The sequence below is a fragment of the Streptomyces sp. NPDC005017 genome (assembly GCF_042873115.1).
Classification (GTDB): domain Bacteria; phylum Actinomycetota; class Actinomycetes; order Streptomycetales; family Streptomycetaceae; genus Streptomyces.
On sequence record NZ_JBIALD010000010.1, the window covers coordinates 54,932 to 166,190 of the forward strand.

Sequence of the window (111,259 nt, forward strand, 5' to 3'; positions counted from 1 at the left end):
AGAGCGTGAACTGGCTGATGACCAGCAGCGGCGCGTCGATGTCGCTGCACGACCGCTCGTCGTGCAGCATCCGCAGCGACCAGAGTTTGCGGGCCAGTTGGGCCGCCTTCTCCTTGGTGTCCTCGTGCGTGACCCCCACGAGGACGCACAGGCCCTCGCCGCTGATCTCGCCCACGGTCTCGCCGTCCACGACGACACTCGCGCCGTCCACCCGCTGTACCACTGCACGCATGCCGACCATCATGCCGTGCGGGTCGAAGGGCGTCGTACCTGGGCTTCTTTTCGTTCCTTAAGCGCCCATCTGGGGCTGTTCGGGGGCACTCGGTCACATAGCGGCCAGTTGGGGTGGCACGATGCTCCCACACGCCGGTCGAGGGGACGGTTGAGGCGTATGAGCACACCGAGCACGAGCACCGGGCGGCCGCCGGGCACGACCACCCGGCGAACGCCCGCGCAACGCACGGAGAGTCCGGTGCCGGGCGCGCTGCCCGGCGAACCGGGCCCGCCTGATCTCGCCCTGCTGAGCCTGCCCGAACTGCGGGCGCTGCGGCGGGACGCGCAGCGGGACGAGGCCGATCTCAGCTATGTCCGGCGGCTGCTCCAGGGGCGGATCGACATCCTGCGCGCCGAACTGGCCCGGCCGGGGGAGGCGTCCGTGGTGGCGCGGCTGTCGGAGATCCTCACCGACGGGCCCGCCCGGCAGCGGTCGTCCGCCCGGCACGTCACGCTGGGCACCCCGCACGGCGAGGAGTACCGGCGGCTGGCCGAGGAGATGCTCGCCGAGGTCGAGCTGTCGGATCTCGCGGCCCGCACGGACCTCGAGCTGAACGCGGCGATGGGCCGGCTCGTGCGGTACGAGCGGGAGGTCTCGCGGCGGCGGGCGGGGCTCCAGAGCACGACCGACGCGTGCAGCGCGGAGATCGCCCGGCGGTACCGGGACGGTGAGGCGCAGGTGGACGACCTGCTGGTGTGACGGCTGCGGTGAAGCCTGCGGTTGGTGGGGTGGGGTGCGGGGCCGGGCCGGGGGGTGTCCGTCCTCGGTCCGCCGAACCAGTTACTCACGGGGGTTCTGGCGTCTGACGGCGGCCGCTGCGGGCGGACACCCCCCACCCCGTCCCCTCCCCGCCGTACGCGGCTGACGCCCTCGCCCGTGGGTCGCTTCGCGTCGCACGCGTCTCCCGTCCTGTCCGTGGCCGCCGCGTGCCGTACGCGTCTTCCGTCCTTGTCCGTGGCCGCCGCGGGCGGACACCCCCCGCCCCGCCCGTGCCCCTCCGCGCCGTCCGCGACCGCCTGCTGCCGTGGGCTGCGCGCCGCCGCCTCTGCGGGCATGTGCGCCGCCAGGGGCGGCACGGGTGGGCGTGGCGGCACCTCGCCGACGCCGAGCTGCGCACCGCCCCCGCTTCGGCGTCCAAATGCGCGCGACACAGTTGAAGGGCGGACCTACCGTGGCTCCATGACTGGCCACGCCGACATCGCCGTACGTCCCATTACCACCGATGAGATCGCCGACTGGTCCCGCGCTCTGAACACGGGATTCCTGCGCACCCCCGAGTCCTCCCCGGAGGAGGTCGCCGACCGGAGCTCGTACATCGAACCGCACCGCACGCTCGGGGCGTTCGACGACGGGCGGTGCGTGGCCACGTTCCGGTCGTTCGCCCAGGAGATCACGGCGGTCGGCGGCGCGGCGGTGCCCGCGGACGCCATCTCCAACGTGACGGTGACGGCCACGCACCGGCGGCGGGGCCTGCTCAGCCGGATGATGGCGATGGACCTGGCCGCGGCCAAGGAGCGCGGCGACGTCGTCGCGACGCTGATCGCCGCCGAGTACCCGATCTACGGGCGTTTCGGGTTCGGGCCGGGCACCTGGGCCGCGCAGTGGACCGTCGACGTGAAGCGGACCGGGCTGGACCGGCGGTGGGCGGGGCCCGGGGACGGCGGACGGATCGACATCGTGGAGCCCGGGTTCGTGCGCAAGGCCGGACCGGAGCTGTTCGAGCGGGTGCGGCGGGCGCAGCCGGGTGCGGTCGACCGCGGCGAGCGGTGGTGGCAGGTGCACACGGGCGCGCTGCGGCTGGTGCGCAGTCCCTGGAGCGAGCCGTTCTTCGCGGTGTACCGCTCGGCGCGCGGCGAGGTCGAGGGCATCGTGTCGTACCGGTCGGACGACGACTGGCAGGCGAAGCAGCCGCACAACACGGCGAGCGTGGACTGGCTGGTGGCCGCGAGCCCGGCGGCCGAGCGGGGTCTGTGGCACTACCTGTGCTCGATCGACTGGATCAGCCAGGTGAACTCGGGGTGGCGGGCCCCGGACGATCTGCTGCCGCTGCTGCTGCCGGACCCCCGGGCCGCGCGGATCACGACGCAGTCGGACTGGCTGTGGGTGCGGATCCTGGACGTCGTACGGGCGCTCGAGGCGCGTACGTACGCCGGTGAGGGCGAGTTGGTGCTGGAGGTGGCCGACGCCGCGGGGCTGGCCGGCGGGCGCTATCTGCTCCGGGCCTCGCCGGAGGGTGCGTCCTGCGCGGTGACGGCACGGGAGGCCGACCTGGTGCTGGACGTGGCCGAGCTGGGGGCGCTGTGGCTCGGGGACGAGTCGGCGGTGCGGCTGGCCGCGCTGGGCCGTGTCGGGGAACAGCGAGCGGGCGCCGCGCTGGTGGCCGACGCCCTGCTGCGCACGTCCAGGCGGGCGTGGTGCCCGGACGTGTTCTGACGGGTTTCCGCTCCCTCCGGCCGGTTACTGGGTGACCTGTGCATCCGTAGCGAGCTGTTCGGTTGTGGCTGTGCGTCTTCTGTTGTGACGGTGCTGTTCAGTTGTGGCTGTGCGGGTTCGGTTGTGGCTGTGCGTCCGCCGGGCTCCCGGCTCCCCTCCGGAAGGGAGCCCGGCTGTGGCCAACCCCCTCGGAGTGGAGCCAGGTGGTGAGAGTTGGTGACCAACTCCACTCTGGTTATCTCCACTTGGGGGCCGTCTCTAACCACCCGTGGGGGAGTCGTCGGGAGATGGCGGGAAGTCGCGGCCCTCGGCCTCACAGGGCGGGACCGGTCAGCAGCAGGGCGAGGACGACCGCGCCCACTGAGCTGACGGCGGGGTTCTTCGCCTTGATGCCGATGGTGAGCAGGAGCAGGCCGACGATGCCGGTGGGGCCGTACGTCGACTGGATGAGCTGTTCCATGGCGATGACGAGGACGGCGGACAGGAGGGCGAGGACGGGCACGGTGGTTCCCCCTTTCGGAAGGGAGGTAAAGCTTCCGCCAACTTGGTCGAGTTGGTGACCAACTCTGATTAAGTTGTCCCCACTTGGTCGATACTCATAAACAACTTCCAAGCAACTGCCCATAGATGGGTGCTAGTTGTAGCGTTTGGTCGTGGATCAGGAGAACGTGGCAGTGAACGGCAGCAGAAGGCTCACGCCCCAGGAGATAGCCGACACTCTGCGCGAGCGGATCCGGACCGGGGAGCTCAAGGCCGGGGACCGGCTGGCGACCCAGGCCGAGCTGTCCGAGGAGTTCGGCGTGGAGCGCGGCACGGTCCGCCAGGCCCTGCGCGCCCTCCAGGAGGACGGGCTGCTCAGCAACGTGAGCAAGGGCAGCCCCCCGCGCATCGCCGAGCCCGCCCCCGCACAGCACGAGCCGCAGCCCACCATGGTCGCCCTGGCCCCGCGCCTGTCCGAGGCGTTCTCCGCCCGCCATGTGCGGATCGACGCCGCCTGTCTGACCGCCGAGACGCTGATGCTGGCCCTCGGTGAACCGCTGCGCCACATCCACGAGGGCCGGGTCCACCCCGAGTCGATCGACGTACGGCTGCTGCTGCCCTCCCGGAAGATCAACCTCGCCTTCCCGGTCCCGGTCGAGGGCCGCGGCGACGACGACGCCGTCCACCAGCGCTGGCTCGCCCAGCGCAACGCGCAGGGGCATGTCCTGCGGCACAACCTCCAGGCCCTGCGCTCCACCCACGGCATCGACGTCCGGGTCGCCTTCCGGGCCCTGCCCTTCACCCCGCCGACCAAGCTGTACCTGCTGAACGGCACCGAGGCCCTGTTCGCGTACTACATGGTCGCCCGCCGCGAGGAACAGGCCGACGGCGAGACCCTCGACATGTACGACGTGCTCGGCACCGAGTCGCTGCTGTTCTCCTTCGAGAAGCGCGGCGGGCAGCTGGAGGAGGCGTTCGTGGAGCAGTCCCAGTTGTGGTTCAACGCCCTCTGGGAAACCATCACCACGGACCTGACACTCTCCTAGTGACTTCTGAGACTGAGCAGACTGGACGGACGCTCCCGGAGCAGGACCCCGGGCGGCTGCGGGATCTCGTCGGCCGTGCGCGGGTGGTGCTCTGGGACTTCGACGGCCCGATCTGCCGCCTGTTCGCCGGGCATTCGGCGCGGGAGGTGGCGGGCGATCTGGTGCGGTGGCTGGAGGGCAGAGGACTCAAGGGTCTTCTGACGGAGGCCGAGAGGGACTCCCTGGACCCGGTCGTGGTGATGCGGGCGGTGGACCGCCGCCATCCCGGCAGCGACCTCGTCACGGAACTGGAGGAGCGCCTCACCCGGCACGAGGGGCGGGCCGCGCCGTCCGCGATGCCGACCGCCTACGCCGACCCGCTGATCCGCACCTGGACCGCCGTCGGCGTCCGGCTCGCCGTCGCCACCAACAACTCCCCGCGTGTGGTGCGCGACTACCTCGCCGGCCGCGGGCTCGCCGCCTGCTTCGCCCCGCACATCTACGGCCGCACCCAGGACCTCCACCTCCTCAAGCCCGACCCCCACTGCCTCAACCGCGCACTCAACGCCACCGGCGCGGCCCCCGCGGACGCCCTGATGATCGGCGACGCGACGACCGACTTCGAGGCCGCCCGGGAGGCGGGCGTACCGTTCCTCGGCTACGCGCGCAACGAACGCAAGGAGAACGCCCTGCGAGCCGTCGGCGCGCAGTCGGTGGTCAGATCCCTGGAACCCGTCCTGACGGCGGTCCGGACTCAGGCCTGAAGCATCAGCAGGGTGGCCAGGACGGCGGCGGCCACCGCGAGGTCGTCGCGCCGGGCCCGGACCCCCACCCCGACGGCGAGAAGCAGCGCCAGGCCCACGACGCCGAGCCGGGCCTGCAAGAGCAGTCCCACGTTCAGCTCCACCAGCGCCAGTACCGTGTGCCACGTGAGCATGTCCCCCCACCCCTTCCACTTTCCGCTAACCGATCAACTTTCCGTCCAATTGGACTGATTGCCTGAAGTTGGTGTCCCCGGCCGGCCTGATCCCTAATCAAGTCCGCTCAGTGGACCGCTAGTTGTAGGAAACCGGCGTGACGCTGGACGGGGAGCGGTACGGTCGGGGGATGGGCGAGCAGCACGCGGCTCCGGACGGTGGCGGCAGGGAGTTCCAGCGGGTGTCCGACGAACTGCGGTCGCGGATGACCGACGGGACGTACCCGCTGCGGTCGTTCCTGCCGTCCCAGCGGGACCTCGCCGAGGAGTTCGAGGTCTCCCGGGACACCGTCCAGCGCGCGCTGCGCGACCTGGTCGACGAGGGCTGGATCGAGTCGCGGCAGGGCAGCGGCTCGCGAGTGATCAAGACCCAGCGCATACAGTCCTCGACGGCCAGGGCCACCCGCTCCCGCCGCGGCGCCACCCTCGGCCCGCTCATCAGCGAGGCGTTCGAGAAGCCCGAGGTGACGCTGGACGTCTTCACCCTGACCTCGGAGAGCCTGGATCCGCATCTCAGACTCCAGGTGGAACGCATCCGGGGCGGGTTCATCGCCCCGGAGCGCATCGGCCTGCGCCTGCTGCTGCCGTCCCCGGCGATCCCTCTGCCGTACCCCCGGGTGAAGGGCGACCCGGACGACCTCAGACTCCTCGAGCGACTGCACACGATCACCGCACGCCACACGGAGTCACTCCGCGGGGCGCTCCTGGAACTGGGCACCGAGGGCCTCGTGGAGTCCGTGGGCGTGAGGGTCCGGCGGGTGCCGCTGGCGCCGGCCTTCAAGCTCTACCTGTTCAACGGCGACGAGGCGCTGCACGGCCCGTACGAGGTCATCGAACGGCCGCTCGCCCTGGACGACGGCGTGGTCACCGCCCTGGACGTGCTCGGGCTCGGAGCCACCCTCACCCACCATGTGAAGGACGAGGACCGCGACTCACCGGGGTCGGTGTTCGTGGAGAGCATGCGGTCGTGGTTCGAATCGGTGTGGACATTCCTCGCCGAAGAGGACTGAGCCGGCCCGTGGACGAGGGCCGGCCGGCCCGGCTGACATGGGCCGGCCGGGCACGCTGACGAGGACTGACCTGGCACCACGGCCAGAAGCGCCGTTTGGGGCCCTGCCCTGCGCTAGCATGCCCGCACCGTGCGCGGACCCGCTCCGTCCCGGTGTCCGCGCAGACGGCCGATCGGCTGTCTCGAACGGCTTCAGGCGGAAGAGTGGCACACCACCCTCCGGGCTTACCCGACCGTGACCCCGGTCGTTCGGTGTATCGGTCGTCCGGACGTCGAGCGGTCCGCCGTCGACCCGTCGGTCCGTCCGTCGTGCAGGACCGTTCTTCCCGTCCACCGTCGTGCGAGTCCCCCGGAGTGACCAAGTGGGCGCACCCCCCGTTCCCGTGCATCCGACGCGGGGGCGCACCGCCGCCGACGATCCTGAGGCGTTCCGCGCGTTCGTGGCGAGCGCCGCGGCCCGGGGACATGCCAGCAGCGGGCATCACAACCACAACTACACGGTGGTGCTGACGGAACAGACGGCCCGTCTGCTGGACCGGCAGCCCGGCACGACCGTCACGGTGCGTGTTCCGCGGGCCCACGTCCTGCCCGTGGTCATCCGCACCTGGCGGAACGAGGCACAGATCCTGAACGCGGTGCGGACGGTGCTGTCGAACGTGCCGCAGTGCCTGTTCCAGGGCGACGGTTACGCCGTCCACAGCTATGTGGACGGCGTCCCGCTGTCCAGTGTGTGCGCCGACGGCAAGGCCGTGGACCCTCGGCTGATGAAGGCGCTGGCCGGGCTGCTCGCCCGGATGAGCCAGGTGCGCCGCGGGATTCTGCCGACGCTTCCGGCCGGCTGGCCGAGCGACTACACCGACAGCCGGGGGTTCCTCCAGGCGCTCGTCCGGACGGCCGACGTACAGATCAGGCAGCCCAATTGGGCCGACTTCGGTGGCCTGTTCGCCGCGCTGGGCATCCCCGAGGACGCGTTGCTGCGGCTGGGCGAGCGGATCCCGTCCCTGGCGCGCCGGCCGTACAGCCTTCTCCACGGTGACCTGCACCGCGACAACCTGATCATGTCGTACGAGGGTGATCCGCCGGTCATCTGCATCGACTGGGAACTGGCCACCTACGGCGATCCGCTGCACGACCTCGCCACCCATCTGGTGCGCATGCGGTACCCGGCCGCGCAGTGGCCCCGGGTCGTCGACCTCTGGGCGGACGCCATGCGGGAGCTGCGTCCGGCGGCGGTGAACGGGCTCGGCAAGGACCTGGACCACTACGTCGCCTTCGAGCGGGCGCAGTCGGTGTACCCGGACGTGATGCGGGCCGCGCGGTCACTGGAAGAATCCTTTGACCAGGCGAGCCTCGACCGGGCGACGGAAGCGGTGCGCAGTGCCCTGGAGGCGGCCGCGGAACCTCTCGGGCTGAAGAACGTGCCGGACGGCGACGAGATCGGCCGCATCCTCTTCCGCTGGCGGTCCTCCAGGGGCAAAGGCGGTGACGGCGGCCGGCCGGGCTGGCCGCTGAACGCCCATCACATCCAGTGGTCCAGGGACAAGCGTGTCCCGGTGCGGCCCGACTTCCCGCTCGCGGCGGTGGACCGTGCGCTCGTGGCGGAGGGAGCGGCACCGGCCAACCGTGTCTTCAAGGGGACCGTGCATCTGAACTCCGTGGTGTGGGTCCCGGACATCGACTTCCCTGTCGTGGTCCGCCGCAAGGTGGCCAACGTGGCCCGCCGCGAGCGGAGCTTTCTCAGCGAGCACGCCGTACTGCGGGCGATCGAGTCCTCCGGGGCGCGGGTGGCCGCGCCGCGGGTGCTGGCGATGGGCAGAAGCAATCGCACGGACCAGTTCACGATCCACACCTACGAAGGCCGCCCCGACATCGACCAGCCGCCCAGTCATCCCGTGCACGGTCTGCTGCCGCACGAGGCCGACCTGCTCGTCGACCAGCTGGCCGCGCTGACCGGGGTCGACTACCGGCAGGTGGACCCGGCCGCCGGCGAGGGCCGGTTCTACGAGTGGCTGAGCGGACAACTGGTCGAGTTGGTAAGCGATCTGCCCAAGGAGTCCCAGCAGCTGGCCCGCTTCCTGGGCCTGCCCGAGGCCGGCCGGCTCGCGGAGATCCTCGGCCGGCACCGCCTCAGCGGTCGCGCCCCCGCCCTGCTGCACGGCGACCTCAATCCGTGGAACCTGGTCCGCCGCGACGACCGGATGGCCCTCACCCTCATCGACTGGGAGATGGCCGTGGTCGGCGACCCGCTGTACGACCTGGTGCGCCATATGCACCTGACACCGACGCGCCCGGAGATCCGCGACCGGATGTTCCGCCGCTGGGAGTCCCGGCTGCCCCCCGACTCCACGGTCGACTGGCGCCGGGACTGGCGTGTCTACCGCTGGATCGAGATCGTCCGCTCGGCCTACATCGACCTCGACCGCCTGGTCACGGGAACCGATCTCGACGCCCCCAACGTGCGCCGGGCCGTCGACTCGTACGCCATGACCCTGGCGGCGGCCAGCGCGTCGCTGGGCCTGCCCATGCGCCGCGCGGCCAATCCGTATCTGGCGCGTGCCCTGGTCTGAACTCAGACCTCCAGCACCACCTTCCCCACCACCTCCCGCCCCTCGATCGCCGCGTGGGCGCGGTCGGCGTGGGCCAGGGGGAAGACCTCGCCGATCACCGGGCGCAGGCGGCGGGCGACCGCCTCCGTGAAGGCGAGGGTGGTGAGGCGGCGCAGGTCGGTGGGGGAGAACTGGACGTCCTGGATGCCGAAGAGGGTGATACCGCGACGCTCGGCCTCTTCGGGGTCGACGGGGGCGAAGGCGCCCGAGGGCGCGCCGTGGGCCGAGAAGCGGCCGCCGTCGGCGGTGAGGGCGAAGGCGGTGAGGCCGAGGCCGCCGCCGACGCCGTCGAGGACGACGTCCGCCGCACCGCCGAGGGCTTCGCGGGCCCGGCCGGGCCAGTCGGGCGCGCCCGGGTCCACCACCGTGTGCGCGCCCAGCTCCCGTACCAGCGCCGCCTTGGCCTCCCCGCGGGCGAGCGCCACGACATGGGCGCCCCGGGCACGGGCCAGCTGGACGAGCAGCGTGCCCATGCCGCCGGACGCGCCGAGGATCAGCACCCGGTCCCCGGGCCCCAGCCCGACCCGCTCGGCGAGGCCGCCCGCGGTGACGCCGTCGTGGACGAGCGCGGCGGCCGGAAGCAGGTCGAGATCCTCCGGTACGACGGTCAGCGCGTCGGCCGCCGCCACCGCCAGTTCCGCGTAGCTGCCCGTGACGAACGCGGTGACCCGCCGCCCCAGCCACACCTCCTCGACGCCGGCGCCCAGCGCCCGCACCACCCCGGCGACCCCGCCCCCGGGGACGTACGGCGGCCGGACGGGGAAGTAGTCCAGGCCCCAGCCGGACCGCAGCTGGGTCTCCAGGAAGATCGTGTCGGCGTAGGCGACCTCGATCAGCACCTCGCCGGGCCCGGGCACCGGGTCCTGCGCCCGCACCGGGAGCAGGACCTCCGGACCGCCGAACTCCGTCACGTGCACCGCTCGCATGGCTTCCCCCAGGGGTGATCGACTGCCGTGCCCGCAGTCTTCGACCTCGAGCGGGGTTGAGGTCAAGGCCGGGTCCGGGATGCGGCGGCCGGGCAGGGCGTTCTCGGAGCGTGCGGCCGTTGCCAGCGGTGTCAGGGACCGCTTCCGGTCCCTGCGTTCCCGGAGCGCGCGGCCAGTACCGCTTCCGGTCCCTGCAGGGCGGTCCCCGGCGCGCACGGCCGCAGCCGTTCCCCGGCCCGCCGGACGGCCGGCGGGCCGGGGAACGGGTATCGGCGACGCGCCGGTCGACGGCCCACCGGTCGACGGCCCGCCGGACGGCCGACAGCACTGCCCGACGGGTCGGTCTGCGCCTGCCGGGTGCGCGGAGGAGGAGGGTTCGCCGATCGGGCCTCAGGGGCCCAGCAGCGGGATCAACTGCTCCTCCTCGTACGTGAGATGAGCCTCCAGCTCGGCCGTCAGCCGGTCCACCTCCGCGCGGGCGGAGTCCGTGTCGCCGGTGTCGACGGCGGCCCGCAGCTCCTCGATCAGCCGGGCGATCGACTCGTGCTCCTCCTTGAGCCGGACCAGCGCCCCCTCCGCCTCGGGGCTGCGGGCCGCGACCATCGGGAAGAGGCCCAGGTCCTCGCCCGTGTGGTGGTTGTGCAGCCCGTGGCAGAAGGTCAGGCAGTTGACCCGGAGCTGGGCGCCGAGCAGGGGCCCCTGCCGGGCCATCTCCTGCCTCAGCAGACCGAGTTCACGGCGGAAGGCGTCATGGACGACCTTGATCGCCTCGGCGAGCGACCCGGCGTTGATGTTCGGCGGCCCGTCGCCCCCGATCTCGTACAGGGCGACCACGGGGATCACCCGACGGGTCTTCCTCTGGTACTCCGCCCAGCCCGGATCGGACTCCACGGCCCGGGCGAACGCGAGGTCGCGCTCCTCGCCGACGAGGGGCACGGCCCGCGCCCGGTAGGTGAAAGCGCCGCTCTCCACGGTCACTTCGGGATGCGCGAGCAGATTGTGGTACCAGGCGGGATGCCTCGGCGAACCACCCGCCGACGCGATCACCAGCACCCGCTCGGCCCCGTCGGGGAGATAGCCGACGGGCGTGGTGTGCGGCCGCCCGCTGCGGGCGCCCTCCGTGGTCAGCAGCAGCAGCCGTCCGCCCTCGAAGGGCCCTCCGACCCGGCCCCGGTTGGCCCGGAACTCCTCGATGACACGCTGATTGAACGCGTTGAACTCGTTGGGCATGCGGTTTCGTCTTCTCCGTCTCTCATGTCTCGTCCTGGAACGTCCTGATGAGAAACGGAGCGGGCGGGCTCCTGGCCCGCCCGGGTGGCCTCACTCAGAGGCCGGGCACCCAACTCGCTCACGGCACAAGGCCGACCCGGCAGTCATACCGGCGACGCTAGCCGCGCCCGACGGGACCGGCAAGGCCTTTTCCGGCGGTCGCGAGGAGCAGCTCGGTCACCCGGAGGAAGCCGTCCTCGCCGTGCCCGCGGCCGATGACCCGGCGTGCCAGACCCTCCGTCGCGCGCATCACGCTGGCGTCGATGCCGTTCGCCTCCGAGGCGTGCACGATGTGGGACATCGTGGACACCCCCGAGGTGATCGGGTTGATCCGGCCGGAGTACGTGCCGTCCTCCACGTCCCCGGCCATCTCCTCGAACAGCGGCGGCAGGATGGCCGCGATGCCCTGCGCGAAGGGGGCCAGCTCCCGCGGGGAGATCCCCTCCACACCGGCCATCGCCAGGGCATGGGCGTACCCGGACATCGCCGTCCAGAAGACGTCCAGCAGCGCGAGGTCGTACGCCGCGGCCCGGCCGATCTCCTCCCCGACGTGGGTGTGGGTGCCGCCGAGCGCGCCCAGCAGGCCCCGTACGGACTCGTACAGCGCGACCGGGCCGGCGTGCAGGAACACCGCGTCGGCTGTCCCGATGCTCGGCGCCGGGGTCATGATCGCCCCGTCGATGTAACCGGCCCCGCGGTCCGCCGCCCAGGCGCCCAGGTCCCGGGCCCGCGCGGCGGTGTCGGCGCTGAGGTTGACGACCGTGCGGCCCTTGAGCGCGGGGGCGACCTCCTCGGACCGCAGCACCGCGTCCACCGCGTCGTAGTTCACCAGGCACACCACGACGACCTCGCTCGCCTCCACGGCCGCCCGCGCGGAAGCCGCCGAGCGCGCCCCGCGGGCGACCAGCTCGGCGTCCCTGCCGGGCGTACGGTTCCAGACGGTCGTACGCAGCCCGGCGTCCAGGAAGGCTCCGGCCAGCTCCCGGCCCATCGGGCCCAGACCGATGACGGTGACGGCAGACCGGTCCTCGTACTCGGACATGATGCAACTCCTCAAGGAAAACGGCAGAATTGACGAAAGGAATGAACAACTCATCGGAAACGGGGCGAGGATGACGCGTGGCCGTGCGCACGACAGGAACGTCTGCGGAGTGACCGCCGCGATCTCGGTGATCGACGGCAAGTGGAAGACCGCGCTGCTGTGGCTGCTGGAATCCGGCCCGCAGCGCCCCGGCGAACTGCGCCGGCGGCTTCCGGGCCTCAGCGAGAAGGTGCTGACTCAGGCCCTGCGCGAGATGGAGGAGGACGGTCTGGTGCACCGTGAGGTGTACGACGTCCTGCCGCTGAAGACGGTGTACTCGCTGACCGCCTTCGGCCGTGAACTCTCCGAGGCCCTCGCCCCCCTCTCCGACTGGGGCCACCGCCGCCTGGAGCGACTCGCGGCCACGGCCTCCTGATCACCTGCGTCCAGCCTCGCGCGGCGGGCGGATGCTGCCAAGTACCCACAAAAAAGTGGGTACGGCGGCGCCCCTGTGGACACACTGGCCCCATGAATCCCGCTGATCCCGACCCCAAGGTCGCTCTCCGCTCCTATCTCCAGTCCGCCCGCGACGCGCTGCTGTGGAAGCTGGAGGGCCTGTCCGAGTACGACGCCCGCCGCCCCATGACGCCGACCGGCACGAACATCCTGGGCCTGGTCAAGCACGTGGCCGGGGTGGAACTCGGCTACCTCGGCGACACGTTCGGCCGCCCGTCCGGCGAGGCCCTGCCCTGGCTGGCGGAGGATGCCGGGACCAACGCGGACATGTGGGTCACGCCGGAGGAGTCGAGGGAGGACGTCGTCGGCCTGTACCGCCGGGCCTGGGCGCACGCGGACGCGACGATCGACGCGCTGCCGCTGGAGACCGTGGGCCGCGTGCCGTGGTGGCCGGACGGCCGGGACGAGGTGACGCTGCACCACGCCGTGGCCCGGGTCGTCGCCGACACGCAGAGGCACGCCGGGCACGCCGACATCCTGCGCGAGCTGATCGACGGCGCGGTCGGCATGAACGAGACGAACACCAGCGTTCCCTCGGACGACCCGCGCTGGTGGGAGGAGTACCGGGAGCGGCTGGAGAAGGCGGCGCGAGAGGCGGAGGACCGGTACCGGCCGTAGCGCGCGGGCCGGAAGCCGTGCCCTGGTGGGCGAGGCACCCGTCGGCCCCCACCCGCCGCCCCGCCGGATAACTCTTGCAAGCAGCGTGCTTGCAATTGTTAGCAGGTTGGGTGCACAGTGGAGCCATGGCATCGCTCAATGTCGGCAACCTCGGTGACTACCTGCGGGAGCAGCGGCGCAGCGCGCAGCTGTCGCTCAGGCAGCTCGCGGAGGCCGCCGGGGTGTCGAACCCGTATCTGAGCCAGATCGAGCGCGGGCTGCGCAAGCCGAGCGCGGAGGTGCTCCAGCAGGTCGCCAAGGCACTGCGGATCTCCGCGGAGACGCTGTACGTCCGCGCCGGGATCCTGGACGCCGAGCGCGACCGGGACGAGGTGGAGACGCGCGCCGTCATCCTCGCCGACCCCACGCTCGACGAGCGGCAGAAGCAGGTGCTGCTCCAGATCTACGAGTCGTTCCGCAAGGAGAACGGCACCTCGACGACCGAGCGGCACACCGGCGAGCACACCGATGTGCCCGCCGACGCCGTGGACGATGCCGGCGGGGAGCCGCAGCAGACGGCCGGTTGACCGGACCAGGGGACCGGCCGCCGACTGCGGACCCACCAGACCCTCAGCCGAAAGCAGCAAGCGAATCCGGGAGGACCCTCACCATGGCCATCACCGACGACCTGCGCAAGACCTTCAGCGACCCGACCCCTCTCTACTTCGCCGCCGGCACCGTCGATCTGGCCCTCCAGCAGGCGAAGAAGGTGCCGGGCCTGGTCGAGCAGCTGCGGTCCGAGACCCCCGCGCGGATCGAGGCGGTGCGCAACACCGACACCCGGGCCGTGCAGGAGCGCGCCGCCACGCGCGCCAAGGAGGCCCAGGCCAAGGCCCGTGAGGCGCAGGAGACCATCCAGGCGCGGGTCAACGAGTTCATCGGCGCCCTCGACGGCGACCTGAAGAAGCTCGGCAGCACGATCGACGCCGATCTGAAGCGGCTGGGCGAGTCCGCCCAGGACCTGGCGCTGCGCGGGGTGGGCGTGGCCGCCGAGTACGCGGTCAGGGCCCGCGAGACCTACGAGAAGGTCGCCGAGCACGGCGAGCAGACCGTCAGGGTCTGGCGCGGCGAGGCCGCCGAGGAGCTGGAGGACCTCGCGGTGGCGGTCGAGCCCGAGCCCGCCCCCAAGCCCCAGCCGGTCACGGTCAAGGACGAGCCCGCCGCGCAGAAGCCCGCCGAGGCCGAGGCCGCCGCCCCGGCGAAGAAGGCTCCGGCGAAGAAGGCGCCCGCGCGCAAGACCGCCGCGAAGAAGGCGACCCCGTCGGCCGAATGAGCGCCGGCCGCGGACGGCGGACCGGGCACTTCCAGGGCGCCCGGTCCGTTGTTCGGGTAGCAGGGCCCCGCTTGCGGGTACGGTGATCGCGTGAGGACGAGCCGAATCGGAGGGTGGACATCATGCTGATGCAGGGTTTCGCGGGGTTCATGTCCCTGCTGAGTCTGGCTTTCACCCTGTTCAGCGGCTTCGCGCTGGTGGACGCGGCGGTGCGCCGCGAGGACGCCTACCGCGCCGCCGACAAGCAGACCAAGACGTTCTGGCTGGTGATCCTCGGGCTGGCGTTCGTCGTGAGCCTGATCTTCGGCATCCTGTCGTTCCTGCCGATCATCGGTCTCATCGGCACGATCGTGTACATGGTCGACGTCCGCCCGGCAGTCCGCCAGATCTCCGGCCCCCGCCGAGGCGGCAGCAGCAGCGACGGCCCCTACGGCCCGTGGAACGGCGGCCGCTGACCACAGCCCCTCGCTGATCCCCGACTGGTCCATCGACCGCCCTCGCCGGCACCGCCCCAGGGGCGGGAAACGGCACGCCCAGCACCCCCGTGACGCCCCCGGACGACGATCCCCTTTGAAGGGGGCGCGGGGACTGCGCGCCCAGCCGACCACGGGCCACACCTCGGCGAGCCCAGCTGTCCCGTGACGCCCCCGGCGACGATCACCCAGAGGGGCGCGGGGAACTGCGCGACCACCCCGAGACGGCCCGCACCCTGCATCACGCCTGGGCGAGCCCAGCTACTCCGTGACGCCCCCGGGCCACGATCCCCCAAAGGGGCGCGGGGAACTGCGCGACCACCCCGAGACGGCCCGCACCCCGCATCACACCCCGGCGAGCCCAGCTGTCCCGTGACGCCCCCGGCGACGATCCCCCAGAGGGGCGCGGGGAACTGCGCGACCGCCCCGGCCCGGGACGGCCCGCACCCTGCATCACACCCCGGCGAGCCCAGCTACTCCGTGACGCCCCCGGCGACGATCCCCCAGAGGGGCGCGGGGAACTGCGCGACCACCCCGGCCCCGGACGTCCCGCACCCGAACAACGCACAGGAACCACCCCACCCCCCACCCGCCAAACCGCCGGAGGCTACGGCACGCGATCCAGCAGCAGAACAGCCACATCATCAGTGAGCTCCCCGCCATTCAGCTCACGCACCTCGTGCACGGCCGCCCGCAGCAGTTCCTCCCCGCGCAGCCCCTCCGCCAGCTGCCGCCGGACCATCTCGACCATCCCGTCCTGCCCCAGCCGCTCCAGCCCCGGCCCGACACGGCCCTCGATCAGCCCGTCGGTGTAGAGCATCAGGCTCCACTCGGCCCCGAGCTCCACCTGCATACGCGGCCACCGCGCACCGGGCAGCAGCCCGAGGGCGGGGCCGTTGTTCTCGTACGGCAGCAGCCGGGCGGTACGGCCCGGCCGGGAGATCAGCGGGGCCGGGTGCCCGGCCAGGCACAGCCCGGCCCGGCGCCCGTCCGGCGCGATGTCCACCGTGCACAGCGTCGCGAAGATCTCCTCGTCGGACCGCTCGTGCTCCAGCACCTGCTGGAGCGTGCTCAGCAGCTGGTCCCCGCACAGCCCGGCCAGCGTCAGCGCGCGCCAGGCGATGCGCAGCTCCACGCCGAGGGCCGCCTCGTCGGGCCCGTGCCCGCAGACATCGCCGATCATGGCGTGGACCGTGCCGTCCGGGGTGCGGACGACGTCGTAGAAGTCGCCGCCCAGCAGGGCGCGCGAACGGCCGGGCCGGTAGCGCGCGGCGAAGCGCAGCGAGGAGCCCTCCAGCAGCGGCGTGGGCAGCAGCCCGCGCTCCAGCCGCCGGTTCTCCTGGGCCCGCATCCGGCCCTCGGCGAGCCTGCGCTCGGCGGTGTCGGAGCGCTTGCGTTCCACGGCGTAGCGGATCGCCCGGCTCAGCAGCCGGCTGTCCAGCTCGTCGCGGAAGAGGTAGTCCTGGGCGCCGACCCGCACCGCCTGCGCGCCGCGCTCGGCGTCGCCGGACGCGGTGAGCGCGAGCACGGCGTGCCGGGGCGCGAGCCGGAGAACGTGCCGGAGCACGGCCAGCTCGTCGTCCGGCTCCTCGCCCGCGCGGCCGGGCGCCGTCAGCGCCAGGTCCAGCAGGATGCAGTGGACGTCGTCGGTGAGCAGCCGCTCGGCCTCGGTGAGATTGCGGGCCGTGCGGACGCGGATGGGCTGGCCGGAGGAGTCGATCAGGTCGGGCACGATCACCGAGCCGCCCGGATCGTCCTCTATCAGCAACAGCGTGAGGGGGGCGGCGGTGTCCTCCTTGGTGAGGCCGGCGGTGGACGCGGCCTGCGCCTGACCACTCTCCACGGCCGGGATCGCTCTCTGCCGCGGTACGGGTACGGGCATTTCCAGTGTTCCTTCCCTCCCCCCGAGGGCATGGCGGGGCGAAGGACCTCGACCCACCGTCGGGACCTTAGCGGGTGTCGCCGTCGCAGCGGAATGGTGTACGGCACGCGGTCCGCCCTCAGGTCGCTGTCATATGCCGCGTTCCGTAACGCAGTTGGGCGAGGTACCCGCCCCGGAGGGATGACGAACGTCACGTCCTCGCCCGGTTTGAGGCGGACTTGGCGTGCGCCAGGTCACGTGGTCCTCGTCACGAGGCGTGCGTCACGCGCCCGTACGGCCGCCGCGACGCGCTGTCGGCCCGGTCGAGTCCCGCCCGGCGCAGCCGTACAACCCGCTACGCATCCGGGCGAACCACTCCGAGTATCGGCATCGAGCCCGCGCCGGTGACCGTCACGTCGCGGCCGGGGCGCGGGGCGTGGACGATCTGTCCGTCGCCGATGTACATGCCGACATGGCTGGCATCGTCGTAGTAGATGATGAGATCGCCGGGTCGCATGTCCTCGACGGCGACCCGGGTCAGCTGGTCCCACTGGGCCTGCGAGGTGCGGGGGATGACGAGCCCGGCCTGCGCCCAGGCCTCCGAGGTGAGGCCGGAGCAGTCGTAGGAGTCGGGGCCCTCGGCGCCCCAGACGTACGGCTTGCCCTGTTGTGCGACGGCGAACTCGACCGCTCGCACGCCCTGTTCGGAGGCGCCCGCGGTGTTGCCGTCCAGGACGCCGGTGCCGAGCCAGTCGGTCTGGGCCTTGTGGGCGGCGGCCCGCTCCAGAGCGGCCAGGCGCTCCTTCTCCTCCTTCTCGAGCCGTGACTCGAGCTCCTCCGCCTCGGCGATCCGCTTCCTGATCTTCTTCTTGGCGGTGGCCTTCGCCCGGCGGTTGGCCTCCAGCTTGGACCACTGGGCGGAGGCGTCCCTGGCGTACTGCTCCAAGTCCTGCTGGGTCCGCGTCATTTCGCCCAGGAGGTGCTTGGTGGCGCGCTCGCCCTGGCGGATGCGGCCGTGGCCGTCGAGGAAGTCGCCAGGGTCGTCGCTGAGGGCCAGCTGCGCCTCGGGCGGCAGCCCGCCGGTGCGGTACTGGGCGGCGGCGCCGCGGCCCGCGCGGTCCTTGAGGTCCGCCAGCTTCTCCCGGCCCGCGACGATCTTCTTGGCCAGCGAGACCAGTTCCGCGGACTGCTTGCGGGCCTTCTCCTCGGCGGCGTTGTACCGGTCGGTGGCGACGGCCGCGTCGTGGTAGAGCGTCTCCAGTCGCTGCCGTACGGCCTCAAGGTCCTTGTTGGTGGCCGGAGTCACGCGGGTGACGGAGGCCGGCGGTCCGGGTGCCGGGGTGGGGCCGGGTGCGGCGAACGCCGTGCCGGGCGCCGCCAGCACGGTGACCGCGCACACGACGGTCACGGCCGCTGTGATCAGCCCGCGCTTGCCCGTTCCCATACCTCTGCCCCCAACTGATTAACCGTCAGTAACTTACGGCGCCTGGGGGATCGTGCCACGCCGACGCCCAGAACGACAGAGGCGGTACGACGGCGTACGTCCCCGGACGCACTGGACGAGGGCTTCCATCCCCCGGAGTCGCCCGGTCATGGCGATCTCCCCGCCGATGTGACGAACGACTCCGTGCCATCGTTCCCGCGCGTCACCCGGGAGGGGGACCCCCGTCCGAACAGTTCACCTGTCTGCCGTCGCGCCCTTACCCGCGCGGTGCCAAGGACTCCCAGCTCAGCGTCACTTCGCCCTGCCGCCAGCGCGCGGGCCCGTCCGTCACCGGCCAGTCGGCCGTGAGGTCCCGCACCGTGCGCAGCCAGCGCTGGCGCGCGCCGTAGGAGGCGTAGGGCGCGGCGGCGGCCCACGCGCGGTCGAAGTCGCGCAGGAAGGCGTGCACCGGCTCGCCGGGCACATTGCGGTGGATCAGGGCCTTCGGCAGCCGCTCGGCGAGGTCCGAGGGCTGCTCCAGGGAGCCGAGCCGGGTGGCGAAGGTGACCGTGCGCGGTCCCTCGGGGCCGAGGGCGACCCATACGTGCCGGCGCCCGATCTCGTCGCAGGTCCCCTCCACGAGCAGCCCGCCGCGCGAGGCCCCGGCCGCCGGGGCGAGGCGGGCGCACAGCCGCTCCCAGGCCGCCTCCACGGCCTCCTCGTCGTACTGGCGCAGCACGTTGGCGGCGCGGATCAGCAGTGGCCGCTGGGGGACGGGGATCTCGAACCCGCCGTGCCGGAAGGTCAGTCCCTCGCGTTCGTAGGGCTGGGCGGCCGTCACGCGCGCGGGTTCGATCTCGACGCCGACGACGCGCGCGCGTGGCGCGACCGTGCGCAGCCGGCCGAGCAGTTCGACGGCCGTCCAGGGGGCGGCGCCGTAGCCGAGGTCGACCGCCACGGGGTCGGCGGCCCGGCGCAGTTCGGCGCCGTGCGTGGCGGCGATCCAGCGGTCCATGCGGCGTAGCCGGTTGGGGTTGGTCGTCCCACGCGTGACCGTGCCCACGACGGGGTTCCCCCCGCTCGAGCGGGGCCGAGCGTGGGGGAGGAGAGCACGGGGAGTCATGGATACGAGGGTATGCGGGCGCGGACGTGCCCCGGGGCGAGGCGAGAGCGCACCCGGCGCCGAAGGGGTGCCCCGGGGTGAGGCGGGGCGTGCTCGGCGTCCGGAGGGGGCCCGGGGCGAGGCGGGGCGTGCTCGGCGTCCGGAGGGCTGCCTGGGGCGTGGCGGGAGCGCACCCGGCGCCCGGAGGTGTGCCCCGGGGCGAGGCGAGAGCGCACCCGGCGCCGAAGGGGTGCCCCGGGGTGAGGCGGGGCGTGCTCGGCGTCCGGAGGTGTGCCCGGGGGTGAGGTGGGCGTGTGCTCGGCGTCAGCAGGGGGCCGGCGGCCGGGCTGGCCCCAGGGTGAGGTGGGGGAAGGATCCGGCGTCCGAAGGGGTACCCGGCGGCCAGGGTGCGGCAGCGCGGTACGCGGCCCCGGCGCGCGACGCGACATGATATCGAACGGTTGAGCGATTGTGCGTAATGATTCGGCAAAGACGGTCGGCGCGGAAATGGATCCGGGCCCTCCGTCGTTGACGCCCCTCGGAGGGCGCGAGCCCACCGTCCGGCATGCCCGCAGCAAGGAGGACCGCCCCGTGAGCCACTACGTCGGCAGGCTCGGGCGTCGTTCGGCGGCGGCCCCCTCACGGCTCAGGCTCGGACACCGCCGCCCCCGGCGCGTGGCGATGCTCTCCGTGCACACCTCCCCGCTGCACCAGCCGGGCACCGGCGACGCGGGCGGCATGAACGTCTACATCGTCGAGCTCGCCCAGCGGCTCGCCGCCATCAACATCGAGGTCGAGATCTTCACCCGGGCCACCACCGCGGCCCTCGCGCCCACGGTGGAGATCGTCCCCGGCGTCACCGTCCGGCACGTCGACGCCGGACCCTACGAGGGCCTCGCCAAGGAGGACCTCCCGGCCCAGCTGTGCGCCTTCACGCACGGCGTGATGCAGGCCTGGGCGGGCCACCGGCCCGGCTACTACGACCTCGTCCACTCGCACTACTGGCTCTCCGGCCACGTCGGCTGGCTCGCCGCCCAGCGCTGGGGCGTGCCCCTGGTGCACGCCATGCACACCATGGCCAAGGTCAAGAACGCCAACCTCGCCGACGGCGACACCCCCGAGCCCGCCGCCCGCGTCATCGGCGAGACCCAGATCGTCGCCGCGGCGGACCGGCTCATCGCCAACACCGCCGAGGAGGCCGACGAACTCGTCCGGCACTACGCCGCCGACCCCGCGAAGGTCGCCGTCGTCCACCCCGGCGTCAACCTCGAACGCTTCCGCCCCGCCGACGGCCGGGCCGCCGCGCGGACCCGTCTGGACCTGCCCCAGGACGCCCTGATCCCCCTCTTCGCGGGCCGCATCCAGCCCCTGAAGGCCCCCGACGTGCTGCTGCGCGCCGTCGCCGTCCTGCTGGACCAGCGCCCCGAGCTGCGCTCCCGGCTGCTCGTCCCGGTCGTCGGCGGCCCGAGCGGCAGCGGACTGGCCAAGCCCGAGGGCCTGCAGAAGCTCGCCGCCCGGCTCGGCATCGCGGACGTCGTACGGTTCTGCCCGCCGGTCGGCCAGGCCCAGCTGGCGGACTGGTTCCGCGCGGCCTCGGTGCTGGTCATGCCGTCGTACAGCGAATCCTTCGGGCTGGTCGCCATAGAGGCGCAGGCGGCCGGGACGCCGGTGCTCGCGGCCGCGGTCGGCGGACTGCCGGTGGCGGTGCGCGACGGCGAGACCGGCTTCCTGGTGCGCGGCCACGACCCGGCCGCCTACGCGCGCGTGCTGCGCGACTTCGCCGACACACCGCATCTGTCGGCGTCCATGGGCCAGGCCGCCGCCCGGCACGCCCGCTCCTTCGGCTGGGACACCTCGGCGGGTGCCACCGCCGAGGTCTACACGGCCGCCCTGCACGCCCACCGCCGTCGCGTACGCTCCCACCATGGGTGACGCAGAGAAGGCAGCGCGGACCGTCGAGGACGCCCTCAAGGACGCGGAAGTGGAGTGGGAGAGCCCCCGCCCCGGCCACTACGTCGTCAAGCTCCCCGGCACCCGCAAGCTCTCCACGACCGTCTCCCTGATCGTCGGCCGGCACTCGCTGTCCCTGAACGCCTTCGTCATCCGCCACCCCGACGAGAACGAGGCGGGCGTCCACCGCTGGCTCCTGGAGCGCAACCTCAAGCTCTACGGCGTCGCCTACGCCGTCGACCCGCTCGGAGACGTCTACGTCACCGGCAAGACCGCCCTCGCCTCCGTCACCCCCGAGGAGATCGACCGTCTCCTCGGCCAGGTCCTGGAGGCCGCCGACGGCGGCTTCAACACCCTGCTCGAACTCGGCTTCGCGACCTCCATCCGGCGTGAGTACGCGTGGCGCGTCTCCCGCGGCGAGTCCACCCGCAACCTGGACGCGTTCGCCCACCTCACCCAGCGCCCGGAACGCCGGGCCCAGCGCCCGGAACCCCAGGATCCGCCCGCGTAAACCCGTTGATCGTTCCGAGGGGCGGTCACGGTGTCTCATCTCCCTCCCGCGGCGCGTCGAGCGTCTCTCCGCGCCGCCTCAGGGAGGGAACACATCCGCGTATCCCCGCTTCGGCGTCCGGCCGCGCTGGCCACCACGCCGGGGCTCGCCTCGCTCGGCCTGCTCGACGCGCGCACCCTCGTCGGTTCCACCGGCCGGAAGGTCGTCTCCGAGTCCGTCGGCGTCGGGGACCTCACCGACGACGCCCGCGCCGACCTGGTCACCACCGGCACCTCCGGCTGCATCGGCGAGACCTGCCGAGGCGTCGGCTGCCAGATCACCCGCCCGGGCCGCGGCGACGGCACCCTCGACCCCGGCGAGGTCTCCGACCCTTACCGGTTCGGCCTGAACGGCACGTTCTGACCCGTACCCGCCCACGGAGAAGGGCCCCACGCGGGGGCCCTTCTCCGCACACCGTCACACCCGGAGCGGCCCCGGCCCCGACCGGCCCCGACAGGACCGGTCAACAGGACGCCCCGGCGCGGACTACTTCTTCTTGCCCTGGTTCCTGACCGCCTCGATCGCCGCCGCGGCCGCCTCGGGGTCGAGGTACGTGCCGCCGGGGACGACCGGCTTGAAGTCGGCGTCGAGCTCGTAGGCGAGCGGGATGCCCGTGGGGATGTTCAGGCCCGCGATGTCGGCGTCGGAGATGCCGTCCAGGTGCTTGACCAGGGCGCGCAGCGAGTTGCCGTGGGCGGCGACCAGGACCGTGCGGCCGGCCAGCAGGTCCGGGACGATGCCGTCGTACCAGTACGGGAGCATCCGCTGGACGACGTCCTTCAGGCACTCCGTGCGCGGGCGCAGCTCCGGCGGGATCGTCGCGTAGCGCGCGTCGCCGGACTGGGAGAACTCGGTGCCGTCCTCGAGCGGCGGCGGCGGGGTGTCGTACGAGCGGCGCCACAGCATGAACTGCTCCTCGCCGAACTCGGCGAGGGTCTGGGCCTTGTCCTTGCCCTGGAGGGCACCGTAGTGGCGCTCGTTCAGGCGCCAGGAGCGGTGGACCGGGATCCAGTGGCGGTCGGCGGACTCCAGGGCGAGCTGCGCGGTGCGGATCGCGCGCTTCTGGAGGGACGTGTGGACCACGTCGGGGAGGAGGTCGGCGTCCTTCAGGAGCTCGCCACCGCGGACTGCCTCCTTCTCGCCCTTCTCGTTGAGGTTCACGTCCACCCAGCCGGTGAACAGGTTCTTCGCGTTCCACTCGCTCTCGCCGTGGCGGAGGAGGATCAGCTTGTACGGTGCGTCGGCCATGGCCTTGAGCCTACCTAACGAAACCGGGCCCGGTCCGAGTGTGGCCTTGGCCCCATCGGGCCGTCCGGTGGGCGGTCGGAGGGGCGGCCGGGCGCTTGTCTAAATTAAGGTGAACTCTTCCACAACCTATTGCCACATCCACCTGTCCCATCAGCGCAGGTGTAGCGGTTCAGATGAGGAGCACAGAAACGTGACCGTGCGTTCCTTTGCGCGGCGGATGCGTCCGCGAGTCGAGCGGAAGGCCGCCGAGCGAGTCTGGCAGCTGCGGACGATGCGGCGACGCCGCAGGGCAGCGGTCACGGACCCCGTGCTGCGTCCCATCGACGTGCGCGGCCAGCAGCTCTACGGGCGGGTGGTGACGGAGTTCACGGCCGCCGGTGCCGCCGCCTCCAACCTCGACCTGGTGGTCGCCGCGCTGGAGAAGGCGAACATCTCCTTCTTCCTGGTGCCGACCGCCCGGACCCGCCACATCGTCGGCGTCAACTCCGTGGACCGCGCGCGCTTCATCGCGGCGCTCGAGAACCTGTACGAGGGCAAGGCCGTGTTCATCGGCCGGCCGGTGCCCGGCGGGCAGCTCAAGCACCCCGCGATGTTCCTGGACGGCGTCCTGCCCTCCGGACTGCGCACGGCACCCGTGCTGCGCGTCGGCGAGAACCTCCTCGGCCCCAAGGGTCAGCTGCTGGCCGGCCCCGAGCTGGCCTGCGACGTGGAGTTCTGGGAGGACGGCGGCCGCCTCCTCGCCACCGAGGCGGGCGAGGCCCGGCTCGCCAAGGTGCAGCCGCAGGCCTCCGAGGACATATTCGGTGAGTCCCTGATCGCGCCGCGCAACAACGGCATCACCGACGTTCTGCCCGCCTCCGAGCAGAAGCCGGTCATGGTGAAGGTCGGCGAGCGGGAGCTGCCGAGCTTCGCCCCGCTGACCCTGGACCCTGTGAATCGCGTCACGTTCCCCGTCGACGTCGTCTACACCTGGGTCGACGGCGAGGAGCCCGCGATGCGGGCCAAGCGCGCCAGGTACCAGGACCGCGGCACCGCCGAGATCCTGGACAAGGAGACCAACGCCTCCCGCTACACCAGCCACGACGAGCTGAAGTACTCACTGCGCTCGCTCGCGATGTACGCCGACTTCGTGCGGCACATCTACATCGTCACCGACGGCCAGAAGCCGCACTGGCTGGACGACACCGCCGAGGGCATCACGGTCGTCGACCACCGCGACATCTTCCCCGCGGACGTCCTGCCGGTGTTCAACTCGCACGCGATCGAGACCCGGCTGCACCACATCCCGGGCCTGTCCGAGCACTACCTGTACTTCAACGACGACGTGTTCGCCGGCCGCCGGATCACCCCGGAGCACTTCTTCCACGGCAGCGGCCTGCTGCGCGTCCCGGTGTCCCCGCTCAAGATCGGTGTCGGCAAGCCGCACGCCGAGGAGACGGCCACCAACTCCGCCAGCAAGAACGTGCGCGCGCTGCTGTTGGAGAAGTTCGGGAAGATGACCACGAACAACTTCATGCACACCCCGCTCCCGCAGCACCGCGGCACGCTCCTGGAGCTGGAGGAGCTGTTCCCCGAGGACATGCGGCGCACCACGGCGTCCCGCTTCCGCTCCCCGTCGGACATCGCGGTGACGGCTCCGATGCTCTACAACTACTCGCTGATCAAGGGCAGCGGTGTGCCGGGCAAGTTCGGCTTCCGCTACGTCAACATCAGCCGCCCGGACGCCGAGAAGCGGCTGGAGGACCTGAAGACGACCCGCCGGTTCGACTTCTTCTGCCTCAACGACGTCGACGTGGCACCGGAGGAGCGCGAGCAGGTGCACGTGCGGATGTCCGAGTTCCTGGAGAACTACTTCCCGTTCCCCAGCCCCTTCGAGAAGCGGAACTGACGGACCGAGACCATGGAGATACGTCACCGCCTGCCGGCACCCGCGGGCATGCGGGCCGCCCGGGACCTGCTGCTCCGCCTCCGGCTGTGGCTGGCCGCCCGGCTGTGGGTGCTGCGCGGGTCCCGCTCGCGCCGCCGCCTGCGGCGCACGGTCCCCGGGCTGCGCAAGGTCGCCTTCGGACCGTCGCGGCTGTACGGGTCCATGGTCACGGGCTACACCGCCGCCGACGCCGCCGAGGCGGACCTGGAACAGGTCTGCACGCTGCTGGAGGCGGCCGGTGTGCCGTACTTCCTGGTCCCCTCAGGCCACGGCGGCGGCGCCCCGCGCCGGGTGGTCGGGGTCGCGCAGGAGCACCGCGGCGCCGTCCTGGCCCGCGCCCGGCAGAACTTCGCGGGCACGGCGGCCTACGTCGGTGCCGTGGCGGCCGACGGCAGCGTGTCGAGCGCGGTGCTGTGGGCCGACGGCAGGCTGCCCCGGGCGCTGCGCGGCGCCTCGGTCCTGCGGACCGGCCTGGTGCGGCTCGGCCCGGCCGGGCAGGTGCTCAGCGGGCTGGAGTCGGGCTGCGACATCGAGTTCTGGCGGCACGGCCGGGACCTGGGCGGCGAGCCCGCCCATCTGACCGTGCCCGGCGACCGGCTGGAGGACGTCTACGGCGCCGCCCTGGTCGCCCCGCGCCGCAACCCGGTCTCCGAGGTCCTCCCGGAGTCCGCGCAGAAGCCGGCCGAGGCGGAGGGGCACCGCCGTGCCGTGCCGACGTTCGCCGCGTTCGCGGAGCCGGGCATCGACGACGTGCTGTTCCCCGTCGACGCCGTCTACACCTGGGTCGACGGCAACGACCCGGCGATGGCCGCCAAGCGCCGCGCCCACCAGGAGCGGTCCGACAACGTCATCGCCGCGCGCGAGACCGGCGACTCCCGCTACACCAGCCACGACGAGCTGAAGTACGCCCTGCGCTCGCTGGAGATGTACGCAGGCTTCGTCCGGCACGTGTACCTGGTGACCGACTCCCAGGTGCCGGCCTGGCTGGACCCGGGCGCCGAGGGCATCACCGTCGTCGACCACCGGGACATCCTCCCGGCGGACGCGCTGCCGGTGTTCAACTCGCACGCGATCGAGAGCCGCCTGCACCACATAGCGGGCCTGTCCGACCAGTTCCTGTACTTCAACGACGACGTGTTCATCAACCGCCCCGTGGGGGCCGAGCACTTCTTCCACGGCAGCGGCATCGCGCGGATCCCGTTCTCGCCGCTGAAGCTCGGGGTGGGCGCTCCGCATCCGCTGGAGCCCGCGCCGAACTCGGCGGGCAAGAACACCCGCGAGGTCATCAAGCGGTTCCACGGGCGGCAGATCACCCAGAAGTCCCTGCACACCCCGCATCCCCAACTGCTGTCGGTGATGCGGGAGATGGAGGGCCTCGGCATCGAGGAGCTGGAGCGCACCTCGTACTCCCGGTTCCGCTCCACCTCGGACGTGGCGCCCGCGTCGACCCTCCACCACCACTGGGCGATCGCGACCGGGCGGGCCGTGCCGGCGGAGTACCTCTTCCGCTATGTGCAGCTGGGCTCGCCCGACATGAGGCAGCGGCTGGCGCGGCTCGCGGCCGGCGAGGACGTCGACTTCTTCTGCCTGAACGACGTGGACACGCCTCCGGCGGCCCGTTCGGCGGCCCAGAAGGCGATCCGGTCCTTCCTGGAGCGCAAGTATCCGTTCCCCAGCCGGTTCGAGAAGGCACCGGTGGTGGGGGCGCAGGCGCTGCCGCGCGACAGGGCGGCGCGGGTCAGGCGCTGAGGGGGCGTCCCCCGGCCGCCCCTGAGGAGCGGTCGGTCCGCGGGCCGCTCCGCCCCCGTTCGCGCAGTTCCCCGCGCCCCTTTTGGGGGTGGCCGACCTGCGTGTTCGTCTGCGGGCAGTGCGTGGCTGGTCGCGCAGTTCCCCGCGCCCCTTGTGCGCGGCGGAGCCGTACATCGGTACAGCCTCGCGCCCCTTGGGCGGCACGGGTGGGCGCTGAGGGTCCCCCCTCCGGGGAAGGCACCCTGTGAGCGCCGGGTGCGGCTGACGCCCCGGCCTCAGCCGTGACGCCCGGCCCACGATTGACGCCCCCCGTCAATTCGGTGGCATTCGCGGCAGCCGCCTTCGTAAGTTGTGGCTGCCGCTTGAGCCGCTTACAGCCGTGGGGGATGCGCAATGTCACCAGCCTCGTTGAGACGTGCCGTGCGGGAGTCGGTCTCCGGCCTCCCACCCGCGTTCTGGTGGCTGTGGACCAGCACGCTGGTCAACCGGCTGGGCGCCTTCGTCGCCACGTACATGGCGCTCTACCTCACGCTCGACCGCGGCTACTCCGCCTCGTACGCCGGTCTGGTCGCCGCCCTGCACGGGCTCGGCGGCGTGATCTCCTCGCTGGGCGCGGGCGTGATGACGGACCGGCTGGGCCGCAGGCCCACGCTGCTCATCGCCCAGACCTCCACGGCGTTCTCGGTCGCGCTGCTCGGCTTCATGCACCACCCGGCCGCCATCGCCGCCGTGGCCTTCCTGGTCGGCATGGCCTCCAACGCCTCCCGGCCCGCCGTGCAGGCGATGATGGCGGACATCGTGCGTCCCGAGGACCGGGTCCGGGCGTTCTCCCTCAACTACTGGGCGATCAACCTCGGCTTCGCCGTCTCCTCGGCGGGCGCGGGCTTCATCGCCGAGGTCAGTTATCTCGCCGGCTTCCTCATCGAGGGGGCCATGACCCTGGCCTGCGCGATCGTGGTCTTCCTGAAGCTGCCGGAGTCGCGGCCGGCGAGGACGGCCGGGGACCGGGCCGAGGACGACGAGGTCGGCCTCGGCACGGTGCTGCGCGACGGCCGTTTCATGGGCGTCGTCGGGCTCTCCTTCCTGGTCGCGCTGATCTTCCAGCAGGGCGCGGTCGGCCTGCCCGTCGCCATGGGCGAGGCCGGCTTCACGCCCGCCGACTACGGCCTGGCCATCGCCGTGAACGGCGTGCTGATCGTCGCCCTCCAGATCCCGGTCACCCGCTTCATCGAACACCGCGACCCGCAGTGGCTGCTGGTGGTGTCGTCCCTGCTCGCGGGCTACGGCTTCGCGCTGACGGCCTTCGCGGGCTCGGTGGCCGCCTTCGCCCTGACGGTGTGCGTGTGGACCCTCGCCGAGATCGTCAACGCGCCCACCCAGACGGGCGTCGTCGTCCGTCTCTCCCCGGTGCACGGCCGCGGCCGCTACCAGGGCATGTACACGATGTCCTGGTCCGTCGCCGCGCTGGTCGCCCCGCTGATGTCCGGTGTCTTCCTCGACCACCTCGGCGCGGAGTGGCTCTGGGGCGCCTGCGCGCTGATCGGCACCATCGCGGCGGCGGGCTACTGGCTCCTCATGCGCTCCCTGCCCCGGGAGCCCGCCCCGGCGGAGCCGAAGCCCGTTGCCGTACGCCCGCTGCCGGACACCCTCCCGGACGGCGAGCCGAGCATCACGCCAGGCTGAGCCCCCACACCCTGCCGAGCCCCTCACCCGGCGCCGGGAAGGCGAACATGACGAGGCCCCCGGTGCCGCACACCGGGGGCCTCGCGTTCGTCGACGCTGGTCAGCCGCACTGGCAGGGATTGCCCGACTGGCAGCCGCAGCCGCAGCCCGAGCCGCAGCCGCAGGCGCCGATCACCATGAGGTTCCGGATCTCGGCGGGCTGCTCGGTCGCGCGTTCCTGCGTGGGGTCGGGCGTGCCACTGGACGTACCGGGGGCTTCGGCCATGGTCCCTCCTATGGGCTGGTGGCTTTACCCATTCCATGCCCGCCCCACCGGGCGCATCAACGGCGCACGGAGGCGAAACCGCTGGACCGCGTCCCCGCCCGTCGGCTAGGCCGCGCCCCCGCCCGTCGGCTGGATCTCCGGCTGGCTGTCCTGCTGGAACTCGTCCGCGTGCTCACCCGTCACCAGGAACACCACGCGCTTGGCCACGGACACCGCGTGGTCCGCGAACCGCTCGTAGTAGCGGCCGAGCAGGGTGACGTCGACGGCCGTCTCGATGCCGTGCTTCCAGCGGTCGTCCATGAGGTGCTGGAAGAGCGTGCGGTGCAGCAGGTCCATCGCGTCGTCGTCCTGCTCCAGCTGCAGCGCCAGGTCGATGTCCTTGGTGACGATGACCTCGGCCGCCTTCGCCATCAGGCGCTGCGCGAGCTGGCCCATCTCCAGGATCGTGGCGTGCAGGTCCTGCGGCACGGCCCGCTCGGGGAAGCGCAGCCGGGCCAGCTTCGCCACGTGCTGGGCGAGGTCGCCGGAGCGCTCCAGGTCGGCGGACATGCGCAGCGAGGTCACCACGATCCGCAGGTCCGTCGCCACCGGCTGCTGGCGGGCCAGCAGCGCTATGGCGCGGGCCTCCAGGTCGTGCTGGAGCTCGTCGACCTTCTTGTCGGCCTCGATCACATGCTCGGCCAGCTTCAGGTCGGCGTCGAGCATGGCCGTGGTGGCGCGTCCGATCGCCGACCCGACCAGCCGGGCCATCTCGACCAGTCCGTCGCCGATCGAGTCCAGTTCCTCGTGGTACGCGTCCCGCATCAGGGTTCCCTCTCGTGCGTCTTCCAGGGGGTGGCGCCCCCGCGGCCACCCGGGGCCCGGCCCCGGGTGACCGGGGCGCCGGCCCCGCGATCTCATGGGGGCTCGCCCCCGCGGTCGCTCAACAGTTCCCAGGGGGTTCCGCCCCTACGTTCCCACGTTCGGCCCTGTACGCGTCCGTTTCGGCCACCCCAAATGAATCAGCACTGGCTCCAAGGTGAACTCTGGGCGACGAGTGTTCGAGGTCGCATATCCATGGCTGTGGCCATACCGTTCGCCATGCCTAACCTGGACGCATGGACGTGAACGCGGCGGTCGCCGCAGCGGCAGCGATCGCCGGTGTGCTCACCGGCGTCATCGCCATGCTGGCGTTCCGCTGGAGCGAACGCGACCTGAGCCGGCCCACCAGGACCTCTCTGCACACCGACCCCGTGCTCCCGCCGGGCGTCGACACCGTGCTGTCGGTGCTGCGCTCCTCGGCCGTCGTCCTCGACGAGGCGGACGCCGTGGTCAAGGCGAGCTCCGCGGCCTACGCCCTCGGTCTGGTGCGCGGCGGCAAGCTCGCGGTGGAGCCGATGCTCCAGATGGCCCGCGACACCCGCAGGGACGGCGAGATACGGCAGGTGGAGCTGGACCTCCCCAAGCGCGGCAGCGGCCGCGGCGAGGCCCTCGCGGTCTCCGCCCGGGTCGCCCCGCTCGGCTCCCGTCTGGTGCTGCTGCTCGTCGAGGACCTGACCGAGGCCCGGCGCATAGAAGCGGTCCGGCGGGACTTCGTCGCGAACGTCAGCCATGAGCTCAAGACCCCGGTCGGCGCGCTCTCCCTGCTCTCCGAGGCCGTCATGGACGCCTCCGACGACCCCGAGGCCGTCCAGCGCTTCGCGGGCCGTATGCAGATCGAGGCGACCCGGCTGACCAACCTGGTCCAGGAACTGATCGACCTCTCCCGGGTGCAGAACGACGACCCGCTGGAGGACGCCGAGCCGGTCCGGGTGGACGAACTGGTCGCCGAGGCCATCGACCGCTGCCGCCACCAGGCGGGCACCAAGCAGATCACCATGGCCGCCGGCGGCCACGCGGACCTGCACGTGTGGGGTCATCGCGGCCAGCTCGCGGCCGCCCTCGGCAACCTCGTGGAGAACGCCGTCAACTACTCGCCCGCCCGTACCCGCGTCGGCATAGCCGCCCGCCGGGTGGACGGGGTCGGCGGCGAATCGATCGAGATCGCCGTCACCGACCAGGGCATCGGCATCTCCGACAAGGACAAGGAGCGCATCTTCGAGCGCTTCTACCGCGTGGACCCCGCCCGCTCCCGCGCCACCGGCGGTACGGGTCTGGGCCTCGCGATCGTCAAACACGTGGCCGCCTCACACGGCGGGGAGGTCACGGTGTGGAGCTCGGAGGGACAGGGCTCCACGTTCACCCTGCGACTGCCGGAGGCGGGCGCCGCCCGCGACCGCGCGCACCAGCACCCCGCCCTCGGCGACGACGAGAGCGACCCGGGCGCGCCGGGACACACGGCCCACACGTCCCGCACCACGTCTTCCCCTCCCCCCGAGTCAACCGCGTACCAGACGCTTTCCGCCCCGGAGGTCCTTCCGTGACCCGAGTGCTCGTCGTCGAGGACGAGGAGTCCTTCTCCGACGCCCTGTCGTACATGCTCCGCAAGGAGGGCTTCGAGGTCGCAGTCGCGACCACGGGCCCCGACGGACTCGACGAGTTCGAGCGCAACGGCGCCGACCTCGTCCTCCTCGACCTGATGCTGCCCGGCCTGCCGGGCACGGAGGTGTGCCGTCAGCTGCGCGGCCGCTCCAACGTCCCCGTCATCATGGTGACCGCCAAGGACAGCGAGATCGACAAGGTCGTCGGCCTGGAGATAGGAGCCGACGACTACGTCACCAAGCCCTTCTCCTCCCGCGAGCTGGTCGCCCGCATCCGCGCGGTGCTGCGCCGCCGCGGCGAGCCGGAGGAGGTGGCCCCGGCGGCCCTGGAGGCCGGCCCGGTCCGCATGGACGTCGACCGCCACGTGGTGACGGTGTCGGGCTCCAAGGTCGACCTCCCGCTGAAGGAGTTCGACCTGCTGGAGATGCTGCTGCGCAACGCCGGCCGGGTGCTGACCCGTATGCAGCTGATCGACCGCGTCTGGGGCGCCGACTACGTCGGTGACACCAAGACCCTCGACGTCCACGTCAAGCGCCTCCGCGCCAAGATCGAGCCCGACCCGGGTGCCCCGCGCTACCTGGTGACGGTGCGTGGCCTGGGGTACAAGTTCGAGCCGTAGGCCGTGGTCGTCACGGTCGGCGGACGGAGTCCGGCGCAGCACCCCGATGCCCGCGAAGCGGTGTGAGGGGTGCGTGGGGAAGGGTGCTCGAGCCCGACCCGGGTGCCCCGCGCTACCTGGTGACGGTGCGTGGCCTGGGGTACAAGTTCGAGCCGTAGGCCGTACCCGCGCCGGACCGCGCGGACCACGTCACCCATGACGAAGGGCGGGACCTCCTCGGAGGTCCCGCCCTTCGTCGTACGGCTGCGGCGGGTCAGTGACCGGCCTCCCCCTCCGCGCTCTCGGAGGGGGAGGCGGAGGCGGACGCCTGGTCGGTCGGCGTGCCCGAGGGGGACTCCGAGGTGCCCTCGGCGGGCTCGGCGGACTCCGCCGGGGCGGACGGGACCTGGGTCGGGCCCCAGCCGGAGAAGTAGCTCTGGGACGGCACCACGAAGGCGGTCAGGCTCACGTCGCCGGTCTCGCTGAAGGCGAAGGTGACGTTCTGGTTGGCACCGTCGACGAGGGCGCTGCCGTCGGCCAGCACGGCGGAGGCGTTGCCCTCGCCGCCGATGACGACGGAGCCGCCGGCCGGGACGGTCAGGGAGCCGCCCGAGGCGGGCTTGATCTCGGCGGGGCCGACACCGTCCACGGTGATGGAGTCCACCGTCTGGGCGGAGTCGCCGGAGTTGAAAAGGGTCGCGGAGACCGCGGCCGGGCCCTCGGCCTCGCGCTCGGGCTGGATGATCACCACGGCGTTCTGGATCTTGATGTCGCCGATGCTGGTCGCCGCGTTGTCCGGCTTGATGCCGAGGGTCTGAGCGTCGTTGCCGGCGCCGCAGGCGGCGAGCGAGGCGATCGAGAACGCGATGACGGAGGCGGCGAGGGCGCCGCGTCGAAGGCTGCTGCTCACGGCGGCGGAATCTCCTTGAACGCAGGGGCGGCTCTCCTGAACAAAGCCGCTCTAAGTGTCTGTCAGCGGCCCCAGGTTACCGAGTCGTTCCCGCGCGGCCGCACCCGACCCTCCCCCCGGCCGGTCGCGTCGCCCGGCGGGGGGTACATGGCACCTTCACGCACCCGTGAAGGTGACTCCGGAGTCACTTCGGGCGGGGCCCGTCCGGCATTCACACAAACCACTGCCGCAATGCCCGGCGATCCGCTCGCAAATTTTCCGTGAAGGAATGCGCCAAGGCCCCGGAAATTGATCACCGGAGGCCGGGCCGGACGACTGAGCGGATCAATTCCGGATTCGTCTGGTACCCGACTCGTCGCACCGAACGGAGTAGCGGAAGTCGATCACTTGGAAGTGGACATATCGGGATGTTCGGCCGTGCGGAGGAGGCTCCGGGCTTGTGTGACGTGCTCGTTTCAGCCCGTACGGAGAGCCGCTCCGACCTGCGAATACCTGGTTCCGCCACCCCGCCGCAGCACGTCCCTGTTGCTGTTGTCAAGCCCCGAGATATGCCCTGACCTGCGAAAACGCCATTCAGGAACCGTCGTTTCCGTGTTACTCTGGATAGCCACGGAAGGGGTACCTGTCACATGACGTTCAAGGTTGGCGACACCGTGGTCTATCCCCATCACGGGGCCGCGCTGATCGAGGCCATCGAAACTCGCCAGATCAAAGGCGTGGACAAGACCTACTTGGTGCTGAAGGTCGCCCAGGGTGACCTGACGGTACGTGTGCCAGCGGACAATGCGGAGTTCGTCGGCGTGCGTGACGTGGTCGGGCAGGACGGGCTCGACCGGGTCTTCGAGGTGCTGCGCGCGCCGTACGCCGAGGAGCCCACGAACTGGTCCCGTCGCTACAAGGCAAACCTGGAGAAGCTCGCCTCCGGCGATGTCATCAAGGTCGCTGAGGTCGTGCGTGACCTGTGGCGTCGCGAGCGCGAGCGCGGACTGTCCGCAGGTGAGAAGCGCATGCTCGCCAAGGCCCGCCAGATCCTGGTGAGTGAGCTCGCCCTCGCGGAGAACACCAACGAGGACAAGGCCGAGGCCCTGCTCGACGAGGTTCTCGCCTCCTAAAGGCGGCGCGAGCCCCGTTGACCCGGGCGCGAGTCCGGTCGGCTCAGCACACCGATATGCCGCGGTGCCCGATGACACTTTCCCTGTCGCCGGGCGCTGCGGCATGTTCGTATCCGGACCCGGAAGGCCGGACCGACGGAACGCCGGAGGTGCGCTGACTCCGTACGCCGGAGGGTGTCCCCCGGTACTGTGCGGGCCCGGGGCACCGGCTCGGCCGGAAGTCACGGAAGGGGCCGGCCGACCCGTGCCCAGCAGGCACCGCTGAGGCCATACCCACCCAGGCCGAGCACACAAACCTGACAGGAACCGATGTCTGACGTTTCGCGTCCCTCGCCCTCGGACACCGCCTCCGAGGCCCGTGCGGCACGTACCGCCGCCGTCATCCCGGCCGCCGGCCGGGGCGTACGTCTGGGCCCGGGTGCCCCGAAGGCGCTCCGCACGCTGAACGGCACGCCGATGCTCATCCACGCGGTGCGCGCGATGGCCGCCTCCCGCGCGGTCTCCCTGGTGCTCGTCGTGGCCCCGCCCGACGGCACCGCCGAGGTGAAGTCGATGCTCGACGCGCACGCGCTGCCCGACCGCACCGACTTCCTCGTCGTGCCCGGCGGCGAGTCCCGCCAGGAATCCGTCCGGCTCGGCCTCGACGCCCTGCCGCCCGGCTACGACATCGTCCTCGTGCACGACGCGGCCCGCCCCCTGGTGCCGGTCGACACCGTGGACGCCGTGATCGAGGCCGTCCGCGAGGGTGCCCCCGCCGTGGTGCCCGCGCTGCCGCTCGCCGACACCGTGAAGGAGGTCGAGCCGGCCGCCGCCCCGGGCGCGCCCGAGTCCGTCCTCGCCACCCCGGAACGCGCCCGGCTGCGCGCGGTGCAGACCCCCCAGGGCTTCGACCGCGCCACGCTGGAGCGCGCCCACGGGTCGGTCACCGAGAACGTCACCGACGACGCGAGCATGATCGAGCAGCTCGGCCTCCCCGTCGTGGTCGTCCCCGGCCACGAGGAAGCCTTCAAGGTCACCCGCCCCCTCGACCTGGTCCTCGCCGAGGCGGTCCTGGCCCGCAGGAGGCTCAACGATGGCTTCTGAGGCACCGCTGCTCCCGCAGGTCGGCATCGGCACCGACATCCACGCCTTCGAGGACGGCCGCGAGCTCTGGTGCGCCGGGCTGAAGTGGGAGGGCGAGGGCCCCGGCCTGGCCGGCCACTCCGACGCCGACGTCGTCGCCCACGCCGCCTGCAACGCCCTCTTCTCCGCCGCCGGCCTCGGCGACCTGGGACAGCACTTCGGCACCGGCCGCCCCGAGTGGTCGGGCGCGTCGGGCGTCACCCTGCTGACGGAGGCGGCCCGTATCGTCCGCGAGGCGGGCTTCGTCATCGGCAACATCGCCGTACAGGTCGTAGGACCACGCCCGAAGATCGGCAAGCGGCGGGACGAGGCGCAGAAGATCCTTTCGGAGGCGGCGGGAGCACCCGTGTCCGTGTCCGGCGCGACGACGGACGGCCTCGGGTTCCCCGGCCGCGACGAGGGCCTGATGGCGATCGCCACCGCCCTGGTGGCGCGGGTGGCCTGACGGCACCGGCGGCACGACGGGGTGCCCGCGGCGAAGCCGGTCCGGCGGCACGACGGGGTGCCCGCGGCGAAGCCGGTCCGGCGGGTCCCGGGGCGGCGCCACCCCGGGCCGACCGTAGGGAACGTATGTCCTGACCGGGTGTTCGGGGCGGCACGGGTGCCGTTCGGGGCGGCACCCGTGCCGCGTTCCACCGCAGGGGCCCCAGCGGCCCCGCGCCGACCCGCGGACGAAATCGGCGATACACCACTACGGCGCCCCGCACTACTCGGCGCCCACTACCCTGGACCCGTGACTATTCGCCTGTACGACACCAGCGCCCGGCAGATCCGTGACTTCACCCCGCTCACGCCGGGCTGTGTCTCGATCTACCTCTGTGGCGCCACCGTGCAGGCGGCCCCGCACATCGGGCACATCCGCTCGGGCCTGAACTTCGACATCATGCGCCGCTGGTTCGCCTACCGCGGCTACGACGTCACGTTCATCCGCAACGTGACCGACATCGACGACAAGATCATCGCCAAGTCGGCCGACCAGGGCCGCCCCTGGTGGGCGATCGGCTACGAGAACGAGCGCGCCTTCAACGACGGCTACACCGCCCTCGGCTGCCTGCCGCCCACCTACGAGCCCCGCGCCACCGGCCATGTCACCGAGATGGTCGAGATGATGCGCGGCCTCATCGAGCGCGGTCACGCCTACGAGGCCGACGGCAACGTCTACTTCGACGTACGGTCGTTCCCCGAGTACCTGAGGCTGTCCAACCAGGAGCTGGACAACCTGCTCCAGCCCTCCGGCGAGGGCGAGACCGGCAAGCGCGACCCGCGCGACTTCGCGATGTGGAAGGCCGTCAAGCCGGGCGAGCCCAGCTGGGAGACGCCGTGGGGCCGCGGCCGTCCCGGCTGGCACCTGGAGTGCTCGGCGATGGCCCACAAGTACCTGGGCTCCGCCTTCGACATCCACGGCGGCGGCCTGGACCTGATCTTCCCGCACCACGAGAACGAGATCGCCCAGGCCAGGGCCTTCGGCGACGAGTTCGCCCGGTACTGGGTGCACAACGCCTGGGTCACCATGAGCGGCGAGAAGATGTCCAAGTCGCTCGGCAACAGCGTGCTGGTGTCGGAGATGGTCAAGCACTGGCGCCCCGTCGTCCTGCGCTACTACCTCGGCACCCCGCACTACCGCTCGATGATCGAGTACAGCGAGGAGGCCCTGCGCGAGGCCGAGGCGGCGTACGGCCGGATCGAGGGCTTCGTGCAGCGCGTGGTGGAGCTGGCCGGGGGACCGGTCGAGCCCGCCGCCGAGGTGCCGCTGGCCTTCGCCGAGGCCATGGACGACGACCTCGGTGTGCCGGGGGCCCTCGCGGTCGTGCACACCACGGTCCGGCAGGGCAACAGCGCCCTGGCCGCCGACGACAAGGAAGCCGCCGTCGCCCGCCTCGCCGAGGTCCGGGCCATGCTCGGCGTCCTCGGCCTGGACCCGCTCGACCCGCACTGGGCGGGCGAGGCCGACGGCGGCGAGGACCTGCACGGCGTGGTCGACACCCTGGTGCGCATGGTGCTGGACCAGCGGGAGGCGGCCCGCGCCCGCAAGGACTGGGCCACCGCCGACGCCCTCCGCGACCAGCTGAACCAGTCCGGTCTCGTCATCGAGGACAGCCCCCAGGGCCCGCGCTGGAGCATCGGCCAGCGCTGAGGCCCTGACCACCGCGAATGTGCCGCCCGGACACTCGGGCGGCACACTTGCACTGACGTACGTATCGAGCAACACGAAAAGACAGGTAGGTCATGGCCGGGAACAACCGCCGCATGTCCGGCAAGAAGGGCGCCCAGATCGGCAGCGGCGGCCAGCGGCGCCGGGGCCTGGAGGGCAAGGGCCCCACGCCCCCCGCCGAGATGCGCAAGGGGCACAAGAAGAACCGCATCGCCAACGCGAAGACCAAGCAGGTCCAGCGCCGCCCTGTGGCGCGCGGCCGAGGCGGCAAGGGCACGTCCGAGCTGGTCGTCGGGCGCAACCCGGTCGTCGAGGCGCTGCGCGAGGGCGTGCCCGCCAACACGCTGTACGTCCAGCAGTTCATCGACAACGACGAGCGGGTGCGCGAGGCGCTCCAGCTCGCGGGCGAGCGCGGCGGCATCAACCTCATGGAGGCCCCGCGCCCCGAGCTGGACCGGATGACCAACGGCCTCAACCACCAGGGCCTGGTCCTCCAGGTCCCGCCGTACGAGTACGCCCACCCCGAGGACCTGCTCGACGCCGCCGCCGACGGTGGCGAGGACCCGCTGGTCGTCGCGCTGGACGGGGTCACCGACCCGCGCAACCTCGGTGCCGTGGTCCGGTCCGTCTCCGCCTTCGGCGGACACGGCGTGGTCGTGCCCGAGCGCCGCGCGGCCGGAATGACCGCCGGTGCCTGGAAGACCTCCGCCGGTACGGCCGCCCGTACGCCGGTGGCCCGTGCGACGAACCTGACCCGGGCGCTGGAGCAGTACAAGAAGGCCGGTGTCACCGTGGTCGGTCTGGCCGCCGACGGCGAGGCCGAGCTGGGCGAGCTGGACGCGCTCGGGGGCCCGGTCGTGATCGTGGTCGGCAGCGAGGGCAAGGGCCTGTCCCGACTGGTCGGCGAGACCTGCGACTTCCGGGTGCGCATTCCGATGCCGGGTGGCGCGGAGTCGCTGAACGCCGGTGTGGCGGCGGGCATCGTGCTGTACGAGGCGGCACGCCGACGGGGCTGAACACGCGTCCGCTGGATCACTCGTACGGGGTAATCCTGGCGTTCAGGACATGCTTGACGGGGTCCGGACAGATCCGGCAGGTCAAAGCAGTGTCCTAACCTCGCGTCACTCGGTTAGATGAGTGTGGACACCAGAACACCCCGCACACCGACGGGGGACCGCTCGTCGGGATTCGCTTCCGGGCTCGATGACGCTCCCGCGCTGAGCATGGTGAAGGTGCCGAGCGATCCGGCGCAGATCATCGTCAACCATGCGAGTTTCCGCGTGCAGTTGGGCGCCTCCTCGCGACGCGCCCAATCCGTGCGGGTCGCACGGCACTCGGGCGCCGTCCCGGTGGCCGGTGGCGCCGCGGCGGCCCGCCCCGCCGCGGCCCGCCGCCGCCCCGTCGTCTGGAGCGGCCGCTCGGCCCCCGACGACACCGGCGCCCACCGCCTGCTCCAGGCCGTGCGCACGGCGGGCGTCCGCGCCCCCGAGGAGACCGCCGACGCCGGGGCCACCCAGGTCATCCCGCGCGTCGGCGTGGGCGGCCCCGGCTACGACGACGTCTACGACGGGCTCGACCAGACCGTCGAGACCCCCGTTCTCGGCGCCCAGCGCACCCCCGAGGGCGCCGGCACCCGCCTGCTGCCCCATATGCGCACCGTCGGCAGCGCCTACGACGAACCCGCCTACGACGGCCCCGAGTACGGCGAACCGGCCTACGGCGACGAGCGGTTCGACTTCGACGACCCCGAACCGGCCGACGCCGAACGGCGTTCCGGACGGCACGCCGACGAGGCCGCGCGGCACGCCTACTACCCCGGCCGCCGGATGAACCTCGGCGTCGTCCTGCTCCCGCTGCGCGTCTTCCTCGGCTTCATCTCCATCTACGCCGGCATGGGCAAGCTGTGCGACCCCGTCTACTTCGACGGCGGCACCCGCGGCTCGATGGTGAAGTGGCTCAACACCCTGCACCCGTGGGAAGTCGCCGAGCCGCTGCGCCAGTTCGCCCTGGCCCACCCGGTCGGCTCGGGCCTCGTGATCGCCTTCCTCCAGGTGGTCGTCGGCGTCCTCACGGTGCTGGGCTGCTGGCAGCGGGTCGCCGCGGTGGGCGGCGCGCTGCTGTCGGCCGCGCTGCTGGTCACCGTCAGCTGGAAGAGCGTCCCCGTCTACGACGCCCCCGACATCATCTACCTCGCCGCCTGGTCGCCCCTGATCATCGCGGGCGCCCCCGTCTACTCCATCGACGGCCGGCTGGCGGGCATGGCCTGGCGCAGGCTCGGCCCCCGCTCCGACATCTGGGAGCTGCGCCGCTACGTGCTGCGCCGCGGCGCCCTGGTCAGCGCCGTCGTCATCGGGCTCACCCTGCTCCTCGGCTCCCTGCTCGGCGGCGCGGTCCGTGACGCCGACCGGATCGTGGTGCCCGGCCCCGGTGACGCCCCGCGCAACGAGCTGCCCGGTTCGCCGCTGCCCCAGAAGCCGGGCGAGCGCGAGAAGAAGAGCAGCAGCCCCTCGGCGGCCGCCACGCCGGCCGAGGACGCGCCGTCGGCCGCGCCGACCGAAGGCGCCGCGACCACGCCCGACGCGACCCAGGACACCCCCACGGGCAGCGCGCCCAGCCAGACCCAGGGCACCGTCGGCGAGGCCCCGCCGCAGCAGTCCTCCCCGGTGGAGCAGCCCCCGAGCACCGGCTCCGGACCCAGCTCCGGCGGCGCCACATCCTCCGGCGGCACGGGCACCGGCGGCGGCGAGCCCACCGAGGAGCAGCAGCCCGGACTGGTGGGCGGCCTCCTGGGCTGACGGCCCCGCCCCGGCACACAGGACGACGGGGTCCCGCACGGTGCGACCGTGCGGGACCCCGTCGTCGTACGCCGCGCGGCGGCTTTAAGCGGCTTTAAGCGGCTTTAAGCGGCTGTACGCGGCTGTCAGCGGCCCGGGCCGGCCAGTTCCTTCGCCGCCTCCGTGAGGTCCTTGGCGGTGTCGATGGCGCGCCAGTAGGAGCCCTGGGGGAGCGGGAAGCCGGCCAGGCGGCGTTCCCGGGCCAGGTGCGGGAACGTGGTGCGCTCGTGGTCGCCGCGCTCGGGGAGCAGACCGGCGAACGCGGGGGAGAAGACGTAGACGCCCGCGTTGATCTCGAAGGTCGACGGCGGGGCCTCGATGAAGTCCGTGATGTGGCCGAAGCCGTCGGTCTTGACGGCGCCCCACGGGATGCGGGGGCGGGCCAGCGCGAGGGTCGCTATCGCGTCGCGCTCGGCGTGGAAGTCGGCCATGTCCCGCAGGGAGAAGCGGGTCCAGATGTCGCCGTTGGTGGCGTACCAGGCGCGGTCCGGGTGCGGCAGGTGCGCCGCGGCGAACTTCAGGCCGCCGCCGCGGCCGAGCGGCTCCGTCTCGACGACCGTGGTGACCGTCAGCGGGAGGTTCGCGGTTCCCAGCCACTGCTGGAGCACCTCGGCGAGGTGGCCGCAGCTGACGACCACGTCGGTGACGCCCTCCTCGGCGAGCCAGTTCAGCTGGTGGCCGATGATCGGCGTGCCCGTGCCGGGGATCTCGACCATCGGCTTCGGGCGGTCGTCGGTGTACGGGCGCAGGCGTGAGCCCTGGCCTCCGGCGAGGATGACGGCCTGGGTGGGGCGTACGGCGGCGTGCGGGTCGGTCATGCCCGCACTGTACGCGGTGCGTGTTGCGGGGTTACCGGGCGGTTGGCGGGACGGGTCCCGGTGTGTCGGCCCATGGCGGGCGGTGCGCCCGCCGGGGCGCGGGGCTGTGCTCCGACGGCCGCGGACCGTCCGTGCGGCTCGCGCCCGTGCGGCGGAGCCGTACAGCGACACAGCCCCGCGCCCCTGCGGGCGCCGCCCGGCCGTGGGGTGGTACGGCCTCGCGCCCTTCTCGGGACGCCGCTCAGCCGGTCGCCGCGAGGACGCCCGAGGCGAAGGCCGTGTCGCAGACCGGGCGGGAGAACGACTGGGCCCGCTTGGGGCCGTAGACACGGACCGCCGCCCGGCCCAGGGAGCGGGCGATCGAGACGCAGTGGGAGGCGAGGGACGGGCGCTCGTCGACGGCCTGCTGGAGGTGGGTCAGGGCGATGCCCGGGTCCTTCTCCTGGAGCTCGGTCAGGAGCTGGTCGCGCAGCACCTCGTGCGGGGCGCGCGGGGCGGCCGGCTTGGCGTCGTCGGACAGGGCGGTGTCCGAGGCGGTGAGCACCGGGGCCGACGGGTCGCCCGACCAGCTGACCCGGGTGACCGCGAGGGTCCCGGAGAGCACCAGGACGACGGGCAGGACGAGGGCGAGGCTGCGGCCGACCCGGCGGGCGGGGCCCTGGCCGCGTCGCGTCTGTTGGATGGTGGAGTGCTTCACGCGAGTGAGGGTAGCGCCTGGTGATGATTTGGCGACATTTAGTCACCGGTTCGGGGGATGAGAAGGTGGCGAATTCGGGGTAGGGGGTTGACGCTCACTGCTCGAAATGGATTGTTCTGGCGGGGTATCCCGCGACAGCGAAGAGGGCCCCGCAGTGATCTGCGGGGCCCTCTTCGTCAACCCGTGGAGAACGTCCGGGTTTCTCCGTACCGCGTCAGTCGGACAGACGCGCGCCGGAGGAGGTGGAGAACACGTGGGTCTCGCCGGAGCGCGGGACGACGTGCAGCACGCTGCCCTTCTCCGGGACGTCACGGCCGTTCACCCGGACCACCAGGTCCTTGGAGGTGTCGCCGACGGTGGCGGTGCCGTAGACGTAGGCGTCGGCGCCCAGCTCCTCGACGACGTTCACGGTGACCGCGAGGCCCTGGTCGGAGTCCGCGCCCGCCACGTCGAAGTGCTCGGGGCGGACACCGACGGTGACCGTCTTGTCGGTGGTGGCGGACAGCGCGTCGCGCTCGACCGGGACGACGGAGTTGCCGAACTTCACGCCGCCGTCGGTGATCGGGACCTCGACCAGGTTCATGGCCGGGGAGCCGATGAAGCCGGCGACGAAGAGGTTCGCGGGCCTGTCGTACATGTTGCGCGGGGTGTCGACCTGCTGGAGCAGACCGTCCTTGAGGACCGCGACACGGTCGCCCATCGTCATGGCCTCGACCTGGTCGTGGGTGACGTAGACGGTGGTGATGCCCAGACGGCGCTGGAGCGACGCGATCTGCGTACGGGTCGACACACGGAGCTTGGCGTCCAGGTTGGACAGCGGCTCGTCCATGAGGAAGACCTGGGGCTCACGCACGATGGCGCGGCCCATCGCGACACGCTGGCGCTGACCGCCGGAGAGGGCCTTCGGCTTGCGGTCCAGGTACTCGGTGAGGTCGAGGATCTTCGCGGCCTCCTCGACCTTCTGCCGGATCTCCGCCTTGTTGACACCGGCGATCTTGAGCGCGAAGCCCATGTTGTCGGCGACGCTCATGTGCGGGTACAGCGCGTAGTTCTGGAACACCATGGCGATGTCCCGGTCCTTCGGCGGCAGGTGGGTCACGTCGCGGTCGCCGATGCGGATCGCGCCGCCGTTGACGTCCTCCAGACCGGCCAGCATGCGCAGGGAGGTGGACTTGCCGCAGCCGGACGGACCGACCAGGACGAGGAACTCGCCGTCCGCGATCTCGATGTCCAGGGCGTCGACGGCGGGCTTGGTGCCACCCGGGTAGATGCGGGTCGCCTTGTCGAACGTAACAGTGGCCATGGTGATGGGCCCCCTTCTACCGGCAGGAACGTGCCGGACGATCCGTTGTAGGAAGGTGGTTGGTGTAGTCCACGCGAGTGAACCGACTCAGGACGGTACCTGCCGTTCACCCCGCCTGTCAGTACCTGGACCTCTGTGAACTTCGCGGAAATTCTCGACGGGCCGCCCCCGGAGCCTGGGTACACTGCACGGGCGCACGCGTGCCGTGCGCAGGCCTCCTTAGCTCAGTGGTAGAGCACCGCTCTTGTAAAGCGAAGGTCGTCGGTTCGAATCCGACAGGGGGCTCTTCGGCCGGCCTGCGCCTCTACGCCCCCGTGATCCTGGATCGCGGGGGCGTCGGTGTGTCGGGGGTCAGGGCGTGCCGGGCTTCCTCAGGGCCTCGTCGGTCAGGCGGTTACACGGTCCACTCGTCCTGGGGCAGGGCGCCGAGGGAGCGGTAGAAGCCGATCGCGGGCTCGTTCCGGTTCAGGACGGAAGCGGCCGGGGTGCCGTCCCGGCGCAGTACGGGCACGACAGCGCGCACACCCCGTGCCCGGGGCGCAGGGACCAGCGGTCCAGGGACCGTGTGACCAGGCCGGGGAGCGCGGCGACGAAGGTGCTGCCCGCCGCCCCGTTGTGTCTCGCCTGGGTCGCGGCCAGTTCCCAGGGACGTCGGTCACTTGGGGGAGGCTACCGGCGGGTGCGCGCGCTTGGTTCGGCGTACGCCGACGGGCGGTCCCCGATCTGGGGCAGTTCGTCGTGCCGGCGCCCCGGGGCGGCGGGCTATCCGCTGGTCAGGGGCGTGCGAAAGTACGGAATCCGAAGGAGACAGGGGCCGCGGGAAGGGGTTAGCGTCCCCGGCATGAGCAGCGGTGCGGTCAGCGGTGTAGTCAACGGCGGCGTCTCCTTCTGGTTCGCGGACGACGGGCTTCCGGCGGTGCGGGAGCCGCTCGCGGGTGACGCGACGGCCGACGTGGTGATCGTGGGCGGCGGATACACAGGCCTGTGGACGGCGTACTACCTGAAGAAGGCCGCGCCCTTCCTGCGGGTCACCGTGCTGGAGCAGAGGTTCTGCGGCTACGGCGCCTCCGGGCGCAACGGCGGCTGGCTCTACAACGGCGTCGCCGGACGCGACCGCTACGCGAAGCTGCGCGGCCGGGAGGCCGCCGTCCGGTTGCAGCGGGCCATGAACGACACCGTCGACGAGGTGGTGTCCGTACTGGCCGCCGAGGGCGTGGACGCCGACGTCCACCGCGGTGGCGTGCTGGAGGTGGCCACCACCCCCGCGCAACTGGCCCGGCTCAAGGCGTTCCACGAGCACGAACTGTCGTACGGCGAGAAGGGCCGCGAGCTGTACGGCGCGCGGGAGACGGCCCGGCGCGTGAGGGTCGCGGGCGCGGTCGGCTCGTCCTGGACGCCGCACGGGGCGCGGGTGCACCCGGTGAAGCTGGTCAAGGGGCTGGCCGAGGCCGTCGAGGCGCTCGGCGTGACGATCCACGAGGCGACCCCCGTGACGGAGATCCGCCCGAAGCACGCGGTGACGCCGTACGGCACGGTCCGGGCGCCCTACGTGCTGCGCTGCACCGAGGGGTTCACCGCCTCGCTGAAGGGCCAGCGGCGCACCTGGCTGCCGATGAACTCCTCGATGGTGGTGACCGAGCCGCTGACCGACGGGCAGTGGGCGTCGGTGGGGTGGGAGGGCCGCGAGACCCTCGGCGACATGGCGCACGCCTACATGTACGCGCAGCGCACCGCCGACGGGCGGATCGCGCTGGGCGGGCGCGGGGTGCCGTACCGCTTCGGATCGAGGACCGACAACGACGGGCGCACGCGCGCGGAGACCGTCGGGGCGCTGCGGGAGATCCTGGTGCGCTTCTTCCCGTCGCTGGCCGGGGTGGGCGTCGAGCACGCCTGGTCGGGCGTGCTGGGCGTGCCGCGCGACTGGTGCGCGACGGTGACCCTGGACCGGGCGACGGGGCTGGGCTGGGCGGGCGGGTACGTCGGCTCGGGCGTGGCCACCGCGAACCTCGCCGCCCGCACCCTGCGGGACCTGGTCCGGCAGGACTCCGGGCAGGGCGGGCCGACGGAGCTGACCGAACTGCCGTGGGTCGGGCACAAGGTGCGCAAGTGGGAGCCGGAGCCGCTGCGCTGGCTCGGCGTGCACGGCATGTACGCGACCTATCGCGCGGCGGACCGCCGTGAACTGCGCACCCACAGCACGGGATCGTCCCGGCTGGCCCGAGTGGCGGACCGGGTGGCGGGGCGGGGCTGAGGCTGTCGGCCCGCCGGAGGTCCCCCGGAGGTCTCCCGGAGGGACACGGACCGTCAGGTCACCGATCCCTGCTGTTCGGCGCACGCGCGCTCCAGGGCGCGTTCGCCGCCGCCCTGGCGCCCCGGAGAGCGCGGGCGCCGGATGGTCGCGTCCAGGACGACCATCAGCTGCGCGAGGGTGATGATCACTAGGCCCGACCGGCGGCGCGGGTCGGCGTGCGCGGTGTGCATCCGGGTGACGCTCACCCGGCCGGAAGACCACGGACGGCGGTGGGCCGCATCTGGGGCGTGCTTCCTGCCGGTCAGGGTTCCAGGACCACCTTTCCGGTCGTGCCGCGGGTCTCCAGGGCCCGGTGGGCGTCCGCCGCGGCGGCGAGCGGGAAGCGGTGGACGGCGGGGGTGAGGCGGCCGGCCGCGGCCTCGGCGAGCGCGCGCAGTTCGAGGGTGCGCAGGGGTTCGGGGCCGCCGGCCCTGGCGAGCATCACCGGGCCGAGCACCTCCTCGGAGACGCCGTCGACGAGGTACGGCCCGCCGTCCTTGACGCCCTCGGAGGACCAGCCGAAGACGATGTGGCGGCCGCCGGGCCCGAGGAGGGCGACGGCCTCGCGGGCCACGTCGCCGCCGACACCGTCGAAGACGACCGTGGCGGTGCGGTCGCCCAGCCAGGCGCGGACCTCGGCCGGCCACTGCGGGTCGCGGTAGTCGACGGCGAGGTCGGCGCCGTTCGCGGCGACCCGGGCCGTCTTCCCGGGCCCGCCCGCGAGGCCGACGACCGTGGCGCCGGCGTGCCGGGCGTACTGCACGAGGAGGGTGCCGATGCCGCCGGCCGCGGCCGGGACGACGGCCACCGAGTGGGGGCCGAGCTCGGCGAACTGGAGGATGCCCATCGTGGTGCGGCCCGTGCCGATCATCGCGACGGCCCCGGCGAAGTCGAGGCCCGCCGGGATCTCGTGCAGCCGCTCCACCTCGGTGACGGCCAGCTCGGCATAGCCTCCCGGCACGAAGCCCAGGTGGGCGACCACCCGCCTGCCGAGCCACAGCCCGGCGACGCCCTCGCCGAGCGACTCCACGACGCCCGCGACCTCACGGCCCGGGACCGTGGGCAGCTCGGGGGCGGGAGCCGGGCCCGCCTTGCCCTCGCGCAGGGCGGTGTCCAGCAGATGGACACCCGCGGCCCGTACGGCGACACGGACCTGGCCGGGGCCGGGGCGCGGGGCCTCGGTCTCCTCGTAGACCAGGTTCTCGGCGGGGCCGAAGGCGTGCAGGCGGACGGCGTGCATGGGATCCCCCAGGGTGTGGTCCGTTCGACACGGTTCACTGTTCTTCCTCAAGCGCGCTTGAGGTCAAGCCGCCCCGGAGCCCTGTCAGGCACGCTTGAGGTCAAGCCGCCCCGGAGCCCCCTCAGGCGTGCTTGCGGTCGGCGGCGTCGCGGCCCAGCACGAGCGAGACCGCGGTCAGGGCGCTGTTGAAGGACACCTCGGACAGCACCCCGGGCGCGGCGACCTGGTCGCCGGCGAGGTAGACGCCGTCGCCCCGGTCCACGGCCGGCCGGTCGCGCCAGCTGGTGCCGGGCAGGTCGACCGCGCCGGTCCGGCCCTGCGCGAGGGCCTCGCGGCGCCAGGTCACGCGCTCGCGCCAGCCCGGGAAACCGAGGTCGAGCAGCTCCTCGGCACGGGCCACGCCCTGGGCGCGCGGGACACCCGGGGCGATGGGGATCTGCCCCTGGATCAGCTGCTCACCCGCCGGGGCGAGGGTGCGGTCCTGCGCGGTGAACCGCTCCAGCCAGCCCGGCGCGTCCAGGTCGGACACGGCGAACGCGTCGCCGCGCCGGGTCCGTACGGCGAGGTCCACCAGTGCGGTACGGCCGCTCGGCCAGGTCAGCGAGTCGTCGCCGAGCAGCCGCCGCGCGGAGTCGAGGGAGGTGGCGACGACGACGGGCGTGTCGGTGGGCAGGGTGTCGACGCGCGAGAGGGTCTCCATCCGGACGCCGAGGTTCCAGGCCCGCCCGGCCATCCGGTCGATGACGCTGGCCCAGCCGCCGCGCGGGTAGTGCGCCTCCGGGGGCAGCTTGGTGGCCCGGCGCAGCCGCTCCTGCACGAACGCGGCGGACAGCGAGCCGGGGTCGTGGTGGAACAGGGCGACGGCGGAGTAGTGGGCGGCGGCCCGTGCGCCCTCCTCGCCCGCCTCCCGGGTGGCCCAGGTGAGGAAGTCCTCGTCCACGGGTGCCTGGCGGGCGCTGCGGCGCAGCAGCTTGAGCATGGCGAAGGGCGGGGTGCGGCGCAGGACGCCGTGGTGGCGCAGCCGCAGCCGGGCGGCTTCCAGCGGCGGCAGCGGCGCTAGCGGCCCGATCAGGTCGCGGCTGCGCAGCCAGGCCCAGTGCGGGCCGCCGTTGTACAGGGCGTGCGGGCCCTCGTTGGTCCGGTACGGGCCCTCGGCGGTGCGGGCCCGCCCGCCGGGGGTGTGGTGCGCCTCGTACACGGTGACCCGGGCGCCCGCCTCGGCGGCGGTGATGGCCGCGGTGAGTCCGGCGAAGCCGCCGCCGACGACGGTGATGCGGTGCATGGTGAGGTCTCCCTCTCTTCGGGTTCGCCTGTCACCGGATATGACTGTCCGGCCCGCCGAAATGTGACAACGAACCAGGGCGGCCCACGTCTGCGCAGGCCAGGGCGATTGTCAGTGGCTGCGTGCAGGATGGGGGCATGGCGAGCGGACGGCCCGGGGTGACGGGTGTGAAGGCGGCGCGGCGGCCGGAGGTGCGGCTGCCCGCGCTGGAGCGGTGGGACGGCGGTTCCCTGGAGCCGGACGGCGACTACGACGGGCTGGAGCTGAGAGAGGCCGACCTGAGCGGCCAGGACGGGGCGGGCGCGCGCTTCCTGGACTGCGCGCTGACGGGCTGCTCGCTGGACGAGACGGGTCTGCACCACGCCCGTTTCCTCGACTCGGTCCTGAGAGAGGTCCGCGGCGTCGGCACCGACCTGGCGGGGGCCACGCTGAGGGACAGCGAGGTGCTGGACGCCCGGCTCGGCGGGGTGCAGCTGCACGGGGCGGTGCTGGAGCGGGTGGTCGTCCGCGGCGGCAAGCTGGACTTCCTCAACTTCCGTACGGCACGGCTCAGAGACGTCGTCTTCGAGGGCTGCGTCCTGGTCGAGCCGGACTTCGGCGGGGCCCGTCTGGAGCGGGTGGAGTTCGTCGACTGTGCCGTGAAGTCGGCCGACCTCACCTCGGCCACGCTGAAGGACGTGGACCTGCGCGGGGCGGCTCCGCTGGAGATCGCGCGGGGGGTGGACCGGCTCGCGGGGGCGGTGATCAGCACGGCCCAGCTGCTGGACCTGGCGCCGGTGCTGGCGGCGGAGCTGGGGGTGCGGGTGGAGGGCTGAGGGGGCGCGCGACGCCCGCTTCCCGATGGACGCGGGCTGAGGGCGCGCGACGCCCGCTTCCCGATGGACGCGGGCTGAGGGCGCGCGACGCCCGCTTCCCGACGGACGGTTTCCGGCGGTGGGCGGGCCCGGGCCGGGGCCGGGGGGCGAACCCAGGGCAGGGCGCGAGAGGCCCACACCTTGCTTCCTGACGTTCCGTGTCGGGCGGTGGTCGACCCGGGCCGGGGGTCTGGGGGCGGGCCCCGGAGGCAGGGCGGGGTGCCAGGCCGGGCGGGTGCCCGGCGGTGGTCACGTCACACGGGGGAAGCGTGCCTGGAGCGTCCAGATCGCCGGGTTCTCGGCGAGGTCCTCGTGCAGATCGCACAGGTCGGCGACCAGGTCGTGCAGAAAGTCCCGGGCCTCACGCCGCAGCGCGGAGTGGGAGAAGGTCAGGGGCTCCTCGTCGCCCGGCATCCAGTCCGCCTCGATGTCCACCCAGCCGAACCGCCGCTCGAACATCATGCGGTCCGTGGACTCGGTGAAGTCCAGCTCGGCGTACTGCGGCCGGGACGCGCGCGAGCCCGCCGGGTCCTGGTCGATCCGCTCGACGATGTCGCACAGCGCCCACGCGAAGTCGAGCACCGGAACCCATCCCCAGGCTGTGGACAGCTCCCGGTCGGCCTTGGTGTCGGCGAGGTAGACGTCCCCGCAGAACAGGTCGTGCCGCAGGGCGCGGACGTCCGCGCGCCGGTAGTCCGTCTGCGGCGGGTCGGGGAAGCGGTTGGAGAGGGCGTAGCCGATGTCGAGCACGTAGCCGATGGTGTCACGGCCCGCGCCACGGACGGGCCCCGCGGGGGGTCCGGCGACGGCGCCCGCGATCTTCCCCCGAGGCCGCCATAGGATCGACGGCGTGCCCCGGTTCGTGCCTGTTGTCCCCGCCGCCCTCGCCGTATGTCTCGCGCTCACGCTCGGCGCGTGCGAGGACCGCGGAGGGGTGAGCGGCACCCCGGGCGCGGCGGGCCTGCGCGACCCGTACTTCCCCAAGGCGGGCAACGGCGGCTACGACGTCACGCACTACGGCCTCGACCTCGCCTACGACCCCGGCGACGGCGTCCTGGCCGGCACGGCGGTGATCACGGCCCGTGCCACCCAGGACCTGTCCTCGTTCAACCTGGACCTCAAGGGGCTGGACGTCGAGAGGATCACCGTCGACGGCGAGGAGGCCCGCTGGAACAGGGCCGGGCAGGAGCTCACGGTCCGCCCGGACGAGGAGCCGGCCGAGGGCGGCACCTTCGAGGTCACCGTCCGCTACGAGGGCCGGCCCGAGACGATCACCGACCCCGACGGCACCGAGGAGGGCTGGCTGCTCACCGCCGACGGCGCGCTCGGCCTCGGCGAACCCGTCGGCTCGGCCGCCTGGTTCCCCGGCAACCACCACCCCTCCGACAAGGCCTCGTACGACATCCGGGTCACCGTGCCGCGCGGTCTGACGGCCGTCTCCAACGGCGAGCTGGTCCGGCAGCGCCCCGCCCGGGGCGGCGGGACGGCCTTCGAGTGGCGGGCCACCGAGCCCGTGCCCAGCCATGCCGCCACGGTCGCGATCGGCCGCTACGACATCAGCCGGACGCGGACGCGGGAGGGGCTGCCGGTGTACACGGCGGTGGACCCGGTCGAGGCGGAGGCGAGCCGGGCGGTGCTGGCACGGCTGCCGGAGGTGATGACCTGGGCGCAGGACACCTTCGGCCCGTACCCGTTCTCCTCCACGGGCGCGATCGTCGAACGCGGCGTGGACGTGGGCTACGCCCTGGAGACCCAGAACCGTCCGGTCTTCCCCGGCGCCCCGGACGTGGTGCTGCTCGTGCACGAGCTGGCCCACCAGTGGTACGGCGACTCGGTCACCCCGAGGACCTGGCAGGACCTGTGGCTGAGCGAGGGCTTCGCGACGTACGCGGAGTGGCTGTGGGAGGAGCAGCACGGCGGCGACAGCGCGCAGGAGTCCTTCGACTGGCTGTACGAGGAGGGCGAGGAGACCTACACGGACCTGTGGGCGTTCCCGCCCGCGCGCCAGGACGGCGCCGCCCGGCTGACCGGCGACCCGGTCTACCAGCGCGGCGCGATGGTGCTGCACAAGATCCGGCAGCGGATCGGTGACGAACGGTTCGCCGCCCTGCTGCACGGCTGGGCCGCGGCCCACCGCCACGGCACGGCCGACACCGGGGACTTCACGGCGTACGTGGAGAGGCAGGCCCCGGACGAGGACTTCTCCGGGATCTGGCGGGACTGGCTGTACGGGGACGGGAAACCGGACCGTCCGTGAGCCGGGCGGCCCGGCCGGCGTGCCGTGGGCGCGGGGGCAGTTGACGTCGACGGCCTCCCAGGCGTCCGCCACCGCGGTGTACTCGGCGCCGCCCGTGGCCGGGGCTCCGCCGTCCGGACGGACGCGGAGCGTCAGACGCGCTGGTGTCAGGCTCGGTCGGGCCCGTGGTCCGGGTCGGTCCGGTCCAAGTCGTCCAGCAGCTTGGCCAGTTCCGGCGGCCACACCGGTTCCGTCTCCTCGGCCAGTTCCTCGCGGGTCCACCAGCGCCAGGTGAGGATCCTGTCCTCGGCGTGGGCCGCGGCGACCTGCGCACCGGCGGCCGGCTCCCGGCGGGGCCCGCGGGTGACGTAGACGTGCTCGTGCTGCCGTACGGGGCCCACGGCATGGGTGAAGTCGTGCTCCCAGGTGGTCAGCAGCGGCCCCGGCTCCAGGTCGGTCCAGCCGGTCTCCTCGCGCAGTTCGCGCAGGGCGCCCTCGCGGGGCGACTCGCCGGGTTCGAGACCGCCGCCGGGCAGCGCCCAGTGGACGCCGACCTCGACGTTGTCGTACCGGAACAGGAACACCGCGCCCTCCGGGTCCACCACCGCGACCCGGGCCGCGCTGCGGGGTGTGCGCAGCGGCTTGCGCAGGACCGTGCAGGGGCGGCCGCGCTCACGGTCGGGCCGGTGGGCGAGGACCTCGTAGCCGAGCGCGGTCCAGAAGGCCAGGCCGGCCGGGTTGGCGTCGAGCACGGCGAGCCGTACGCCCGTCCGTCCCGCCGCGCGGAACCGGGCCTCCACCTCCTCCGCGAGCCGTCTGCCGTGCCCCTGGCCGCCGACGCTCGCGTCGACCATCAGCAGTCCGATCCACGGGTCCGGGTCGGCCGGGTCGGGGTGGTGCGCCAGCGTGATCGCGATCCCCACGAGCAGCCCCTCGCTGCGGGCGAGCAGCACTTCCGCGTCCGGGTGGGCCAGTTCGCCGGCCAGCGCGGCGGCCACCTGCTCGGGGCGGATGTCCCGTGGGTCCGGGAAGTCGCCGCTCAGGGCGTGGAACTTGTGCCGCGAGGCGTAGAGCGCGGTGAGTTCCGTCAGGAGCGGGGCCGGGATGTCGTGGTCGGGGGTGAGGGGGAGCGGGCTGAGGATCATCCGGGCAAGGTATCGCGGCGGCGGTGCCGCCTCGCGGGGGTTCACGGCGGGTCGTTCCCCGCCGCTGAACGACGGGAGCCCCGGCCGCGCGTGGGCGCGGGCCGGGGCTGCCGTACGGGGCGGGGACCGTCAGACGTTGACGCCGAAGTCCTGCGCGATGCCCGAGAGGCCGGAGGCGTAGCCCTGGCCGACGGCGCGGAACTTCCACTCGGCGCCGTTGCGGTACAGCTCGCCGAAGACCATGGCCGTCTCGGTGGCCGCGTCCTCGGAGAGGTCGTAGCGGGCGATCTCGGTGCCGCCGGCCTGGTTGATGATGCGGATGTAGGCGTTGCGCACCTGGCCGAAGTTCTGCGAGCGGGACTCCGCGTCGTAGATCGAGACCGGGAAGACGATCTTGTCGACGTCGGCCGGGAGACCGGCCAGGTTGACGTTGATCGCCTCGTCGTCGCCCGCGCCCTCGCCGGTGAGGTTGTCACCGGTGTGGACGATGGTGTTGTCCGGGGTCTGCTTGTTGTTGAAGAAGACGAAGTGGGCGTCCGAGTAGACCTTGCCCTGAGGGTTGACCGCGATCGCCGAGGCGTCGAGGTCGAAGTCCGTGCCGGTGGTGGTGCGGACGTCCCAGCCGAGGCCCACGGTGACGGCGGTCAGGCCCGGAGCTTCCTTGGTGAGCGAGACGTTGCCGCCCTTGGACAGGCTTACAGCCATTGTTGGGAGTCCCTTCCCTCGTTGCGTACGACGAACCTACAGCTACCCCAATGAACGCCCGGAGACATGCCATAGGTTCCAGGTGTCTTTACTTTCTTTACCGGGAACCGCCCGTCCGGGATATTCGCGTGACGTGAACAGGCCGGAAACGGGAACATGGTGGGCATGTCCGGTCCCTATGTCATCCGCGGTTCCGTCTCGCTGCCCGAGGGCGAGCTGATGTGGCGTTTCTCGCGGTCCTCCGGGCCGGGCGGACAGCACGTCAACACCACTGATTCGCAGGTCGAGTTGCGCTTCGATCTCGCGGGGACCTCGGCGCTGCCCGAGGTGTGGAGGGCGAGGGCGCTGGAGCGGCTGGCCGGGCGGCTGGTCGACGGGGTCGTAGCCGTGCGGGCGTCCGAGCACCGGTCGCAGTGGCGGAACCGGGAGGCCGCCGCGGTGCGGCTGGCGGCGTTGCTGGCGGAGGCGGTGGCTCCGCCGCCCCGGGCGCGGCGGGCCACGCGGATTCCCCGGGGGATCAACGAGCGGCGGCTGCGGGAGAAGAAGCAGCGGGCCGAGACCAAGCGGGGGCGGTCGGGGCGGGACTGGTCCTGACGGGGTCCTCGTCAGCGGCTTTCTTGCCGCTTCGCGGCTTTTTCTGCCCGCCCACGCACCGCCCGTAACCGTTGCTCGGAGCCGCTGAGCCCTCCTTCTGTGGCTGATCGCCGCCGGCGGCCTGCCGGTGGGTGGGCCGGCCGGCGAGTACGTCGGTGCGCGGCCTGCCGGTCGGCGGGGCGTCAGTGGTCCAGTTGGCGGTATCTGCCGCGGAAGTACGTCAGGGGGCCGCCGTCCGCGCTCGGGACGCGGGCCGTGAGCACCCGTCCCACCACCAGCGTGTGGTCGCCGGCCGGCACCCGCTGCTCGGTGCGGCACTCCAGCGTGGCCAGCGCGCCGCCGACCAGGAGCGCGCCGGACGCCTCGCCGCGGGCGTAGGCGATGTCCTCGAACAGCAGCCGGTCGCTGATGCGGCCCTTCATGGAGAAGCGGCCTGCGATGTGCCGCTGGCTCTCGGAGAGCACGGAGACGGCCCACAGGGGCTGCTCGGCGAGCAGATCGTCCATCCGGGAGCCCTCGCGCAGGCTGACCAGCACCAGCGGCGGGTCCAGGGACACCGACACGAAGGCGGTGGCCGTCATGCCGACGTCCTCGCCGCGCGGCGCCGTCGGGTCGTCCGGATCGAGCGGCGGCTCCTGGGCGGTCACCAGGACCACACCCGCGGCCAGCCGCGACATCGCGGCCCGGAACTCGTCGTTGCTCACCCCCACAGCATGCCCGCCCGCGAGGGCCGCGGCGGGCGTGGGCTGGGCGGGGAGCGTGACGGGAGGATGGTTCAGCACGGAAGAGACGCTAGTCTGCGCGGCACGGGCACGGCATCGGACCTCCGCCCGAGCCCGGACCTAGGACTCCCGGCGGAGCCGGGGGCCACGCCGGGGCTTCCGCCGTCCCGTGGGACGCCCGGGCGAGTTGTGGCGGAGTTGTGGCGTTTCTCGCCTGTCTCTGACAGGTTTGCGCTCGGTGAACACGCAGGGAAAAAGCAGAAACGCCACGCAATTGTTCACCTTCGCCTGTGACTTGAGTCACAAGCAGCACTAATTGTTGACCCTGTGTACCGAGTGGGCAGCGCGCTGTGATTCAGTGGCGTGGAAGAGGCAAAGGGCACCACCCAGAAATGGCGCCGAAGACAACCCTTGATTCACTGCGAGGTCGTCGGGGGGAGGGCGAGCATGGAGACCGAGTCGGAGCCCTACGTCCGTCTGGCGTCCCTGCGACAGCTGCATCAGGTCATGGCCGACATGAACACCGCGCGCAGCCTCGCCGACACCCTTCAGACCGTGGCCGACGGTGTCGTCGGCGCCCTCGGCTACGAACTCGCCTGTGTGAACCTCGTCCGTTCCGACGGTGACCTGGTCGTCGCCGCCTTCTCCGGGAACCCCGCCGCCGAGGCGCTGATCACCGGCCGGGTCGGCTCCCGCACCTCCTGGGAGCGGCGGCTGAACATGGGCGAGGCCTGGGGCGACCTGATCTTCATACCCCACACCGAGGGCTGGGTCCTCGACGACGACGACGTCCCGCAGTGGTTCACCGAGGGCCCCGCCCCCCGCTTCGAGGACGAGTGGCACCCCGCCGACCGTCTCTTCGCCCCGATGTACGCGCCCGGCTCCCAGGGCGGCCCGCACGGCGAGCTGCTGGGGGTGCTGTCCGTGGACCGCCCGCGCAACGGCCGCCGCCCCGGCGCCTGGGGCCGCGAGGCCCTCCAGATGTACGCGTTCCAGGCCGCGATCGCCATCAGCAACGCGCGTCTACGTTCGAATATGCAGCGCGCCCTGGTCCGTCTGGAGCGCGAGCAGCAGGCCCTGCGCGCCAGTGAGGAATCCTTCCGTCAGGCGTTCGAGTACGCCCCCTCCGGCATGGCCATCGCCGAGATGGGCGGCGACCAGCACGGCCGGATCCTGCGCACCAACGACGCCCTGTGCCGGCTGCTGGGCCGCCCGGCCGCCGCGATGCGCCGCTACTCCTTCTCCGACCTGGTCCACCCCGAGGACATCGGCACCCTGCTGCGGACCTCGGCCGAGGGCGGCCGGGCCGAGCTGCGGCTGGGCCGCCGCGACGGGACGTACGTCTGGGTCAGCCTGCGCAACTCCGTCGTCGCCGACGCCGCCGACGGGCCGCGGTTCCTGCTGACCCACGTCGAGGACATAGAGGAACGCAAGCGCCGCGAGCTCCAGCTCGCCCACCGCGCCTCCCACGACTCGCTCACCGGCCTGCCGAACTCCGCCGAGCTGCGCTCGCGCCTGTCCTCGCGGCTGTGCCGGCGTCCGCAGTCCGCCCACGAGGGTGAGCTGGAGTCGGTCGACGCGGCCTACGGCCACCCGGCGTACGACACCCACGGCCACGGCTTCGACTTCCGGCCGGGCGCGGAGTCCCTCGAGGGCTACGACCACCATGTGCACACGGTCGCCCCGCAGAACGAGCACGACGACGGCACCAAGGGTCTCGCGGTGCTCTTCTGCGACCTGGACGGCTTCAAGTCGATCAACGACCGGTTCGGGCACAACGCGGGTGACGCGGTCCTGATAGAGGTCGCGCGGCGGCTGTCGCGCGGGGTGCGCGACGGGGACACGGTCGCTCGGCTCGGCGGCGACGAGTTCGTGATACTCGCCGACGGGCTCGGCCGGGCCGACGCGCAGGACCTCGCGGTCCGTCTGCGCAACGAGATCATCCAGCCGATCAGGGCCGAGGGACGGGCCGTGCGGGTGGGCGCCAGCTTCGGCATCGGATGGGCGCACTGCGGCATGACGGCCGACGAAGTGCTGAAGTCCGCCGACGAGCGTATGTACGTCGAGAAACGATCTCGTCCCAAACAGCACAGACGTGCGGGCTGATCCGCAGGTCAGGGGTTCGATGCGGCCGGAGTCACCCGTTTGGGGCAGCCGGACCGGGTAGGCTCGCCATGCTGACCCCTGTATCGCATCTGTACCGCACCTGTTGAGGAGTACCTAGGGATGACGCCCGGCGACAACGGCGCGAGCACGCCCGAGGACGACGACCCGTTCGGCTATCTGTACGCCGACGGGCAGGCCAACGGCGCCCAGCCGCCCTCCGGCGGCTATGGCTACCCGAACTCCGTGAGCAGGGTGCGGACGGTCGGCGAACGCCAGTACGGGCAGCAGCAGGGCGCCACGTACGGCCAGCAGGTCCCGCAGCAGGGCACCTACGGCCGTCCCAGCGCCCACTACGCGGCACCCGAGACGCTGCCCGGCGGCGCGGCGACGGCCCCGCAGCAGTCGTACGGCGGCTCGGGCGGCGGCGGGCGCGGCCGGGGCCCCAACACCAAGGGTCTGCTGATCGGCGCGATCGCGGTGGTCGCCGCGGTCGTGATCGGCATCGGCGTCGCGATCATCGGCGGCGACGACTCCAAGGACAAGGACACCGGCAACCAGGCCGGCTCCTCCCCGACGGCCACCGAGAGCAGCGAGCCGAGCCCCTCGGCCAGCGCCAGCTCGGAGGACAAGACGATGGAGCCGATGGAGGCCGAGGGCAAGACGCTGCTGCTGTCGCCCGGCGTGGTGACCGCCGCGGACGTTCCCGGCGCCCAGTCCGGCGGCGGCGTGTACATCAACGGCCTGAACCAGCCCGGCGCCTCGGTCACGTGGACCGTCAACGGCGTCCCCGAGGACGGCGTCTACACGCTGTTCGCCCTCTACAGCGCCGCCGGCGAGGACCAGTCGATGACGCTCACCGTCAACGGCAAGGTGTTCGGCAGCAAGCTGAGCATGAAGAACTACGCCAAGGCCGCCGACGGCGACTTCGCCAAGGGCTGGACCAAGACCTACGCCTGGCCGTCGCTCACCAAGGGCACCAACACGATCTCCGTCTCCTGCGGCGACGGCGACAAGTGCAACGTCCTGCTGGACAAGCTGGAGCTGAAGCAGGGGCAGGTCGAGGACTGAGCCCGACGGGCTCAGGGCCCGTCGTCCGTCCGCGGCGGTGCTAGGCGGCCGTCACCTCCGGTGACACCGTCACCTGGGCCAGCAGCTCGTCGTACGCCCTCGCGTCGAACTCGCCCGCCACCGGCGCCAGTACGGTCGCCGCCGACAGGGCGACCGCGCGGGCCAGGCGGTCCGGCCAGGGGAGGTTCTCGGCCAGGGCCGAGAGCAGGCCCGCCACGGCGGAGTCGCCCGCGCCGGTCGGGTTGCCGTGCACCCGGGCGGGCGGGGTGGCGCGCCAGCGGCCCTCCGGGGTCGCCGCCAGCAGTCCCAGCGGGCCCAGGGAGGCCACCACCGCGGCCGCGCCGCGTCTGCGGGCGTCCTGGGTGGCGCGCAACGGCTCGTGGGAGCCCGTCAGCTCGGCCAGTTCCCCGGCGTTCGGCTTCACGATGTCCGGGCGGGCCGCTATCCCGCGGCGCAGCGGCTCCCCGCCGGTGTCCAGCAGCACCGGCACACCGGCCGCGCGGGCGGTCCGTACGAGCCCCGCGTACGCCCCCACCGGCACGCCCGGCGGCAGACTGCCGCACAGCGCCACCGCGGAGGCCGGCCCCAGCAGGTCCGTGTAGGCCTCCTGGAAGGCCGACCACTCCGCCGGGGTGATCACCGGGCCGGGTTCGTTGAGCTGGGTGGTGTCGCCGGTCGTGGCGTCCACCACGGCGACCGTGCGGCGGGTCGTGCCGGTCACCGGGACGAGCGCGTCCACGACGCCCGGTGTGGCGGCCAGGCCCTCCTGGACCGCGCGGCCCGTGCCGCCGCCCGCGAACCCGGTGACCGTCACCGGGTGCCCGAGCGCGGCGAGCACCCGGGCCACGTTGACGCCCTTGCCGCCGGGCCGTTCCACGACCTCCGACACCCGGTGGGACGCGTGCGGCCGCAGGGACCGCACGCGATAGGTGATGTCGAGAGCGGTGTTCAGCGTGACCGTGAGGATCACCTGGTCCGGCCTCCCCCGAGACGTGCCGACTGACTGTTCGAAGGCACGATCATGCCAAACGGAGGGCGACCGGCCCAGACCCGGGACCGGCCACCCCGCCGCGGTCGGCGGAGGAATCAGCCCAGTTGGGGATCGACCACCCATTCACCTCGGCGCATGACGCCCTTCACACCGAATTCGGCGTCCAGTACCACCAGGTCGGCGTACTTGCCGGGCTCCAGCGAGCCGATGGAGTCGTACAGGCCCAGCAGACGGGCCGGGTTGGCGGACAGCGCCGCGACCGCGTCGCCGACCGTCAGCCGGTCGACGGTCACGGCCCGCCGGAACGCGCGGTCCAGGGTGAGCGTGGAGCCCGCGATCGAGCCGCCCTCCACCAGCCGGGCCACACCGTCCGCGACCTCGACCTCCAGCGGGCCGAGCATGTAGCGGCCGTCGCCGAAACCGGCCGCGTCCATCGCGTCGGTGATGAACGCGACCCGGTCCGCGCCCTTGTGGTGGAACGCCAGCTCCAGCGCGGCCGGATGCAGATGCGTGCCGTCGTTGATCAGCTCGACGGTGACCCGCTCGTCCTCCAGCAGCGCCGCGATCGGTCCCGGCGCGCGGTGGCCGAGCGCGGGCATCGCGTTGAACAGGTGCGTGGCGACCGTCGCGCCCGCGTCGATCGCCTCGACCGTCTGCTCGTACGTCGCGTCGGTGTGGCCGATCGCCGCGATCACCCCGTGCTCGGCGAGCAGCCGCACGGAGTCGATGCCGCCCGGCAGTTCGGTGGCGAGGGTGACCATCCGGGCGTGCCCGCGCGCCGCGTCGACCAGCTTGCGCACGTCCGCCGGGTCCGGGTCGCGCAGCAGCTTTTCGGAGTGCGCGCCCTTGCGGCAGGGCGAGATGAACGGGCCCTCGAAGTGGACGCCGGCGATGTCGCCCTGCTCGGCCAGCTCGCCGAGCAGCCCGGCGCGCCGCACCAGGAAGTCCATGTCGCCGGTGACCGTGGAGGCGACCAGGGTGGTGGTGCCGTGCCGGCGGTGGGTGCGGATGCCGGTGAGGACGTCCTCGACCGAGCCGGAGGTGAAGGAGGCCCCGCCGCCGCCGTGGTTGTGGATGTCGACGAAGCCGGGCACCACATGGCAGCCGGGGAGGTCCAGGACCCGGGCGTTCTCGGGGGCCCTGGCCGCGATGCGGGTGCCTTCGACGGCCAGCTCGCCCTTCTCGACCGTGCCGGTGGGCAGGACCACGTCGGCTCCGGTGATGAGCAGCGGGGTGCTCGCCGTTGCGGGGTGCTCGTGCGTCGTGGCCTGTCGCGCCCGCGCGGCGGTAGCCGCGGATTCGACAGGGCCCCGTGCCCCATGAGGGTCGGCTGCCATCAGGTCGTTGCCTCCGTACGGTCCGGTCGGTTGAGGAGATCCCAGGCCAGCAGGCCCGCGCCCAGGCAGCCCGCCGTGTCGCCCAGGGCCGCGGGGACGATCGAGGGCAGCTTCTGGAAGGTCACGCGCTCGCGGACCGCGTCCCGCAGCGGTGAGAACAAGGTTTCCCCCGCCTCGGCGAGGCCGCCACCGATGATCAGTGTGCGGGGGTCCAGCAGAGTGAGCGCGGTGACCAGGCCGTCCGCGAGCGCGTCGACCGCCCGCAGCCACACTCGTACGGCGTTCGGGTCCCCGGACGCGACGGCCCGCGCGCAGTCGGCGGCGTCCGCGCTCGCGACGCCCGCGGCGGCGGCCCACGCCTCGCTCACCGCGGCCGCGGACGCGTACCGCTCCAGACAGCCGCGCTGCCCGCACGGACAGGGCGTGCCGCCGGGCCGTACGACGATGTGGCCGATCTCGCCCGCGAAGCCGTGGGCGCCCGCCTCGACGCGGCCGTCGATGCCGATCGCGCCCGCGATGCCGGTGCCCAGCGGCACGAACAGGAACCGGTCGGCTCCCCGGCCCGCGCCGATGCGGCCCTCCGCGAGGCCGCCGGTGCGCACGTCGTGGCCGAGCGCCACGGGGATGCCGTCCAGGCGCCCGGTGAGCCGGTCGCGCAGCGGGACGTCCCGCCAGCCCAGGTTGGCCGCGTAGGCGGCGACGCCGTTCGCCTCGTCGACGATGCCGGGTACGGCCACGCCCGCCGCGCTAGCCGGCTCGCCGAAGTGCTTCTCGCCGTGGGCGTGCAGCTCTGCGGCGAAGTCGAGGATGCCGTCGACGACCGCGTCCGCGCCGCGCTCGCGGCCGGTGGCGCGGCGTGCCTGGTGGAGCAGCTCGCCGTCCGCCCCGACCAGTGCGGCCTTCATCCCGGTGCCGCCCACATCGAGGGCGATGACATGTCTCACGGGGGCTAGTGTGGCCCGAGCACCCATGAGAGGTCTAGTCCACTTGCGTGGTGTAGACCTTATTTCGGATAGCGGACGCCCGGTGAAGGGTGCTCGACGGCCACGTGAACAGGGATGGGGTTGGAGCGCGCAGTGCAGCGGCGGAGGACGGGAATGGTCGCGGGTCTCACCGCGCTCGGTATGACGGCGGCCCTCGGCGGCTGCGGCGCGCTCGGCGGCTCCGAGGACGTCACCCTGAGACTGGTCGCCGCCGACTACGGCGACAGCGCGGGCAACAGCTCCCAGAAGTACTGGGACAAGGTCGTCGCCGCGTACGAGGACGAGCACCCCGGCGTCCACGTCGACGTCTCCGTCTACTCGTGGAACGACGTCGACCGCAAGGTCAAGGAGATGGTCGACTCCGGCGACGCGCCCGACCTGGCCCAGATCGGCGCCTACGCCGACTACGCCGCCGCCGGCCGCCTCTACACCGCCGACGAACTGCTCTCCATCACCACCCAGGCCGACTTCGCCGGGCAGCTCGCCGACGCCGGGAAGGTCGGCGGGCGGCAGTACGGCATGCCCTTCGCCGCCTCCACCCGCGTCCTGTTCTACAACAAGGACCTCTTCGACGCGGCCGGGCTCACCCCGCCCACCACCTGGGCCGAGCTGGCCTCCGACGCCGAGGCGCTCGAGGACGACGGCGTCAGCTACCCGTACGCGTTGCCCCTCGGGCCCGAGGAGGCGCAGGCCGAGACCATGCAGTGGCTGCTCAGCGGGGGCGGCGGCTACACCGACACGCTGGGCTCCTACGGCATCGACTCCCCCGAGAACGTCGAGACGCTCACCTGGCTGCGCGACCAGCTGGTCGGCAAGGGCCTGACCGGGCCCGTCGCGCCCGCCGAGCTCAACCGGGCCGACGCGTTCGCGGCGTTCGCCGCGGGGAAGGTCGGCATGCTCAACGGGCATCCCTCGCTGATGAAGATCGCCGAGAAGAAGGGCGTGAAGTTCGGCATGGTGCCGATGCCGGGGGCGGACGGGGAGAGCAAGTCCACGATGGGGGTCGCGGACTGGATGCTCGCCTTCAAGCAGAACGGGCACCGGGACGAGGCCGGTCAGTTCCTCGACTTCGTCTACAGCGAGGAGAACGTCCTCGACTTCTCCCGCGAGTACGACCTGCTGCCCGTCACCAACTCCGCCTCGCGGGCCATGGCCGCGGCGCCGGAGGACCAGGAGCTGCGGCCCTTCCTCGACGAGCTGGCCTTCGCGGAGTTCTACCCGGTCGGGCACACGTCCTGGGCGGAGGTCAGCGCCGCGGTGAAGACCGGCATCGGCAAGGCCGTCGCCGCCGGGGGGAGTCCTTCGGCCGTGCTGGGCGGGTTGCAGGGGCGGGCGGTGCGGGCGGAGGCCGACTCCCGTTCCGTGGGGTGACTCCGCCGGTTCGGCGGGGGTGGGGGCGCGGGGTGGGGGCTTGAGGTTCGGGGGCTGGCTGGGGTGGGTGGGGTTTTTCAGCGTTCGGTTCTGCGGGCCTCTCGTACTCGGCGCAGGCGGTTCACCGTGACGGGGTCGTGCGCCAGGGCTCTGGTGTCGTCCAGCAGCGCGTTCAGCAGCTGGTAGTAGCGGATCGGGGCCAGGCCCAGTTCCTCCCGTATCGCCCGTTCCTTCGCGCCGGGGCCGGTGAAGCCGCGCCGCTCCAGCGCGAGGATGTCCCTCTCCCGCTGTCCCAGCTCCTCTGTGTCCATGTCCGCACGGTAGACCCCGGCACCGACAACGGCCCGGTGTGAGGACCCCCTCCGTGCCGGTGAGCCATGAGTGCGCCGGGCCGGGCGTGGATAGGGTCGCCTGTATGGGCATCCATGAGCACGATGCGAACGAACGTCACGAAAGTGCGGACGCCGGGCTGCCGAGGCCTGCCACCGCGGCCGGGCGCGAGGGGCTCGACGCGCTGCTCGCCCGGCCTGACAGGGCCGTGATCGCCCTCGACTTCGACGGCACCCTCGCGCCGATCGTGCCCGACCCCGACCAGGCGCGGGCCCATGCCGGTGCCGTGCCCGCGCTGGCCGCGCTCGCCCCCCGGGTGGCGTCCGTCGCCGTGATCACGGGGCGGCCGGCCGCGGTCGCGGTGCGGTACGGGGGATTCGACGGGGTCGAGGGGCTGGAGGGGCTCGTGGTGCTCGGTCACTACGGGGCCGAGCGGTGGGACGCCGCGAGCGGGCGGGTGGACGCGCCCCCGGCGCATCCCGGGGTCGCCGCGGCGCGCGCGGAACTGCCCGAAGTGCTCGACGGGGTGGGGGCGCGGCAGGGCACGTGGGTCGAGGAGAAGGGGCGGGCCGTCGCGGTGCACACGCGGCGGGCCGAGGACCCTCAGGCGGCGTTCGAGGCGCTGCGGGAGCCTCTGGGGCGGCTGGCTTCCCGGCACGGACTGATCGTCGAGCCGGGGCGGATGGTGCTGGAGCTGCGGCCGCCGGGCATGGACAAGGGGGTCGCGCTGACGGAGTACGTGCGGTCGGTGGGGGCCGGGTGCGTGGTGTACGCCGGTGACGACCTCGGTGATCTGCCGGCCTACGCGGCGGTCGACAAGCTGCGCTCGGACGGGGTGCCGGGGTTGCTGGTGTGCAGTGGCAGCGACGAGGTGACGGAGCTGCGGGAGCGGGCCGACCTGGTGGTCGACGGTCCCGAGGGTGTGGTCGGTCTCCTCTCCCGCCTGGCGGCGCGGCTGCGGTGACGCCGGCGGTTGGTGGGGGGTGCGGTGACGCCTGCTGTGGGGTTGTGGTGCGGGGCCGGGGCGGGGGGTGTCCGTCCTCGGTCCGCCGATCCGGTCTCCTACGGGGGTTCTGGTGCTTGACGGCGGCCGCTGCGGGCGGACACCCCCCGCCCCGTCCCCTTGCCGCCGTACGCGGCTTCCCGCCGCCCGTCGCCCGTCGCCGCGGGCTGCGGCTGCGCGCCGCGCCTAGCCGCGGGCATGCGTGCCGCCAGGGGCGGCACGGGTGGGCGCTGGGGGTCCCCCCTCTGGGGGAGGCACCTCGCCGACGCCGAGCTGCGCACCGCCCCTGCCTCAGCGACCACCGGGCGGTATCTCGCTGACGCCGAGCCGCGAAGCGTCCCTGCCTCGGCCGAGACGCCGCAGCAGTCGGCAGACACGTCCCGCTGGGTTCAGGCGCGGGTAGGGGTTTCGCGGAGGGCGTTGAGCTGGTCGAGGAACCACTGGGCCGGGGGGAGGGCGGTGGCGGCCGCGGCGAGTCTCTTCGTACGCTCGGCCCGCTCCGAGGGCGGCATCGTGAGCGCCTCGTGGAGCGCCCGGGCGGTGGCGAGGACGTCGTAGGGGTTGACGACGAGCGCGTCCTCGCCGAGCTCCCAGAAGGCGCCCGCCTCGCGCGACAGGACGAGCACGCAGCCCTCGTCGGAGACGACCGGCATCTCCTTGGCGACGAGGTTCATGCCGTCGCGGATGGGGTTGACCAGGGCCACGTCGGCGAGCCGGTACGCGGCCAGGGAGCGGGCGAAGTCGTCCTTGAGGTTGAGCAGGACCGGCGTCCAGTCCGCCGTGCCGTACTGGTCGTTGATCTCCTCCGAGAGCCGCTGCACCTCGGCCGTGTAGTCGCGGTAGACCGCGAGGTCCTGGCGGGAGGGGTAGGCGAAGGCGACGTGGACGACCCGGCCGCGCCACTCGGGGTGGTCGTCGAGGAGCTGGCGGTAGGCCAGGAGGCCTCGGACGATGTTCTTGGAGAGTTCCGTGCGGTCGACGCGGACGATCGTCCTGCGGCCCTCGCCGATCTCGGCGCGCAGTGCCCTCAGGCGTTCCTCGACGTCGGGGCGGTGGGAGCGCTCGCGGAGGAACTCCGCGTCGGCGCCGAGGCCGTGGACGCCGAGACGGGTGGTCGTCAGCGGGGGCGTGCCCGTGCGGGTGTGCTCGATGTAGCGGGCCGGGGTGCCCGTCGGGGACATGGGCTGGATGCGCTCGGCGTCCACCGAGCCCGCGCAGTTCATGAACGCGAAGGCCCAGCGCCAGGTCAGGAAGCCGAGCCGGTCCGCGCCGAGCATGCCCCACACGAGTTGGGCGCGGATGTCCTCGGGGAGCATCCCGAAGTACTCGGAGGGCGCCCAGGGCGTGTGCGAGAAGTGGCCGATGCGCAGGTCGGGGCGGAGTTCGCGGAGCATGCCGGGGACCAGGCACAGGTGGTAGTCCTGGACCAGCACCGCCGCGCCCGGGGCGGCCTCCTCGGCGAGGGCCTCGGCGAAGGCGCGGTTGTAGGCCTCGTAGGAGGCCCACTGACGGCGGAACCCGGCGTCGAAGACCGGCTCCAGCGGGGTCTGGTAGAGCATGTGGTGGACGAACCAGAGCACCGAGTTGGCGATGCCGTTGTACGCGTCGGAGTGCACGTCCGGAGCGATGGCGAGCATGCGCACGCCCGGCTCGCCCTCGCCGCGGGCCACCGCCTCGCGGTCGCCGTCGGACAGGGCCGAGCAGACCCAGAGCGCGCCGGCGTCCGGGCCGATCGCCGAGAGGCCGGAGACCAGGCCCCCGCCGCCCCTTCTGGAGTGCAGCGAGCCGTCGTCCCGCAGTTCGTAGGAGACCGGGCCGCGGTTGGACGCGACCAGCACCTGTGCACCTCGCGTGGAAACCATGTGCCTCAACCTAGCCCGGCCCGGAAACGCTCAAACGTGCGGTTCGGCTGTATACGGACGGTGTCCCACGTTTACGCCACCTTCCTGGCAGCGTATTCCGCGATCTCCGCCATCGGCGGACGCTCCTCCGTGTCGACCGAGAACGTACGGGCCTCGAAGCCGCTCTCGCCCCGCTCGAACTGGGTCAGGGCCGGGCGGATCAGATGGCCCCGGGCCAGCCGCAGCTGGGCGGTGCGGTAGATCGCCGCGGCCATCCGGCCGAGTGCCTGGCCGTCCTGGTGGCGGTGCTTGCGCACACCCACGTCGACCTGGGCGAGGGCGTCGAGACCCACCAGGTGCAGGGAGTCGACGAGCATGCCGATCTCCACGCCGTAGCCGACGGGGAAGGGGAGCTGTTCCAGGAGGGTGCGGCGGGCCGCGTACTCCCCGCCGAGGGGCTGGACGAAGCCGGCGAGCTGCGGCCAGTGCATGTTCAGCAGGGGGCGGGCCATCAGTTCCGTGACCCGGCCGCCCTGGCCCGCCGCGCCGGCCAGCGGGCGGTCGTACATGCCCTTGACCAGGTCCACGCCGGGCTCGGTCAGCAGCGGGCCGACGATGCCCGAGACGAAGTCGGAGGAGAACTCCCTGAGGTCGGCGTCGATGAAGCAGACGATGTCGCCGGTGGTGGCCAGCAGGGAGCGCCACAGGACCTCGCCCTTGCCGGGGACCGCGGGTATGCGGGGCAGGATCGTGTCGCGGTGGACGACGGTGGCGCCCGCGGCGGCGGCCACCTCCGCGGTGCGGTCGGTCGAGCCCGAGTCGACGACGACGAGTTCGTCGACGAGGGGGACCTGTTGCATGAGGTCGTGGCGGATGATCGCGACGATGTCGCCGACCGTCTCCTCCTCGTCGAGCGCGGGCAGGACGACGGAGACCGTCTGGCCGGTGCCTCGTTTGGCGGCCAGGATCTTGTGGAGCGGGCGGTCGGCTACGGACCAGGAGCGGGTGGTCAGCCAGCGCTCGACTTCTTCCAGCACAGCCTGCGGCTCCTCTGCGTTTCGTCGGCGAGAGGGGTGGTTTGTGATCCATCTCGCGGTTCGGACGGCTATCTCAACTGTCCTGGCCTTCGGTTACAGTCTTGAACAACGCTGATGACCATCGCATGTCGGGGGCCGTCCGCGCGGACAACAACCACATACAGCTCATCCAGAGGGGCAGAGGGATACGGCCCGATGAAGCCCCGGCAACCCTCCAGTCGGTACTCCTGACGTTCGTGCAGCGAGGCTCCCGGCTAGGGAAGGTGCCAAATCCGTCTCACGGCGAGATGCGTCGTGAGGAAGATGAGGAGAAAGGGCCTCGCCTCACATGGCTGTGCAGACTGTTGCAAGCAGCACCGATTCCTCCGTCGACCTCGGCCCCGCCGCAGCCCTGAGCTGCCGCGAGTGCGGCCACCAGGTCCCGCTCGGCCCCCTGTTCGCCTGCGAGGAGTGTTTCGGGCCGCTGGAGATCGCCTACGACTTCTCCGCGTACGACGCCGAGGAGCTCCGCAAGCGGATCGAGAGCGGTCCCGCGAACATCTGGCGGTACGCGCCGCTTCTTCCTGTTCCGGCCGACGTCGCCGAGAAGCCGAACCTCAACCCGGGCTGGACCGCGCTGGTCAAGGCCGACAACCTGGCGCGCGAGCTGGGCGTGACCGGCGGGCTGTTCGTCAAGGACGACTCCGGCAACCCCACGCACTCCTTCAAGGACCGTGTCGTCGCGCAGGCCCTGGAGGCCGCGCGCGCCTTCGGGTTCACCACGCTGTCCTGCTCCTCCACCGGCAACCTCGCCGGTGCCGTGGGCGCCGCGGCGGCCCGCGCCGGCTTCCGGTCCTGTGTGTTCATCCCGCACGACCTGGAGCAGGGCAAGGTCGTCATGGCCGCGGTCTACGGCGGCGAGCTGGTCGGCATCGAAGGCAACTACGACGACGTCAACCGCTTCTGCTCCGAGCTCATCGGCGACCCGGCCGGCGAGGGCTGGGGCTTCGTCAACGTCAACCTGCGGCCGTACTACGCGGAGGGCTCCAAGACCCTCGCGTACGAGATCTGCGAGCAGCTGGGGTGGCGGCTGCCCGACCAGATCGTCGTGCCGATCGCGTCCGGCTCGCAGCTCACCAAGATCGACAAGGGCCTCCAGGAGCTGGTGAGGCTGGGCCTGGTCGAGGACCGGCCGTACAAGATCTTCGGTGCCCAGGCCGAGGGCTGCTCGCCGGTGTCCACCGCCTTCAAGGCCGGGCACGACGTGGTGCGGCCGCAGAAGCCGGACACCATCGCCAAGTCGCTGGCCATCGGCAACCCGGCCGACGGGCCCTACGTCCTCGACATCGCCCGCCGCACCGGCGGCGTGGTGGAGGACGTGACGGACGGGCAGATCGTGGACGCGATCAAGCTGCTCGCCCGGACCGAGGGCATCTTCGCCGAGACGGCCGGCGGCGTGACCGTCGGTGTGACGAGGAAGCTGATCGAGAGCGGTGTCCTCGACCCCTCGCTGACGACCGTGGTCCTGAACACCGGTGACGGTCTGAAGACCCTCGACGCGGTGGCCGGCACCGGTCTGACCGCCACCATCCGCCCCAACCTGGACTCCTTCCGAGAGGCTGGCCTTTCATGAGCGTGACCGTCCGCATCCCCACCATCCTGCGCACCTACACCGGTGGTCAGGCGGAGGTTCCCGCCGAGGGCGCGAACCTCTCCGAGGTCATCGCCGACCTGGAGAAGAACCACACGGGCATCGCCGCCCGGGTCCTGGACGACCAGGGCAGGCTGCGCCGGTTCGTGAACGTGTACGTCAACGACGACGACGTGCGCTTCGAGCAGGGCCTGGAGACCGCCACGCCGGACGGTGCCGGCGTCTCCATCATTCCCGCGGTCGCCGGCGGCTGATCCCGCCCGCAATTACCTTCGGTAACGGTGGTAACTGAGAGTTCATCGAATTGCCCCCTCCGCGAGAGAAGCGGAGGGGGCAATTCTGCATGGTTGAGCACGGTAGAGTTGGGGAAGCCGCCCCTTTCGTATGCCGGACGCATATGAGTTCCGCCAGGCGTTCCGTCGGGGAACCGACGAGAAGTGGCCAAACTGTGCGGCGGTTTTGCGTCGTTCATCCCCTTTGTGTGGCCCGACTTGCCCGGAATTCGGGTGAATTCTCGGTAAACTCCCGACCGGTCGCGTCCTGAATTCTCGTCCGATTGACCTGTTGCAGACGGCAGTTGGACAGATACATTCAGCCGCGGTCGACGCGTTCCGGCGCACGCCCCCGGGTATGGGGGGTGAGGTCTGACCCGGGTCCGCGAAGTGCGGATCTGTGCAAGGGCCAGTAATAGGGGAGTTAGGCATGGCTCAGGGCACCGTCAAGTGGTTCAACGCGGAGAAGGGGTACGGCTTCATCGCGGTCGACGGTGGTGCGGACGTCTTCGTCCACTACAGCGCGATTCAGATGGACGGCTACCGCACCCTGGAAGAGGGCCAGCGGGTCGAGTTCGAGATCTCGCAGGGTCAGAAGGGCCCGCAGGCCGACATGGTTCGCGTCACCGCCTGAACGTTCTTTCTTTGTGAAGGGCCCGCACCCGTGAGGTGCGGGCCCTTCGCTCGTGTGCGCCCGTCCGTGCGCCCGCCCGTGTGCGCCCGCTCGTGTTCGCGTGGGGCTGAGAGCCGCTTCCGATCCCCTGGAGCCGCTTGCACTCGGCAGGGGCGAGTGCTAATCATTGGCGTTAGCACTCTGAAGGTGAGAGTGACAACGAGGACCGGGTCGGTGAGGCCCGCAGGCCGTGTGGGGCAAGGAACCACGGGGCCCGCGAGCCGTCCGTCGCGGGCGCGGGCGCGGTCCGAAGGAATCACCCCCAGTCCTGGAGGGACCACTTCACATGGCCAAGATCATCGCGTTCGACGAGGAGGCGCGGCGCGGCCTCGAGCGCGGCATGAACCAGCTCGCGGACGCCGTCAAGGTGACGCTCGGCCCCAAGGGTCGCAACGTCGTCCTCGAGAAGAAGTGGGGCGCCCCCACGATCACTAACGATGGTGTCTCCATCGCCAAGGAGATCGAGCTCGAGGACCCGTACGAGAAGATCGGCGCCGAGCTGGTCAAGGAAGTCGCCAAGAAGACGGACGACGTCGCCGGCGACGGTACGACCACCGCCACCGTCCTCGCCCAGGCGCTCGTCCGCGAGGGCCTGCGCAACGTGGCCGCCGGTGCCAACCCGATGGCCCTCAAGCGCGGCATCGAGAAGGCCGTCGAGGCCGTCTCCGGCGCCCTGCTCGACCAGGCCAAGGAGGTCGAGACCAAGGAGCAGATCGCCTCCACCGCCTCCATCTCCGCCGCCGACACGCAGATCGGCGAGCTCATCGCCGAGGCGATGGACAAGGTCGGCAAGGAAGGCGTCATCACGGTCGAGGAGTCGCAGACCTTCGGTCTGGAGCTCGAGCTCACCGAGGGCATGCGCTTCGACAAGGGCTACATCTCCGCCTACTTCGCGACCGACATGGAGCGCATGGAGGCGGTGCTCGAGGACCCGTACATCCTCATCGCCAACTCCAAGATCTCCTCGGTCAAGGACCTCCTCCCGCTGCTGGAGAAGGTCATGCAGTCGGGCAAGCCGCTGCTGATCATCGCCGAGGACGTCGAGGGCGAGGCCCTGTCGACCCTGGTCGTCAACAAGATCCGCGGCACCTTCAAGTCCGTCGCCGTCAAGGCCCCGGGCTTCGGTGACCGCCGCAAGGCCATGCTCGGCGACATCGCCATCCTCACGGGCGGCGAGGTCATCTCCGAGGAGGTCGGCCTCAAGCTGGAGAACGCGTCCCTGGACCTCCTGGGCCGCGCCCGCAAGGTCGTCATCACCAAGGACGAGACCACCGTCGTCGACGGCGCCGGCTCCTCGGAGCAGGTGGGCGGCCGCGTGAACCAGATCCGCGCCGAGATCGAGAACAGCGACTCCGACTACGACCGCGAGAAGCTCCAGGAGCGCCTGGCCAAGCTCGCGGGCGGCGTCGCGGTCATCAAGGCCGGTGCCGCCACCGAGGTGGAGCTCAAGGAGCGCAAGCACCGCATCGAGGACGCCGTGCGCAACGCCAAGGCGGCCGTCGAGGAGGGCATCGTCGCCGGTGGCGGCGTGGCCCTGCTCCAGGCCTCCCAGGTGTTCGAGAAGCTGGACCTGGAGGGTGACGAGGCGACCGGCGCCAACGCCGTGAAGCTCGCGCTCGAGGCCCCGCTGAAGCAGATCGCCGTCAACGGTGGTCTCGAGGGCGGCGTCGTCGTGGAGAAGGTGCGCAACCTGGCCGTCGGCCACGGTCTGAACGCCGCCACGGGTGAGTACGTCGACATGATCGCCGAGGGCATCATCGACCCGGCGAAGGTGACGCGTTCCGCGCTGCAGAACGCCGCGTCGATCGCCGCGCTGTTCCTCACCACCGAGGCCGTCATCGCCGACAAGCCGGAGAAGGCCGCCGCGCCCGCCGGTGGCGGCATGCCGGGCGGTGACATGGACTTCTGATCGGCCCACGGGTTCGATCGACCGTCCTGCGGACCGAGGGCGGCACCCCCCGAGAGGGGGGTGCCGCCCTCGGGCGTGTCCGGCGTCACAGCCGGACGGGACTGGGAATGCGCGGACCGGCGTGAGAACTTACTTAAGGCAGTGCAACGATGCACGCGCACATACCAACCGGTTAGCCGAGCACGTCCCGAGGAGCCCCCGCATGACCGCCACCGCCACCGAGTCCGCCGCCTCCCGCGCGGCCGAGATCCTCTCCCGGCCCGTCTCGATCAACGGCCTGACCGTCCCGAACCGCATCGCCATGGCGCCCATGACCCGTATGTTCTCGCCCGGCGGTGTGCCCGGCGAGGACGTCGCCTCCTACTACGGCCGCCGGGCCGCGGCAGGCGTCGGCCTGGTCGTCACCGAGGGGACGTACGTCGGCCACGACTCGGCGGGACAGAGCACCCGGATCCCGCGGTTCCACGGGGAGGAGCAGCTGGCCGGGTGGGCGAAGGTCGCGGAGGCCGTGCACGCGGCGGGCGGGCGGATCGTGCCGCAGCTGTGGCACATCGGCATGGTCCGCAAGGACGGTCAGCCGCCGTTCGCGGACGCCCCCGCCGTCGGCCCCTCCGGGCTGCGCATCGGCGAGACCGAGCCCACCGGCAGGGCGATGACCCAGGGCGACCTGGACGACGTGATCGCCGCGTTCGCCGAGGCCGCCGCCGCGGCCGAGCGCATCGGCTTCGACGGCGTCGAGCTGCACGGCGCCCACGGCTACCTCATCGACCAGTTCCTGTGGGCCGGCACCAACCGCCGTACCGACGCCTACGGCGGTGACCCGGTGGCCCGTACGAAGTTCGGGGCGGAGATCGTGGCGGCGGTCCGGGCGGCCGTGTCACCGGACTTCCCGGTCATCTTCCGCTACTCGCAGTGGAAGCAGGAGGCGTACGACGCGCGGCTCGCCGAGACCCCCGAGGAGCTGGAGGCCATCCTGACCCCGCTCGCGGCGGCCGGTGTCGACGCCTTCCACGCCTCCACACGCCGCTACTGGGTGCCCGAGTTCGAGGGCTCCGACCTCAACCTGGCCGGCTGGACCAAGAAGCTCACCGGCAAGCAGGCCATCACCGTCGGCTCGGTCGGCCTCGACGGCGACTTCATCCGCGCCTTCGCGGGCGAGGGCGCGCCGGTCGGCAGCCTCGACAACCTGCTGGACCGGATGGAGCGCGAGGAGTTCGACATGGTCGCGGTCGGCCGGGCGATCCTCCAGGACCCCCAGTGGGCCGCCAAGGTGCTGGCCGGCCGCTTCGAGGAGCTGCTGCCCTACGACGGCGCCGCGGTGCAGACCCTGAGCTGAGCGTCTGCGTCTGGCTGAGCGGCCAGGGCCCTTCTTACGGCTCTCCGTGGGAGTAGGAGCGGCGTTCGGTGCGTGCGATCGGTGTGCGGTGCGGAGGGTCGTGTGCCGGAGCCACCTGACCCTTCGCGCCGTGCGGCTGGGGGTACCTCTCACGCCCCTGAGGCAGTGGGGGAATGCGTGCCGGGCGTCGCGACGCCGCGGAGAGCCGTCAGAAGGGCCCTAGAGGTTGCCCAGCGGCTCGATGTCCACGCGGACCGGGGTGCCCCACACCCGCAGCACCTCGTAGTCGGTGAACTCGTGCACCAGCCGGTAGGCCATCGCGGGACGCGAGCCGCGCCGCTGGGCGGCGAGGTAGAGCTCCGCCTCCCGGCGGTCCCGCCGGGGCGTCCCGCACAGCTGCCACTCCTGGCCGTTCCACAGCTCCGGCAGCCATCGCTGCTGGGGCTGCGGACGGTCCTCGCGCACCCCGTACCGCGAGGGCGCGCTCTCCGTGGCCCGGGGCGCCGCCGGCCCGTTGATCTCCGCGTTCCGGGCCGCCCTGCGCCGCGTCTCGCACAGCAGGCACAGGTCGGGCGCGGCCTTGTCGACGGGGCCGTTCGGGTGCTCGGCGCAGCGGGTGCTCGGTGCCGCCGTGGAGATGCTGTCGTCCAGCAGGTCCAGGGCCCGCCGCAGGTCCGCCCGTACCTCCCGCAGCTTGCCGTCGGCCGTCTCGGTGGTCAGAGTCTCCCCGTGCTCCCCGAGCAGACGCAGGGCACGGCCGAGAGCGGTGAGCTGGGCGTGGTTCATGGTGTCCCAGGGTAGGCGCTGTCGTCGGGAACGTGCCGGGGTGTGGGCGCGGGGCGTGTGCGGGGCGTTGCGTCGGGCGCGGGGTGGGGGTGCGGTGCGTTCGTGTGGTCGGGCTTCGGGCGGGCGATGAGTTTCGTCCGCCCGGGCAGTCATCCTCCTGTCGACCCAGCCAGGAGGAGCCCCGTGAGTCAGTTGCTGAGAGTCCAGAACTTCTGTGTGTCGAGCGACGGCTTCGGTGCCGGTGAGGGCCAGAGTCTGGAGCGGCCGTTCGGCCACGCCGATCCCGGCGAGCTGTTCGCCTGGGCGGGAGCCACCGCGAGCTGGTCCCACCGCACCGAGCCCGGCGGCAGCAGGGGGCTGGACGACTACTTCACCCGTGACTACGACCGCAACATCGGGGCCGAGATCATGGGCCGCAACAAGTTCGGGCCCCAGCGCGGGCCCTGGCAGGACCACACCTGGCAGGGCTGGTGGGGCGACGAGCCCCCGTTCCACACCCCCGTCTTCGTCCTGACCCACCACCCCCGCCCCTCGTTCACGCTCTCCGACACCACGTTCCACTTCGTCGACGCCGACCCCGCGACGGTTCTCGGGCGGGCCCGCGAGGCCGCTGGGGGCAAGGACGTCCGCCTCGGCGGCGGCACCACGACGATCCGCGAGTTCCTCGACGCCGATCTCGTCGACACCCTGCATGTCGTGGTCTCCCCGGTGAAGCTCGGCTCCGGGGTACGGCTGTGGCACTCCCCGGACGAGCTGCGCGACCGCTTCCACCTCGACGTGGTGCCCAGCTCGAGCGGGGTAACGCACCATCTGTTCTGGCGGAAGTGACGGGGGAGCGGCGGAGGAGTGACGGGGGTCGTTCAGCGGGCCGTCGCGTCCGCCACGGCCTGGCCGGCGTCCGTCCCCTCGTCCTCGTCCGGGCCGCCCAGGCCGCCGAACGCCCAGGTGGCCGCGAAGCCGACCGCGTAACCCGTGGCCAGGCCGCCCGCGTAGATCGCGGTCGTCGTCAGCAGGCTCCGGCTGCCCGCCAGCAGCGGGAAGAGGGCCCAGCCCGACGGGCCGATCGCCGTCGCGCCGACCTGGTGGCCGAGCATCGCGAAGAAGCCGATGAAGGCGCCGCCGGCCGCGCCGCCCGCGCAGGCGGTGAGGAAGGGACGGCCCAGGGGCAGCGAGACACCGTAGATCAGCGGCTCACCGACGCCGAGCAGCCCGGCGGGCAGGGCCGACCTGATCGTCGTACGCAGGGAGGTGTCGTGGCGGCGGCGGACGTACACCGCCGTCGCCGCGCCCACCTGGCCGGCGCCCGCCATGGCCAGCACGGGGAGCAGGACCGTGTAGCCCTGCTGTTCGATGAGCGTGGTGTGGATGGGGATGAGGGCCTGGTGCAGGCCCAGCATCACCAGCGGCAGGAACAGTCCGCCCAGCACCAGGCCCGCGAACGCGCCGGTCGTGGACAGCAGCCAGTTCGCCGCCGTGCCGATGGCCGTGGAGATCTCGCCGGCCGCGTACATCAGGCCGTACAGCGTGGCCAGTCCCGCGACCAGCACGGTCAGGGCGGGGGTGAGCAGCACGTCGAGCGTCGGCGGGACATGGCGGTGGCACCACTTCTCGACGTACGTGCCCAGCAGGGCCGCGCCCAGGGCGCCGAGGACACCGCCCTGGCCGGGGGAGAGGGCCAGGCCGAACGCCGTCACCTTCGCCACGCCCGGGTAGACGACCACGGCCGCGACCGCGCCGCCGAGCACGGGCGTGCCGCCGAACTCCTTCGCCGTGTTGTGGCCGACGAACACCGCGATCAGCGCCATGAAGCCCGACGCGATCGCCGCGAGGGCGGGGGTGAGGCCGGGCAGCCAGCCGGCGTTGACCAGCAGCCCGTTGACGCCGGCGAGGACGCCGCAGCCGATCAGGGCCGGGATCAGGGGGACGAAGATGTTCGCCACGCGGCGCAGGACCAGCTTCAGCGGGGTGGCGTTGCGCCGGCGCTGCTCGGCCTTCAGCTCCGCGCCGCGGGCGGCCAGCCGGGCGGCCGTGCCGACCTCGGCATCCTCGTCCTCGTTCGCGGTGGCGAGCAGTTCCTCGAACGCCGCCGTCACCCGGCCGACCACGCCCGGACCCAGCACGACCTGGTACGTGTCGTCGGCCACGACCCCGAGGACGGCCGGCAGCGCGCGCACCCGTTCCTCGTCGACGAGGGAGGGGTCGGCCAGGCCCAGCCGCAGGCGGGTCATGCAGTGGGCGACGGAGGTGACGTTGGCCGGGCCGCCGACCAGGGGGAGGAGGGCGGCGGCCGTGGCGTGCGGGGTGTCCGCGCGGGGTTCGTCCGGGCTGGGGCGCATGCCCCGAGCGTGCGGTCACTTCGCGGCGGCTGCCAGCGCGGCGCGCAGATGGCCGCCGGAGTCCTCCAGAAGGCGGGCGGCGCGCGGGCCGTCCACCCCGGCCAGGATGGTGAGGATCGCGTTCTTGACCTCGCCGTCGGTCGCCGCGAGCGCCGTCTCGATCTCCTCGTCGGCCGCGCCGGTGGCCAGCGCGACGATGCGGCGTGAGCGGGCGCGCAGCTTGTCGTTGGAGGCGCGCACGTCGACCATCAGGTTCCCGTACGTCTTGCCCAGCCGGATCATCGTGATCGTCGAGATCATGTTGAGGACGAGCTTCTGCGCGGTGCCGGCCTTCAGCCGGGTGGAGCCGGTGACCAGTTCCGGGCCGGTGGCGATCTCGATGCGGTGCTCGGCCGCGGCCCCCAGCGCGCTGCCCGCGTTGCAGGACAGGCCGACGGTCAGGGCGCCCAGGGCCCGGGCGTGGGCCACCGCTCCCACGGCGTAGGGGGTGCGGCCGGAGGCCGAGACGCCGATCACCGTGTCGGCGGGGGTCAGCGCGAGGGCGTCCAGGTCCGCGCGGGCCAGGTCCTCGGAGTCCTCCGCGCCCTCCACCGAGGTCACCATCGCCTGCGGGCCGCCCGCGATCAGGCCGACGACCTGGCCGGGGGCGGTGTTGAAGGTGGGCGGGCACTCGGAGGCGTCCAGGACGCCGAGGCGGCCGGCGGTTCCGGCGCCGGCGTAGACCAGGCGGCCGCCGGTCGCCATCCGGCGGGTGATGGCGTCGACGGCGGTGGCGATCTCGGGGAGGCGGGCGGATACGGCGGCGGGTACGGCTGCGTCGCCGGTGTTCATGAGGCGGGCGATGTCGAGGGTGGGGAGCTGGTCGATCTCGGCGAGGTCCTGGCGGAAGGCTTCTGTGCCGAGGGTTTCCAGGGTGGTGCGGAGTTCTTGGGGGGTGGTCATGGCGTGCGGCTCTCTTCGGTTGCAGGCCGTGGGTTGTCTGGGGTGTGGTTTTGGGTGGGGCGGTCGGGTGGTGCGGGTGGGGGTGGCGGGGTGTTTGCGCAGTTCCCCGCGCCCCTTTTTGCGCGTTTCCCGACGCCACCTGAAGATTGCGTGGTTCCTCGTGGCCCTGGTTTGCGCGGTTCCCCGCGCCCCTGAGAGCTTGCGCGGTCCCTCGCGCCCCTGAAGGACTGCGTGCCCCTCGCAGACTTGGGGTCAGCGGCGGTGGCGGTGGGCCAGGGCCTCGTAGGAGGCTGCCAGGGCTGGGGCGGCTGTTTCGTAGGTGCGTTGGGCCACGCCTACGAACAGGCAGTCCACGACCAGGAGTTGGCTGGTGCGGGAGGACATGGCGGCGGGGCGCAGTTCGGTCTCGCGGGAGGTCGAGGTGGTCAGTACGTGGTCGGCGTACTGCGTGACCGGGGAGTCCGGGCGGCCGGTGATCGCGACCGTGGTGGCGCCGTGCTCGAAGGCGACCCGCAGCGGTTCGATGACATCGCCCGTGGAGCCGGAGTGGGTGATGGCGATCGCCACGTCCTTCGCCCGCAGCTGCACGGCGTTGGTCACCGCCAGGTGGGGATCGCTGTGGGCGTGGGCTATGAGGCCTATGCGCAGCAGCTTCTGGGTGAGGTCCTGGGCGACCAGGCCGGAGGCGCCGATGCCGTAGACGTCGATGCGGCGGGCGGTGGCGGCCGCCGCGACCGCCGCGCCGAGCTGGACCGTGTCGAGGGCGGCCGCGGTGTCGGCGAGGGTCTGCTGTTCCTCGTAGGCGAGTTTGGCGACGACGTCGGAGAGCGGGTCGTCGACCGCGATGTCGGTGGTGATGGACGGGGCGCGCCCGGACTGCTGCTGCGCGGCGAGGCCGGCCAGGGCCAGGCGCAGATCGCGGTAGCCGGGGTAGCCGAGGAGGCGCGCGGTGCGTACGACGGTCGCCTCGCTCGTGCCGGTCAGTCCGGCGAGGCCGGTGACCGTGAGGGCGGCGCAGCCGGCCGGGTCGCTCGCGACGGCCTCGGCGACGCGCTGCATGGAACGGGTCATCGAGGGGGCGAGGGTGCGCACCTTGGCGGCGAGGGCGGCCGGGGCGGGCGGGGTCTCGGGGCCCGCGCCGGCGGCTGCGAAAGTTTCCTTCACGTTCCGGGTCACCCATGAAAGATATTTTCGGCTCGGGCCACGGTCAAGGGTGCGCACAATGGGAGCATGGAAGCCATTGGTCCGCAGGAACAGGCCCTGCACACGGCGCGCGCCCTCGTGCTGGCCGATCTCGTCGCGGGCCGGGTGGCCGAGGCCGACGTGGTCTCGCTCGTCGAGGAGTCCGTCGCCGAGCGGCGCTGGTGGGTCGAACAGTGGCCGCAGGGCGCCGAGTACGTGGCCGGGCTGATCGCGCAGGACGTGCAGGACGCGCTCCTGGAGCGGTACGGGCGATGGCCGCTGTGCCCGGTGTGCGGCTCCGGCGACCCGCACGCGCTCGACGTGGAGCCCGAACTGGGGCCCGATCCGCACTGGGTGTGCCACAAGGCGGGCGTGCGGGTGGCCTCCCTGGGCTCGCTGGGGGCCGCGGGCGGGCCGTCGCCCTCGTGACCGTCTACATCGACCCGCCCGCGTGGCCGGGACACGGCCGCCTCTGGTCCCACCTGGTCAGTGACGTCTCCTACGACGAACTGCATCTCTTCGCCGACCGGTTGGGTGTGCCGCGCCGGGCCTTCGAGCGCGATCACTACGACATCCCGGCGCACCGCTACCCCGACGCGGTGCGGGCCGGTGCCGTGGAGGTCAGCAGCCGCGAGGTGGTGCGGCTGCTGCACGGCGCCGGGCTGCGCCGGCGCAAGAGGCGGAGCGTCTGAGACCCCGGTGGGTCGGGGGTACGGGCCGGGCGTCAGTCGCGGCGCTCGTACGCCAGCATCTCCCCGTGCTCGCCCGTCTCGCCGACCGGCGTGAAGCCGCTGCGGGCGACGACCGCCTGCGACGGCAGGTTGTCGCGCTCGATCGTCGCGAACACCGAGGTGACGTCCTCGCGGGCCAGGGCCCACTCCGCCAGCGCGCGCAGCGCCTCGGTGGCGTGGCCCCGGCCACGGGCGGACTCGGCGAGGTCGTAGCCGACCTCCACACGGCCGTCCCCGTCGGGCGAGCCGTGGAAGCCCATGCCGCCGATCGCGCGGCCGTCCTCGCGCCGGACCAGGACGTACACCCCGAACTCCGGTCGGTGCACCCCGGCCTCGTACGCCTTGGACATCATCCCGGACGCGACCCGGGTGCCGTCGAAGGGGCCGTCCTCGACCCAGTCGAAGCCGCCGTCGCCGCCCGCCTGGAGGTCGGCCGCGGCGGCCGGGGTGACGCCTTCGAGGGTGAGGTGCTCGGTGGGCAGGACCAGGTTGTTCGACCAGCGCCAGTCCGTGACCCGGGTGCGGCCGGGGAGTTCGCCGCGGCCCGTGGCCCACAGCAGGGTCGGCCAGGGGGCGGGGCCGGGCTGGACGGAGGGGAAGATCGTGGTGAGGACGTACTCGGCGAGCTCGGCCGGTGCCTCGTAGGGCACGCCGAAGCCCTGGGCGATGTCATGGGTGTGCAGCAGCGCCTCGGCGACGCCCATCGCGGCGAAGCCGTCGCGGTTCGCGCTGCGGAAGGGGTACGGGTGGAAGGCGCGCACCTCGTGCGAGGTGGTGCGCAGGGTCGCGGCGAACAGGGCGCCCGTCGTCGTGACGACATGGATCAGGCCGGCGTTGTCGGCGCGGTAGTTGCCGTTCTCGTCGCCGTCGACGGTGATGTCGAAGGGCACGTACGACGACTGCGCCCGGCCGGCGAGGTTGCTCGCGTAGCCGATGAAGTCGCTCGCGATGTGCGTGGCGGTGAACCGGCAACTCCATTCCAGGCCACCGGCCTTGGTGTTCTCCCAGTCCTCGCCGGCCACCGTCCGCAGCAAGGTCGCGCAGCTCTCGGCGGCCTGTTCCACTCGTTCCGCACCCATGAATCGCATGCGGGCAGGCTAGGCCGCGGGCGATCTCAGGTCGACAGCATTTCGAGCTCGGCCCGCAGGTTGTAGCGGGCGGTCGCCTCCCAGTGCCGTTCGCCGTACGGGGTGCGGAACAGCCTCGGCAGGCCCAGGAGTTGGCGCAGAATCTCCGAACGGCCCGCGCGGAACGCGTCGTTCGGCACGAAGTGGTACTCCTCGCGCACGGCCGCCGTGTACGCGGCGTACGCCGACGGCGGCGCGGCCAGCACCGCGAGGTCCGCGTCGCACAGCACCTGCCCGTCGAAGTCGTCCTCGCCCGGGTCGTGGGTGACGGTCAGCCGCACCAGCCGGGCCACCTCCGCCGTCCTCTCCTCCGGCACCCCGGCCTCCGCGAGGGCGAGCTCGGCGAGGCGGGCCGACCGCTCCTCGTTCTCGGAGCGGTCCGGCAGATAGACGGCGTCGTGGAACCAGGCGGCCAGCCGTACGGTGTCCGCGTCCGTCGCGTATCTCTCCAGCGTGTCGACGTGGTCCAGGACCGCCGCCAGATGGGCGAGCGTGTGGTAGTGCCGCTGCGGCTCCTGCCAGCGGGTCAGCAGGTTGTCGGCGTACGGCGTCGGGTCGGGGCCCTCGGTGAGGCCGCGGGCGGCCTCCAGGGCACGGGCGAAGCGGGCGCGCAGGACGTCGGGATCGGCCATACGGCCATTCTCCCGCTACCTGGGGCCGGTCTGCCGCGGCCTGGGGCCGGTCTCCCGCTACCTGGGACCGGCCTGCCCCGGCTCGGTCGCGTTCGGGGCGGCTTGGAGGTGGCCGAACTCGCCGTCTTCGGCCGAGGTGCGATCTCGCGGGGCGGTGCCTTCCCGACGTACCCTGAGATTGGACTAGACCTGTAGTCGCTCCAGGGGAACACCGACGGAAGGGGTCGTATGAGCACGCGTGCAGTCCTGGAGGTGATCGCCCTCGACGCCGAGGACGCGGTCGCCGCCCAGGCCGGAGGCGCGGACCGGCTGGAGCTGGTCACCGACATGGCTGCCGACGGGCTCACCCCGCGGTCCGGCACCGTCGCCGCGATCCGCGCCGCCGTCGACATTCCGCTGCGCGTGATGCTGCGGCTCGCGGACGGGTTCGCCGCGGGGGAGGTCGACCGGCTGGTCGACGCCGTGCACGAGATGAAGGGGGCCGGGGCGACGGAGTTCGTCCTCGGCTTCCTCGACGCGCACGGTGAGGTCGACATGTACGCGGTCGAGCGGGTCGTCGCCGAGTTGTCCGGCTGCTCGTGGACCTTCCACCGGGCGATCGACCGGGCCGCCGACCGGGACGCCCTGCGCAAGCAGCTCGACGGGGTGCCGGGGCTCGACACGTATCTCACCGCTGGGGCGGCGGGTGGGGTCGACGACGGGCTGCCGACGTTGCTCTCCGAGGCGGGGCGACGGGGGGAGCCGGGGTACGAGCAGCAGATTCTGGTCGGGGGCGGGTTGCGGCTGGAGCATGTGCCGCGGTTGTTGGAGGCGGGGATCGACGGGTTCCACATCGGTGGGGCGGCTCGCCCTGCGGGCTGGGCCGGTGCGGTGTCCGTCGCCTCGGTCGCGGAGTGGCGCCGGGCGCTGGACGGGGGGCTGTGACCGGTCCTGTCCGCGCGGTTCCCCGCGCCCCTTTGGGACCGTGGGTCCCTGCGGGTCCGTTGCGGCTGGTCGCGCGGTTTCCCGCGCCCCTGGAAGGTTGCGCAGTTCCCTGCGCGACCAGCCAGGGGCGGCCTGCACTCTGACGATGATCGTCACCGTTCGTGGGAGGGGGCGTCGCCCGACCGGGGGCTAGGTCCTGTCGTCGAACTCCCGCCTGCCCCGCGACGCCGTGCACGCTCCCCCACTTCGTGGGAGGTGCCCCCACTCGCCGCACCGGGCACCAGCCCGAGTACGTCCGGTACGAGGGCCTGCACCCGGCACTCCCCCGGAGGGGGACCCCCAGAGCACGCACCTGACGCCGCGGGGCCGCCCTCCGGGCGACGACGGGAGTCCGACGACAGGACCTAGCGGAGGGCCGGGGGCAGGGGGGATGTGTGGGTCACGGTCAGGCCGGAGACCGCGCGGGTGAGGGCGACGTACAGGCGGCGCAGCCCCGTCCGTTCGTCCGGCTCGCCGTCGACCACGGCCTGCGGCTCGTCCAGGACGACGTAGTCGTACTCCAGGCCCTTCGCGAGGGACGCCGGTACGAGCGTGAGGCGCGTGTCGGGGGTCGTCTCCTCACCGGGATCCAGGTAGCCGATCCCCGCCTCACCCAGTGCCCCCGCCAGCGCGGCGACCCGCGCGTCCGCGGCGATGAGCCCGATCGACCCCTCCCGCCGCAGAGACTCCCGCACCGCGGCGATCACCTCGGCGTCCCCGCCGACCTCGCGCACCTCGAAGGAGCCCGGATTCTCCCGGACCGAGGCGACGGGCGTCAGACCGGGCGCGATGTGGGTGAGGAGCCGGGAGGCGTACGTGATCACATCCGTCGGCACCCGGAAACCGGCGGTCAGCTCCTCGACCACCGCGTCGGCCTTGCCGAGGTGCTCCAGCGCCTCCTCCCAGCTCCGGGTCGCCCACGGCGTCGTCCCCTGCGCGAGGTCGCCCAGCACGGTCGCGGAACCGGTCGTGCAGCGGCGCCCCACCGCGCGGTACTGCATCGGCGACAGGTCCTGCGCCTCGTCCAGTACGACATGCCCGAGCGACGGCGTGCGGTCCACCAGGTCGGCGGTCTCGTCGACCAGCACCGCGTCGGCCGCGGACCACTTCGCCGACTTCACCGAGCGCACCGGCTTCGCCCACAGGATCGTCTTGCGCTCCTCCTCCGTGAGCAGCCCCTCGGCGTGCTCGGCGAGGAAGTCGGCGTCCGTGAGCAGGCGCAGCACCAGCTTGGCCGGGTCCACGGGGGGCCAGAGCGCCTTCACCGCCGCCTTGACCGCGCTGTTGCGGGCCACCGCGTCCTGCACACGGTCGTCCGGGGCCTCGCCGGACCGTTCCATCTGCACCAGCACCGCGTGCGCGATCCGCTGCGGCAGGGCCTCGCGCGCGGCGCCGTAGCGCATGCCGCGGTCCAGCAGCTCGCGGACGATGTCCTCCAGTTCGTAGGCGGGGACGCGCCAGCGCCGGGAGCCGCGGACCACGACGACCGGCTCGGTGGGCATGGTGACCTGCGCGTACACCGCCCGGCGCAGCACCTGCGCCATCCTCGCGTCACCCTTGACGACCGCGGCGGCCGCCTCGTCGGTGCCGCGCACCTCCACATGGGCGACCAGGTCGTCGACGGTTGCCTGGCGGACTGTCAGCTCGCCCAGGGCGGGGAGGACTTGCTCGATGTAGTGGAGGAAGGACTTGTTCGGCCCGATGACGAGCGTGCCGGTGCGGGCCAGCCGCTCGCGGTGCGCGTAGAGCAGATAGGCGACCCGGTGCAGGCCGACCGCGGTCTTACCGGTGCCGGGGCCGCCCTGCACGCAGACCGTGCCCCCGAGGCCGGAGCGGACGATCTCGTCCTGCTCGGGCTGGATCGTCGCCACGATGTCCCGCATCGGGCCGACGCGCGGGCGCTCGATCTCCCGCTGGAGCAGCTTGCTGGTGCGGGCGGCCTCCGCCGGGTCGGACAGCCGTTCGTCCTCGTACGCCGTGAGGTCGCCGCCGGTGTAGCCGAAGCGGCGGCGCAGGCCGACGGCCATCGGGTCCTTCTTGGAGGCGCGGTAGAACGGCTGCGAGACGGGGGCGCGCCAGTCGATGACCATCGGGTCGCCGCCGGCGTCGTGGACGTGCCGACGTCCGATGTACAGCGTCTGTTCAGCGGCCTCCGGCCGCGGGCGCTCGCCCTCCGCGCCCCCCGCGCCCTCGGCCCGGTCCGCGCCCGGCGCGTGCAGGTAGTCGAGGCGGCCGAAGAAGAGGGGGGTGTCGCTGAGGTCGGCCAGTGCCTTGACGCGTTCCTCGATCTGGCGGGCCAGGACCTCGGCGTTGACCCAGTTCGCGGTGACGTCGCTGATGTCCAGGGACTCCACGTCCTCGCGCATGGCGCGCAGGGCGGCGCGGGAGGAGGCGAGGTGGGAGCGCTCTCGGGTCAGGGGGTCGACGATGGGCGTGGACAAGGGGGTGCCTCCGGGTGACCTGCTGGCTGCTGGTTGCGGGGTGCCGCCCGGTTTCCGTCCGGGTGGCCGCGCTCCGTGGGGAGGCGGGAGGGCCGTGCCCCCTCCAGGGGGGTGGGCAAGAGCGGAGAGTCTAGGTGGGGCGGGGGCGGGGGTGCCAGTCGTTTTCCGCGAGGTGGGGCGGCTGCGGGTGCGTCGTGGCTTGTCGCGCAGTTCCCCGCGCCCCTAGGGGAGCTGCGTGGCTGGTGCGCGTGTGCGGGTGCGGGTTGGCCGGGGTTCCTCGCGCAGTTCCCCGCCCCCTGAGGGCGGTTGCGTGCGGGTACCGCCGTGGGAGCAAGGGAGCCCTGTCGCCGGGCGTGGGCGGCTGCGAGAACTCGTCCCCGCGCCCCCGAGAACTCGCGCAGTTCCCCGTGCCCCCGAGGAAGGGGCGCGGGGAAACTGCGCGGTCTTCTCAGGGGCGCGGGGAACCGCGCGAGCAGCCATGGGCGGCCCGCACCCGAAAACGCCGCCCGGGCGCGGGGCACCTAGGGGAAGGCCCGCCCATCCCCCGGGGGAGCGGGTCCGTCCGCAGGGGGAGGCGGGCCTCCGCACGGTTCCGCCCGGGGACCGATGCCCGCTTTATGTCGGAAACCGCACCATGGAGACATGAGCGCAGCGACCATCCACCCAGCCCCCGTCATCCCCTCCGGAGCGACCGCCTCCCAGACCGGCACCCACCGGCAGCACCGTCTCGGCGACACCCTGCACGCGATACGCGTGTTCGTGGGCGCCGCCGTGGACGTGGTGCTGCTGGGGGAGTACGGCGAGGAGGCCGGAGTCCGCCGGCGCTAGCCCCGGGAAGCCACCACCCTCAGCTCTCCGCGAGCAGCTCGTCCGCGTCCATGATCCGGTACGCGTACCCCTGCTCGGCCAGGAAGCGCTGCCGGTGTGCGGCGAAGTCCTGGTCGATGGTGTCGCGGGCGACGACCGAGTAGAAGTGCGCCTGATGGCCGTCCGCCTTGGGCCGCAGCACCCGGCCGAGACGCTGGGCCTCCTCCTGGCGCGACCCGAAGGTGCCCGACACCTGGATGGCGACCGTGGCCTCCGGCAGGTCGATGGAGAAGTTCGCCACCTTCGACACCACCAGCACGCTGATCTCGCCCTCCCGGAAGGCGTCGAAGAGCTTCTCGCGCTGCGCGTTGGAGGTCTCGCCCTTGATCACCGGCGCGTCCAGATGCTCTCCCAGCTCGTCGAGCTGGTCGATGTACTGCCCGATGACCAGGATCTGCTGCCCGGCGAACCGGCGCACGATCGCCTCGGTGACCTTCCGCTTGGTCGCGGTGGTCGCACAGAACCGGTACTTCTCCTCCGCCTCCGCGGTCGCGTAGGCGAGCCGCTCGGAGTCGGTCAGGTTCACCCGCACCTCGACGCAGTCGGCGGGCGCGATGTACCCCTGCGCCTCGATCTCCTTCCAGGGCGCGTCGAACCGTTTGGGCCCGATCAGCGAGAACACGTCCGACTCGCGGCCGTCCTCGCGCACGAGGGTCGCCGTCAGACCGAGCCGCCTGCGCGCCTGGAGGTCGGCGGTGAACTTGAACACCGGCGCGGGCAGCAGATGCACCTCGTCGTAGAGGATCAGCCCCCAGTCCCGGGAGTCGAAGAGCTCCAGGTGCGGGTAGACGCCCTTCCGCCGGGTCGTCAGCACCTGGTAGGTGGCGATGGTGACCGGGCGGATCTCCTTGCGGGTGCCGCTGTACTCGCCGATCTCGTCCTCGGTCAGCGAGGTCCGCTTCACCAGCTCGTGCTTCCACTGCCGGGCCGAGACCGTGTTGGTGACGAGGATCAGCGTCGTCGACTTGGCCTCGGCCATGGCCCCGGCGCCCACCAGCGTCTTCCCGGCGCCGCAGGGCAGGACGACGACACCGCTGCCGCCGTGCCAGAAGTTCTCCACGGCCTGCCGCTGGTAGGGCCGCAGCGCCCAGCCGTTCTCGTCCAGGTCGATCGGGTGCGCCTCGCCGTCCACGTACCCGGCGAGGTCCTCGGCCGGCCAGCCCAGCTTGAGCAGCGTCTGCTTGATCTGCCCGCGCTCGGAGGGGTGCACGGCGACGGTGTCGGGGTCGATCCGGGCGCCGACCAGCGGGGCGATCCGCTTGGAGCGCAGAATCTCCTCCAGCACCGGCCGGTCGGTGCTGGTGAGCACCAGCCCGTGCGCGGGATGCTTGAGCAGGCTGAGCCGTCCGTAGCGGTCCATCGTCTCGGCGATGTCCACGAGCAGCGCGTGCGGCACGGGATAGCGGCTGTACTGCACCAGCGCGTCCACGACCTGCTCGGCGTCGTGCCCGGCGGCGCGCGCGTTCCACAGGCCCAGCGGGGTGACCCGGTAGGTGTGGATGTGTTCCGGCGCCCGCTCCAGCTCCGCGAACGGCGCGATGGCCCGGCGGCAGTCGTCCGCCTGCTCGTGGTCGACTTCCAGGAGCAGGGTTTTGTCCGACTGGACGATCAGCGGTCCGTTCACGTGTGCGTCCATCCCTTCCACGCGGGCCAAACCTCCAGTGTGCCGCACGGCCCGCCGAAGTGGGCGGGCCGTCGGTGAACCCGTGGGAGGGGAGCCCGGTGCCGCTCCCGCCGCGCCCGGGCCCGCCGCATGGAGGCTCCTCAGTCGTCCGCGAGTTCGGCGACTCCCGTGATCCGGTGCAGCGGATACGTGCGGACCTCGTCGGCGGTGTGGTCGTACGCCGTGACGAAGCCGCCCTCGACGCGGACCGGGGCGATGACCCGCTGGCTGGCGGAGCCCTCGGCGTTGACGTACCCGATCCACAGGGACTGGCCGGTCAGGACGGCGGCCTGCATGGTCGCGAGGGTCTCGGCGGAGGAGGTACGGGGCAGCTCGCCGGCCGCGAGCGGGGCGCTGTCGGGCGCCTTGCGCGGGGCGGTGGAGGCCAGGTCGCCCGCCCGGATCGCGCGGATCGCCGCGGTCAGCAGCGTGGCGTCCGGGGTCGGCGGCCCTTCCGGCACCGGCTCGGGGGCGGTGCGCGGCGGGGTGCGGTGGGCGTGCGCGCGGGTGATCACCACATCGCCCTCCGCGGACTCGGCCGCCGGGGCGAAGCCCATCGCGCGCAGCCCCTCCAGCAGGCCCGCCGGGTCGGTCTGCGCGGCCAGCACGGTCGGCGCGAGGCGGCGCAGCCGCAGTCCGGCCGCGCGCTTGTCGGCGAGGATCTCGTTCAGCACGCCGTCGTCGTCGCAGCGGACGTACGCCGAGGCCGCGCCCACCCGCAGATGCCCGTGCCGACGGGCCACGTCGTCGATCAGATAGGCGAGCGGCTGCGGCACCGGCGTACGGGAGTGCGCGGAGAGGAAGGCGTGCAGGTCGGAGGCGCTGCGCCCGGCGTCCAGGGCGCGCCGCACCGAGCCCGGCGTGAAGCGGTAGACGGTCGCGCCGCCCTTGGACTCCACATCGGCGAGCACAGCCAGCATGTCGGCCAGCGGCCGCCGCAGCGGGCCCGGCGCCACCGCCGTCAGGTCGGCCTGGAGCAGAACATGGTCCAGCGGTTCGGGCAGAAGGGGTGCGAGCAGCCGGGCGGCGGCCGCGGAGGCGACGGCCTGTTCGGCGGGGGAGAGCGGCTCGGCGTGGGCGGTGCGGTGATGCACGGGCAGTCGGTCGCCGGGTCCCTCGGTAGCCCCTCTCTCCGCCGCCGAGGGCAGCGCGAGCAGGGCGCGGCCCTGCGAGGACAGCGCGCCGCGCCCGGTCACGCCGAGCAGTTCCGCCTCGGCCAGGGTCCAGCGGGCGAGCCGGGTGCGCAGGTCGTCCTCGCCGCGCCGGCCACCACGCAGCGGCCGCTCCCAGTGCAGCCGGGCCAGCACCGACTCGGCGTCCGCGGCCGCGCCCTCCGGCAGCCCGGCCAGCAGGGCCAGCACCCGGTGGCGCACCTCGGGGGCGGCGGAACGGTCCAGCCCCGGGCCCAGCGCCGACAGCGGGCGGTCCTTCGCGTCCCGGCCGCCGACCACGCCCGAGGCGCGGGTCGCCGTCAGCCAGGTCTCGGCGAGGTGCGCCCAGCGCTCGGCGGCGGGGCGCTCCAGCCACTCGTCGTAGCCGGGGGTGGCGGCATAGCGCTCGTCGGCCTCCCCGTCGGAGGCGATCAGGCCCGCGGCGTAGGCCAGTTCCACCCAGAACGCGGCGACCGGTTCGGACACGTCCAGCGCCACGGCGGTCCGCTTGAGGTCGCGCACGCTCAGTCCGCCGGCCCGCATCACCGCGGGGCCGCCCTCGTCCCAGTCCTTCAGCAGCTCCTCCACCGTCGCCAGCGTGGTGAACGCCTGCCCGGCCGCCGTCGCGTCCACCACCTTCGGCGCGTGCGTGGCCGCCGCGGCGACCGCGGGCGGCGCCGGCTCCACGACCCGGTGGGCGCGTCCGCCGCGCAGCGCGAGCGCGACCTCCCGGGGCAGTACGACCGTGCCCGGGGAGGTCGGCAGCAGCAGCCCGCGGTCCAGCAGCCAGCGCAGCCGGGCCGCCGGATCGGCGGTGACCTGCCCGTACGGCGGCCCCCACACGAGCCGCTCCAGCACCTCGACGGAGTCCTTCGGGGCCCCGCCGAGCAGGGCCGCGAGCCGGTCCCGGTCCTTGAACAGGCTGCTCAGCGCCTCGGCCGCCGACACGGGGTCGTGCGTGGTGGGCAGCCCGGCGGTGGTCACGATCTCCTGGATCCGCCCCGGCGACATGCCGGCCGTCGCCTCCCGCACGCTCGGGCCGAGACCCGTCGGGGACGGGTGCTGCGGGGAGGGCACGAGCAGCTCGCGGGCGGTGCGCACCAGCCGCAGCCGGTCGTCGCCACCCCACACCAGCGCCTGCTCCCGCAGCGTGCCGAGCGCCTGCGGCAGCGCCGCCGCGACGACCTGGTCGCCGTCGTCGCCCGCCATCAGCCCCAGCAGTTCGCCGTACGACGCAGGGTCCCCGGCCACGGCCAGTGCCTCCGCCGTCTGCAGCGCGAACCGGTCCAGCCGCTCCAGCGCCCTGACGACGGACGCGCGCGTGCCGGCCCTGGTCGCCAGCTGCGTCAGGTCCGTGGGCACGGGCGTGATGAGGTCGGGTCGGCTGCGCAACAGCGCCGCCAGCGAGGTGTCGTCCCTGCCGCGAAGCGCCTCCGCGAGGGACCGTGGAGCCGTGGCCTCGGTGCTCATCTGACCCACGGTAGCGGGTGGGTACGACACGGAGACACGACCCATGACCGGGTTTCTCCCCGACCGCCCTGCGGCGAGCCTGCCCACCCCCCTGCACCGACATGCGGCTCCGCCGCGCAGGCACGGGGCGTCGGACGACAGCCGAGTCGCCGGGTGCCGCCGCGCCCACCCGTGCCGCCCAGCGGCACGACTGCCCGCGGCTAGGCGCGATCTTCTAGGGGCGCGGGGGACCGCGCAGTCTTTGGGGGCGCGGGGAACTGCGCAGTCTTTCAGGGGCGCGGGGAACTGCGCAGTCTTTCAGGGGCGCGGGGAACTGCGCGACCAGCCACAGGCGACCGGCACCCGAGGACGGGCAGGATCCCACCCCAGGGGCGCGAGGAACTGCGCAGTCCTTTGGGGGCGCGGGGAACTGCGCGACAAACCGCCCCCCCCAACCCCCGCCACAGACCTCCGCACCCGCCCCGCGCGGTACCTTCGTCCCCGACGGGGTTACCAACACTGCCGCCCCGGAGGGGACTTCGTGGGGATCGAGAGCGACCAGGTCGTCTACGAGTATCTGAGCCGCGTCGGAGACGTCGCTCACCAGAGCCAGCTGCCCTCCTCCGAACGCATGCGCCTCGTATCGGCCCTGCGCGACGAGATCGACCGCCGCCGCGCGAAGTCGGCCGTGGACACCCCGGCCGCGGTCCGCCGCATCCTCGACCGCATCGGCACCCCCGACGAGGTCGTCGCCGCGGCGGGCGGCACCCGCGGCAGGCCCCCCGGCCCGGCGGCCGTGCCCGCGCAGCGCGACGGCGAGGACCGGCCGCGCGGCGCCGTACCCCGGCCACGCTCCGAGGCCGCCCTGCCGCCCCACCTCGCCGGCGCGGACGAACTCGGCGACAGCACGGTCCAGCCCGACTGGTGGCGCGTGGAGAGCAGCCCCTTCGGCACCGGCGACGACGTCCCCGGCTTCGTCGGCGGAGTGATCGTCCCCGAGCTCCTCAAGCGGCCCCCGAAGGACACGAAGGGCAAGGGGGAGACGGAACCCGGGGACGAGCCGGAGGAGGACCCGGAGGAGACGGCCGAGGAGGGTGCCTCCCGCGCCCGGCGGCTGAGGATGCCCGCCGTACGGGAGTGGAACAACCCCCTGCTGCTGTGCGCGGCCGCGCTGCTCGTGGCCGGCGCGGTGCTCGGCAGCCTGCTGCCGCTGGCCCTGGGCTGGCTGATCGCATGGGCGTCGAGGCGGCTGACCAAGGCAGAGATCAAGGGCGCGGTGATCGTCGTGCCGGGTCTCGCCGTCGCCGCGGGAGTGGTCTGGCTGTGGGGCCGCGACACCGGCCGCTGGGGCGACCCGATCGCCGAGGACGCGATGCGCGACGCCCTGTCCGGCACCTGGCCCTGGGTGCTGCGCGGCGCGGCCGTCGCCTCGGCCCTGTTCCTGGTGTGGCGCTCGCAGCGCGGCAGGTGAGACGGGGTGTGTCCGGGCCCTGGGCACCGGCGGCCCCGGCCGTACGGGCCCCGGCACAATGGCCCGTATGGCTTACCCCACCGCGTCCGCGCTCACCGTCGGCTTCGACCTCGACATGACCCTGATCGACTCCCGTCCCGGCATCCACGCCTGCTACACGGCGCTGGCCGAGCGGACCGGGACGTACATCGACGCGGACCTGGCGGTCACCCGGCTGGGGCCGCCGCTCGTGGAGGAGCTTGCGAACTGGTTCCCGGCGGAGCACGTGACGGAGATGGCCGACCTGTACCGGTCGATGTACCCGGCGCACGCGATCACCGGCACGGCGGCGCTGCCCGGCGCCCGTGAGGCCGTCGACGCCGTGGGGCGGGCCGGCGGCCGCTCCGTCGTGGTCACGGCGAAGTACGAGCCCAACGCCCGGCTCCATCTGGACCACCTGGGCATCGAGCCCGACGCGCTGGTCGGCGACCTGTGGGCCGAGCAGAAGGCGCGCGCGTTGCGCGAGCACGGCGCACAGGTGTACGTCGGGGACCACGAGGGCGACGTGCGCGGGGCGCGCGCGGCCGGCGCACTGTCGGTGACCGTGGCGACGGGCCCCTTCACCGAGGCGCAGCTGCACACGGTGGGTGCCGACGTCGTCCTCCGCGACCTGACGGAGTTCCCGGCCTGGCTGACGGGCCATCTCCAGACGTCAGCCGTCTGAGACCTCGGCCGTAGGAACCACGGCCGTCCGACACCACGGCCGCTCCCGGCTCACCCGTCGCGACCGTCCCGTCAGCCCGCCGCGTCGACCCGCCGGGTCAGCCCGCCGCGTCCGCCCGCGCCCGGCGGCGCCCGTCGGCGGCCGAACGCAGCACCCCGGCACCGGCGACGAGGAATCCGACGCCCATGAGCATGCTCAGTCCGAACATGTACGTCGGAAACGGTGTCGTCCCCAGCAGGAACGGGGCCACCGTGACCAGAGTGGCCACGGCACCGATGAAGAACACGACTGCACCGGCACGGATCAGTCCGTCACCGGGCACGGCGGAATTCGTTTGGGTTTTGTCACGCACCCGACCAGGGTAGTTCCCAGCCCGAAGGAACAACCCGGCGACGTCTTGTCAGCCGCCCCGGGACCATTAGCCTTGGTACCGGCGGGTCAGGGACGACCCGCCTCATGACGTTATAAGCAGCAGTTTTCCGACGAGTACGAGGACGAGGACAGACGTGCCTACCGGCAAGGTCAAGTGGTTCAACAGCGAGAAGGGCTTCGGCTTTCTCTCCCGTGACGACGGCGGGGACGTCTTCGTCCATTCCTCGGTCCTCCCCGCCGGAGTCGAGGCGCTCAAGCCGGGACAGCGTGTGGAGTTCGGAGTGGTCGCCGGCCAGCGCGGCGACCAGGCCCTGTCGGTGACGCTCCTGGAGCCCACCCCGTCGGTCGCGGCCGCCCAGCGCAAGAAGCCCGACGAGCTGGCCTCCATCGTCCAGGACCTCACGACCCTCCTGGAGAACGTGACCCAGACCCTGGAGCGCGGCCGCTACCCCGACAAGGTCGCCGGCAAGAAGGTCGCCGGCCTGCTGCGCGCGGTCGCCGACCAGCTCGACGTCTGATCCCCGTATCCCTTACGGGAACTCCAGCGCGTCCGGGCCGAGGGGCGGCAGCAGCCCCTCGGCCGCCGCGCGGGCCAGCAGCCCGCGCACGGCCGCGTAGCCGTCCTCGCCGAGTGCCGCGGTGAACTCGTTGACGTAGAGCCCGATGTGCTGGTCGGCGACGGCCGGGTCCATCTCCTGGGCGTGTTCCATGACGTAGGGGCGGGAGACCTCGGGGTCGTCCCAGGCGGCCCGTACGGAGGTACGGATCGCGTCCGCGAGCCGCCGCAGGGTCTCCTCGCCGAGGGAGCGCTTGGCGATGATCGCGCCCAGCGGGATCGGCAGACCGGTGGTGGCCTCCCAGTGCTCGCCCATGTCGGCGAGCTTGTGCAGGCCGTAGTTCCGGTACGTGAAGCGGGCCTCGTGGATGACCAGGCCCGCGTCGACCTTGCCGTCGCGCACGGCCGGCATGATCTCGTGGAACGGCATCACCACGATCTCGCCCACACCGCCGGGCACGGTGTCCGCCGCCCACAGCCGGAACAGCAGGTACGCCGTCGACCGCTCGCTCGGCACCGCGACCGTACGGCCCGTCAGTCCCCCGTCGCCGAGCGCGGAGGCGCCCCCGGTCCCGGCCTCGCGGGTGAGGACCAGCGGGCCGCAGCCCCGGCCGAGCGCGCCGCCGCAGGGCAGCAGGGTGTACGTGTCCAGGACGTACGGCAGCACCGCGTAGGACACCTTCAGCACGTCGTGCTCGCCGCGCTCGGCCATGCCGTTGGTGATGTCGATGTCGGCGAAGGTGACGTCCAGGGCGGGCGCGCCGGGCACCCGGCCGTGCGCGAGGGCGTCGAAGACGAAGGTGTCGTTCGGGCAGGGGGAGTACGCGATCTGGAGACTCATGCCGTTTTCCAACTCGTCAGGACGGGTGCGAGCTTCCCGAAGCCCTCGGCCAGCGCGGCCAGGGCCTCGCCGATGCGCCAGGCGGCCCGGTCACGGGGGCCCACGGGGTTGGAGATCGCGCGTATCTCCATGACGGGCGTGCCGTGCAGGGCGACCGCCGCCTCGGCGACGCCGAAGCCCTCCATGGCCTCGGCGAGGGCCTCCGGGTGGCGTGCGCGCAGCGCGGCGGCGCCGGCGGCGGTGCCGGTGACGGTCGAGACGGTGAGCACGGCCCCGGTGCGCGCCCCGGCCGCGGCGGCGGCCCGCCGGACGAGGTCCCCGGGCGGGCGGTGGGTGACGGTGCCGAAGCCCAGCTCGGTGACCGGCAGGAAACCGTCGGCCGTCTCCGCGCCCAGGTCGGCGGCGGTGATCTCGTCGGCCACCACGAGCGAGCCGACCGGCGCGCCGGGCAGGAACCCGCCCGCGATGCCGGCGGAGACGACGAGTGTGTAGGGCGCGCCGTCGAGGGCGGCCGCGGTGAGCGCGGCCGCGACGGAGGCGGCGGCGCGCGCGGGGCCGACCCCGGCGGCCAGCAGGTCGGGGCCGTCCGGGACCCGGTGCAGCAGCGCGCCGGGCAGGAGCGCCTCGACGGGCCGGCGCGGGAACGCCCGTGCCACCGCGTCCCGTTCGGCGGGGACGGCGGTGGCGACGAGGACCCGGGTGCTGGACGTGGTCAGGAGTTCCCGTCCGGGTCCTTGTTCTTGAGCTTGAACGACCACATGCCCTCCACCGCCTTCTCACCCATGCGGATGGTGACGGTGTTGGTGTTGCCCTCGGTGCCGTACTGGGCCTGGAAGAACGCGCTGCCGGGGAGCGTGCGGTACGTGTTCTCGCTGAAGTCGATGAACTGGCGGCCGTTCACCAGGACCGTCCAGCGGCCGTCCGCGATCTCCGGGTCGACACCGAAGCGGACGGTCTCGTCCTCTCCGAGTTCGATCGACTGGATGTCGCCGGTGTTCTTGGCGCACCCCTCCAGCGCCTTGGCGTCCAGCGGGTCGCCGTCGTTGTAGCAGACGGCCTCGGAGGTGACCGAGTTGGAGCCGATGGTGACCGTCGCCACGGGGGTCGGCTTGTCGCAGGCCGTGAGGACGAGCAGTCCGGCGGAAACGGCGCCGGCGGCGGCGACGGCGCGGCGGCGTCGCACAGCGGATTGCATCGAGGTCATGGGCGAAGGCTATCGGGCCCTCCTGTCCGCTCTCCCACCTGGGGGCCGGGCCATGCCGTGGGTTACGCCACTCGCGTCCGGGGACGGCCGGAGGCACCCGGGCGGCGGGGCCGCGACAGGGCCCGGACCAGGGCCGCGGGCGCCCCGGCGCCGGACCGCGGAGGCCGCGCCGGTCTCAGTCCACGCGGCCCGGCGCCGGACCGCAGAGGCCGCCCCCGCCTCAGCCGCCCCGGCGCCGGGACGCGGAGGCTGGCCCGGTCTCAGTTCACGCGCGGTCGCGCCGCGCCGCCGTGCCGGGCCGAGCTCAGCAGCCCCCGTACGGTCGTCAGCCAGCCCGCCGCCACGATCGCGGCGCCCACCGACAGCCCCAGCGCGCCGTTCAGCGGCATGGCGATGCCGATCGCGCCGCCGAAGACCCACGACACCTGGAGCAGCGTCTCGGAGCGGGCGAACGCCGACGTACGCACCTGTTCGGGCACGTCCCGCTGGATCAGCGCGTCCAGGGACAGCTTGGACAGCGCCTGCGCGAAGCCCGCGACCGCCGTCAGGGCGGCCACCAGCGCCGCCCCGAAGAACACGGCCGCCACGATCGCCGCGCCCGCCACCAGCGCCACCACCGTCACGATGATGATCTCCGGGGCCCGCGAACGCAGCCAGGCCCCGACCGCCGTGCCGCACGCGTTGCCCACGCCCGCCGAGACCGCGACCATGCCGAGCGAGACGGCCGCGCTCTGCCCGCTCAGCGGATGCTCGCGCAGCAGGAACGCGAGGAAGAAGATCAGGAACCCGGACAGACAGCGCAGCGAGCAGTTCGCGCCGAGGGCGTGGGTGACGGCGATGCCGACCGTACGCAGGCCCGGCCGTTTGACCGGCTGGCGGTGCGGGCCGTGCAGATGCTGGGCGTCGGCCGCGAGCAGCGCGGTGTCCTCGCCGCGGGCCGAGTCGACCTTGCGGGGCAGCGAGAACGACAGGAACGTTCCCGCCATGAAGATCACGAACGCCCCGTACAGCGGCCATCGCGGCCCCAGCGCCTGGAGCCCGGCCCCTACGGGTGCCGCGATGCCGGTCGCCAGCAGACCGCCCAGGGTGACCCGGGAGTTCGCCTTCACCAGGGAGAACTTCGGCGGCAGCAGCCGGGGCACCACCGCGCTGCGCACCACCCCGTACGACCGGGACGCGACCAGCACGCCGAGCGCCGCCGGGTACAGCTGGATGCTGCCGCTGATCACCGCCCCGGACAGCACCAGGGCGAGCAGCGCCCGCGCCAGCATCGCGCAGGCCATCGCCGCGCGCCGGCCGTGCGGTACCCGGTCCAGGAGCGGGCCGATGACCGGGGCGAGCAGCGTGAAGGGCGCCATGGTGATGGCGAGGTAGAGCGCGACCCGGCCACGGGCCTCGTCGGTGGGCACCGAGAAGAACACGGTGGAGGCCAGCGCGACCGTGATCATCATGTCGCCCGCGCCGTTCACCGCGTGCAGCTCGATCAGCTTGCCGAGGCCCGACTCGCCCGCGCCCTGCGCGTGGGTGGCCTTGCGGATGCCCCGGGCCGGGCCCGTCACCGGCAGGTGCAGGGCACGCCCGAGGGAGCGGACGAAGCCGCGGAACCGGCTCGAACCGCCACTTCGGCTGTTCCCCTTGGCCCCACCGACCCCGGTGGCGTCCTGGGGCGACCTCGCGGCTGCCACGACGCCATAGTGCCCCGAAGAGGACGGGTGTAGTGCGGTTACCGCGCGTATGGCCCTGCACTTTCGTGGTTGTCCCCGGCGGGAATCCACCGGCGTCCGAGGTTCCGGGCGCCCCGGAAGATCACTCCGATCGCACCGGAAACCACGTCGGTGTAGGCCGAGCGCCCGCGAACAGGTAGCGTGCGTATCTCAGCCATCCCGCACAATGGATGGCACAGGTGCGCCCGAGTGCGATCGGACGCGGACGTCGACGCGGCCCACAGGTCCGCTCCGTCCGCTCCGTCGCCGGAAGCACCCCATGAGAGACGGCGTAGGAGAGAAGCGATACCTGTGAGCGCAGCGACCACGCGAAGCCGCACCCCCGACCGCCTGTGCGCCGAGGCGGTCGACCTCGCCCGCACCGCCGCCGAGGAGGCGGCCGCCCCCGGCGTCGTCGGCGAGCACTCAGGACTCGTCTCCGAGGGCGACCGTGTGGTCACGCACTTCTTCGAGTGCAAGGAGATGGGCTACCGCGGCTGGCGCTGGGCGGTGACCGTGGCCCGTGCCTCCCGCGCGAAGATCGTGACCCTGGACGAGGTCGTCCTGCTGCCCGGCCCCGACGCCCTGCTGGCCCCCGAGTGGGTGCCGTGGAGCGAGCGGCTGCGCCCCGGCGACATGGGTCCCGGCGATCTGCTGCCCACCGACGCCGAGGACCTGCGTCTGGAGCCCGGCTTCTCGGGCGAGGACGAACCCTCGCCCGACTCCGCGGTCTCCCCGGACATGGCCGAGCTGGCCGAGGCGGAGGACGCGGACGTCACCGCCGGTGTCCCGGCCCATCTGCCCAGCGCGCCGACCCGCGGCTCCATCGCCGCCGTCGCCGAGGAACTCGGCATGCGCCGCGCCCGCGTGCTGTCCCGCTACGGCCTGCACACCGCCGCCGACCGCTGGGACGAGTCGTTCGGCGCCAAGACGCCGATGGCCCAGGCCGCCCCCGCCACCTGTGTCAGCTGTGGCTTCCTCACCCCGATCGGCGGCTCCCTCGGCCAGGCCTTCGGTGTCTGCGCCAACGAGTTCTCGCCCGCCGACGGCCGCGTGGTCTCCCTGTCCTACGGCTGCGGCGGCCACTCCGAGGCCGCGGTCATGCCGAAGCCTCCCCAGCCGGCCCCGCCGGTCGTCGACGAGACCCGCGTCGACCCCTTCCCCCTCCGCCCCGCCCCCGACTCCGGCTCGGTCCCCGACCTCCCCGACGAATCCACAGCGGAACTGGGCCACTCGTAACCCGCCCGGGCCCGCGGCGCCCCGACGGACGTGCCCCTAAGGGGCGCGCGGAACCGCGCGGTCTTTCAGGGGCGCGGGGAACCGCGCGGTCTTTCAGGGGCGCGGGGAACCGCGCGGTCTTGAGGGGCGCGGGGAACCGCGCGGTCTTGAGGGGTGCGGGGAACTGCGCGGTCTTTTAGGGGCGCGGGGAACTGCGCGAACAACCACGACGCACGGTAGGTCGGCAATCCACAGCCCCCGGCAGACGCACCCCCGCCCGCCCAAAGGCCGCCTAGCCGCAGGCAGGCGTGCCGCTGGCGCAGTCTTCAGGGGCGCGAGGAACCGCGCAGTCTTCAGGGGCGCGAGGAACCGCGCGGTCTTTTAGGGGCGCGGGGAACTGCGCGAACAACCACGACGCACGGAAAGTCGGCTCCCGACAGCCCCCGGCAGACGCACCCCCGCAAGCCCGCGCACCCGCCCAGGCCCCGGGGCAAGGGCACCACACAACCGCACCCCCAGACGCGCCCCCACCCCGCGCCGGGGAATCACGACCACCTCCGCGCGGTACCTTCAAGGTCACGCCGATGAGGAGAGTGTGGACGTGACCAAGTTCGTGCGGCCCGCAGCCGAAGGCGCCGACCCCTTCGGGACGGCACGTCTACGGCGCGGGGTACTCGACGCCTGGGCCACCAGCCCCGCCCGTTTCCGCGAGGACGCGAACGCCGAGGAGGACCTGGTCCTCGGCGGCTACCGGGACCGGCTCGTCGTCGAGCTCGCCCAGAACGCCGCCGACGCCGCCGCCAGAGCCCAGGTCCCCGGCCGTCTGCGCCTCACCCTGCGAGACGGCGTCCTGGTCGCCGCGAACACCGGCGCACCCCTGGACGCGGCCGGCGTGGAGTCCCTGGCCACCCTGCGCGCCTCCGCCAAGCGGGAGACCGGCACCGCGGCCGTCGGCCGGTTCGGCGTCGGCTTCGCCGCGGTCCTCGCCGTCACCGACGAGCCCGCGGTCGTCGGCCGCCACGGAGGCGTGCGCTGGTCGCTCCCCGAGGCCCGCGACCTGGCCGCCGAGACCGCCCGGCACAGCCCCGGCCTGGGCGACGAGATCCGCCGCCGCGACGGCCACGTACCCCTGCTGCGGCTGCCGTTCGCCGCCGAGGGCAGCGCCCCCGACCCGTACGACACCGCCGTCATCCTGCCACTGCGCGACACCGCCGCCACCGACCTCGCCGAACGGCTCCTCGCCGCCGTGGACGACGCCCTGCTGCTGGCCCTGCCCGGCCTGGAGGAGGTCGTGATCGACGCGGGCGGCGACACCCGCACCCTGCGCCGCTCCACCGACGGCACCCTGACCGTCGTGGAGGACTCGCGCGACGGCACCACCCGCTGGCGCACCGCCGCCGCGCACGGGCAGCTGCGGCCCGAACTGCTCGCCGACCGGCCCGTCGAGGAGCGGCTGCGCCCGTACTGGTCGGTCACCTGGGCCGTGCCCGTGGACGCCGACGGCACGCCCGCGCGGCCGCGCACCAGCCCGGTCGTGCACGCGCCGACGCCCAGCGACGAGGCGCTCGGCGTGCCCGCCCTGCTCATCGGCTCCTTCCCGCTCGACCCCACCCGCCGGCACGCCGCGGCGGGCCCGCTGACCGACTTCCTCGTCCAGCGCGCCGCCGACGCCTACACCGAGCTGCTCGCCGGATGGCGCCCGGTGACGACCGGCATCATCGAGCTCGTGCCCGGCCCGCTCGGCCGCGGCGAGCTGGACGGGGCGCTGCGCCAGGCGATCCTGGAGCGGCTGCCGCGCACCGCCTTCCTGCCGCCCGCCGTCGAGGGCGGCGAGGACCACGAGGAGCTCCCCGAGGCCCTGCGGCCGCGCGAGGCCGAGGTCGTCGAGGGCGCGGGCGCCGACACCGTGCGCGTACTGGCCGAGGTGCTGCCGACGCTGCTGCCCGCCGGGCTGGAGCGCCGCGCGGAGCTGCGCACGCTGGGCGTGGCCCGGGTGCCGCTGACCGACGCCGTGGACCGGCTGGCCGGGCTGGAGAAGGACCCCGTCTGGTGGCGGCGGCTCTACGACAGCCTCGCGGGCGTGGACCCCGACCGGCTGACCGGACTGCCGGTGCCGCTCGCCGACGGGCGTACGACGATCGGGCCGCGGCAGGTGCTGCTGCCCACCGCGGACGCCGTGAGCATCGACCCGGGCGTGCTGTCCCGACTCGGCCTGAAGGTCGCCCACGCGGACGCCGCGCACCCCCTCCTGGAGAAGCTCGGCGCGCTGCCCGCGACCCCGCGGGCCGTGCTGACCACACCCCAGGTGCGGGCGGCGGTCGCGGCCTCGCTGGACGACGACGGCGCCCTGGACTGGGAGGCCGAGGCCCCCGACGCCGAGGAGCTCGCCGACACCGTGCTCGCGCTGGTGCGGGACGCCGGGCTGGAACCCGGTGACGAGCCCTGGCTGGGCGCGCTCGCCCTGCCCGACGAGGACGGCGAACTCGCCCCGGCCGGCGAGCTGGTGCTGCCCGGCAGCGCCTTCCACCAGGTCATGCGCGAGGGCGAACTGGCCTCCGTGGAAGCCGAACTGGCCGAGAAGTGGGGCCAGGGTCCGCTGGCCGCCTGCGGGGTGCTGGCCAACTTCGCGCTGGTCCGCGCCACGGACGTGGTGCTGGACCCGGACGAACTGGAGCCCCGCGAGGGCGACTTCGCCGAGCCCGACGACGCCGGGCTGCTGGACGCGGTCGACGTGTGGTGCGAGGACGTCCTCGACCGGTTCCCCGACTCGCCGGTGCCGCCGGTGGCCACCGAACTGGTCGCCGTGCGTGATCTGGACCTGGTGGACGACGACCGCTGGCCGCAGGCGCTCGCCCTGCTCGCCCAGCCCCCGCTGCGGGACGCGCTGACCCAGCCGGTGCGCATCCTGCTGCCCGACGGCACCCACGAGGTCGTACGGCCGTACACGGCATGGTGGCTGCGCGGGCACCCGGTGCTGGACGGCCGCAAGCCCGCCGGTCTGCTCGCGGCGGGCGGGGACCCGCTGCTGCGCGGGCTGTACGAGGAGGCCGACGCGACCGGCTTCGACGACGAGCAGGTGCTGCGGGCGCTGGGGGTGCGCACCTCGGTCGCCGCGCTGGTGGACGAGCCCGGCGGCGCCGCCGAGCTGCTGGACCGGCTGGCGGACCCCGGGCGCGAGGTGACGGGCGCTCAACTGCACGGACTGTACGGGGCGCTGGCCGATCTCGACCCCGAGCAGGTCACGCTCCCCGACGAGGTGCGGGCGGTGGTCGACGGGCACACCGAGGTGGTCGACGCGGCGGACGCGGTGGTCGTGGACTCGCCCGACCTGCTGCCCTTCACCGGGGGCGTGCCGCTGCTGCCGGTGCGTCCGGTGCGGGCCGCCGAGCTGGCCGAGCTGTTCCAGGTGCGGCGGCTGAGCGAGTCCGTGTCCGGGGCGGTCGACTCCGAGGGCACCGAGCACGAGGTGCCCGAGTCGGTCCGGGTGCTGCTCGGCCCGCGTACGCCCTCGTCGTACGTCGAGCACGAGGAGCTGGTGGTCGACGGCGTGGAGATCGACTGGCGGCTGACCGACGACGGTGTGCTGCACGCCTCGACCCTGGAGGGTGTCGCCGCCGGGCTGGCCTGGGCGGCGGGGCAGTGGCCGCGCCGGTTCGAGGTGGCCGCGCTGCTCGAAGACCCGTCCCGCACCGCGGAGTTGGCGCGGGACCGCTGGTTCGACTGAGCCCCACCCGGGGTTCGGCCACGTCGATCCGGTCGTGCGAGCCGACCGGCTCCGCGATCGGTCGACGTGGGGAAACCGGACATGGGCGGGCGAGTCGCCCCGGGCGTCGTGGCGCTTTCCACCCTGCCGTCCCGGCGCCCCTTACAGGCCTGCCCCGGACCGGCGCGGGCGACCGAAAAACTTCGCACAAAATCTCCGCAGCCGTACAACCATTCCCCCGCGTCACCGATCTGATCATCCGAGTCAACAGACTCCTCGACCACTTAGGCCTCGCCGCGCTCACGGACCGTGTGCATCGAAGGGCAACGAGGCCTCTCCTTACGTGGGGAACAGACATGCGTATGCGTGCCACCCTCGGCGTCGTCACCGGCGCCCTGGTCCTGTCCGCTTTCGCCGCGCCGGCCGCCATGGCCGACAGTTCCGAGGGCGACACCAAGATCACCAAGGTTGTCGTGGACGGCGACAACGCGGTGGCTGTCGGTACGACCGCGAAGAAGTTCAAGGTCAGCGTCACGGCGACGGACGACTCGGGCATCCTGGGCGCCGAGGAGTTCACCCTCTACGGGCCGGGCTACGGCATCCTCGACAGCACCAAGCCCACCTGCGTGGCCGCCAACGCCACCACCTCGACCTGCACCGGCTGGGTCACGGTCGACCCGAAGACCGACATGCTGTTCAACAACAACGCCGGCACGTGGTACGTCGACGCGTGGATCGACGCGAAGGACGAGGACTACATCTGGAAGGAGAAGGCGGGCCCCTTCAAGTTCCAGCGCCACACCAAGCTGACGACCAACGCCTCTCCCGAGCCGGTCCGCAAGGGCAAGACCGTCACGGTCACCGGCAAGCTCACCCGCGTCAACTGGGAGACGCTGAAGTACAACAACTTCAGCAGCCAGTACGTGAAGCTCCAGTACAAGAAGAGGACCGCGACCGCCTGGTCCACGCTGAAGACGATCAAGTCGAACAGCCTCGGCAACCTGAGCACGACCACCACGGCCACGTACGACGGTTACTACCGCTTCGTCTACGCCGGCACCAGCGCCGCCGCGCCGGTCTACTCGGCCGCCGACTACATCGACGTCCAGTAAGTCCCCCGGTCCCACAAGACCGTCGACCGGCCCCGGCAACCAGCCGGGGCCGGACCCGTTCGCACACCGAATCACGAAGGATCTGCATGCGTACCCGTGCCACCGTGGCCACCGCTCTCGCCGCTCTCGCCGTGTCCGCCCTCGCCGTCCCGGTCGCACAGGCCGACGACGGCGCCGGGGACACGACGATCTCGAACGTCGTCGTGAACGGGGGCAAGCCGGTCGTGGTGGGCGCCACCACGACGAAGCGGATCACGGTCTCCTTCACCGTCAAGGACCCGTCGGGCGTCAAGAACGCCATGGCCCTGCTCTGGCACGGCACGACGTTCGACACCTCCGACAGCGGTGCCGTGGCCAACACGAGCAACCACTACTCCGTCTGCACCGCGGTGAGCGCCACCACCTCGACCTGCAAGGCGACCTACGACCTCAAGCCGCGCTACAACGCCGTCGACCAGGTCGCCGGCTACTGGAAGGTCTGGGCGCTCGCCTCCGGCAAGGACGCCGACTTCGTCCAGAAGGACAACGTCAAGACCTTCAAGCTCCAGCGCCTGTCCCGGCTCGCGGCGGCCAACGCCTCCCCGGAGCCGGTCCGCAAGGGCAAGACGCTCACCGTCACGAGCAAGCTGACCCGCGCCAGCTGGAACTACGCCAACTACGGCAACTTCAGCAGCCAGTACGTGAAGCTCCAGTACAAGAAGAAGGGCGCGACCGCCTGGTCGACCCTGAAGACGGTCAGGTCGAGCTCCACGGGCGCCCTGAGCACGACCACCACGGCGACCTACGACGGCTACTACCGCTTCTTCTACGCGGGCGTCACCACCAGCTCCTCGGCCGTCTCCGCGGCCGACTACATCGACGTGCAGTAGTCCCGTCGGGTCCTCGTGACCCTCGTCGGCATGCGCCGAGCCGCGCTGCCGCCTACGCCGGGAAGCGGCGGTCGACCCCTCTCCACAGGAGTTCCAGGGCGGCCGCCGCGACCGCGGCGATGCCGACGGCGAGCCAGGGCATCGTCACCCCGACCAGCCGCAGCGCGAAGAACTCCTGGAGCCACGGCACCACCAGCACCAGCAGGAAGGCGCCGCCCATGGAGGCGACCAGCAGGACGCGCCACCAGGTGTAGGGGCGGGCGATGATGGCCAGCACCCACATCGACACCAGGAACAGCGTCAGGGTCGCCGCGCTGGTCTCGGCGTCCAGCGCGTCCTCGCCCGAGTAGTACCGGCCGGCGATCAGATACGTGGTGAAGGTCGCGGCCGCGGCGACGACCCCGCCCGGGATCGCGTAGCGCATGACCCGCCGCACGAAGTGCGGTTTCGCGCGTTCCTTGTTGGGCGCGAGGGCCAGGAAGAAGGCCGGGACGCCGATGGTGAGGGTCGACAGCAGGGTCAGATGGCGGGGCAGGAACGGGTAGTCCACCTGCGTGCAGACCACGAGGACCGCCAGCAGCACCGAGTAGACGGTCTTGACCAGGAACAGCGTCGCCACCCGTGTGATGTTCCCGATCACCCGGCGGCCCTCCGCGACCACCGACGGCAGCGTGGCGAAGCTGTTGTTCAGCAGCACGATCTGCGCGACCGCCCGGGTCGCCTCCGAGCCGGTGCCCATGGCGACGCCGATGTCGGCGTCCTTCAGCGCGAGGACGTCGTTCACCCCGTCGCCGGTCATGGCGACCGTGTGCCCGTGGGACTGGAGGGCGCCGACCATGTCCCGCTTCTGCTGCGGGGTGACCCGCCCGAACACCGTGCCCTCGTCCAGCGCCGCGGCCATGCCGTCCCGGTCGGCGGGTATCCGGCGCGCGTCCACCGCCGATCCGGCGAGGCCCAGCTTGCCCGCGACCGCGCCCACCGACACCGCGTTGTCGCCGGAGATGACCTTCGCGCGGACGTTCTGCTCGGCGAAGTAGCGCAGGGTGTCCGCGGCGTCCGGGCGCAGCCGCTGCTCCAGCACGACCAGCGCGGCGGGCCGGGCGTCCCGGCCGACCTCCGGGTCGTCGAGTTCGCGCCCGGTGCGGGCGAGCAGCAGGACCCGCAGCCCCTCCTCGTTCAGCCGCACGGTCTCGCCGAGGGCGGGGTCGTCGTCGGCGAGCAGCACGTCGGGGGCGCCCAGCAGCCAGCTGCTGGACTCCCCGTCGCCCTCGCTGAAGGCGGCGCCGCTGTACTTGCGCGCGGAGGAGAAGGGCAGCGCCTGTACGCACCGCCACTCCTCGCTGTCCGGGTAGGCGTCGATGATCGCCTTCAGGGAGGCGTTGGGCCGCGGGTCGGACTCGCCGAGCGCGCCCAGCACCCGGCGGACGTAGGTCTCGTCGAAGCCGTCGAGGACGCGCAGGGAGGTGACGTCCATGCCGCCCTCGGTGAGGGTGCCGGTCTTGTCCAGGCAGACGGTGTCGACCCGGGCGAGGCCCTCGATGGCGGGCAGCTCCTGCACGAGGCACTGTTTGCGGCCGAGCCGGATCACGCCGATGGCGAAGGCGACGGAGGTGAGCAGCACCAGCCCCTCGGGGACCATCGGCACGATGCCGCCGACCGTGCGGGCGATGGAGTCCCGCAGGTCGTTGCTCTCGACGACCAGCTGGGTGACGATCAGGCCGAGCGCGGCCGGGATCATCATCCAGGTCACGTACTTCAGGATCGTGGAGATGCCCGAGCGCAGCTCGGAGTGGACGAGGGTGAAGCGGGAGGCCTCCTCGGCGAGCTGGGCGGCGTACGCCTCGCGGCCGACCTTGGTGGCCTGGAAGGCGCCGCCGCCCGCGACCACGAAGCTGCCGGACATCACCTGGTCGCCGGGGCGTTTGACGACCGGGTCGGCCTCACCGGTCAGCAGCGACTCGTCGATCTCCAGGCTGTCGGCCTCGACGCACACGCCGTCCACGACGATCTTGTCGCCCGGCCCGATCTCCAGGATGTCGTCCAGCACGATCTCCGAGGTGCCGACCTCCACGGCCGCCCCGGCGCGGCGTACGGTCGGCCGGACCTCGCCGATCACCGCGAGCGAGTCCAGGGTCTTCTTCGCCCGCCACTCCTGGAAGATGCCGATCCCGGTGTTCGCGATGATCACGAAGCCGAACAGGCTGTCCTGGATCGGTGCCACGACCAGCATGATCAGCCACAGCACACCGATGATCGCGTTGAACCGCGTGAAGACGTTGGCGCGGACGATCTCGGTCAGGGACCGGCTGCTGCGGACCGGTACGTCGTTGACCCGGCCGTCGGCGACCCGCTCCGCGACCTCGGCCGCGGTCAGTCCGTGCGCCGGGTGGGACGGCACGGGTAGGGGATGCACAGGATCGAGTTCGGCGCCCGCGTCGATGTGCGACATGCCTTCGACGGTACGTGCGGAGCGTGGCGTTCACCCGCCGAGTGCGCGCAAGTTCCGACCACGGGAGGAGACGGCTCCTGCCGTGGTCGTACGGGGGACGCCGTGGGCGTGCCCGGCGGACCCGCCCGGCCGCTCCCCGTATCCCGCCCTGTGAGCCTCGGGCCCGTATCCGTCGGACAGGCCCGGAAGGCCGGTGCCGTCGGACAGGTAGGGGGCCGGCGCCTCCAGCCTCGCCGCTTCGGCGCGGCTGGGCGCGGCTAGGCCCTGTCGTCGGACTCCCGTCGTCGTCCGGAGGGCGGCCCCGCGGCGTCAGGTGCGTGCTCTGGGGGTTCCCCCCTCCGGGGGGAGTGCCGGGTGCAAGCCCTCGTACCGGACGTACTCGGGCTGGTGCCCGGTGCGGCGAGTGGGTGCGCCTCCCACGAAGTGGGGGAGCGTGCATGGCGTCGCGGGGCGGGCGGGAGTTCGACGACAGGGCCTAGGAGGCCGGTGCTTCCGGCCCCGCCGCCTCGGCCCGCTTGATCGCCGCGTCGCGTCGGCGGACGTACCAGATGCCGATCAGCCCGAGGCCGGCGCCCGCCAGACAGGTCCACACCCACCAGGCGTGCCCGCGGTCGTCGAACCAGCCGTAGAACGGCAGCTGGACCAGGAAGAGGACGAACCAGAGGATCGTGCCGCCGACGACGACGGGCACCACCGGACCCTCCAGGGGTTCCGGCGCCTCGTGCTTGGGGATCCACTTCGCCATGCGCACAGCTTACGAGGCCGATCGGGCCTGCCCGCGGCTGCACGCCCCGAACCGGGTCTACGCGCGGAGATGGCGGCTGAGAACCTCATATGTTCATACTGAAACCGTTTATGTCTGACCACTTCTGTTCGTAGGAACCAACAAATGCCCACCTCGGCCCCCGCCAAGGTCCCCGCTCCGGAGCAGCCCGGCGGCGCGCCGGCCTACGGCGCCCTCGACCGTTTCTTCAAGATCTCCGAGCGCGGCAGCACCCTGTCCCGCGAGGTCCGCGGTGGTTTCGCCACCTTCTTCGCGATGGCCTACATCATCGTGCTGAACCCGATCATCCTCGGCAGCGCGAAGGACGTGTACGGCCACCAGCTCGACAACGGCCAGCTGGTCACGGCCACCGCGCTGACGGCCGCGTTCACCACCCTGCTCATGGGCGTGATCGGCAACGTCCCGATCGCGCTGGCCGCCGGCCTCGGCGTGAACTCCGTCGTCGCCCTCCAGCTCGCCCCGCGGATGTCCTGGCCGGACGCCATGGGCATGGTCGTGCTGGCCGGCTTCGTGGTGATGCTGCTGGTCGCCACGGGTCTGCGCGAGCGCGTGATGAACGCGGTGCCCTTCGGGCTGCGCAAGGCGATCTCGATCGGTATCGGCCTGTTCATCATGCTGATCGGTCTGGTCGACGCCGGCTTCGTCTCCCGCATCCCGGACGCCGCCCACACCACGGTCCCGCTCCAGCTCGGCCTGGACGGTCACCTCAACGGCTGGCCGGTGCTGGTCTTCATCCTGGGCGCCCTGCTGACCCTGTCCCTGATCGTGCGCAAGGTGCCCGGGGCGATCCTGATCTCGATCGTCGCCATGACCGCCCTCGCGATGGTCATCGAGGCCGTCGCGCACATCCCTTCCTGGGGTCTGACCACCCCGAAGTGGCCGGGCAACCCGGTCGCCACCCCCGACTTCGGGCTGGTCGGCGAGGTCAGCCTGTTCGGCGGCTTCGGCAAGGTCGGCGTGCTCACCGGCGTCCTGTTCGTCTTCACCGTGCTGCTGTCGTGCTTCTTCGACGCGATGGGCACGATCATGGGCGTCAGCGACGAGGCCAAGCTGACCGACGCCCAGGGCCAGATGCCCGGCATCAACAAGGTGCTCTTCGTCGACGGCCTCGCGGTCGCCGCGGGCGGTGCCAGCTCCTCCTCGGCCACCACGGCCTTCGTGGAGTCCACCGCCGGTGTCGGCGAGGGCGCCCGCACCGGCTTCGCGAACCTCGTCACCGGCGGTCTGTTCACGCTGGCGCTGTTCCTCACGCCCGTCGCCACGATGGTCCCGTCCCAGGCCGCCACCCCGGCGCTGCTCGCGGTGGGCTTCCTGATCCTGGCGGGCTCGGTCAAGGACATCGACTGGGCCGACTACACGATCGCCGTCCCGGCCTTCGTGACCATGGTGATGATGCCGTTCACGTACTCGATCACCAACGGCATCGGCATGGGCTTCATCACCTTCGTGGTGATGCGGCTGGCGGCCGGCCGGGGCAAGGACGTCCCGGTGGCGATGTACGTCGTCTCCGCCGTGTTCCTCTTCTACTACCTGATGCCCGCCCTCCAGCTCACCTGACGGAGGCGGCCGGGGCTTCGGCGGAAGGCCGTCGCGGGGCGCCTCAGGCGTGGCCGTAGAACTTCTCGGTCTCCTCGACGGCGGTCTGGAACCGCTGGTCGAAGTCGTCGCGGATGAGCGTCCGGACCACATAGTCCTGGACGCTCATTCCTCTTTTCGCCGCATGATGCCGGAGCCGTTCGAGCAGCTCCCCGTCTATGCGCAGGCTGAGCACGCTGGTCCCCATGCGTACGAGAGTCGCGGCATGCGGGCGCCCGATGGGTGGCTTTTCGCCACCCTCTCACTCATATGGGTGACCTCGCGTTAGCCCGGATGACGAGGGCGTTCGAGTGGCACGGGTCACGGGTGTCCCGGCGTGCCCCGAGTGGTCTTTAGCGAGAGTAATGAGTTACGCTAATGACATGCCGGACCTCACCCATGGCGACGACGCTGCCGCCGTGAACTCCCTGCGCTCCGCCGTGATGCGGCTCTCCCGCCGACTCAAGCACCAGCGGGTCGACGAGTCGCTGAGCCCCACCGAGATGTCGGTGCTGGGCACCCTGTCCCTCTGCGGCCGGGCGACCCCGGGCGAACTGGCCCGCAAGGAGCACGTCCAGCCGCCGTCGATGACCCGCATCGTCGCGCTGCTGGAGGCCAAGGGCCTGGTCCGGCTCGAGCCGCACCCCGAGGACCGACGCCAGAAGGTGGTCACCCGCACCGAGCAGGCCGAGGCGATGCTCGACGAGAGCCGCCGCAAGCGCAACGCCTTCCTGGCGGCTCTGGTCGAGGACCTCGACGAGGACGAGTGGGCGAAACTGCGCGCCGCCGCCCCCGTGCTGGAGAAGCTCGCGCATCTGTAAGCAGACACCGAGGAGGCGAACCCTTTTGAGTACGGGACCCGGAGCACACTCCGCCCCCGCACCGACCACCCACGACTCCGACTCGCCCCCGGCCGGGGGCGTCCGCCGGACCCCCGCACCACCGCCCGAGGCCCGTCGCCGGACCTCGATGTTCGCCTCGCTGGGAATCCGTAACTACCGCCTCTTCTTCCTGGGCCAGGCGGTGTCGAACATCGGCACCTGGATGCAGCGCATCGCCCAGGACTGGCTGGTCCTCAGCCTCACCGGCTCGGCCACCGCCGTGGGTGTCACCACGGCCCTCCAGTTCCTGCCGATGCTGCTGCTCGGCCTCTACGGCGGCGTCCTCGTCGACCGGCTGCCCAAGCGCGGCACCCTGCTGGTCACCCAGGCCGCGATGGCCGTCACCGGCCTGGCCCTGGCACTGCTGACCCTCACCGGCCGGGTGGAGGTCTGGCACGTCTACGTCGCCGCCCTCGCCGTCGGACTCGCCACCGTGGTCGACAACCCGGCCCGGCAGTCCTTCGTCACCGAGATGGTCGGCCCCGACCAGCTCCAGAACGCCGTCAGCCTGAACTCCGCCAACTTCCAGTCCGCCCGGCTGGTCGGCCCCGCCGTCGCGGGCCTGATGATCACCGGCGTGGGCACGGGCTGGGCGTTCCTGTTCAACGGCCTGTCCTTCGTGGCACCGGTCGCCGGACTGCTGCTGATGCGGGCCCGTGAACTGCACGTGGTGGAACGCGCCCCGCGCGGCAAGGGCCAGCTCCGCGAGGGCCTGCGCCATGTCTCAGGCCGGCCCGAGCTGATCTGGCCGATCGTGCTCGTCGGGTTCGTCGGCACCTTCGCCTTCAACTTCCCGGTCTATCTGTCGGCCTTCACGGACGACGTCTTCCACGGCGGCGCGGGCACCTACAGCCTCCTCAACACCCTGATGGCCGTCGGCTCGCTCGCCGGCGCGCTGCTGGCCGCCCGGCGCGGCACGGCCCGGCTGCGGGTGATGAGCGTGGCGGCCATGGTCTTCGGCCTGGTCGAGATCGTCGCCGCCGCGAGCCCCGCCCTGTGGATGTTCGCGCTGCTGATGATCCCGCTGGGCCTGTTCGGCATGACGATCAACGTCACGGCCAACACGGGCATCCAGATGGCCACCGACCCGGCCATGCGCGGCCGGGTGATGGCGCTCTACATGATGGTGTTCCTCGGCGGATCGCCGATCGGGGCCCCGATCGTCGGCTGGGTCACGGACACCTACGGCCCGCGCGTCGGCCTCGCGGCGGGCGGCGCCGTCGCCGCGCTCGCGGCCGCGGTGATCGGGCTGGTCCTGGCCCGCACGGGCGGACTGCGGCTCTCGGTGGGCTGGGCGCACGGCCACCCGGTGGTGCGGTTCGTGCCGCGCGAGCGGCGCGAGGAGCTGGCCGCGGTGGCGTGACCCGCGGCGGCCGCCCGGGCGGGATCTGCGGCCCCGGGCGGGGCCGGAGGCGGCGGGCGGGATCTGCGGGACCGGGCGGGGACCGGAGGCGGCGGGCCCGCCCCGGTCGGCAGCCTCCGGTCCCCGCCGGTGGCAGGGTGGCCCCTATGAGACTCTTCGCCGCCGTGCTGCCCCCCACCGACGCGATCAGCGAACTGGCCGCAGAGGTCGCCGAGTTGAAGAAGCTGCCCGGTGCCGACCGGCTGCGCTGGACCGGCCGCCCGGGCTGGCACTTCACCCTGGCCTTCTACGGCGAGGTCGACGACACCGTCGTACCGGAACTGTCGGAGCGGCTGGAGCGGGCCGCGCACCGTAGTGACCCCTTCCCGCTGGCCGTGCGCGGAGGGGGCCAGTTCGGCCACGGCCGGGCCCTGTGGGCGGGGGCCGAGGGCGATCTGGAGGCGCTGCGGCGCCTCGCCGACCGCAGTGAGGCGGCGGCGCGCAGGGCGGGCGTCGACATGGGCGCCCACCGGCGCTACACCCCGCACCTCACGGTGGCCCGCAGCCGCGACGCGGTCGACGTGCGGCCCCAGCTCGACCTGCTCGCCCGTTTCACCGGCAGCACCTGGACGGTGGGCGAGCTGGCCCTGGTGCGCAGCAGCCTGCCCGTCTCCGGAGTGCCCGGCGAGCAGCCCCGCTACGAGGCGGTCGCCCGACTGCCGCTCGGCGCGTCCGGTTAGGCTCGGTGCCGTGGACCCGAAGACCAGGAACCGGATCATGGCCGGTGCGCTCGTGCTGATGTTCGTAGTCGTGGCGATGGCGGCGGCCGTGGGGAAGTAGACCAGGCCGCCGCATCGCGCTGCCTTCGCGCCTACCAGGCGAAGGCCTCCGGGGAGGGGCCCGGGCCGGGGAAGATCTCGTCCAGCTCGGCGAGCAGCTCGGGGGCGAGGTCCAGCTCGACGGCCCGCAGCGCGGAGCCGAGCTGTTCCGCGGTGCGCGGGCCCACGATCGGCCCCGTCACTCCCGGCCGGGTGAGCAGCCACGCCAGCGCGACCTCGCCGGGCTCCAGCCCGTGCTTGTCGAGCAGTTCCTCGTAGGCCTGCACCTGCGTCCGTACGGCCGTGTCGGTGAGTGCCTCGGCCGTGCGGCCGCCGGCGCGCCGGCCGCCCTCGACCTCCTTGCGGATCACCCCGCCCAGCAGTCCGCCGTGCAGGGGCGACCACGGGATGACGCCGAGCCCGTACTCCCGCGCGGCCGGGACGACCTCCATCTCGGCGCGGCGCTCGAAGAGGTTGTAGAGGCACTGCTCGCTCACCAGGCCGTAGGAGCCGCGCCGGGCCGCGGTCTCGTTGGCCTGGGCGATCTTGTAGCCGGGGAAGTTGCTGGACCCGGCGTAGAGGATCTTGCCCTGGGCGACGAGGGTGTCGACGGCCTGCCAGATCTCCTCGAACGGCGTCGACCGGTCGACGTGGTGGAACTGGTACAGGTCGATGTGGTCCGTGCCCAGCCGCTTCAGCGATGCGTCCACGGCCCGCCGGATGTTGAGCGCGGACAGCTTGTCGTGGTTGGGCCAGGCCTCGCCGTCGGCGGCCATGTTGCCGTACACCTTCGTGGCGAGCACGACCTTGTCGCGGCGCCCGCCGCCCTTGGCGAACCAGCTGCCGATGATCGACTCGGTGCGGCCCTTGTTCTCGCCCCAGCCGTAGACGTTGGCCGTGTCGAAAAGATTGATGCCGGCGTCCAGCGCCGCGTCCATGATGGCGTGGCTGTCGGCCTCGTCCGTCTGGGGGCCGAAGTTCATCGTGCCGAGGACCAGTCGGCTGACCTTGAGTCCGGTGCGTCCGAGCTGTGTGTACTCCATGTCCCCAGCCAACGGCCTGGAGTGCGCTCTAGGCAAGACCCGCCGTTGCTTCACGGGTTCGGCGTGTACCTGTTTCCCAGCCCCCACGCCTGGTGCATCGCCTCCGCGAAGGCCGCCGCCAGCTTGTGTTCGCCGCTCGCGCTCGGGTGGGTGCCGTCGTAGGTGTCGGTGAGGAGGTCGTAGGACTCCCCGACCGAGGCCAGCAGCAGCGGGGAGCCCGGTTCGTCGAGGTCGGCGATCTCCTTGGCCAGCAGCACGTTGAACTGCGCGACCTGCTCGGCGAAGTCCGCGTCGTCCTGGGCCCGGACGTTCGGGATGACCGGCAGCACGACCATGCGGATCCGGGGGTTGGCCGACCGGGCGGCCGTCACGAAGGCGCGGACGTTCTCCGCGGTCTGCTCGGCGTTGGTGTAGAAGCCCAGGTCGATCAGGCCGAGCGAGACCAGCAGGACGTCGGCCCGGCAGCGCCTGACCGCGTCGGCGATCAGCGGGGCCATGTGGAGCCAGCCCTCGCCCCAGCCGGCCAGATGGGCGCGGGGGAAGCCGGGGTCGGCGTACTCGTGGGAGGTGGGCTCGCCCGTGGCCGGGTCGTGGAGCGTCTCGCGGGGGCCGACCAGCGCGAAGGGCCCGCCGTGGGTGTCGCGCAGGTGCTGCCACATCCGGTGGCGCCAGGTGTGTTCGCCCGCGC

102 protein-coding genes, 1 tRNA gene and 1 riboswitch (2 of these 104 cut by a window edge) are annotated in these 111,259 nt (G+C 72.6%); of the genes, 55 read left to right on the forward strand and 48 right to left on the reverse strand.

Features of this window, described 5'->3' with window-relative positions:
- Positions 1 to 232, reverse strand: the 5' portion of a protein-coding gene (gene dtd / locus ACFYR0_RS17155; RefSeq protein ID WP_389327909.1) for a D-aminoacyl-tRNA deacylase. The gene continues 194 nt to the left of window position 1, outside the view; the window shows 232 of its 426 coding nt (coding positions 1–232); it begins with the start codon at positions 230 to 232; its stop codon lies off the left edge, out of view.
- Positions 233 to 391: 159 nt separating this feature from the next.
- On the opposite strand from dtd, the gene ACFYR0_RS17160 reads away from it, so the two are divergent.
- Both ACFYR0_RS17160 and ACFYR0_RS17165 read left to right on the forward strand, forming a co-directional pair.
- On the forward strand, positions 392 to 973 hold the full coding sequence (locus tag ACFYR0_RS17160; RefSeq protein WP_389327912.1) for an AmfC protein: 582 nt from the start codon (positions 392 to 394) through the stop codon (positions 971 to 973).
- 480 nt (positions 974 to 1,453) lie between these two features.
- Positions 1,454 to 2,707 (forward strand): GNAT family N-acetyltransferase, encoded by a 1,254-nt coding sequence (locus tag ACFYR0_RS17165; protein ID WP_389327915.1) that lies wholly within the window; start codon positions 1,454 to 1,456, stop codon positions 2,705 to 2,707.
- Between the two features lie 313 nt (positions 2,708 to 3,020).
- Here ACFYR0_RS17165 and ACFYR0_RS17170 read toward each other — a convergent pair whose 3' ends face one another.
- The gene (locus ACFYR0_RS17170; protein WP_386377796.1) at positions 3,021 to 3,209 is read right to left on the reverse strand and encodes a hypothetical protein; all 189 of its coding nucleotides are present in this window, start codon (positions 3,207 to 3,209) and stop codon (positions 3,021 to 3,023) included.
- A gap of 145 nt (positions 3,210 to 3,354) precedes the next feature.
- Here ACFYR0_RS17170 and ACFYR0_RS17175 point away from each other — a divergent pair, with 145 nt between their 5' ends.
- Both ACFYR0_RS17175 and ACFYR0_RS17180 read left to right on the forward strand, forming a co-directional pair.
- On the forward strand, positions 3,355 to 4,233 hold the full coding sequence (locus ACFYR0_RS17175) for a GntR family transcriptional regulator (RefSeq protein WP_389327918.1): 879 nt from the start codon (positions 3,355 to 3,357) through the stop codon (positions 4,231 to 4,233).
- A complete protein-coding gene (locus tag ACFYR0_RS17180; RefSeq protein WP_389327921.1) occupies positions 4,233 to 4,976 on the forward strand; it encodes an HAD family hydrolase in 744 nt (247 codons plus the stop codon). Before ACFYR0_RS17175 ends, ACFYR0_RS17180 begins: the two co-directional genes overlap by 1 nt.
- Here the strand turns inward: ACFYR0_RS17180 and ACFYR0_RS17185 are convergent.
- Complete coding sequence (locus ACFYR0_RS17185) at positions 4,967 to 5,149, reverse strand: hypothetical protein (RefSeq protein WP_389327924.1); 183 nt, start codon at positions 5,147 to 5,149, stop codon at positions 4,967 to 4,969. The two genes, ACFYR0_RS17180 and ACFYR0_RS17185, sit on opposite strands and share 10 nt — an antisense overlap.
- A gap of 170 nt (positions 5,150 to 5,319) precedes the next feature.
- Here ACFYR0_RS17185 and ACFYR0_RS17190 point away from each other — a divergent pair, with 170 nt between their 5' ends.
- Entirely contained in the window at positions 5,320 to 6,198 is an 879-nt protein-coding gene (locus ACFYR0_RS17190) for a GntR family transcriptional regulator (protein ID WP_389327927.1), read from the forward strand.
- Positions 6,199 to 6,559: 361 nt separating this feature from the next.
- The gene (locus ACFYR0_RS17195) at positions 6,560 to 8,764 is read left to right on the forward strand and encodes a phosphotransferase (protein ID WP_389327930.1); all 2,205 of its coding nucleotides are present in this window, start codon (positions 6,560 to 6,562) and stop codon (positions 8,762 to 8,764) included.
- A gap of 2 nt (positions 8,765 to 8,766) precedes the next feature.
- On the opposite strand, the gene ACFYR0_RS17200 is transcribed toward ACFYR0_RS17195, so the two are convergent.
- The 3 genes from ACFYR0_RS17200 to ACFYR0_RS17210 all read right to left on the reverse strand — a co-directional run bounded on the left by ACFYR0_RS17200 (position 8,767) and on the right by ACFYR0_RS17210 (position 12,040).
- Positions 8,767 to 9,729 (reverse strand): zinc-binding dehydrogenase, encoded by a 963-nt coding sequence (locus ACFYR0_RS17200; RefSeq protein WP_389327933.1) that lies wholly within the window; start codon positions 9,727 to 9,729, stop codon positions 8,767 to 8,769.
- A gap of 390 nt (positions 9,730 to 10,119) precedes the next feature.
- Complete coding sequence (locus ACFYR0_RS17205; protein ID WP_389327935.1) at positions 10,120 to 10,959, reverse strand: nitroreductase/quinone reductase family protein; 840 nt, start codon at positions 10,957 to 10,959, stop codon at positions 10,120 to 10,122.
- A gap of 157 nt (positions 10,960 to 11,116) precedes the next feature.
- The gene (locus ACFYR0_RS17210; protein WP_389327938.1) at positions 11,117 to 12,040 is read right to left on the reverse strand and encodes an NAD(P)-dependent oxidoreductase; all 924 of its coding nucleotides are present in this window, start codon (positions 12,038 to 12,040) and stop codon (positions 11,117 to 11,119) included.
- 70 nt (positions 12,041 to 12,110) lie between these two features.
- On the opposite strand from ACFYR0_RS17210, the gene ACFYR0_RS17215 reads away from it, so the two are divergent.
- The 5 genes from ACFYR0_RS17215 to ACFYR0_RS17235 all read left to right on the forward strand — a co-directional run bounded on the left by ACFYR0_RS17215 (position 12,111) and on the right by ACFYR0_RS17235 (position 14,920).
- On the forward strand, positions 12,111 to 12,455 hold the full coding sequence (locus ACFYR0_RS17215; RefSeq protein ID WP_386377785.1) for a winged helix-turn-helix transcriptional regulator: 345 nt from the start codon (positions 12,111 to 12,113) through the stop codon (positions 12,453 to 12,455).
- Positions 12,456 to 12,547: 92 nt separating this feature from the next.
- A complete protein-coding gene (locus ACFYR0_RS17220; RefSeq protein ID WP_389327940.1) occupies positions 12,548 to 13,153 on the forward strand; it encodes a DinB family protein in 606 nt (201 codons plus the stop codon).
- Between the two features lie 125 nt (positions 13,154 to 13,278).
- Entirely contained in the window at positions 13,279 to 13,719 is a 441-nt protein-coding gene (locus tag ACFYR0_RS17225; RefSeq protein ID WP_389327943.1) for a helix-turn-helix domain-containing protein, read from the forward strand.
- Between the two features lie 83 nt (positions 13,720 to 13,802).
- The gene (locus ACFYR0_RS17230; RefSeq protein WP_389327946.1) at positions 13,803 to 14,465 is read left to right on the forward strand and encodes a hypothetical protein; all 663 of its coding nucleotides are present in this window, start codon (positions 13,803 to 13,805) and stop codon (positions 14,463 to 14,465) included.
- Between the two features lie 122 nt (positions 14,466 to 14,587).
- Positions 14,588 to 14,920: a DUF2516 family protein gene (locus ACFYR0_RS17235; protein WP_389327949.1), complete on the forward strand. Its 333-nt coding sequence runs from the start codon at positions 14,588 to 14,590 to the stop codon at positions 14,918 to 14,920.
- A 625-nt stretch (positions 14,921 to 15,545) separates the two neighbouring features.
- Here ACFYR0_RS17235 and ACFYR0_RS17240 read toward each other — a convergent pair.
- From ACFYR0_RS17240 to ACFYR0_RS17250, 3 genes are all read right to left on the reverse strand, one after another.
- Positions 15,546 to 16,820 (reverse strand): PP2C family protein-serine/threonine phosphatase, encoded by a 1,275-nt coding sequence (locus tag ACFYR0_RS17240; RefSeq protein ID WP_389327952.1) that lies wholly within the window; start codon positions 16,818 to 16,820, stop codon positions 15,546 to 15,548.
- 334 nt (positions 16,821 to 17,154) lie between these two features.
- Positions 17,155 to 18,243: an NlpC/P60 family protein gene (locus ACFYR0_RS17245; RefSeq protein ID WP_389327955.1), complete on the reverse strand. Its 1,089-nt coding sequence runs from the start codon at positions 18,241 to 18,243 to the stop codon at positions 17,155 to 17,157.
- Between the two features lie 256 nt (positions 18,244 to 18,499).
- Entirely contained in the window at positions 18,500 to 19,345 is an 846-nt protein-coding gene (locus ACFYR0_RS17250) for a class I SAM-dependent methyltransferase (RefSeq protein ID WP_389327958.1), read from the reverse strand.
- A 570-nt stretch (positions 19,346 to 19,915) separates the two neighbouring features.
- Here ACFYR0_RS17250 and mshA point away from each other — a divergent pair.
- From mshA to ACFYR0_RS17265, 3 genes are read left to right on the forward strand one after another with little or no spacing between them, the layout of a single operon-like run.
- Entirely contained in the window at positions 19,916 to 21,256 is a 1,341-nt protein-coding gene (gene mshA / locus ACFYR0_RS17255) for a D-inositol-3-phosphate glycosyltransferase (protein WP_389327961.1), read from the forward strand.
- Complete coding sequence (locus ACFYR0_RS17260; protein ID WP_389327964.1) at positions 21,249 to 21,785, forward strand: YbjN domain-containing protein; 537 nt, start codon at positions 21,249 to 21,251, stop codon at positions 21,783 to 21,785. Before mshA ends, ACFYR0_RS17260 begins: the two co-directional genes overlap by 8 nt.
- Positions 21,786 to 21,815: 30 nt before the next feature.
- A complete protein-coding gene (locus ACFYR0_RS17265) occupies positions 21,816 to 22,187 on the forward strand; it encodes a hypothetical protein (RefSeq protein WP_389327967.1) in 372 nt (123 codons plus the stop codon).
- A gap of 123 nt (positions 22,188 to 22,310) precedes the next feature.
- Here the strand turns inward: ACFYR0_RS17265 and ACFYR0_RS17270 are convergent, their stop codons facing one another.
- Positions 22,311 to 23,072 (reverse strand): phosphoglyceromutase, encoded by a 762-nt coding sequence (locus ACFYR0_RS17270; RefSeq protein WP_389327969.1) that lies wholly within the window; start codon positions 23,070 to 23,072, stop codon positions 22,311 to 22,313.
- A gap of 190 nt (positions 23,073 to 23,262) precedes the next feature.
- Between ACFYR0_RS17270 and ACFYR0_RS17275 the strand changes: the two genes are divergently transcribed.
- The 3 genes from ACFYR0_RS17275 (at position 23,263) to ACFYR0_RS17285 (ending at position 28,431) form a co-directional block, all read left to right on the forward strand.
- Positions 23,263 to 24,960 (forward strand): stealth family protein, encoded by a 1,698-nt coding sequence (locus ACFYR0_RS17275; protein ID WP_389327972.1) that lies wholly within the window; start codon positions 23,263 to 23,265, stop codon positions 24,958 to 24,960.
- Positions 24,961 to 24,972: 12 nt separating this feature from the next.
- The gene (locus tag ACFYR0_RS17280) at positions 24,973 to 26,748 is read left to right on the forward strand and encodes a stealth family protein (protein ID WP_389327975.1); all 1,776 of its coding nucleotides are present in this window, start codon (positions 24,973 to 24,975) and stop codon (positions 26,746 to 26,748) included.
- A gap of 393 nt (positions 26,749 to 27,141) precedes the next feature.
- Positions 27,142 to 28,431 carry an MDR family MFS transporter gene (locus ACFYR0_RS17285; RefSeq protein ID WP_389327978.1) on the forward strand — a complete coding sequence of 430 codons (1,290 nt, stop codon included), beginning with the start codon at positions 27,142 to 27,144 and terminating at the stop codon, positions 28,429 to 28,431.
- Positions 28,432 to 28,531: 100 nt separating this feature from the next.
- On the opposite strand, the gene ACFYR0_RS17290 is transcribed toward ACFYR0_RS17285, so the two are convergent.
- Positions 28,532 to 28,696 carry a hypothetical protein gene (locus ACFYR0_RS17290; RefSeq protein WP_389327980.1) on the reverse strand — a complete coding sequence of 55 codons (165 nt, stop codon included), beginning with the start codon at positions 28,694 to 28,696 and terminating at the stop codon, positions 28,532 to 28,534.
- 105 nt (positions 28,697 to 28,801) lie between these two features.
- On the reverse strand, positions 28,802 to 29,500 hold the full coding sequence (gene phoU, locus ACFYR0_RS17295; RefSeq protein WP_389327983.1) for a phosphate signaling complex protein PhoU: 699 nt from the start codon (positions 29,498 to 29,500) through the stop codon (positions 28,802 to 28,804).
- 293 nt (positions 29,501 to 29,793) lie between these two features.
- On the opposite strand from phoU, the gene ACFYR0_RS17300 reads away from it, so the two are divergent.
- Both ACFYR0_RS17300 and ACFYR0_RS17305 read left to right on the forward strand, forming a co-directional pair.
- Entirely contained in the window at positions 29,794 to 31,098 is a 1,305-nt protein-coding gene (locus ACFYR0_RS17300) for a sensor histidine kinase (RefSeq protein WP_389327986.1), read from the forward strand.
- The gene (locus ACFYR0_RS17305; RefSeq protein WP_073941673.1) at positions 31,095 to 31,775 is read left to right on the forward strand and encodes a response regulator transcription factor; all 681 of its coding nucleotides are present in this window, start codon (positions 31,095 to 31,097) and stop codon (positions 31,773 to 31,775) included. Before ACFYR0_RS17300 ends, ACFYR0_RS17305 begins: the two co-directional genes overlap by 4 nt.
- A 253-nt stretch (positions 31,776 to 32,028) precedes the next feature.
- Here the strand turns inward: ACFYR0_RS17305 and ACFYR0_RS17310 are convergent, their stop codons facing one another.
- Complete coding sequence (locus tag ACFYR0_RS17310; RefSeq protein ID WP_389327989.1) at positions 32,029 to 32,664, reverse strand: DUF461 domain-containing protein; 636 nt, start codon at positions 32,662 to 32,664, stop codon at positions 32,029 to 32,031.
- A gap of 629 nt (positions 32,665 to 33,293) precedes the next feature.
- Here ACFYR0_RS17310 and ACFYR0_RS17315 point away from each other — a divergent pair.
- The 6 genes from ACFYR0_RS17315 (at position 33,294) to ACFYR0_RS17340 (ending at position 39,845) form a co-directional block, all read left to right on the forward strand.
- Positions 33,294 to 33,776 carry a CarD family transcriptional regulator gene (locus tag ACFYR0_RS17315; protein WP_003953493.1) on the forward strand — a complete coding sequence of 161 codons (483 nt, stop codon included), beginning with the start codon at positions 33,294 to 33,296 and terminating at the stop codon, positions 33,774 to 33,776.
- Between the two features lie 309 nt (positions 33,777 to 34,085).
- Positions 34,086 to 34,859 carry a 2-C-methyl-D-erythritol 4-phosphate cytidylyltransferase gene (gene ispD / locus ACFYR0_RS17320; protein WP_389327992.1) on the forward strand — a complete coding sequence of 258 codons (774 nt, stop codon included), beginning with the start codon at positions 34,086 to 34,088 and terminating at the stop codon, positions 34,857 to 34,859.
- On the forward strand, positions 34,849 to 35,343 hold the full coding sequence (gene ispF / locus ACFYR0_RS17325; RefSeq protein ID WP_389327995.1) for a 2-C-methyl-D-erythritol 2,4-cyclodiphosphate synthase: 495 nt from the start codon (positions 34,849 to 34,851) through the stop codon (positions 35,341 to 35,343). The genes ispD and ispF overlap by 11 nt, the downstream gene beginning before the upstream one ends.
- Before the next feature lie 288 nt (positions 35,344 to 35,631).
- On the forward strand, positions 35,632 to 37,032 hold the full coding sequence (gene cysS / locus ACFYR0_RS17330) for a cysteine--tRNA ligase (RefSeq protein ID WP_389327998.1): 1,401 nt from the start codon (positions 35,632 to 35,634) through the stop codon (positions 37,030 to 37,032).
- A gap of 92 nt (positions 37,033 to 37,124) precedes the next feature.
- Positions 37,125 to 38,066, forward strand: coding sequence for a 23S rRNA (guanosine(2251)-2'-O)-methyltransferase RlmB (gene rlmB / locus ACFYR0_RS17335; protein WP_389328001.1), 942 nt, complete (start codon positions 37,125 to 37,127; stop codon positions 38,064 to 38,066).
- A 117-nt stretch (positions 38,067 to 38,183) separates the two neighbouring features.
- On the forward strand, positions 38,184 to 39,845 hold the full coding sequence (locus ACFYR0_RS17340) for a DoxX family membrane protein (RefSeq protein WP_389328004.1): 1,662 nt from the start codon (positions 38,184 to 38,186) through the stop codon (positions 39,843 to 39,845).
- A gap of 125 nt (positions 39,846 to 39,970) precedes the next feature.
- On the opposite strand, the gene ACFYR0_RS17345 is transcribed toward ACFYR0_RS17340, so the two are convergent.
- The 3 genes from ACFYR0_RS17345 to ACFYR0_RS17355 all read right to left on the reverse strand — a co-directional run bounded on the left by ACFYR0_RS17345 (position 39,971) and on the right by ACFYR0_RS17355 (position 42,702).
- Positions 39,971 to 40,702, reverse strand: coding sequence for an NDP-sugar synthase (locus ACFYR0_RS17345; RefSeq protein ID WP_389328007.1), 732 nt, complete (start codon positions 40,700 to 40,702; stop codon positions 39,971 to 39,973).
- 241 nt (positions 40,703 to 40,943) lie between these two features.
- Positions 40,944 to 41,399, reverse strand: coding sequence for a hypothetical protein (locus tag ACFYR0_RS17350; RefSeq protein ID WP_389328010.1), 456 nt, complete (start codon positions 41,397 to 41,399; stop codon positions 40,944 to 40,946).
- 214 nt (positions 41,400 to 41,613) lie between these two features.
- Positions 41,614 to 42,702 carry an ABC transporter ATP-binding protein gene (locus tag ACFYR0_RS17355; RefSeq protein ID WP_389328013.1) on the reverse strand — a complete coding sequence of 363 codons (1,089 nt, stop codon included), beginning with the start codon at positions 42,700 to 42,702 and terminating at the stop codon, positions 41,614 to 41,616.
- Between the two features lie 213 nt (positions 42,703 to 42,915).
- Here ACFYR0_RS17355 and ACFYR0_RS17360 point away from each other — a divergent pair.
- Positions 42,916 to 42,987, forward strand: a tRNA-Thr gene (locus ACFYR0_RS17360).
- A gap of 556 nt (positions 42,988 to 43,543) precedes the next feature.
- Positions 43,544 to 44,953, forward strand: coding sequence for an NAD(P)/FAD-dependent oxidoreductase (locus tag ACFYR0_RS17365; RefSeq protein WP_389328016.1), 1,410 nt, complete (start codon positions 43,544 to 43,546; stop codon positions 44,951 to 44,953).
- Positions 44,954 to 45,006: 53 nt separating this feature from the next.
- Here ACFYR0_RS17365 and ACFYR0_RS17370 read toward each other — a convergent pair whose 3' ends face one another.
- The 3 genes from ACFYR0_RS17370 to ACFYR0_RS17380 form a co-directional block, all read right to left on the reverse strand.
- Positions 45,007 to 45,183, reverse strand: a complete 177-nt coding sequence (locus ACFYR0_RS17370; RefSeq protein ID WP_389328019.1) for a hypothetical protein — start codon at positions 45,181 to 45,183, stop codon at positions 45,007 to 45,009.
- A 71-nt stretch (positions 45,184 to 45,254) separates the two neighbouring features.
- Complete coding sequence (locus ACFYR0_RS17375) at positions 45,255 to 46,232, reverse strand: zinc-binding dehydrogenase (protein ID WP_389328023.1); 978 nt, start codon at positions 46,230 to 46,232, stop codon at positions 45,255 to 45,257.
- Between the two features lie 121 nt (positions 46,233 to 46,353).
- Entirely contained in the window at positions 46,354 to 47,514 is a 1,161-nt protein-coding gene (locus ACFYR0_RS17380) for an FAD-dependent oxidoreductase (RefSeq protein ID WP_389328026.1), read from the reverse strand.
- A gap of 137 nt (positions 47,515 to 47,651) precedes the next feature.
- On the opposite strand from ACFYR0_RS17380, the gene ACFYR0_RS17385 reads away from it, so the two are divergent.
- The gene (locus ACFYR0_RS17385) at positions 47,652 to 48,329 is read left to right on the forward strand and encodes a pentapeptide repeat-containing protein (RefSeq protein WP_389328029.1); all 678 of its coding nucleotides are present in this window, start codon (positions 47,652 to 47,654) and stop codon (positions 48,327 to 48,329) included.
- Positions 48,330 to 48,617: 288 nt separating this feature from the next.
- Here ACFYR0_RS17385 and ACFYR0_RS17390 read toward each other — a convergent pair whose 3' ends face one another.
- Positions 48,618 to 49,118 (reverse strand): hypothetical protein, encoded by a 501-nt coding sequence (locus ACFYR0_RS17390; RefSeq protein ID WP_389328033.1) that lies wholly within the window; start codon positions 49,116 to 49,118, stop codon positions 48,618 to 48,620.
- 100 nt (positions 49,119 to 49,218) lie between these two features.
- On the opposite strand from ACFYR0_RS17390, the gene ACFYR0_RS17395 reads away from it, so the two are divergent.
- On the forward strand, positions 49,219 to 50,625 hold the full coding sequence (locus ACFYR0_RS17395; protein ID WP_389328036.1) for a M1 family metallopeptidase: 1,407 nt from the start codon (positions 49,219 to 49,221) through the stop codon (positions 50,623 to 50,625).
- Between the two features lie 146 nt (positions 50,626 to 50,771).
- Here the strand turns inward: ACFYR0_RS17395 and ACFYR0_RS17400 are convergent, their stop codons facing one another.
- Positions 50,772 to 51,749, reverse strand: a complete 978-nt coding sequence (locus ACFYR0_RS17400) for a GNAT family N-acetyltransferase (RefSeq protein ID WP_389328039.1) — start codon at positions 51,747 to 51,749, stop codon at positions 50,772 to 50,774.
- 129 nt (positions 51,750 to 51,878) lie between these two features.
- Positions 51,879 to 52,454 (reverse strand): TerD family protein, encoded by a 576-nt coding sequence (locus tag ACFYR0_RS17405; RefSeq protein ID WP_386377743.1) that lies wholly within the window; start codon positions 52,452 to 52,454, stop codon positions 51,879 to 51,881.
- A gap of 156 nt (positions 52,455 to 52,610) precedes the next feature.
- Between ACFYR0_RS17405 and arfB the strand changes: the two genes are divergently transcribed.
- Positions 52,611 to 53,048, forward strand: coding sequence for an alternative ribosome rescue aminoacyl-tRNA hydrolase ArfB (gene arfB, locus ACFYR0_RS17410; protein WP_389328043.1), 438 nt, complete (start codon positions 52,611 to 52,613; stop codon positions 53,046 to 53,048).
- 182 nt (positions 53,049 to 53,230) lie between these two features.
- Here the strand turns inward: arfB and ACFYR0_RS17415 are convergent, their stop codons facing one another.
- Positions 53,231 to 53,830, reverse strand: coding sequence for a flavin reductase family protein (locus ACFYR0_RS17415; protein WP_389328046.1), 600 nt, complete (start codon positions 53,828 to 53,830; stop codon positions 53,231 to 53,233).
- A gap of 387 nt (positions 53,831 to 54,217) precedes the next feature.
- Here ACFYR0_RS17415 and cdgB point away from each other — a divergent pair, with 387 nt between their 5' ends.
- Together cdgB and ACFYR0_RS17425 are read left to right on the forward strand one after the other, a co-directional pair.
- On the forward strand, positions 54,218 to 55,876 hold the full coding sequence (gene cdgB / locus ACFYR0_RS17420) for a diguanylate cyclase CdgB (RefSeq protein WP_389328049.1): 1,659 nt from the start codon (positions 54,218 to 54,220) through the stop codon (positions 55,874 to 55,876).
- A gap of 120 nt (positions 55,877 to 55,996) precedes the next feature.
- Positions 55,997 to 56,944: a carbohydrate-binding protein gene (locus ACFYR0_RS17425; RefSeq protein WP_389328052.1), complete on the forward strand. Its 948-nt coding sequence runs from the start codon at positions 55,997 to 55,999 to the stop codon at positions 56,942 to 56,944.
- A gap of 40 nt (positions 56,945 to 56,984) precedes the next feature.
- Here ACFYR0_RS17425 and ACFYR0_RS17430 read toward each other — a convergent pair whose 3' ends face one another.
- From ACFYR0_RS17430 to ACFYR0_RS17440, 3 genes are all read right to left on the reverse strand, one after another.
- Positions 56,985 to 57,914 carry a 1-phosphofructokinase family hexose kinase gene (locus tag ACFYR0_RS17430; protein WP_389328055.1) on the reverse strand — a complete coding sequence of 310 codons (930 nt, stop codon included), beginning with the start codon at positions 57,912 to 57,914 and terminating at the stop codon, positions 56,985 to 56,987.
- Positions 57,915 to 58,030: 116 nt separating this feature from the next.
- Positions 58,031 to 59,272, reverse strand: coding sequence for an N-acetylglucosamine-6-phosphate deacetylase (gene nagA, locus ACFYR0_RS17435; RefSeq protein ID WP_389328058.1), 1,242 nt, complete (start codon positions 59,270 to 59,272; stop codon positions 58,031 to 58,033).
- Entirely contained in the window at positions 59,272 to 60,216 is a 945-nt protein-coding gene (locus ACFYR0_RS17440) for an ROK family protein (protein ID WP_389328061.1), read from the reverse strand. The genes nagA and ACFYR0_RS17440 overlap by 1 nt, the downstream gene beginning before the upstream one ends.
- 153 nt (positions 60,217 to 60,369) lie before the next feature.
- Between ACFYR0_RS17440 and ACFYR0_RS17445 the strand changes: the two genes are divergently transcribed.
- Positions 60,370 to 61,626 (forward strand): ABC transporter substrate-binding protein, encoded by a 1,257-nt coding sequence (locus tag ACFYR0_RS17445; protein WP_389328064.1) that lies wholly within the window; start codon positions 60,370 to 60,372, stop codon positions 61,624 to 61,626.
- A 77-nt stretch (positions 61,627 to 61,703) separates the two neighbouring features.
- On the opposite strand, the gene ACFYR0_RS17450 is transcribed toward ACFYR0_RS17445, so the two are convergent.
- On the reverse strand, positions 61,704 to 61,937 hold the full coding sequence (locus ACFYR0_RS17450) for a DUF3263 domain-containing protein (protein ID WP_386377731.1): 234 nt from the start codon (positions 61,935 to 61,937) through the stop codon (positions 61,704 to 61,706).
- A 104-nt stretch (positions 61,938 to 62,041) separates the two neighbouring features.
- Here ACFYR0_RS17450 and otsB point away from each other — a divergent pair, with 104 nt between their 5' ends.
- A complete protein-coding gene (otsB, locus tag ACFYR0_RS17455; RefSeq protein ID WP_389328067.1) occupies positions 62,042 to 62,920 on the forward strand; it encodes a trehalose-phosphatase in 879 nt (292 codons plus the stop codon).
- 428 nt (positions 62,921 to 63,348) lie between these two features.
- Here otsB and ACFYR0_RS17460 read toward each other — a convergent pair whose 3' ends face one another.
- A complete protein-coding gene (locus ACFYR0_RS17460) occupies positions 63,349 to 64,821 on the reverse strand; it encodes a trehalose-6-phosphate synthase (protein ID WP_389328070.1) in 1,473 nt (490 codons plus the stop codon).
- Between the two features lie 71 nt (positions 64,822 to 64,892).
- A complete protein-coding gene (locus ACFYR0_RS17465) occupies positions 64,893 to 65,837 on the reverse strand; it encodes a glucosyl-3-phosphoglycerate synthase (RefSeq protein ID WP_389328073.1) in 945 nt (314 codons plus the stop codon).
- 162 nt (positions 65,838 to 65,999) lie between these two features.
- A riboswitch (SAM riboswitch) is annotated at positions 66,000 to 66,147 on the forward strand.
- Between the two features lie 18 nt (positions 66,148 to 66,165).
- On the opposite strand from ACFYR0_RS17465, the gene thrC reads away from it, so the two are divergent.
- The 5 genes from thrC (at position 66,166) to ACFYR0_RS17490 (ending at position 71,657) form a co-directional block, all read left to right on the forward strand.
- A complete protein-coding gene (gene thrC / locus ACFYR0_RS17470; protein ID WP_389328076.1) occupies positions 66,166 to 67,449 on the forward strand; it encodes a threonine synthase in 1,284 nt (427 codons plus the stop codon).
- Complete coding sequence (locus ACFYR0_RS17475; protein WP_389328079.1) at positions 67,446 to 67,721, forward strand: MoaD/ThiS family protein; 276 nt, start codon at positions 67,446 to 67,448, stop codon at positions 67,719 to 67,721. The genes thrC and ACFYR0_RS17475 overlap by 4 nt, the downstream gene beginning before the upstream one ends.
- Positions 67,722 to 68,169: 448 nt before the next feature.
- Entirely contained in the window at positions 68,170 to 68,373 is a 204-nt protein-coding gene (locus ACFYR0_RS17480; protein WP_004986573.1) for a cold-shock protein, read from the forward strand.
- A gap of 325 nt (positions 68,374 to 68,698) precedes the next feature.
- A complete protein-coding gene (groL, locus tag ACFYR0_RS17485; protein WP_386377725.1) occupies positions 68,699 to 70,321 on the forward strand; it encodes a chaperonin GroEL in 1,623 nt (540 codons plus the stop codon).
- A 202-nt stretch (positions 70,322 to 70,523) separates the two neighbouring features.
- Positions 70,524 to 71,657, forward strand: a complete 1,134-nt coding sequence (locus tag ACFYR0_RS17490) for an NADH:flavin oxidoreductase (RefSeq protein ID WP_389328082.1) — start codon at positions 70,524 to 70,526, stop codon at positions 71,655 to 71,657.
- 219 nt (positions 71,658 to 71,876) lie between these two features.
- Here ACFYR0_RS17490 and ACFYR0_RS17495 read toward each other — a convergent pair whose 3' ends face one another.
- Positions 71,877 to 72,443: a hypothetical protein gene (locus ACFYR0_RS17495; protein WP_389328085.1), complete on the reverse strand. Its 567-nt coding sequence runs from the start codon at positions 72,441 to 72,443 to the stop codon at positions 71,877 to 71,879.
- A 183-nt stretch (positions 72,444 to 72,626) separates the two neighbouring features.
- On the opposite strand from ACFYR0_RS17495, the gene ACFYR0_RS17500 reads away from it, so the two are divergent.
- Positions 72,627 to 73,271, forward strand: coding sequence for a dihydrofolate reductase family protein (locus ACFYR0_RS17500; RefSeq protein WP_389328088.1), 645 nt, complete (start codon positions 72,627 to 72,629; stop codon positions 73,269 to 73,271).
- Positions 73,272 to 73,303: 32 nt separating this feature from the next.
- Here the strand turns inward: ACFYR0_RS17500 and ACFYR0_RS17505 are convergent, their stop codons facing one another.
- The 3 genes from ACFYR0_RS17505 to ACFYR0_RS17515 all read right to left on the reverse strand — a co-directional run bounded on the left by ACFYR0_RS17505 (position 73,304) and on the right by ACFYR0_RS17515 (position 76,897).
- Positions 73,304 to 74,779: a PTS transporter subunit EIIC gene (locus tag ACFYR0_RS17505; RefSeq protein ID WP_389328091.1), complete on the reverse strand. Its 1,476-nt coding sequence runs from the start codon at positions 74,777 to 74,779 to the stop codon at positions 73,304 to 73,306.
- A 15-nt stretch (positions 74,780 to 74,794) separates the two neighbouring features.
- Positions 74,795 to 75,721 (reverse strand): N-acetylmuramic acid 6-phosphate etherase, encoded by a 927-nt coding sequence (murQ, locus tag ACFYR0_RS17510; RefSeq protein WP_389328094.1) that lies wholly within the window; start codon positions 75,719 to 75,721, stop codon positions 74,795 to 74,797.
- Between the two features lie 252 nt (positions 75,722 to 75,973).
- The gene (locus tag ACFYR0_RS17515; RefSeq protein WP_389328097.1) at positions 75,974 to 76,897 is read right to left on the reverse strand and encodes a MurR/RpiR family transcriptional regulator; all 924 of its coding nucleotides are present in this window, start codon (positions 76,895 to 76,897) and stop codon (positions 75,974 to 75,976) included.
- A gap of 54 nt (positions 76,898 to 76,951) precedes the next feature.
- Here ACFYR0_RS17515 and ACFYR0_RS17520 point away from each other — a divergent pair, with 54 nt between their 5' ends.
- Positions 76,952 to 77,332, forward strand: a complete 381-nt coding sequence (locus ACFYR0_RS17520) for a hypothetical protein (RefSeq protein ID WP_389328100.1) — start codon at positions 76,952 to 76,954, stop codon at positions 77,330 to 77,332.
- On the forward strand, positions 77,329 to 77,595 hold the full coding sequence (locus ACFYR0_RS17525) for a DUF4031 domain-containing protein (protein WP_386377716.1): 267 nt from the start codon (positions 77,329 to 77,331) through the stop codon (positions 77,593 to 77,595). The genes ACFYR0_RS17520 and ACFYR0_RS17525 overlap by 4 nt, the downstream gene beginning before the upstream one ends.
- A gap of 32 nt (positions 77,596 to 77,627) precedes the next feature.
- On the opposite strand, the gene ACFYR0_RS17530 is transcribed toward ACFYR0_RS17525, so the two are convergent.
- A complete protein-coding gene (locus ACFYR0_RS17530) occupies positions 77,628 to 78,722 on the reverse strand; it encodes a GNAT family N-acetyltransferase (RefSeq protein ID WP_389328103.1) in 1,095 nt (364 codons plus the stop codon).
- Positions 78,723 to 78,748: 26 nt separating this feature from the next.
- Positions 78,749 to 79,393, reverse strand: a complete 645-nt coding sequence (locus ACFYR0_RS17535) for a hypothetical protein (RefSeq protein WP_389328105.1) — start codon at positions 79,391 to 79,393, stop codon at positions 78,749 to 78,751.
- Between the two features lie 228 nt (positions 79,394 to 79,621).
- Here ACFYR0_RS17535 and ACFYR0_RS17540 point away from each other — a divergent pair, with 228 nt between their 5' ends.
- On the forward strand, positions 79,622 to 80,317 hold the full coding sequence (locus tag ACFYR0_RS17540) for a copper homeostasis protein CutC (protein WP_389328108.1): 696 nt from the start codon (positions 79,622 to 79,624) through the stop codon (positions 80,315 to 80,317).
- 404 nt (positions 80,318 to 80,721) lie between these two features.
- On the opposite strand, the gene ACFYR0_RS17545 is transcribed toward ACFYR0_RS17540, so the two are convergent.
- Positions 80,722 to 82,797 carry a HelD family protein gene (locus ACFYR0_RS17545; protein WP_389328111.1) on the reverse strand — a complete coding sequence of 692 codons (2,076 nt, stop codon included), beginning with the start codon at positions 82,795 to 82,797 and terminating at the stop codon, positions 80,722 to 80,724.
- Positions 82,798 to 83,439: 642 nt separating this feature from the next.
- Here ACFYR0_RS17545 and ACFYR0_RS17550 point away from each other — a divergent pair.
- On the forward strand, positions 83,440 to 83,625 hold the full coding sequence (locus ACFYR0_RS17550) for a hypothetical protein (protein ID WP_389328114.1): 186 nt from the start codon (positions 83,440 to 83,442) through the stop codon (positions 83,623 to 83,625).
- 19 nt (positions 83,626 to 83,644) lie between these two features.
- Here ACFYR0_RS17550 and ACFYR0_RS17555 read toward each other — a convergent pair whose 3' ends face one another.
- Both ACFYR0_RS17555 and ACFYR0_RS17560 read right to left on the reverse strand, forming a co-directional pair.
- Positions 83,645 to 85,288 carry a DNA repair helicase XPB gene (locus ACFYR0_RS17555; RefSeq protein WP_389328117.1) on the reverse strand — a complete coding sequence of 548 codons (1,644 nt, stop codon included), beginning with the start codon at positions 85,286 to 85,288 and terminating at the stop codon, positions 83,645 to 83,647.
- Between the two features lie 140 nt (positions 85,289 to 85,428).
- The gene (locus ACFYR0_RS17560) at positions 85,429 to 87,948 is read right to left on the reverse strand and encodes a helicase-associated domain-containing protein (RefSeq protein ID WP_389328120.1); all 2,520 of its coding nucleotides are present in this window, start codon (positions 87,946 to 87,948) and stop codon (positions 85,429 to 85,431) included.
- Positions 87,949 to 88,468: 520 nt separating this feature from the next.
- Here ACFYR0_RS17560 and ACFYR0_RS17565 point away from each other — a divergent pair.
- Together ACFYR0_RS17565 and ACFYR0_RS17570 are read left to right on the forward strand one after the other, a co-directional pair.
- The gene (locus ACFYR0_RS17565) at positions 88,469 to 89,398 is read left to right on the forward strand and encodes a hypothetical protein (protein ID WP_389328123.1); all 930 of its coding nucleotides are present in this window, start codon (positions 88,469 to 88,471) and stop codon (positions 89,396 to 89,398) included.
- A gap of 67 nt (positions 89,399 to 89,465) precedes the next feature.
- The gene (locus ACFYR0_RS17570; RefSeq protein ID WP_389328126.1) at positions 89,466 to 90,101 is read left to right on the forward strand and encodes an HAD family hydrolase; all 636 of its coding nucleotides are present in this window, start codon (positions 89,466 to 89,468) and stop codon (positions 90,099 to 90,101) included.
- A 97-nt stretch (positions 90,102 to 90,198) separates the two neighbouring features.
- Here the strand turns inward: ACFYR0_RS17570 and ACFYR0_RS17575 are convergent, their stop codons facing one another.
- Positions 90,199 to 90,453, reverse strand: a complete 255-nt coding sequence (locus ACFYR0_RS17575; RefSeq protein WP_386377706.1) for a hypothetical protein — start codon at positions 90,451 to 90,453, stop codon at positions 90,199 to 90,201.
- Between the two features lie 154 nt (positions 90,454 to 90,607).
- Between ACFYR0_RS17575 and ACFYR0_RS17580 the strand changes: the two genes are divergently transcribed.
- Positions 90,608 to 90,991, forward strand: a complete 384-nt coding sequence (locus ACFYR0_RS17580; RefSeq protein WP_386377705.1) for a cold-shock protein — start codon at positions 90,608 to 90,610, stop codon at positions 90,989 to 90,991.
- 12 nt (positions 90,992 to 91,003) lie between these two features.
- Here ACFYR0_RS17580 and ACFYR0_RS17585 read toward each other — a convergent pair whose 3' ends face one another.
- From ACFYR0_RS17585 to ACFYR0_RS17600, 4 genes are all read right to left on the reverse strand, one after another.
- The gene (locus ACFYR0_RS17585) at positions 91,004 to 91,870 is read right to left on the reverse strand and encodes a 1,4-dihydroxy-6-naphthoate synthase (protein ID WP_389328130.1); all 867 of its coding nucleotides are present in this window, start codon (positions 91,868 to 91,870) and stop codon (positions 91,004 to 91,006) included.
- Entirely contained in the window at positions 91,867 to 92,586 is a 720-nt protein-coding gene (locus tag ACFYR0_RS17590) for a futalosine hydrolase (protein ID WP_389328459.1), read from the reverse strand. The genes ACFYR0_RS17585 and ACFYR0_RS17590 overlap by 4 nt, the downstream gene beginning before the upstream one ends.
- On the reverse strand, positions 92,583 to 93,074 hold the full coding sequence (locus ACFYR0_RS17595; RefSeq protein WP_389328133.1) for a DUF2771 domain-containing protein: 492 nt from the start codon (positions 93,072 to 93,074) through the stop codon (positions 92,583 to 92,585). The genes ACFYR0_RS17590 and ACFYR0_RS17595 overlap by 4 nt, the downstream gene beginning before the upstream one ends.
- 260 nt (positions 93,075 to 93,334) lie before the next feature.
- Positions 93,335 to 94,759: an MFS transporter gene (locus tag ACFYR0_RS17600; RefSeq protein WP_389328136.1), complete on the reverse strand. Its 1,425-nt coding sequence runs from the start codon at positions 94,757 to 94,759 to the stop codon at positions 93,335 to 93,337.
- Positions 94,760 to 95,089: 330 nt separating this feature from the next.
- Here ACFYR0_RS17600 and ACFYR0_RS17605 point away from each other — a divergent pair, with 330 nt between their 5' ends.
- The 4 genes from ACFYR0_RS17605 to ACFYR0_RS17620 all read left to right on the forward strand — a co-directional run bounded on the left by ACFYR0_RS17605 (position 95,090) and on the right by ACFYR0_RS17620 (position 101,679).
- Positions 95,090 to 96,016: a DUF3027 domain-containing protein gene (locus ACFYR0_RS17605; RefSeq protein WP_389328139.1), complete on the forward strand. Its 927-nt coding sequence runs from the start codon at positions 95,090 to 95,092 to the stop codon at positions 96,014 to 96,016.
- Between the two features lie 580 nt (positions 96,017 to 96,596).
- Entirely contained in the window at positions 96,597 to 99,719 is a 3,123-nt protein-coding gene (locus tag ACFYR0_RS17610) for a sacsin N-terminal ATP-binding-like domain-containing protein (RefSeq protein WP_389328142.1), read from the forward strand.
- A 335-nt stretch (positions 99,720 to 100,054) separates the two neighbouring features.
- A complete protein-coding gene (locus ACFYR0_RS17615; protein ID WP_389328144.1) occupies positions 100,055 to 100,810 on the forward strand; it encodes a calcium-binding protein in 756 nt (251 codons plus the stop codon).
- An 86-nt stretch (positions 100,811 to 100,896) separates the two neighbouring features.
- Entirely contained in the window at positions 100,897 to 101,679 is a 783-nt protein-coding gene (locus ACFYR0_RS17620) for a DUF5707 domain-containing protein (protein WP_389328147.1), read from the forward strand.
- Positions 101,680 to 101,731: 52 nt separating this feature from the next.
- Here the strand turns inward: ACFYR0_RS17620 and ACFYR0_RS17625 are convergent, their stop codons facing one another.
- Both ACFYR0_RS17625 and ACFYR0_RS17630 read right to left on the reverse strand, forming a co-directional pair.
- A complete protein-coding gene (locus ACFYR0_RS17625) occupies positions 101,732 to 104,128 on the reverse strand; it encodes an HAD-IC family P-type ATPase (protein ID WP_389328150.1) in 2,397 nt (798 codons plus the stop codon).
- A 475-nt stretch (positions 104,129 to 104,603) separates the two neighbouring features.
- Positions 104,604 to 104,873: a DUF2530 domain-containing protein gene (locus ACFYR0_RS17630; RefSeq protein WP_389328153.1), complete on the reverse strand. Its 270-nt coding sequence runs from the start codon at positions 104,871 to 104,873 to the stop codon at positions 104,604 to 104,606.
- A 144-nt stretch (positions 104,874 to 105,017) separates the two neighbouring features.
- Between ACFYR0_RS17630 and ACFYR0_RS17635 the strand changes: the two genes are divergently transcribed.
- A complete protein-coding gene (locus tag ACFYR0_RS17635) occupies positions 105,018 to 106,469 on the forward strand; it encodes an NCS2 family permease (protein WP_389328156.1) in 1,452 nt (483 codons plus the stop codon).
- Positions 106,470 to 106,512: 43 nt separating this feature from the next.
- Here the strand turns inward: ACFYR0_RS17635 and ACFYR0_RS17640 are convergent, their stop codons facing one another.
- Positions 106,513 to 106,695, reverse strand: a complete 183-nt coding sequence (locus tag ACFYR0_RS17640) for a ribbon-helix-helix protein, CopG family (protein WP_389328159.1) — start codon at positions 106,693 to 106,695, stop codon at positions 106,513 to 106,515.
- A gap of 175 nt (positions 106,696 to 106,870) precedes the next feature.
- Between ACFYR0_RS17640 and ACFYR0_RS17645 the strand changes: the two genes are divergently transcribed.
- The 3 genes from ACFYR0_RS17645 to thpR all read left to right on the forward strand — a co-directional run bounded on the left by ACFYR0_RS17645 (position 106,871) and on the right by thpR (position 109,450).
- Positions 106,871 to 107,308, forward strand: a complete 438-nt coding sequence (locus ACFYR0_RS17645) for a MarR family winged helix-turn-helix transcriptional regulator (RefSeq protein ID WP_389328162.1) — start codon at positions 106,871 to 106,873, stop codon at positions 107,306 to 107,308.
- Between the two features lie 25 nt (positions 107,309 to 107,333).
- The gene (locus tag ACFYR0_RS17650) at positions 107,334 to 108,731 is read left to right on the forward strand and encodes an MFS transporter (protein WP_389328165.1); all 1,398 of its coding nucleotides are present in this window, start codon (positions 107,334 to 107,336) and stop codon (positions 108,729 to 108,731) included.
- 146 nt (positions 108,732 to 108,877) lie between these two features.
- The gene (gene thpR / locus ACFYR0_RS17655) at positions 108,878 to 109,450 is read left to right on the forward strand and encodes an RNA 2',3'-cyclic phosphodiesterase (RefSeq protein WP_389328168.1); all 573 of its coding nucleotides are present in this window, start codon (positions 108,878 to 108,880) and stop codon (positions 109,448 to 109,450) included.
- A 131-nt stretch (positions 109,451 to 109,581) separates the two neighbouring features.
- Here the strand turns inward: thpR and ACFYR0_RS17660 are convergent, their stop codons facing one another.
- Both ACFYR0_RS17660 and ACFYR0_RS17665 read right to left on the reverse strand, forming a co-directional pair.
- The gene (locus ACFYR0_RS17660; protein WP_389328171.1) at positions 109,582 to 110,571 is read right to left on the reverse strand and encodes an aldo/keto reductase; all 990 of its coding nucleotides are present in this window, start codon (positions 110,569 to 110,571) and stop codon (positions 109,582 to 109,584) included.
- 50 nt (positions 110,572 to 110,621) lie between these two features.
- Positions 110,622 to 111,259, reverse strand: partial view of an SGNH/GDSL hydrolase family protein gene (locus ACFYR0_RS17665; RefSeq protein WP_389328174.1) — the 3' portion only. 43 nt of this gene lie beyond the right edge of the window; the window shows 638 of its 681 coding nt (coding positions 44–681); its start codon lies beyond the right edge, outside the window; it ends in the stop codon at positions 110,622 to 110,624.

Excerpts from the sequence above, each read along its gene's own strand:
- ACFYR0_RS17635 (WP_389328156.1), top strand. The coding sequence starts at position 105,018 with ATGCCCACCTCGGCCCCCGCCAAGGTCCCCGCTCCGGAGCAGCCCGGC.
- ACFYR0_RS17425 (WP_389328052.1), top strand. The coding sequence starts at position 55,997 with ATGACGCCCGGCGACAACGGCGCGAGCACGCCCGAGGACGACGACCCG.
- ACFYR0_RS17450 (WP_386377731.1), bottom strand. The coding sequence starts at position 61,937 with ATGGACACAGAGGAGCTGGGACAGCGGGAGAGGGACATCCTCGCGCTG.
- ACFYR0_RS17625 (WP_389328150.1), bottom strand. The coding sequence starts at position 104,128 with ATGTCGCACATCGACGCGGGCGCCGAACTCGATCCTGTGCATCCCCTA.
- ACFYR0_RS17230 (WP_389327946.1), top strand. The coding sequence starts at position 13,803 with ATGGCCATCACCGACGACCTGCGCAAGACCTTCAGCGACCCGACCCCT.
- ACFYR0_RS17205 (WP_389327935.1), bottom strand. The coding sequence starts at position 10,959 with ATGCCCAACGAGTTCAACGCGTTCAATCAGCGTGTCATCGAGGAGTTC.
- ACFYR0_RS17300 (WP_389327986.1), top strand. The coding sequence starts at position 29,794 with ATGGACGTGAACGCGGCGGTCGCCGCAGCGGCAGCGATCGCCGGTGTG.
- ACFYR0_RS17595 (WP_389328133.1), bottom strand. The coding sequence starts at position 93,074 with ATGACCTCGATGCAATCCGCTGTGCGACGCCGCCGCGCCGTCGCCGCC.
- ACFYR0_RS17165 (WP_389327915.1), top strand. The coding sequence starts at position 1,454 with ATGACTGGCCACGCCGACATCGCCGTACGTCCCATTACCACCGATGAG.
- ACFYR0_RS17445 (WP_389328064.1), top strand. The coding sequence starts at position 60,370 with ATGGTCGCGGGTCTCACCGCGCTCGGTATGACGGCGGCCCTCGGCGGC.
- ACFYR0_RS17190 (WP_389327927.1), top strand. The coding sequence starts at position 5,320 with ATGGGCGAGCAGCACGCGGCTCCGGACGGTGGCGGCAGGGAGTTCCAG.
- ACFYR0_RS17505 (WP_389328091.1), bottom strand. The coding sequence starts at position 74,779 with ATGCGCCCCAGCCCGGACGAACCCCGCGCGGACACCCCGCACGCCACG.
- ACFYR0_RS17380 (WP_389328026.1), bottom strand. The coding sequence starts at position 47,514 with ATGCACCGCATCACCGTCGTCGGCGGCGGCTTCGCCGGACTCACCGCG.
- ACFYR0_RS17660 (WP_389328171.1), bottom strand. The coding sequence starts at position 110,571 with ATGGAGTACACACAGCTCGGACGCACCGGACTCAAGGTCAGCCGACTG.
- ACFYR0_RS17630 (WP_389328153.1), bottom strand. The coding sequence starts at position 104,873 with ATGGCGAAGTGGATCCCCAAGCACGAGGCGCCGGAACCCCTGGAGGGT.
- ACFYR0_RS17520 (WP_389328100.1), top strand. The coding sequence starts at position 76,952 with ATGGAAGCCATTGGTCCGCAGGAACAGGCCCTGCACACGGCGCGCGCC.
- ACFYR0_RS17375 (WP_389328023.1), bottom strand. The coding sequence starts at position 46,232 with ATGCACGCCGTCCGCCTGCACGCCTTCGGCCCCGCCGAGAACCTGGTC.
- groL (WP_386377725.1), top strand. The coding sequence starts at position 68,699 with ATGGCCAAGATCATCGCGTTCGACGAGGAGGCGCGGCGCGGCCTCGAG.
- thpR (WP_389328168.1), top strand. The coding sequence starts at position 108,878 with ATGAGACTCTTCGCCGCCGTGCTGCCCCCCACCGACGCGATCAGCGAA.
- ACFYR0_RS17225 (WP_389327943.1), top strand. The coding sequence starts at position 13,279 with ATGGCATCGCTCAATGTCGGCAACCTCGGTGACTACCTGCGGGAGCAG.
- ispF (WP_389327995.1), top strand. The coding sequence starts at position 34,849 with ATGGCTTCTGAGGCACCGCTGCTCCCGCAGGTCGGCATCGGCACCGAC.
- ACFYR0_RS17235 (WP_389327949.1), top strand. The coding sequence starts at position 14,588 with ATGCTGATGCAGGGTTTCGCGGGGTTCATGTCCCTGCTGAGTCTGGCT.
- ACFYR0_RS17200 (WP_389327933.1), bottom strand. The coding sequence starts at position 9,729 with ATGCGAGCGGTGCACGTGACGGAGTTCGGCGGTCCGGAGGTCCTGCTC.
- ACFYR0_RS17355 (WP_389328013.1), bottom strand. The coding sequence starts at position 42,702 with ATGGCCACTGTTACGTTCGACAAGGCGACCCGCATCTACCCGGGTGGC.
- rlmB (WP_389328001.1), top strand. The coding sequence starts at position 37,125 with ATGGCCGGGAACAACCGCCGCATGTCCGGCAAGAAGGGCGCCCAGATC.
- ACFYR0_RS17615 (WP_389328144.1), top strand. The coding sequence starts at position 100,055 with ATGCGTATGCGTGCCACCCTCGGCGTCGTCACCGGCGCCCTGGTCCTG.
- ACFYR0_RS17250 (WP_389327958.1), bottom strand. The coding sequence starts at position 19,345 with ATGACTCCCCGTGCTCTCCTCCCCCACGCTCGGCCCCGCTCGAGCGGG.
- ACFYR0_RS17620 (WP_389328147.1), top strand. The coding sequence starts at position 100,897 with ATGCGTACCCGTGCCACCGTGGCCACCGCTCTCGCCGCTCTCGCCGTG.
- ACFYR0_RS17560 (WP_389328120.1), bottom strand. The coding sequence starts at position 87,948 with ATGAGCACCGAGGCCACGGCTCCACGGTCCCTCGCGGAGGCGCTTCGC.
- ACFYR0_RS17340 (WP_389328004.1), top strand. The coding sequence starts at position 38,184 with ATGAGTGTGGACACCAGAACACCCCGCACACCGACGGGGGACCGCTCG.
- ACFYR0_RS17535 (WP_389328105.1), bottom strand. The coding sequence starts at position 79,393 with ATGGCCGATCCCGACGTCCTGCGCGCCCGCTTCGCCCGTGCCCTGGAG.
- ACFYR0_RS17640 (WP_389328159.1), bottom strand. The coding sequence starts at position 106,695 with ATGGGGACCAGCGTGCTCAGCCTGCGCATAGACGGGGAGCTGCTCGAA.
- ACFYR0_RS17240 (WP_389327952.1), bottom strand. The coding sequence starts at position 16,820 with ATGCCCGTACCCGTACCGCGGCAGAGAGCGATCCCGGCCGTGGAGAGT.
- ACFYR0_RS17585 (WP_389328130.1), bottom strand. The coding sequence starts at position 91,870 with ATGAGTCTCCAGATCGCGTACTCCCCCTGCCCGAACGACACCTTCGTC.
- ACFYR0_RS17530 (WP_389328103.1), bottom strand. The coding sequence starts at position 78,722 with ATGCGATTCATGGGTGCGGAACGAGTGGAACAGGCCGCCGAGAGCTGC.
- ACFYR0_RS17460 (WP_389328070.1), bottom strand. The coding sequence starts at position 64,821 with ATGGTTTCCACGCGAGGTGCACAGGTGCTGGTCGCGTCCAACCGCGGC.
- arfB (WP_389328043.1), top strand. The coding sequence starts at position 52,611 with ATGGTGGGCATGTCCGGTCCCTATGTCATCCGCGGTTCCGTCTCGCTG.
- ACFYR0_RS17645 (WP_389328162.1), top strand. The coding sequence starts at position 106,871 with ATGCCGGACCTCACCCATGGCGACGACGCTGCCGCCGTGAACTCCCTG.
- phoU (WP_389327983.1), bottom strand. The coding sequence starts at position 29,500 with ATGCGGGACGCGTACCACGAGGAACTGGACTCGATCGGCGACGGACTG.
- ACFYR0_RS17370 (WP_389328019.1), bottom strand. The coding sequence starts at position 45,183 with ATGCACACCGCGCACGCCGACCCGCGCCGCCGGTCGGGCCTAGTGATC.
- ACFYR0_RS17550 (WP_389328114.1), top strand. The coding sequence starts at position 83,440 with ATGAGCGCAGCGACCATCCACCCAGCCCCCGTCATCCCCTCCGGAGCG.
- ACFYR0_RS17260 (WP_389327964.1), top strand. The coding sequence starts at position 21,249 with ATGGGTGACGCAGAGAAGGCAGCGCGGACCGTCGAGGACGCCCTCAAG.
- ACFYR0_RS17285 (WP_389327978.1), top strand. The coding sequence starts at position 27,142 with ATGTCACCAGCCTCGTTGAGACGTGCCGTGCGGGAGTCGGTCTCCGGC.
- ACFYR0_RS17475 (WP_389328079.1), top strand. The coding sequence starts at position 67,446 with ATGAGCGTGACCGTCCGCATCCCCACCATCCTGCGCACCTACACCGGT.
- ACFYR0_RS17160 (WP_389327912.1), top strand. The coding sequence starts at position 392 with ATGAGCACACCGAGCACGAGCACCGGGCGGCCGCCGGGCACGACCACC.
- nagA (WP_389328058.1), bottom strand. The coding sequence starts at position 59,272 with ATGGCAGCCGACCCTCATGGGGCACGGGGCCCTGTCGAATCCGCGGCT.
- cdgB (WP_389328049.1), top strand. The coding sequence starts at position 54,218 with ATGGAGACCGAGTCGGAGCCCTACGTCCGTCTGGCGTCCCTGCGACAG.
- ACFYR0_RS17215 (WP_386377785.1), top strand. The coding sequence starts at position 12,111 with ATGACGCGTGGCCGTGCGCACGACAGGAACGTCTGCGGAGTGACCGCC.
- ACFYR0_RS17540 (WP_389328108.1), top strand. The coding sequence starts at position 79,622 with ATGAGCACGCGTGCAGTCCTGGAGGTGATCGCCCTCGACGCCGAGGAC.
- ACFYR0_RS17495 (WP_389328085.1), bottom strand. The coding sequence starts at position 72,443 with ATGAACCACGCCCAGCTCACCGCTCTCGGCCGTGCCCTGCGTCTGCTC.
- ACFYR0_RS17570 (WP_389328126.1), top strand. The coding sequence starts at position 89,466 with ATGGCTTACCCCACCGCGTCCGCGCTCACCGTCGGCTTCGACCTCGAC.
- ACFYR0_RS17400 (WP_389328039.1), bottom strand. The coding sequence starts at position 51,749 with ATGATCCTCAGCCCGCTCCCCCTCACCCCCGACCACGACATCCCGGCC.
- ACFYR0_RS17270 (WP_389327969.1), bottom strand. The coding sequence starts at position 23,072 with ATGGCCGACGCACCGTACAAGCTGATCCTCCTCCGCCACGGCGAGAGC.
- ACFYR0_RS17385 (WP_389328029.1), top strand. The coding sequence starts at position 47,652 with ATGGCGAGCGGACGGCCCGGGGTGACGGGTGTGAAGGCGGCGCGGCGG.
- ACFYR0_RS17245 (WP_389327955.1), bottom strand. The coding sequence starts at position 18,243 with ATGGGAACGGGCAAGCGCGGGCTGATCACAGCGGCCGTGACCGTCGTG.
- ACFYR0_RS17480 (WP_004986573.1), top strand. The coding sequence starts at position 68,170 with ATGGCTCAGGGCACCGTCAAGTGGTTCAACGCGGAGAAGGGGTACGGC.
- thrC (WP_389328076.1), top strand. The coding sequence starts at position 66,166 with ATGGCTGTGCAGACTGTTGCAAGCAGCACCGATTCCTCCGTCGACCTC.
- ACFYR0_RS17405 (WP_386377743.1), bottom strand. The coding sequence starts at position 52,454 with ATGGCTGTAAGCCTGTCCAAGGGCGGCAACGTCTCGCTCACCAAGGAA.
- ACFYR0_RS17345 (WP_389328007.1), bottom strand. The coding sequence starts at position 40,702 with ATGACCGACCCGCACGCCGCCGTACGCCCCACCCAGGCCGTCATCCTC.
- otsB (WP_389328067.1), top strand. The coding sequence starts at position 62,042 with ATGGGCATCCATGAGCACGATGCGAACGAACGTCACGAAAGTGCGGAC.
- ispD (WP_389327992.1), top strand. The coding sequence starts at position 34,086 with ATGTCTGACGTTTCGCGTCCCTCGCCCTCGGACACCGCCTCCGAGGCC.
- ACFYR0_RS17315 (WP_003953493.1), top strand. The coding sequence starts at position 33,294 with ATGACGTTCAAGGTTGGCGACACCGTGGTCTATCCCCATCACGGGGCC.
- ACFYR0_RS17210 (WP_389327938.1), bottom strand. The coding sequence starts at position 12,040 with ATGTCCGAGTACGAGGACCGGTCTGCCGTCACCGTCATCGGTCTGGGC.
- ACFYR0_RS17220 (WP_389327940.1), top strand. The coding sequence starts at position 12,548 with ATGAATCCCGCTGATCCCGACCCCAAGGTCGCTCTCCGCTCCTATCTC.
- ACFYR0_RS17185 (WP_389327924.1), bottom strand. The coding sequence starts at position 5,149 with ATGCTCACGTGGCACACGGTACTGGCGCTGGTGGAGCTGAACGTGGGA.
- ACFYR0_RS17365 (WP_389328016.1), top strand. The coding sequence starts at position 43,544 with ATGAGCAGCGGTGCGGTCAGCGGTGTAGTCAACGGCGGCGTCTCCTTC.
- ACFYR0_RS17290 (WP_389327980.1), bottom strand. The coding sequence starts at position 28,696 with ATGGCCGAAGCCCCCGGTACGTCCAGTGGCACGCCCGACCCCACGCAG.
- murQ (WP_389328094.1), bottom strand. The coding sequence starts at position 75,721 with ATGACCACCCCCCAAGAACTCCGCACCACCCTGGAAACCCTCGGCACA.
- ACFYR0_RS17280 (WP_389327975.1), top strand. The coding sequence starts at position 24,973 with ATGGAGATACGTCACCGCCTGCCGGCACCCGCGGGCATGCGGGCCGCC.
- ACFYR0_RS17490 (WP_389328082.1), top strand. The coding sequence starts at position 70,524 with ATGACCGCCACCGCCACCGAGTCCGCCGCCTCCCGCGCGGCCGAGATC.